This window comes from Vibrio sp. TMPB1044, assembly GCF_030442075.1.
Taxonomy (GTDB): Bacteria; Pseudomonadota; Gammaproteobacteria; order Enterobacterales; family Vibrionaceae; genus Vibrio; species Vibrio satsumensis.
The window spans coordinates 57,524-172,866 of the sequence record NZ_JAUJED010000023.1 but is presented as its reverse complement, the minus strand read 5'-3'; the positions used below and the strand labels follow the sequence as shown (position 1 = coordinate 172,866).

Below are 115,343 nucleotides of genomic sequence, written 5' to 3'. Positions count from 1 at the left end.
TCTCTGGTTGGTATGGTGTGTAAGCTGTGTACCAGCCTGGGTTCTCTAAAACGTTACGTAGAATAACGTTTGGAGTGAATGTGTTGTAGTAGCCTTGGCCAATGAAGGTACGTTTCACTTGGTTTAGGTTAGCGATCTCTTTAAGAGAGGTCAGCATGTCCATTTCGCTCAGTGGCGCAGCAAGTGTCATTGGTTTTTCAAGACGGATTTGTGCAGGAACCGTTTCGTCGATCAGTGCGTCTAAGCTAGTCGCGTTGATCGCTTCAAGCATTTTCTGCTGGTCTGCTTTATTAGGGCCATTATGACGAGCAACAAACTCGTTTTGAGTACCCAGGTCTTTTAGTAATTGGCTTTGAAGTAATTCAGTCATGATATGTTCTACTTTCTCTTTGGAGCCGTGAGCTAGCCCCTAAAATTAAGCTGCTCAAAAGAGCAGCTTTATCGTAATGAGGTTACCTATTAGTCTTCTTCGATAGAGCTTAGGTATTCTTCCGCATCTTTAAGGTTGTCTAGTTCAGACGCATCAGACATCTTCACTTTAACAATCCAACCACCTTCATAAGATTCTTCGTTAATTAACTCAGGGCTATCTTCTAATTCTTCGTTGATTTCTACGATTTCGCCAGAGATTGGTGCGTAGATATCAGAAGCTGCTTTCACTGATTCAACGAGAGAGAAGCTTTCGCCAGCTTCTATTTCGTCTCCAGTGTCAGGCAGGTCAACAAACACAACGTCACCTAGCATCTCTTGAGCGTGCTCAGAAATACCGATAGTCACAGTACCGTCACCGTTGTCTTTTACCCACTCGTGGCTGTCTGCAAACTTTAGTGTATTGTCCATTGCTTATTCTCCAAAAATTTATGAGGTTTTAATTTAAATCTTAAAAACGGTTTAACGGTAAAGAGGGAAGCGTTTGCAAAGCTCTTTAACTTGCTTGCGAACACGTTGCTCAACTTCAGCGTTGCCTTCAGGGCTTTCAACTAAGCCGTCAAGAACATCGCCGATCCATTCACCGATAAGTTTGAATTCTTCAGTGCCAAAACCACGACTGGTTCCAGCTGGCGTACCCAAGCGGATACCAGAAGTAATCATAGGCTTCTCTGTATCGAATGGTATGCCATTTTTGTTACATGTGATCCCTGCACGCTCTAATGCTTCTTCAGTTACGTTACCTTTCAAGCCTTTAGGGCGAAGGTCAACCAGCATTAGGTGCGTGTCTGTTCCGCCAGTCACAATGTCACAACCGCGAGTTTGCAACACTTCAGCAAGAACTTTTGCGTTGTCGATCACTGAATCAATATAAGTATTAAATTCTGGGCCAAGTGCTTCGCCAAACGCCACTGCTTTAGCCGCGATAACGTGCATTAGTGGGCCGCCTTGTAGGCCAGGGAACACTGCAGAGTTGATCTTTTTGTTGATGTCTTCGTGGTTAGTCAGAATCATACCGCCGCGTGGGCCACGAAGTGTTTTGTGCGTTGTTGTTGTAACAACGTGTGCATGTGGTAGTGGGCTAGGGTGAGCACCTGTCGCGATAAGACCCGCGATGTGTGCCATATCAACCATTAGGATTGCGCCAACTTCGTCAGCGATTTCACGGAACTTAGCGAAATCAATAACGCGTGGGATAGCACTACCACCAGCAATAATCATTTTAGGTTGGCTTTCGATAGCTAAAGCGCGGACTGCTTCGTAATCGATTTCAAGAGTGTCGCGGTCTACGCCGTATTGAACCGCGTTGAACCATTTACCAGACATTGCAGGACGTGCACCGTGTGTAAGGTGACCACCAGCATCTAGGGACATACCAAGAATAGTGTCGCCAGGTTGAAGTAGGGCAAGTTTCACTGCGCCGTTGGCTTGAGCGCCAGAGTGTGGCTGTACGTTTACGTATTCGCATTTGAACAGCTGTTTAGCGCGTTCAATCGCGATAGCTTCTACTGTATCTACATGTTCACAACCACCGTAGTAACGGCGGCCTGGGTAGCCTTCAGCGTATTTGTTGGTTAGGCAAGTGCCTTGAGCTTGCATTACTGCTTTAGAAACGATGTTCTCAGAAGCAATAAGTTCGATTTGTTCATTTTGACGAGTATTCTCTGCTTGGATGCCAGCAAATACTGCATCGTCAGTACCAGATAGGTTCGTAGTGAAAAAACTGTCTAAGCTATGGTTTTGGTAAGCGTTCATTGTCGAGACCTTTCATTAAGCTAATGGTGATTGTTTTTATAGTCCATTAGGTCTTACGTTGATTTCTGCATCGGTATCGTTTGCGCCATATAGGTACAGACAAACGGTAATTGCGTTTTAAATGTACTCTTACAGCGTCTAAGCGATCGTTGTAGGGTCAATGCAGCACGAATTGGTTCCCAAAAGTTCGGGTAAAAAACAGCTCTCACAAATGTTAAAACTATCATTTGGTACAAGCTGAAGTAGCATCTCTTCATCTAACAAGTCGATAACATAGCTCCGATAAAATCAATTTTCAACAAAAATTTCCAATAGGAAACAACTTTTCTCGTTTTGCTACAGGGAGCACGCTTTATTTCTGTGTGTGCTCTTTAATCAACAAAGCGCTTCATGCAACAATGAAATGAATAGACAGGAAGTAAGAAAATAATGAGGGACCTATGTCAGAAGACATTTATGATGAGTACCCATCTTTAACGTTGGCGAAAGAAACGTTAGACCAGAATATAGAACCACTCAGGCTTGGGCAGCGTATTAAAGATATCCGTGGCAAGCTTGGGATCACGCTAGAAGAAGCAAGCCAAAGAACGGGCTTGGCGCGTTCTACGCTCAGCAAAATCGAGAATGAACAAATCTCGCCAACCTTTCAGGCTATGCAAAAATTAGCGATGGGTTTGCAAATTGATATGCCGCAACTCTTTGAGCCGCCAAGGAAAAAAGTTGCAACAGGACGTCGTGACTTAACTAAAGCAGGTCAGGGGAAACCTCACCCGACACCGACTTATGAGCATGAACTGCTTGCGACAGAGCTCTCTAACAAGAAGATGATGCCATTCAAAAGCCGCGTAAGAGCGCGTACTTTCGAAGAATATAATGATTGGGTTCGTCACGATGGTGAAGAGTTCTTAATGATTATCTCCGGTGATGTGATGTTCTACTCAGAATTCTACGAACCTGTGCCTATGAGCGAAGGCGACAGCATGTATTACGATGCCAATATGGGCCACATGCTGATTTCTACTAGTGCAGAAGATGCGCTGATTTTGTGGGTGACTGCAAAATAAGTTAACAAAGTTAGAATTTCTTATAGTGAATGCAAACGTTTGCCTTTGTTTCTAACGTTTGCCAAATGACGCGATATTGATGTGAAAATCATCAATGTCGCGTTTTTGTATGGATCGAATAATTGTTTTTAAATTGTTAAATGTCACATTTTGAGCTGTTTTAATCTTGTTAAGGGTGTAAAACTGACTCAGGCTTGTTTACTATAGTGAACACGGTTTACTCATGTTGATTGAAGTTTACTGAAGTGAATTCTTAGAAAGTGAGTTGTAGAGCTTTTGTACAGCTATCTATTTTTATAACGCTAACTATATAAGCCTATATAAAAGACATCACTTTTTACTATCTACTGTTTCTAATGCTGAGACCTAGCGTTAGAAGCGACTCTAAATAGAGATATAAGCGGCAGATTCGATTTGGAAAGCCTGCAACGCTTCATGGAGAATAAAATGACTCAAGAACACGCTAATCAAGACCTATTAACAACACCACTGCACGCACTTCACGTTGAAGAAGGTGCAAAGATGGTTCCTTTCGCTGGCTACGACATGCCAGTTCAGTACCCACTAGGTGTAAAGAAAGAGCACTTACACACTCGTGATGCTGCCGGTCTTTTTGATGTTTCTCACATGGGGCAACTTCGTCTACATGGTGCAAATGCAGCTGCTGTCCTAGAATCTTTGGTTCCTGTAGATATTATCGACCTTCCTTCTGGTAAGCAGCGTTACGCGTTCTTTACTAATGAGCAGGGCGGCATCATGGATGACCTGATGGTTGCTAACCTTGGCGATCACCTGTTTGTTGTTGTGAACGCAGCTTGTAAGACACAAGATATCGATCACCTAACGGCACATCTTCCTGCAGATGTAGAAATGGAAGTGATTGATGACCGCGCTCTACTCGCACTTCAAGGGCCTAAAGCATCTGAAGTTCTAGCTCGTTTCCAACCAAGCGTTGCTGACATGCTGTTCATGGACGTCCAAAAAGTGGATATCGACGGCGTTGAATGCATCGTGAGCCGCAGTGGTTACACGGGTGAAGATGGCTACGAGATCTCAGTACCGAACGATCACGCTGAAGCACTAGCACGTAAACTAACTGCAGAAGCTGAAGTAGAGTGGATTGGTCTTGGTGCTCGTGATTCACTTCGTCTTGAGTGTGGTCTATGTCTATACGGTCACGACCTAGACACAACGACAACACCAGTAGAAGCTAGCCTTCTATGGGGCATTCAAAAAGTGCGTCGTACTGACGGTGAACGTGCAGGCGGTTTCCCTGGCGCTGATATCATCCTTGAGCAAATCGCAACGAAAGATGTTCAACGTAAACGTGTTGGTCTTGTTGGTCAAACTAAAGCACCAGTACGTGAAGGTGCTGAATTGTTCGATGCTGAAGACAACAAGATTGGTGTTGTAACGAGCGGTACTGCGGGTCCTAACGCCGGCAAGCCTGTTTCTATGGCGTACGTTCGTACAGACTTAGCAGCAATTGGCACTGAAGTCTTCGCTGACGTTCGTGGCAAGAAGCTACCAATGACGGTAGAAAAAATGCCATTCGTACCTCAACGTTACTACCGTGGCTAATCTCTTTTAAGATAAACCACTAAGCTAACTTAAAGCCTATCGTTCACTTCTCTGTATTGAGATGTCAAACGTTAGGCTTTTTTGTTGTTGGAATAGTATAACCTTCTGTATTACAACTCAGTTCGGTTACTCAAAATTAGTTTATAAAATGAGAGATGTGGCCATATCGTTACAAATACTTACTATACTGTTGGTTGTGACGTGTTATGGTGGCAATTCATCATTTCTGTAAATAAGTAGTAGGGGTTACAAGGAGTTATCTATGAATGTTAACCATAAATTGAGTCCGGTTCGTAAGGCCGTTGTTGGACTTTTAGCGCCATTGATTTACACATCAAGTGTTATGGCAACGGAAAACTCGGTCGAAAGTACTCCTGACGCGAGCGTAACACCTTATATCGTGAATGGTAGTGACGCTTCAGTGACTGAATTTCCTTCAATGGCGAGCTTGTTCATTGATCGTATTGATTACGATGGTGTTTACTCTACAGGCCCTTATTGTGGCGCGACAATTTTAAACCCGACTCATATTCTGACGGCAGCACACTGTATTTACGGCAATGAAGAAGGGCAGCTATTTACTACTGTGGTTCCACAGCTCGAAGATACGTCTCAATTTCCTAATGGTAATGTTCAAAAATCGCGTGTATCCGAAGTTTACTATCGCAGCGACTACTCAAATGCGTTGAGTGATCTACTACGTAACGATGTGGCTGTCCTAAAGCTTGAAAGTGCACTTAATATTGATTCAGTGAACGATGTTGTTAAGCGCCCAAGCTCCGACGGTTACCGTAGTTCTTTGGAGATGTTTACCGCTGTTGGTCATGGCGATACACGTTCAGGGTATGACGCTACTACCTTATTGCAAAAAGCATCTCTTAATTACGTAGACAACGCGACTTGTGCAAATGCCTTTATTGATGGTTCGGTATTAACGGATAATCAAATTTGTTTTAATGGTGACTACAGCGTATTTACTGGTCTTTATAATGGTACTTGTCAAGGTGACTCTGGTGGTCCAGTCTATTGGAAAGATGGTGCTGACTATCGACAGGTTGGTATCACGAGCTTTGGCCCGGACACATGTGGTGGTAATTCTGCGGTGACCTCTGTATTTACAGAAATCTATGATTATAGAGATTGGATCGATAGCGTTATTGCAGGGAATGAAACCGCTAAGTTTGTTTCTACTGATGCTAAGCGAACAGCTTATGTGAATGCACGTACATCATCTGGCTCTGGTAGCAGCGGGGGGAGTGTGACGTTTGGCTTACTAGGCGCATTGATGTTACTAGGTGGGTTTAGAAGAGCTACCTCTCGTTAGATAGATTCCTCATGTTAGTTAAACAAACAGCCAGTCATTCAATAATGATTGGCTGTTTTGTTTTGTTTTGTTTTGGTCTGGTCTGTTTGTTTAAGCCGTTGAGAGTTTTGCGCTACTCGTTGATACTAATTGATTAGACGCATAATTCAGTAGATGCTTTTCTACTGTATCTTTCGATAATCTCATCCATCTCTTTTATCGCATCATTGATGCTTTTGATACCACCTTGCGCGACACCTTTTTCGCTTGGGTTCAATGCAGAAAAAGCTCGTTTTAATTCTTTATCTTCCAACATGTTCCCGTGCAACAACACTTCTTTATAGGTGAGTAGCCTATGCTGTACCGCGATAATTTGACTGCGGGTATTCTCTGATTCTAAAGCGTGCTTTATGCAAGGAAATGCCAATGTATAACGATTCGCAATTTCCAATTTGACGTCTTTGTTATTCGCAATTTGCAATTTTTATTATTTCCCAACACTTGAGTAATCAAGTTTGCTAGCCTGTACGTTCACGACCGCTCTAAGTGTCAAAGTTTATGAAACGTAACGTTTTTTAATGATCGAATAATATGCCTTTAATGGCGTATGTAAACCGTTGCGAGTCAATATGGTCTGCTTCTTGCTGAAATTAGGTCATAACTGTCTATTGAGGATAAGCTTATGTCACAAGAACCCATAATAATGGCGCTGATTGATCGCAGAAAGCAAGCCAATTTGTCGCAAGAAAAATTAGCCTCAAGTGCGGGAATGAGTTTAAAAACCTATCAAAGGATTGAACGTGGTGAAGCTGACATCAAAATGTCTCAGTATCGTTCTATCACCAGAACCTTAAAAGTGACGGATTTGGATGTCGTGCTTGATATTGTTGGCGCATCACAAGCTACAGCAGAAGATGTTGCAGCGGTCAGTCGTTTACTGACCAGCGAAGAGAGAATGTTGTTGATCAAACTGATTTTGTCGGTCAAAAAACAGCCGTAGCGATTTGGTCTAATAGGTATCGTTTTTGCTCAAGCAAATAGAGTTAGAACGGTTGTTTGGTAGGTGGTGTGTTCACTGATGACATGAAACTATTATTCTACTCTTCCGCGCAGTTGCTTGGTGGTACTTCTTTGCTTTTTACCTTCTAAACGTCTTTTCTGAGAGCCACGCGTCGGCTTAGTTGCTCGTCTTACTTTTTGAACCTTTGTCGCTTCCAGGATCAGTTCTTTCAAACGCACCAAAGCATCATCACGGTTTTGTTCTTGAGTTCTATACTGCTGCGCCTTAATGATAATCACACCATCTTTAGTAATGCGGCTATCTTTGTGTGCGAGGAGCTTTTCTTTATAGAAATCAGGTAGGGTGGAGTGCTTGATGTCAAAACGTAAATGTATCGCGCTCGATACTTTATTGACGTTTTGGCCGCCGGCTCCTTGTGCTCTGATCGCAGTTAGCTGAAGTTCCCAGTCTTGAATCGAAACAGAGTTAGATATTTGTAACATAAACATCCATTTTGAACGGTAATATGGGGTCATGATACTGAATATTGGTTATGGTATCAGTAATTTTCTTAAAGAGTGGTAGTAGTGATGAAAATAGATTTAACGGCGTATGAAGGATTAATCTTTGATATGGACGGTACGTTGATCGATACAATGCCAGCACATGTCAAAGCATGGCAGCAGACGGCAGAAGAGTTCGGCTTTCACTTCGAAGCATCTTGGCTGCACAGCTTAGGTGGAATGCCGAGTTATAAGATAGCCGATGAGGTGAACAGTAAATACGGCTTATCGCTCGATCCACAAGCTGTTTCAGCGTTTAAGATGGCATCATTTGCCGCTATTGAAGATAAAGGCGATATCATCCCGTGTACTCATTCTCTACTGTTAGAAAATCTAGGAAGTAAGAAGATAGCTGTCGGGACAGGCAGTCAGCGTATAAGTGCAGAACAGCTATTAGATAAAACGGATATCTTGAGCAAGCTGGATATCTTAGTGACAGCAACAGATGTGAAGAATCATAAGCCAAATCCAGATACCTTCTTGGACGCTTGTTTCGGTATGGGATTACAACCCAAGCAATGTGTTGTATTTGAAGATACCAATCTTGGTAAGCAGGCTGCTCATGCTGCGAACATGGATTGTATTCTGGTGGTCGAAGGGAATAAGTTGGAGTTCTATCCTGCACCAAGCTGATTGCTAAATTGTGATGTTACTGAATGATAAGGCTGCTAAGTCAATGGCTGTTGGCCCGATTAAAGCCTAGCGGGACGATATAGATTTTTGCTAGGCGATTTCGCTCATTTCTTTGTCTAGAAATAAACACACTTTGTTTCGACCTGCCGCTTTGGCCTCATATAACGCTAAATCGGCGCACTTGTAATTAAGTGCTGGATCATTTGTTACGTTAGTAATCCCACCGCTCACGGTGACCACGTTGTCGAGTTCAAGGCTGACAGCGACTCTCAGCCTATTTAGAACGTATTCTGCTTCTTCAGTTGTTGTGTGAGGTAGAATTACGCCAAACTCTTCGCCACCAATGCGAGCGACGAAATCAGTTTCACGGCATTCACGTTGAAGTACTTGAGCAACTGTTTGAATGACTCGATCACCATAATCATGCCCAAACCTGTCGTTTATGCGTTTGAAGTAGTCAATATCCAAGATGGCTAAACAAGATTGTTCGCGAGTAGGGTAACGATTAACACGAGAACACTCATCTCGAAGTTCAAGGTCAAACTTTCGTCTGTTCCAACACCCAGCTAATGCATCTTTCTCACTTAGGTTTCTAAGTTTGTTTTCAAGTTCTTTGTGTTTACTGATGTCGACAAATGACGCGACATAAAACTGAATTACACCTTTAGAGTCTTTAATGGTTTGGATGCGCAGTATTTCAGTGATCAAAGACCCGTCTTTGCGGCGGTTGACCACTTCACCTTCCCAAACTCCGGTCTTAGTGATAATGCTCCACATTTTGATGTAGAAGTCTTGATTGTAGCGGCCGGAGGCAAACATAGATGGTTGTCGGCCTTTTACATCTTCTAACTCATACCCACTAACACGAGTGAACTCTTGGTTTACTTTGATGATTCGGTTGTTTCTGTCTGTAATGACTAAAGCAGACATACCATTCATGGCGGCCTTTGCGAGTTGGCTATCTATGCTGTTTTTTTTATGGTTTCTGTTCCACAGAACAAAGCCTGCGGAGATCATCGAAATGAGGAAAGATAAGGTGATGATCTGAACGAAAATCGCTTGTTTTTCTTGTCGGTATTGGCTGTTAAATTGCTGGTTTTCAATATGAAGAACCATGTAAATAGGGCCTTCAAACTGCTTTATCTTAGGGCTGATGTCGGAGTGAAAATACCAATTCTTACCATCAAAATAGCTCGATGATGAATTGCCTTGAATATTTTTCCATAGAGCAGGGTATAGCTTTGCGTATGTTTTGTCGGCGCGCGACTCAATCACATGGCCAAATGATTCAGTCGGATCTGGCCCCATAATGACATGCCCGGTTTTGTTGAGAATGACTGGGACTGCTGCTGATGTGCCAATCTGGTAATGTAATCGCTTATAAATCTCAAGCATGTTCAGGTTCGCAATGAAGTAACCAACAATACTGTCGCCTTCAGCTACGGGGGTCATAATTCGAAGTGCAGGAATCAAAGGGCGGACAATTTTGCCGTTTTCGATTTCAAGATCAATGCCTTTAGAGCTGACATCTCCAATCTTTAATTTTTTTAGTGCCTGATAATAATCACGCGAAGATTTATTTTGCAGTTCGTTATCCGGAACTACCGTGGCTTGGCCGTCTTTGTAGTTAACACGGTAGACTTCGTTACCATCTAGATCTAGGTAGCGTAGCTGAGAATAGTATTTTTGGCCACGCGCTAACATGACCCAAAGATCTTGTAGTGTTTCTTTGTGGATGAGTGACGGATCTTGAACTGCACGAAGTAACGTTTGAGAGTCTGCAATAGAAGGGACAGAGTTAGAAATTTGCTCCACGATAACGGCGAGTTCATGAAAGCTGTATTCAATCTGATTTTGGCTCGATTGCTTGATATTTAGCGTATGCTGAGCTTCAACTCTGTCAAATTCAGAATTGATATACAGGGCAGGGACTAATCCTAGAGCGAATATGGTGCATAGAAATTGGCTGACTAGTTTTTTTATACTCGTATTCATCACTGTCCTTAAAGAATCAGCGCAATACTATATATTTTATAGGGTTTTTAATGTGATCTTGCCCCAGAACTTAAGATAAGATGCGCATATAATTACGATTTTAGTGCAACTTTTTGCACTAAAGCTTGATTGTTGAGCAATCACTTCGTATTAAAATCATTGCTCAATTGATCGATACAGTCTGTAATCAGAGCCAGTTAATCGCGATTTTTCGCAGTTTATCTAGCTAAGGGCATCTAGCTCAGGCCGATAATATTTCCATTACTATCAATATCTAATGACATGAAAGCCGGTTTGTCGGGTAGGCCAGGCATGGTCATTACATTTCCGCACAGCGCGTAAATAAAGCCGGCCCCCGCACACAGTTTTAGCTCTCTAACGGGTACGTTAAACTGAGTTGGTGCACCTTTTATATGTGCTTCTGTAGAGATCGATAGAGGCGTTTTTGCCAAACAAACTGAGAGGTCGCTATAGCCGTGTTGATTAAACTCAGCCAGTTGTTTTTTCGCCAGTGGTGATAGCGAGATACTTGCTGCGCCATAACCGACTTCAGCGACAGCCATCAGTTTTTCTTCTATGCTTTGCTCCGAGTTGTATAAAGGCTTAAATTCACTCTCACTTTGGCATGCTTTTACCACGGCATGCGCCAACTGAGTCGCGCCTTCGCCGCCTTGACCAAATGCTTCACTCACTTCAACGCTAACGTTTGAATCAAAGTCAGTGATCATCTGTTTCAATGCTTCTAGTTCTTGAGCTGAATCTTGCGGGAATCGGTTAATCGCAATAACTGTCGGTACTCGGTATTGCTTTACGTTATTGATATGCCATTTCAGGTTCTCAAAACCCGCAATAAGCGCGTCTTGGTCATCACTAAAGATTGAATCTGGTAACGGAGTACCCGGTCTCAAATCGTATAAACCAGAATTGGCTTTTAATCCACGCAATGTTGCGACAACGACAGCACAATCAGGCTTCTTGTTGGATGCTTTTACTTTGATGTTGCATGCTTTCTCAAAACCCATGTCTGAGCCGAAACCACCTTCAGTTACAACAAAGTCACTCAGCTTTAATGCTATCTTGTCGGCAATAATGGAAGAGTTACCGTGGGCGATGTTTGCGAAAGGCCCTGCATGTATGAGGGTCGGTACGCCTTCTAGGGTTTGCATCAATGTAGGCTCGATAGAGTCCTTCATTGTCACTGTCATTGCGCCCGCTACGTTGAAATCATCTGCGGTCAATGGCAAGCCTTGTTTATTGTAAGCAAGTACCACTCGTCCGATACGCTTTCTTAAATCTTGAAGATTATCAGCTAGAGCAAGAATAGCCATCAGCTCTGAAGCGGCTGAGATATCAAATCCATCTTCTCGCTCAAAGCCATTAATTGTTTTGTTTGCTTCGTTCTTGCCAACCGTGATCATGCGCAATGCGCGATCATTATGATCGAGCACACGCCGCCAAACGATTCTACTTGGGTCGATATCTAGTGCTTTTAAGCCTGAGCGCACTTCAAAGGCTTCTAACCCTTCACGCTGTTCATGATACAAACGCGCATCAATGGCAGCAGAAGCGAGGTTGTGAGCGGCCGTCACAGCATGAATGTCACCCGTCAGATGTAGATTTAATTGCTCCATAGGAGCGACTTGAGAGTAACCACCACCCGCAGCGCCACCTTTTACACCAAATACCGGGCCCATTGAAGGTTGGCGAATGCAGGCCATGGAAGATTGGTTAATCTTTGCGAGGCCTTGTGCTAATCCAATAGTGGTGACGGTTTTGCCTTCACCAAGAGGCGTTGGTGTGATAGCCGTTACCACGACCAATTTACCATCTTGTTGGTTGACGAGGCGTTCAAGTGATGTGAGAGACACTTTAGACTTGTATTGCCCTAATGGCTGATGTTCGTTGTGGTGCAGGCCTGCTTGCTTGGCAACCTCACTGATGTTTTTAAGGGGAGTAGAGCGACAAATATCAATATCAGACAGCATATTTGATCCTTATATCAGAACCGAAAGGTGGTACGTAAACGTTTGCGTGGCGATGGTACTGTATAAATTTGCCAAGTAAAGGCAAACCACACGAATTATGTGCTGGAAGATGACAGATCTCAAGAGTCATTGCGCGAGATCAAATCTTAAACGAGCAAAATATTCGAACAGATTACCCTCAGCTGCAGTTATATTAGTGTCGAATACAAAAAGGGCTGCATATGGCAGCCCTTTAGGAAAAGGTAATCAAGTTAGGCGCTAACCTCAATCAGTCAGCAATCCAATATGGTCGATTAACGATCCCAGTATGTTTCTTCTAAGCTATCTTCGCGTTCAGGTAGTGCACGAGAAAGGCGAGGAGAGTGCTGAGTCAATACTTCGTAGCTTACACGGTTTGCGTACTTACAAATTTGAGACAGTGAAGAGTAAGTTAGACAAGCGTGCTCGTGTTTCTCAGAGTTTGGTACATTCACGTGGTGGTAGCTGTTTGCTGCCATGTCGTGTAACAGTGCTGAAAGTGCACCATCACCAGCACCATTTGTGTTCTTAATTTCAAGTGGGCCACCGAGGTAAGGGCCAATATGAGAATACACTTTTACTGGGTCTTTGCAGTCTTGCTTACGCATAGCGCGGCTAAATTCGTATTTATTGAATTCAGGGATATTACCCGGTAACAATGGCAGTGTGGTTTCGCGTTTCGCTGGCTCGTCAGTGTAACCTGCCATGTATAGGCCAATAGGACCTGCAGTACATAGAACTAGGTCAACCCACTCAAGTGCTTTGTTAGCAGCTAGCAGAGGATCTTTTTCGCCTGTTAGCGCTTCACCTTCGTCTTCGTTCATCGCGACGATGGTTACGTTTTCTTTCAGGTATTCTTGCCACCATTCAGCGTTACCTTCGATCACATATTTAGTACCAAGCGTAAGTACAACAGGCACATTGTGTGCTTTCGCATATTCAATCGCTTTTTGTACCGCTTTTGGCATCGGATCTTCAGGTTTGCCACGCATTAAGTATGACGACACAACCAATGCAGAAGCTTTCTCGAACACTTTTTCAGGAATGCTTTCTGGAAGTAGTTGGTTCATGTGGCCTTCATTGATTGCAAACGTACGTTCGCCATCTTCAGAAATCAGCGTGTAGCAGCGACCAATTGGACCATCAACAGTTTGAAGGTGGTTTAGATTCATACGAGAAGAAGTACGGCACAGATAACGGTAGCCGAATGAACCAACTTCAATCTTCTTAGACATAACGCCAAGCAGTACAGATTTGCTGTCTGCAAGTACAGAATAGTTGTGCAGTGTGTTGCCGATAGTATCGCCAGGGTATTGATGCGTGATCAAACCGCGCGCAACTAACTCTTCATACAGCGCATCTGCTTTACTTTCTTCCAATACCAGTGAGTGACCTTTACTCAGCTCGTATTTTTCTAGGAACTCGTTGTCAACACGGGCCTCGATATCAACAATCGTTTGGCCAACACCGACAATCGTTGCGCGGTGAAGCTTAGGTGTTTGTTGAATTTGGTTGACCAACGGATCACGTGCGTGAGTTGGAAAGTAGTGCTTAGATTTACGCTGTCCAGGAAACTTCATATGAAAAATACAGTGAAAAAATTTTGCCGCATGATATCACATTTTGTTTCTGTTTCTTTCATTTTTATTACATTTTGAATCACCTGCACAATGAGTGTACAGGTGAATAGTCTTACTTTGGCTTGAGGCTATTCAGCGGGAACAAGCGTTGCTGGATCTACGTAAGCCTCTGTACCCCAAAGCGGAACAGTTGAAAGGCTATGTTTGAAACTGCCTTCCGTTTCTTTGGTGGTGTAAGACAAGTAAAGCAGTGACTGATTCTCTGCATCGTAGATACGACGGACCTTCATTGTTTTAAAGAAGATACTTTTTGACTGCTTGAATACCACTTCGCCTGATTTGCTCTTGTCTATTTGAGCTATCATTTCTGGTGTAATTTCACCTGTTTGGCGACAAGAGATAGAGCTATCGCTTGGATCAGAGAGACTTAGGTTTGCTTCGATTGATGCGATATGACAGGTAACACCTGCGATCTTATCGTCATCTAATGAAGACATCTTGATATCCTTCATGGTGAAGAAACCCAGTGAGACGTCGCCAACCTCATTGTCTGAACAGCCAGCTAACATTGTGATGATACCTGCTGCTATTAAGGCTTTTTTCATAAGAAGTCCTTTTTATTTATATATAGTTCTGTTTACTATAAGGATATTGAAAGCTTGAGTACGAGTGTAGAGCTTTTCGCTAAGTTCTTAAAGGGTGTTGTTGGATGATGAAAAAGATGAGGCATTTAAAGTACTTGTTGGCCTTGGCCATGCTCTGTATGCTTTCTGCTTGTAGCTCGGCACCTCAGCCGACCCTATGTCTTCCAAATAGCTGCGATATTTGGGGATACTAACCGTAGGTACTAAAAGAATGAATAACGAAATACCTGAAATAGCACATAAGAAAAATCAATGGCTGTTTAGTCAGCTCGACATTGCTTACCCCGCAAAAGAAAGCCTCCTAGGTCGTGAACTTTATCAAAGCAAACTCCCATCCAAGTCATACCAACTCCTAGCTCAAGATCAAACGCCTTCCCAAATAGATGAACTGCATAAAGTCGATTTCCATAAACTGACCGTTCTGTTCTCGCTTAACCAAGCCAGTGTGTACCAAGATGAAGCCGAAAGGGCGCACATGCTTGAGTTCTTGAGCCAAATTATGCTGTCTGATGATCATGTTTTATATATTGGTACTCAAAGTGGTGAAGTGGTGGCGAGTGCAATTGTCACAGCAGTGGAAGGTTCGCTGTTGATATCGGACGTGGTTGCTGGGAGTGGTCAAAGTATCAACGACTTTGCTAAGCAGTTACACGATTTTTGGGTACAAGATCATGCTTCTTGCGATAAAGTGTGGATCGAGAACTAAAGATTCTTTGAGAAAGCGTTAATCTAAGTACAATACCCCATCTTATTTAAAGGGTATTGTATGTGCAAGCTATTGATATCAATCGCTGTATTGTGTATTAGCGCTTATTCTTCACTCAGTTTTGCTAACGACTGGGATATCAAACGCATCCTAGTTTTACACTCATACGAACCTTCTTACCAATGGACCGCTGATTTCCAAAAAGGGATAGACAGTGCGTTCAGCCAATCTCAAACCGAAGTTAAACTCTCGATCGAGTATTTGGATTCAAAGCGTATCCATAGCCCTGACTACTACGGCTCTCTCTCGAACTATTTGAAAGTTAAATATGCTGGTTACGAATTTGACGGTGTAATTGCTACTGACGATAACGCAGCCAATTTCCTTGAATCATTAAGCACTTTAATTGATCGTTCGACACCAGTGGTGGCCGTTGGGATTAATGACACCAGTACAGATATGTATGCAGTATCTGACAGAGCAACTGTGCTTTACGAGAACGATCAGATAGACGTAAATATCCAGCTGATTTCTAAACTAAGACCTAATCTAAAGAATCTCTATTTCATAAATGATTACAGTGTCACTTCTGAGCTGATCCGCAAAGAAATGAATATCAGGATGGCCAAATTCCCAAATATTAATTTGGTAGAAATACGCGATCTATCACTCGAGCATACAAGCCAATTTTTGAAAGGAATTTCTGCGGACGACGCAGTTTTACTTAGTCACTACAACACCGAGTTGAAACAAGGTATCTATCACACTTATCAAGAAATTGCGGACACTTTGTCTACGGCAAGTGCAGCTCCTGTGTTTGCTTTGTGGCAGTTCTACATTTCAGGTGATGTACTCGGTGGGTATGTTAACCATTCACAAAGTATGGGTGAAGAGGCTGTCGATGCACTCGATAAGTACCTTCCTCTTGGTTTTACGACACCGTTGACCCCCGGAGACAATAAACGTTTTGTATTTAATTACCTTGCAATGAAACGACACGGGATTAGCACAAACGCTTTGCCAGATGAGGCTGTATTTATTAACGAGCCTTCATCTTTCATTCGCAAAAATTTTCAGTTGTTATTGGGTTTATCGCTGGTGATTGCGGGTTTGAGCCTGATTATTTTGATGCAATTTGTCACCTTGCGCCAAAAGAAAGAACTCGCGAAAAAGAACAAACGAATTTTAAAACTTCAGAAACAAACGCTAAATATTCAGAAAGATATGATTCACGTTTTAGGGGAGGCGATTGAAACTCGCTCCGGTGAAACCGGTAATCACGTTAAGCGTGTTGCTAAACTATCGGCATTGCTTGCTAAGCAACGTGGCTTAAGCCATCGTGAGGTCGAAATGATTGAGATCATTAGCCCGATGCACGATGTGGGTAAGATTTCAGTCCCAGAATCAATTTTGGATAAACCAGGTAAGTTAACCGATCAAGAGTGGGAAGTAATGAAACTTCATACTACTGCAGGTTATAACTTATTAAAGAGCGGATCTGGCGATATTACTAATTTGGCTGCAATTATTGCTAACGAACACCATGAGCGCTGGGACGGTACTGGATATCCTAGTGGTAAGGTGGGGGAAGACATTCATTTGTTTGCTCGTATCACGGCAGTTGCGGATGTGTTTGATGCGCTACTTAGTACTCGTTGTTACAAAGAGCCGTGGCCATTAGAGATGGTTGTCGATTTGTTCGAGCGAGAAAGTGGCTATCAATTTGATCCTCAGCTTACTAAGCTTTTATTGAACCACTTACCAGAGTATGTTGCTATCCGTGATTCGTATCCAGACACAGGTAGTATTGAGCTGGTTCCTATGCCCGTGACCGAAACTAAAGTTTCGAAAGAGTCGACTATTATTTAACGGTCTTTTTCTCATTTATCTTCGTTCCATGCTTAGTCATCTTGATATAAATAGGTGATTGAGCGGGTTCTTATATCTCTAGTTCATCTGCCTGTTATCCTTCGTACCATTCTCTATCGTAAATTTATATTTTCAACTGCAGTTGGGCTAACTTTGTATACCTATCAAGGCTTGACTTTGTAGAAACCTTGTCAATTTGGTGAAAACTGTTGCTTATGCTGAGTCATAAAGTGATCAACTGCATATTTCGCGAAGTGAAATAAGCTTGTGTCGGTAAAGTGTTACCTTAATCATCTCGACACTTCACATAACCCTATAGGATAAGGCATTGAATTCAATGCGAGTGAGAGAGCTATGCGGTTAGAACAGACTAAATGTGTAATTTTCGATTGTGACGGGACACTCATCGATAGCGAAAAGCTATGTTGCCAAGCCTTGGTGAATGTATTCTCTGGCTTTGGGGCGAAGTTAAACGTTATTGATTGCTATGCCCACTTTCAAGGTGGAAAATTGGCTGACATCTTGATGGATACACAAGAACGTTTAGGGTTATCTATCTCGATTGATACACTTGAACCACTTTATCGCACTGAATTAGAAGCACTGTTCCAACGTCATTTAAAGCCGATGGATGGTGCTATTGAGCTTATTGAATTTCTAAAGAGACAAGACATTGAGTTTTGTATCGCTTCTAATGCACCGAAATCTCGAGTGGAATCTTCTTTAGCAATGACCGGAATGCTCGACGACTTTAAAGGCAAAGTGTTTTCTGCTTTCGATGCTAATAGTTGGAAACCAGAGCCTGATCTTATTATGTACACCGCAATGAATATGGGCTTTCTACCTAATGAGTGCATCTATGTAGATGATACTTTGAAAGGAATTGAGGCGGGTGTTCGTGCGGGTATTCAATCGTTTCGATTACGTCCAAGTATTGATGAAGCAGTCGTAGATCCCGAAGCCGGCTCAACAGAGCTAGCAGTTCAGGATATCTACAGTTTGGAAGAGATTTCGGTTTGGATTAATGGCAAGCACTGCTCAAGTGGTGGTATATCGAATTCTGCAGCGTTGGTGGGGTAGAGCCTAGTGAAAGGCTGATTACCTTACTAAATTGTTTTGTGTGGAAACCACAAGATGCGCAAGTGAACTTTTCTCCACTTTCTGAAAGCAGATATTCGTCGTGTTGGCATAAAGGGCATGTAATATCGTCGGTGTTTGGTGCTTCTGTTTTATTCATTATGTGTCACCTGCAGCAAGAGGGTAAGCGAAAAAGACCCGTTCAATTAGATTACCCCTAAGCTCGAATATTAGACAGTTCTGACACCTCATAATCTCCCCTTTGCGACAAACTTCATGGTAATGATAATAGAATAGTTAAATATTATACAGTTTGTCATACTGGAATGGAGTACCATAACTTCGGGCCGTCCCGTGAAATCTATTGCTCTGTTATTTATTGTCTTTGCCCTAACGGGATGTAAGCAACAAACTGCTATATCGGATTCTGACGCAACTAAGCCCATTCGTAGCGTCAAATACATAACCACTGTCTTTCAATCACATACGCAAACTCGTGAGCTTAGCGGCATAGTGCGCAGTGCACAAACGTCTCCTTTGAGCTTTCAAGTGGGGGGAACGGTCAGTGAGCTTACTGTTTCTAAGGGGCAACGTGTTGAAAAAGGGCAAGTGCTTGCTCGACTTGAAACAAAACTTGGTTATCATTGGTGAGACTTATGGGTGTCTTCTTGACTTGCGTGAATATTGTGCATATGAGCGTCGGGCTTTAACCGCTATAAAAAGCATTGGTTTTCTAAGCATTACTTGAAGTAGTAAGAGTGGGAGTTCACCCGTCGTTAGATGCTTTAAATTCTGTATCACTTTCGGCAAGGGCATTATACCGCTCTTTTATTGCCGCTCAGCCGTTATGTGTTGCATGAGCTTTTTCAGCCACCCGCGTAAGATTCTTATTTAGCTATTACATATTCGATTGTAATGGCTATTTGTTTACTACTGAACTTTGAAGTTCGATAGTTAGTCCTACCATTCAGATAAAGAAGCTTGAAAGACCATACACTCGTTAGCGAGCGAATCGGCATTGAAAGAGCATAATATCTCTTTGGTAGAAAATGGAATGTTGCAAGCGATATAAAGTAGTCCCGCGTACAATGTTGCTACCAGGCACATCGAAACAGCGCCAAAAAACGTATCAGCAAGAGGATCTTTTTTAACTTCTTTACGGCCAATACCGAAAAATGCGACAAACATGAGTAGCAATAGCACCGCGCAAAATATGCCAAGAACAGTGAACGCTTGCTCATTCAAGCTCGTATAAATCATGTATGACCCGCCCCCAAAATATCCAAGTATCAAGCCGAAATATTGAATAGGTTTTCCACGATTGGGCGACTTTTCCATGCCAGTAGACACAAATATAAATTTGACAGCAAAAAGAGCCACGGCAATGTAATTTAGGGTCATCGACCACAATGCTAGCCAATTGGGTTTCACTGTTAGAAAATCAATCGAATGACCACTCATAATAACAATTGAAGCAAGGACAGCTGCAATGGCTGTTGCGAAAACAAGGTCATATAGCTTGATCGCTAGTGCAATGGTTGAATCCTTCATTGTGAACAGGACAAATAAGATCCCATACATAATGGCCCCAAATAAAAGAGGTGCGTCAACATGAAACATGGACTTCATGAGTGAGGACATCTTAATACTGCCAACTACTGAGTATTCTTTAGCAATGTTGAAGTACTTCAGTAGCCAGATAATGGCACCAATGGCGAGTCCGAAACTGATAAGGATGCCAGCGCCGAAAATGCCTTTTTTAAATCGAGATTTGATATCTTTCCAAAATGCCTTCATGTCAAAGGTTGAAACTTTAGCCGCCTTCTTTTGCTTTGCTTCTTTTTCTCTTTCCGCTCTTAGCGCAGGGTTGCCAGTGATGTTGTTTGTCATTCTCGTTTGTAGTGGTTGTCATCTGTAGAACGTATGTTACAGGATCACTTTGGTTTGCGCAGCATTTGCTTGTGGTATTTTATGAATGTCGCGCTAGTGTATTTACATTGTTCAAAGAAAAAGGACTCAATAGAGTCCTTTTTATGCTTACAACTTGATTCCGTTTTCGGCTGCTCGTTGTCTTTCGGGTAAATAAAACCAGCTGCAGCCTTCTTTTAACGAAATTAAGTGCGGTATCGCGCCAACGTTTGAGACAGAGAAACCGATGCCTCTGTTAGCCTAGATACACCATTTGACGAGTTTTGAGCCACTTCTTTAATCACATCAGATTGACTGCGAATATCGTTAAGTTCTGCTGCAATGGTATTGGCTACGTTGCTTTGCTCGTCTGCCGAAGTTGCGATTTGAATACTCATATCCATCAGCGCTTGAGCTGAATCTGCAATAGAGTTTACATCGTGACCAATGTCTGAAATCAGCTGGCTACTGGTTTGCGCTTGATCAACCGTTTGTTCGGTGATCTTCGCGATATTTTGGCTCTCTTGTTGTAAGCGCTCAATCATCGCTTGGATCTCTACCGTTGCTGACTGAGTGCGACTTGCCAGTGTTCTTACTTCATCAGCAACGACAGCGAAACCACGTCCTTGTTCGCCTGCACGAGCCGCTTCAATCGCGGCATTCAGAGCAAGTAAGTTAGTTTGCTCTGAAATAGCGTTGATCGTCGTGATGACTTCGTTAATTTGGCTTGTGTTTACATTCAAGCTCGTAACAGAAGAAGAGGTTTGCTCAATTAAAGCAGAAAGAGTCGTGATCTCTGAAATTGCTTGTTGAACCTTTGCGTGGCTATCGTTGATCTGCTGTGCGTCTTGTTCAGTTTGCTCTGTTGAGCGTGCAGAAATGTTAGATACTTCATTCGCTGAAGCCGTCATCTGATCCATTGCAGTAGCAACAGAATCTAAAGATGCGTTCTGGCTCATGATTTGAGTCTCACTGCGCTTCATCTCTGTTTCGAAAGAAGCTGACGTTTCACTTAGGGTTGCTGCACTGTGGTTTACGTTGTTGACTAACTCACTAAGGGTGTCCATTGAGCGGTCAAGAGCACAACCAATCGTTCCAAACTCGTCTCGGCCAGGGTGGAAGCCAAGGCGTGATGTTAAGTCACCATCACCAATCTTTTGTGTCGTTGAATAAAGAACCCAAAGTGCGCCGCCTAGGAAAGTCGCTACCCAGTAACAAAAAAGACCAAAAGGCACACACCATAAAAAACTGAGTAATAAAGAGTAAAGTGCTTGCTGCTTTTGATTCTGTATATCTTTAGTTGAAACGGTAAGTGAGTAGTAGTTACCATCCTGTGCAAGTGCTGTTGCAGTCACCGAACCATTGTTTGAAAGAGAGGTTTTTTGAGGGCTGCTTTGTTGACTAACAGAGCGAAGAGAACCGGGGGAGTCTGACGCTGATAAAATGCCTTGCAGTTGATGTTCAACCTGCTGTTTAGCACTAGTATCGATTTGTTTGATTGTGTTGACGTAGTTGAGGCCAGCAAGACTTGCCACTGCGGCGACAAAGATTAAGAAAATGACCCAAAACTTGTCGTTAATAGACATTTTTATAAACAGTTTGTCTATCGTTCGAAATTGTACTTCTTTCATAAAAACTCCACGGTAAATCCTTTACCGTGGACTCTAAATAACCGACCCTAATAAAAATGTGATATCAATCGACTAATTGTGAAAATTAATGATACCAACATATCGTTTATGAGATCTCAATCAAGTATTTTTGTGCGGTATGAATTTGTTAACCTAGAGAAGGCAATAGCCCTACTGAAATAAGGACTTGAACCGCAATGATAAACACGCCAACGCTACCTGCTAAAAACAGCGCTTTGCTTCCACCTAACACTTGGTACGTCGCTTCTGGAGCTTGAGGTTTAACTGAGAAGTCAGTGTAACGGACCTTGTATACCATGACTGTCGGCAAAAGAATCGCGAGTACTGAAAGTGCAATGGCTGCATAGCCTAATGCCATTATGAAACCTTGTGGGTAGAACAGGGCAAAACCTAATGGCGGTAAGAAAGTGATAGCGGCCGTTTTAACACGTTTAGCACTGCCTAGTTTCTTGCTTAACGAATCGCCCATGAATTCAAATAAGCCCAAGCTCACGCCAATAAAAGAAGTCAGCAGTGCAAGATCCGCGAATACACCGACGATGACGCTTAAGTTTGATTGATGAACGGTTTGCGATAGTGATACTAAAAGTGCCCCCAAGCTTGTATCGGACAACAATTGTTCTTGGCTAACCACACCCAAAGTAACACTCTGCCAGAAAACGTAGATAACTAATGGTAGGGCAGAGCCTGCAATCATAACCTTACGTAAAGAACGAACATCGCCGTCTAGGTATCGAACAATAGATGGGATACTGCCGTGGAAGCCAAAAGAAGTAAATACAACAGGAATCGCTGCAACAATCAAACCTTGCTGTAAAGGCATGCTTAATAGGTACTGAGATGTAATGTTTGGTGCTAGGAAGCTGAGTACTAGTACCATTGCAATCAGTTTGAGTCCGAATAAAACACGGTTAACTTTATCAACACTGTGAGTACCAATCGTAACAACGCCGGCAACTAATAGGGTAAATAGTAGTGTGGTGATTTGACCATTGAGTTCGATACCCGCGATATCCGAAATACGTTGGTTAAACTGCGCACCACCGCCCGCGATGTATGCAGCGCATAGCGCGTAAAATAGGAACATAACAGCGAAGCTCGCAATCCATTTACCTTTTGTTCCTAAAATGGTGTGAGCTAAAGTGTGTAGGGTTGCGTCAGATTCTGCAAATTGGTGAAGCTCTACCATTAATAGAGCCGTAAAGGCCATTAATGCCCATAAACCAAGCATCAAGAAAAGTGAAGTTGAAAAGCCAATACCTGCAGAAGCAAGTGGAAGGGCGAGCATGCCAGCACCGATGGTTGTGCCTGCAATGATCAAAGTACTACCAAAAACCTTTGATTTATTCATTGTATATAATTCTTTACGTTAGGGTGTGTTTTGATTGTAATTCTTCTAGCTTAAGCGCATAAACCCAAAGAATATCTCGATTTTGAAGTATTCTGATTGAGTTTAATTCCAAATGCAATGCCTAATGTAATTAAAAATATCCACTGTAAATTTATTCTTACATCGAGGGGTTTAACAGCATTGAACTGACCAAAGCAAACGTTTGACCATGATCGGCTTCAAAATTTGTAGAGTAATTTGTTGTACTTGGTGTAAGGTGGCAGTACATATGTCGTTCGCGTATACCCCTTTAGCGTAAAAAACGCTAATGATCGCGAGTAGCTTCAAGCTATGAATATGGAATGGGTAGAGTAGAGTGCTTTCATCAAAGTGACATAATATAAGTCCAAGATGGTGCACTAGTTAATCGGACATCATGTCCACACTAAGGAATAGAGGGGGCACTATGAGTGACCAATCTTACAATGACGAAAGTCTTGAGTTGTTAGATGCTATGGAAATTGGCATCGATTTATCTGACTATGAACAGACGGTTAAACAATTAGCAGAAGAACTTTTTAAGTCTTCAAACTAGGCGTTACCTGAACTAAAGGTTTCTGTAGTTCAACGTTCTCAAATTAAACAATTCTTAAACTGAGCAAATCTCATTCGCTCACACGTCATAACAAAACTATCCTCATTAAAGTTCGCGAAGATAAACGAGTACGTTTACCATGTTACTTAGTTCTCGATACTTTAATGAGGTTCAATGAACTTTCTCGCACACCTTCACATCGCCAAGCACTGTAACAGCAACTTAGCAGGTAACCTGTTGGGTGATTTTGTTAAAGGCGACACCAATAAACAGTATTCGGATTCACTTTCTGACGGCATTAGGCTTCATCGATTTGTTGATAGCTATACTGATCGTCATGATGTATCTCGTTCTGCTAAATCGCTGTTCTCAGACCAAACACGACGCTTTGCGCCTATCGCACTCGATGTATTTTGGGATCACTGCTTAGCCAATCATTGGGCTCAGTTCTCGCAGCAGACATTAGAGCGTTTTTGTTTAGATAGCCATCAACAGATCTTTGAACATCAAGAGCTGCACTGGCCTGAGAATTTCATTACGATGCATCAAAAAATGGCAGAACAACGTTGGTTGGAAAGCTATCAGGACATGTCATCTATAGAGGTGGTATTGCAAAGAATGGCACTGAGAAGGCCTAAGCTCGGTATGCTCGAAGTATGTTACGATGACCTCGAGCGTCACTATAATACGTTGCAGTGTCACTTTGTTGAGCTTTATCCCAACGTTTTAGAAGAAGCAAAGCAGTTTAATGCGCTTCAAATGAAGAAAAATCAAAAGGAAAGGTAAACAGCGTAATGCAGGTTTGCTACAATCCGCGCCTATTTAATCTTTGAGCATCATACTATGTCTGAATCTACTAAATCTTTTAACCAACTAGGATTGTCTGAGCACCTTCTTGCTACGCTATCAGAGCTTAACTTTACGGCTCCAACCAGTGTTCAAGAACAAGCGATTCCATTGGTATTAGAAGGCAAAGACGTACTGGCTGGTGCTCAAACGGGTACGGGTAAAACGGCTGCGTTTGGTTTACCGATTATCCAAAGATTAATCGAAACAAAAGACAACGTTATTCCGAACCCTAAGCTCGTTCGCGCGCTTGTGCTAGTACCAACACGTGAACTCGCACAGCAGGTGTTTGACAACCTCACTAGCTACGCGAAGGGCACTGAAATTAAAGTGGTTGTAGCGTACGGCGGCGTTAGCATGAAGGTTCAAACGGATAACCTACGCGGGGGGGCAGATATTCTTGTTGCTACACCTGGTCGTCTTATCGATCACATGTTCACTAGGAACATCATGTTGAGCCATACAGAAGTACTGGTGCTAGACGAAGCAGACCGTATGTTGGATATGGGGTTCATGCCTGACATCAAACGTATCCTTTCTCGTATGAATGAAGTGCGTCAAACGCTGTTCTTCTCTGCAACGTTTGATAACAAAATCAAAGCGATTGCACATCGTATGATGCAGAAGCCAAGTGAAATTCAAGTTACGCCAAAAAACAGCACCGCTGAAACCGTAACACAGATGATTTATCCGGTTGATAAATCGCGTAAGAGTGAACTTCTGGCTTACTTGATCGGTTCAAAGAACTGGCAACAAGTGCTGGTATTCACTAAAACTAAGCAGGGTACCGATGCGCTAGTAAAAGAGCTTAAACTAGACGGCATTAAAGCGGCATCAATCAATGGCGATAAGAGCCAAGGTGCGCGCCAAAAAGCATTGGATGATTTCAAATCGGGCAAAGTGCGAGCGTTGATTGCAACGGATGTAGCAGCGCGTGGTATCGATATTCAGCAACTAGAACAAGTTGTGAACTACGATATGCCATTTAAAGCAGAAGACTACGTTCACCGTATTGGTCGTACAGGTCGTGCCGGTAACAGCGGTTTGGCAATTTCATTGATGAGCCAAGACGAAGCCTACCTATTGGGTGACATTGAGCGACTACTGGATACACGCTTGCCTCAAGAGTGGTTAGATGGCTTTGAACCAAGCCTTGAAAAAGACCTTGCACCTGATCGCAGTGGCCGTAGCAAGAGTCGTTCATCGGAAAAACGTAAGATGAAAGCAAAGCTTAAGATTCATCAAAACCGTGGTAAAGCGAAAGCACGTCGCTAATTCTTTTGGCGGTTGATGCTTATCGCTTTATTGACGTGAAGGCATCAATCTAATCCAATATAAAAATGCCCCATTACTGTCATTCAGTAATGGGGCATTTTCGTATTAAGCATTGAATTTGAAGCAGCGTCTTTAGTGTTTACTTTGCTCGTGTTCGCATTTCCACACGCAAGGTACTTCATAAACTAGCTCTTCAATCGAACTTGGATTCAATACCCATTCATCACTGATATTGAACGTATTGATCATTTGCTTGTTGAACAGTTGCCAATGTTTTAACAACGCTTCTTCCGGTGTCGATTGCATGTCACCTTCATTCCATGTGCTTTCCATGAAAGGGGTTAGGCATACCGCTCCGTGTGCATACATAATCATTTGCCATTTAATTTCATAAATGTTGATCAAGTTATCTGGGTTCGCATCATTATATTCTTCTGCCAACATATTGATTTCTTTTTCGACATCACCAACATTGTCGATAAAGTAATCGACCAAGTTGTCTTTTTGGCGCACAGAGTCAGTGATAAGTTGCATTGGCTTACGTGAATGAATCATGTTGCTAAAGAGGCGCATGCTAAATAGATAAATAGTAATACTCGGCGCAACACCTTTTGGTAACTCTTCCATAATTTTAGCAATGTAAGACTGAAAATATTCGTGTAAACAATCGCTTATGGAGTGCCAGATCTTTTCTTTGCTACCAAAGTGATGGCGAATAAGGCTATGCGAGACGCCGGCTTTTTCACTGATGTTTCGCAGTGAAACGCTATCATAACCATGCTCACAGAACATTTCCGCAGCAACACTCATGATCAAAAATCGAGTCTCTTCAGCGTCTTTTGCGCTTCTTCTACCTTGTTTCTTTTCTGTCATCTTCATTTCACACATTTACCTGATTACCACATTCTACACTGTTTTTACTGAAATAAAAAATACTGCACAGGTGGAAAGTAAAGCTTGAGAATTATTAAATATTAAATATACTGCCCATCTGTGTAATAAATCATAATAATTAGATGGAGAAGCATCATGCAATCCAAGTTGTCTATTCAAGCCAAGGCGGGTAAGCAGATAGGACTGGCGTTTGCTGCACTATTACTCGCAAGCTCTTTGACCGGATGTAATAAGGTTCAGTCAGAAGAAACGGTTCAAGTTGTTAAGCCAGTCAAGCTGTTTGAGATCCCTCAGCAGACGGATATCGAGCTTGATAGCTTTATCGCAAAAGTGGATGCGACCGACCGTGCCGCACTTTCATTCCAAGTGGGTGGAGATATTGAAACGTTCTCTGTTCGTATGGGACAAGAGGTGAAGAAAGGCCAAGTACTCGCTGTGCTAGATGCAACGGACTATCGTATTGCGGTTGATGCAGCCCAAGCAAATTTTGATCTGGCGAACAGCCAATACAAGCAAGCGTCTGAGCTGTACTCGAAGAAGCTTGTAAGCACGGATTACTACGACCAAGCCGTAAACACCTTTACTGCCGCTGAAGTTGAGTTGGACCAAGCACAAACAAACCTTGGTTACACCACATTAGTTGCTCCATTCGATGGCGTGGTATCGATGGTGTTTGGTAAGCAATATCAGTTAATCGCTGAAAAACAGCCTGTACTTAATATTTTGAATCACAGCGAGATGGATGTGACTTTCTCTATCCCTGTATCAAAGCTTGAAGACCGTTCTATCCAAGACCTAACTAGCTCATACATGTGGGTTGTGATGGATAGCCACCGCGGCATTCGTATCCCAACGCGTTTTAAAGAGATCTCAACGCAACCAGACGAAGACACGAACAGCTACCAAGCGGTTGTGTCTATCGAGAAACCTGAAGGTATTAATCTGCTTTCTGGTATGACGGCACAAGTTGAAGTTCAGAAAAATAAGTTGGACTACGGTATTGGCATTGTTGATTCAGCTTGGCTAAGCAAAGAAGCAGATCACGGTGAACTGTGGCGCTACAACCCAGAGTCTCAATTGATTTCTAAAGTACAAGTCACCCTTGATGGTCAAGGCAAGGTTATTGAAGGCTTGTCTTCTGGCGACTTAATCGTAGAAGCGGGTGTCGATGTGTTATCTGATGGGCAACAAGTAAAAGCTTGGTTACGTGAGGGCGGTATTTAATGAACCTTTCCAAATTATCAGTTGTGGTTGTATCTGCGTTATTGCTTCAAGCCTGTAACAATGAAACCGACCACCGTGAGCAACCTTCACTTTTGGTTTCAACCTTTGAAGTGGGTGCGCCACTGACTGACCAATTCAGAAGCTTTAATGGACAGGTGATGCCTGCAGAACTCACACCATTGGCATTTAAGCTTGCTGGTGAGATTCAACAAGTATTGGTTGAAGCTGGTGACAACGTAGAAAAAGGCCAGCTACTGGCGACCTTAGACAACGCGACATACCTGCAAGATCTGACAGACGCTAAATCTCAATTCAAATTAGCGAGTAAGCAACTGGCGCGTGGTTCTGAGATGTTTGACAGCAAGATGTTGTCGCAATCGGAACACGATCAACTGACCGCTAACTATAAACTGGCATCGGCTAATTTGGCTGCGGCAAAGCGTAAGCTGAGTTACACAGAGCTTTTAGCACCATTTTCTGGCACGGTTTCAACCGTCGATAAGCAACGTTTCGAAAACACCATTCCGGGCGAAACGTTACTCAGTGTGTACCAGAACGACAAGGTGTATGTGCGAATTCAAGTATCAGATTCGATCTTAGCGTCTATCAGCCCAGATATGCGTTCGAATAGCTATCGACCTGACGCAACCTTTGGCGGCCACTCTGGAAAATACCCTCTAACGTATCTAGAGCACACTAGTGAACTGCACCCGCAATCTCGCACCTACGAGTTTTGGATGCAGATGCAACAACCTGAAAGTGAAATTTTACCGGGTACCAGCGTTACGGTAAATGTCGATATGGCAAAAGCGGGCTTGAGTGATGTTCAAGGTTACCAGTTGCCGATGACGACGCTACAAGCAGGCGCTGAAGCGAACCAATTTTACGTGTGGAAGATGGAAGACGGCCAAGCATTCAAAAGTGAAGTGGAAGTCGACAAGATCAGTGGCCAAGGCGCACTTATCGCGCATGGCGTCGAACAAGGTGAGTTACTCGTAAATTCGAATCTAAGAAAACTCCGTGACGGAATGCAATTGTCAGGAAAAGCAGAATGAACATCGCAGAATATTCAATAAAGAACAAAGTAATCAGCTGGCTGTTTCTAGTCATTTTGGCCATTGGCGGTGTGACGTCTTTTGGTAATCTATCCCGTTTAGAAGACCCAGCTTTTACCATTAAAGATGCAATGATTATTTCAACTTACCCTGGCGCTACGTCTATGGAAGTTGAAGAAGAGCTAACTTATCCGCTTGAAAAAGAGATAAGACAGCTTCCTTATATCGACAAGATCACTTCGACATCATCGAATGGTATGTCTCAAATTATGGTCAGCATGAAGATGGATTACGGTCCAGACGAGCTACCACAAATCTGGGATGAAATGCGTCGTAAGATCAACGATCTACAGCCAACGCTACCAAGTGGTGTTAATTCCGTTCAGATCATTGATGATTTTGGTGACGTATTTGGTGTGATGATCATGCTGACCGGTGATGGCTACGATTACGTTGAGTTAAAACAGTATGCTGATTACCTCACACGTGAAATCGAACTGGTTGAAGGAGTAGGCAAGGTAAGTATCGCAGGCGACCAACAAGAGCAACTGTTTGTTGAGATGTCACTGGAACGTTTAGCCGCATTGAACCTAGATATGTCGACGGTTACGTCACTGTTAGCACAACAAAACAGTGTGGTATCGGCAGGCGAGGTGATGCTGAATGGTCAAAGCCTAACGATCAAGCCTAACGGCACATTGAGCACGGTTGAAGAGCTAGAAAATCTAATCATTCATGGTCGTGACACTGGCAACCTGATTCGTTTGAAAGATGTCGCTGAAGTGACTCGCGGTATTCAAGAAAAGCCAGGCAATGTATTAACGTACAACGGCAAACCAGCAATTAACTTAGGTATTGCGTTTTCTTCAGGCGTAAACGTAGTAGAGATTGGTAATGCGCTAGATGCGGAACTAGACCGATTAGAAAGCATTAAACCTGCCGGTGTAGAGCTGAACTACTTCTACAACCAAGCGCAAGAAGTAGATAAGTCAGTGGCTGACTTCTTAATCAGCCTAGTAGAAGCGGTAGCTATCGTTATCATTGTATTGCTGTTCGCAATGGGCTTACGCAGTGGTTTGATTATCGGTTTGGTTCTTCTATTGACGGTATTTGGTACCTTCATATTGATGGACTACAACAATGTCGAACTGCACCGTATCTCACTGGGTGCTTTGATCATCGCGCTCGGTATGCTGGTGGATAACGCGATTGTTGTCGTTGAAGGTATATTGGTTGGCTTGAAGAAAGGTAAGACCAAGCTTCAAGCGGCAAAAGACATCGTGACACAAACGCAATGGCCACTATTGGGCGCGACCATTATTGCTATTACCGCTTTTGCACCTATCGGATTATCGAAAGATGCAACGGGCGAGTTCATGGGTTCATTGTTCTGGGTACTGTGTTTCTCGTTATTCTTGAGTTGGGTAACGGCGCTAACACTAACGCCATTCCTTGCTGAAATGTTGCTTAAAGAAGAAGACAAAGTCGATCAGAACGAAGACCCATACAAAGGTATTCTGTTCGTTATATTCGGTGCATCTCTGAAATTTGCATTGCGTTTTAGATGGTTAACTGTCGTCAGCATGATCGCTTTGCTAGCGGTGTCTGTGGTTGGTTTTGGTAAGGTGAAGCAGCAGTTCTTCCCACCATCAAATACGCCGATGTTCTACGTAGACATGTGGATGCCAGAAGGTACGGATGTACGTGAAACGATCAAGCAGACTGAAAAGGTTGAGAGCTACATTCGTCAAGAAGACGACGTAGAGTTTGTAACCACAACGGTTGGGCAGGGCATGCAACGTTTCGCTCTGACATACCAACCAGAAAAAAGCTACGAAGCGTACAGCCAGTTACAGGTAAGAACCACTGACCGTGACACCATGTTTAAGGTTCTAGCGGAGTTAGACAAAAACTTAGCGAATGAATTTGAGCAACCAACGTTCCAGTTCAAACTGATTGAATTCGGCCCGTCACCAGCTTCAAAGATTGAAGCGCGTATTATCGGTGCTGATCCTCAAGTATTGCGTAGCATTGCCGTTGAAGTCGAAGACATCTTGCTTGCCGATCCAGGCTCACGAAATGTTCGTCACGATTGGCGTGAACGCACTAAAGAGCTAGTGCCACTGTTTAACGAATCAAAGGCTCGTCGCCTTGGCATTTCAAAAACTGATCTGTCTGAGACGTTACAAATGGCATTCGGCGGTTACAACATCGGTTTACTGCGTGATGGTACTCATATGTTACCTATCGTTGCGCGTTTACCAGAAGAAGAGCGTTTTGACTTTGAATCACTGAACAATGTGAAGATTTGGAGCCCATCGCTACAAACTTACATTCCAGTTGAGCAAGTGATTGATGGTGTAGAGCTTCAATGGTCCGAACCACTGATTCAACGTCGCGATAGAAAGCGTACACTAACAGTACTGGCTGACCACGACGTACTTGGTGAAGAAACGCCGGCTAGCTTATTTGCTCGTGTTAAACCAAAGGTAGAAGCATTAGACCTGCCAGAAGGCTACAGCATCAGTTGGGGGGGTGAATACGAAAGCTCAAAAGATGCACAAGAATCTCTATTTGGTTCATTACCAATGGGTTACTTGCTGATGTTTATCATCACTATGCTTCTATTTAATTCGCTTCGTAAGCCACTTGTGATTTGGTTTACGGTACCACTTTCTATCATTGGTGTTTCGATTGGTCTGCTAGGGACTAATATGCCATTCAGCTTCACGGCATTCCTAGGTCTACTGAGCTTAAGCGGCATGATCTTGAAAAACGGTATCGTACTGCTTGACCAGATCAACACTGAACTCTCAACAGGTAAAGACCCATACTTAGCGGTTGTCGACAGTGCGATTAGTCGTGTACGACCGGTATCTATGGCAGCATTGACGACTATCTTGGGTATGATTCCCTTGGTATTCGATGCATTTTTCGGCTCGATGGCGATTACCATCATGGCAGGCTTAGGCTTTGCTACAGTACTAACGCTAATAGTAGTACCAGTGATGTTCGCTATTCTATATAGAATCAAACCGTCCACTGCGGGTTATTAGGGAATGATATAAAACAGATTCTTTTAAGCCAGCCCAGTCAATTTTGACTGGGCTTTTTTATGCGCGTGATTTTACGCAACATCGATTTAAGTAAACATCTGCATGCAGAGAAAACGATGTGAAAACCGCTACACGAACAAAGAACTTCGTTAATAAAGGAATGTGTTCAGTAACAGGTATTAAAAAGCCGCTAACCAGTGGCTAGCGGCTTTAAGAAGAGTAAGGGCGGTTTTAGATTGCTAAACGGATATCCAACTCAATCGGTTTAGGCATCGCTAGATGGTAGCCTTGGTACATGTCAAAGCCCAAGCTTTGCATTGCCGTGAGTTGATGCTCTGTTTCAATGCCTTCGATGACAGTCTTAGCGCCGATTTGCTTCGAGAGTTCTAGAACTAATTCCATTTCTCGTGTGTCACCTTGCTCAAAATCTAACATCACTGAGCGATCGATCTTAATGATATGAGGATTGATGTGGCGGACGCGTTGTTCTGTTGATGCTTGTGTTCCGAAATCGTCGACCGCGATTTGAAAACCATTCTCCGCAAGAGAGAGGGCTGCATCTTTCAAGCGCTCTTCACTTTCGGCATTCAGTTCGACCAATTCCATCACGATCTGCTCACATGAAAGGTTCAACTCATGAAGACGTTTTGCCAGAAGGCTGTCACTGACCTTTTCTGCAGCAAATAACTCACCAACGTTTGGAAGAACATTCAAAAACAAGTCTAAATGGCGGATATTCGATTGTGCGAAGTTACGGATATGGATAGCGCGACTCAGCCTTTCTACATTGATCTTGTCAGTGCATAAGGTATCGTCGGAATGGAAGAAGTGATCAGGACGAACAACATCCCCTTTGCTATTCGAAATACGCACCAAAGCTTCAACGCCTATCTGAGTCATTGAACTGTCAAATATAGGTTGATAGACACTTCTAAGTGTTAAGTCTTGATATTTCGCAATAAACTGCATATCGGCATCCACAGATATACAGCTAATAAATTCACTTCTGTCTGATAAAATCATAGTCGCTAATAAAGGTGTTTATTTAATGACGAAAATATACGTCATGGCTGTCACAATATTGACAGGTGTAAGTAAATTGTCAATTAATAAAAAATCATATGTAGGGTCAATAATTAAATAAAGATAATTAACGAAAAATCAGCATGATAAATGACATTAGTCATTAAATTTACTTATCATTCGCTGTGTTTGATAGTTGCTGTGAATTTAATGGCTAAGTAACGTCTCTCATATTAACCTCAGCCAATATAAGGCTATAACGCTGATACACCAGCGAAAAGTAGGGTTAAAGGCTTAGATTGTGGGGGAATGTCAAAGTTACAAAATGGAGGGACTAAGAGAGTTACACAGAAATGATATCTATCTCTCAAAATCGAGACGACGAGTACAACAACTATTAATAATTAAAACAGAAGGTTCGAATAATTAATGAACAGGGAATGAGTTTTCTTTTATAAAATATTGGGATGAAGGTCTAACAATTTACTTTAAATATTGAATGAAAAAGTTGACCCGTATTATCACTGCCATTGAAGTACCGCATAAAGTTGCAGGTATTTACGAACCAATTGTTGATTTACTGACCGTTTGAGTGGGTGGCCGAATTTAATAAAGCAAGGGCTGATTCTGAAATTGTTATTTAAATCGGAAGCGAATTGAGAATCACTCTCCCTTAGAGTGATGCCTTGCTGGCTGTATTCCGTTATCTCGTCTGGGAGTTCTCCCATCCACCAATGTAACAACTCACTACTGTTTTTACTTCGGCTTATCCAATGGTCAGAGACAATGATCAAAACGTCATTGGGCTGAATTGCGAATCCATACTCTTGCTGCCAGTTATGAATGTCTAACATCAACTTTTTACGACACGTTTTTCCCGCGCTCACCATATGATGGCTAATCATCCAAACGGTACCGATTTCAGAAGAGATTCGGAAGTGTCTAGGGTTTTCACCAGAAGAGAGCATTTCGAGTGGGCTGATGTTGCTTGCATGGTTAAAGCTAACAAAGGTGTGTTCCATTCGTCGGGCAAAGGCTTTACCGATGTGATGCTCACTGATCCCTTGGTTGTGCACCGTAGGATAATGACGCTCACAGAGTTTTAGACAATCGTCTTGAAACTGATTGACGCTTTTAATCACGAGATCTAATAACAATGAAGTCCCTTATACACAGTTACTATCTTATTGATGGGCAATAGTACGGTAATTAATGTGTCATTACCTATTGCCAAAGTGCGAGTTCTTGATCCCTCTATCAAAATTAGCGATTGCGGAGCGATTTTATGGATAGCACTGGCACTTCGCGGGTCTGTATTCTAAATTATGAGGAATTCTAATCAGTTAGAAAGACTATCTTTAGCTGCAAAGTTACAAGTGAGCTAGCTAGATTATAGTTTAGTCAGCTGTTCACGATGGATTTATTTACTCTTTACTTGGAAACATTCATGACAATTCAACTAGATTCGAAGCAAAAGTCTGAGCTCACCCATACTCTACAAAAATACCTGCAAGATGAACTCGATGTGGAGCTTGGCCAGTTCGACACAGAATTCTTGGTCGACTTCATCAGTAAAAAGTTTGGGGCGGTTTATTACAACAAAGGGATAGAAGACGCTCAAAAAGTGATGGAGCGTAAAATGTTAGATATCTCAGATGAGCTTTACGAGATCGAACAAATCGTTGAAATCTAACGCTTAGCCCAAACTTGTTCAAATAATTTGAATAACTCGTTTAATTTGAAATGATGTTACCAATGTAAAGCTTGGTAAATAATATGTTACACAAACTTGGTGTAGGGTACGCTTTTCAAAACTACACTACTCGTTAACATTCGGAAGAGATGCATGGACAACAACGTTAGAAATTACAACCCTTTAGCAAGAGCGATGCATTGGATCTCAGCACTCGCGATTTTTGGCTTATTTGGTGTAGGCCTGTGGATGGTTGATCTTTCATATTACAGCGAGTGGTACAAAACAGCACCAGATTATCACCGTTCGGTAGGCATTCTTTTGGCTGCCGTTACCGTTATTCGCTTGCTTTGGAAACTAGTTACCGCGTCACCTAAGGTGGAAGGGAAAAGCTATGAAGTTGCAGCAGCGAAGATCGCTCACGGCTTCATGTACATCAACTTAGCGGTTTTATTTATTTCAGGTTATTTGATTTCAACATCAGATGGCCGCGGGATCGAGGTATTCAATTGGTTCACTGTACCAAGTATGGGCGAACTGTTTGCAAACCAATCTGATCTCGCAGGTACGGTTCACTACTATGCTGCATGGGTACTGATCATTATGGCATCAGTGCACGCCTTAGCGGCGATAAAACACCACGTTATCGACAAAGACGATACGCTACGAAAAATGATAGGAGCTTCAAAATGAAAAAGTCAATTATCGCTACAGGATTAGCATTTGCTATGGCAATGCCTTTCGCTGCGAACGCCGCTGATTACGTGATTGATACAAAAGGTGCGCATGCTTCAGTTAACTTTAAAGTTAGCCACCTAGGTTACAGCTTTATCCAAGGTCGTTTTAACACATTCTCTGGTGATTTCTCGTATGACGCAAACAACGTTGAAGCATCAAAAGTAAACGTTGTTGTTGATACAACGAGTCTAGACTCTAACCATGCTGAGCGTGACAAGCACATCCGTAGCTCTGACTTCATTGATGCAGGTAAATTCTCAGACGCTACTTTTAACAGCACGAAAGTGGTTGATAAAGGCGATGGCAAACTTGAAGTAATGGGTGACCTTAAACTTCACGGCGTAACTAAGCCTATCGTTATCGAAGCTGAATTCATCGGCGCTGGTCAAGACCCATGGGGCGGTGAGCGTGCTGGTTTCGTTGGTACAACTCGTCTAGAACTTGCTGACTTCAACATTCCAGTAATGGGCGCTTCAAGCTACGTAGACATGGATCTACACGTTGAAGGTGTAAAGAAGTAATCTAGCTATTGATGATTGCTGCAGGTATCAATCTTTTATGTAGCACCAAAAGTTGAATCGATACCTAGAAAGCAACAGTTAGAAAAAGAGAAAGGCGCAAAGTATTCACTTTGCGCCTTTTTATTACGGTAAATGGTAACGCGTTTAGATCTGTTTTGTGTCAAACCTTTAGTTGCGCTTTAAGCCACCATTTACTTTTAGCCAGTCAACGTTGCCATGACTGATTTTCGAGGAGAACAACTAATCCCTAATTGTTCAACCTTGTTCTAGTTAGCTAACCACTTCCTAGTAAAACAGTCGTTAGCTACACGCTTCCTAGTTAATCCACTGTAGATTAAACCACTGCAAGTTAACCCCTTGACCAGTTAAGCCGTTTCTAGTTCCGCTTTTGGTACTACGTTTAGGCGGTCACCGTAGATTGGGCGAAGTGCTTGCATCACCTCAGTACGAGTAAGAACACCCACCATCACACCGTTTTCCAATACTGGAAGCATATGTGGCTGGCTCACTTTCATCGCTTTTGCACGCTCTTCTAGAGAAAGAGAAGTCAAGCGAGTTGCGAAGCCCATGCTGGTAGTCGGGTACAGTTGCTCTTTGTCGATACATAGGAACTCAGCTACATCAACCAGCTTGTCGTTTGCATCGATTGCCACCACGTCACGGCTCATTAGGTCTACGACTTTCTGGCCTTTAGTTGGGATGTAGTCTTGGCACCAAAGGTCGACCATTACGTCGTGAACAGAGAAGATACCAACCAGACGACCTTCAACATCGCAAACAGGAGCGCTAACAAGTTGAGCGTCTAAAAGTGAATCAATTGCCACTGATGTAGGCATTTCTACGCTTAGTGTAATTGGTTGAGTGTTCATGATTTGCTTGATAGTCGTTGCTGTGTTCATAGTGATTTCCTTAACTGACGTAATTTCTGTTGTTTGTGTAATTGCAGTAATTTTTGCTGCTTTAAGTTGTGGGCGACGGTAGATACTCCAGTTGGCTAAGCCGACCAATACTGAACCACCTACGATGTTGCCGATTGTCACTGGTATTAAGTTTGCGGTGACAAATTGCATGATGTTTAGGTCTGCGTACTGCGCTGGTGTTGCGCCGATTTGCATCCAGAAGCTTTCCGGTGCGAATGCTTGAATTGTGATGCCTAGCGGAACCATGAACATATTCGCCACACAGTGTTCAAAGCCTGAGCTTACGAACATTGCAACGGGTAACACGGTCATCATTGCTTTGGTCATTGCGTTAGCGGAGCTGAACGTTAACCAAATGGCTAAACACACCAGCAAGTTACAAAGCACACCCAAAGCAAAAGCTTGAACAGGGCTGTGGTGTAGCTTGTGCTGTGCAATGTTAAGAGCGTTTAAGCCCCATTGGCCACCATCTAATTGATATAAGCCTGCTGCGCTTACCAAAGCCAAAAGGAACATGGCACCGATAAAGTTACCGACGTAAACCTTGCCCCAGATAGACAGCATCTTAGTGAAGGTTATTTGCTTGTTAGCCCATGAGATGCTTGATAACACTGAACTGGTAAACAGCTCGCCACCGCAAATTACAATCAGGATTAACCCCATGCTGAATGCAAGACCGCCGGCTAAACGACTCAATCCCCATCCTGCATCTGCGCTACCGGTGGTTACCGTGATGTAGAATAAAAAAGCAAGCCCGATGAATGCGCCAGCCATGATTGCCAAACTCAATGTCATGCTGCTGGTTTTATTTGCTTTGCTTAATGCAAACTTCTCGGCTTCCGCCATCATTTCTGTTGGTGAGAACAGTTGATGATTTTCAGAAGTGCTGGTTGCCATATCCCCCCCTTGAACAATCCGTCATGTGTAATTCCTAGTGTTAATGACTTGGTTAATCCGTAATGAATAATCAATCGTGTTTTGCAGGGCTCGTTGTGTCCTGCCATTCCAGATTAGGGTGTTGAGGGGTAGAGGTAAAATTGATAATTTTTAGAAACCACATCAAATTTATTGATATAGATTTTGTTACGCGTAGAATGAAATTGATTGCTCATCGGCTTAATAATAAACGAGCATCAGGACACAAATAATTAAAAGCATTAAGGATGAATTTTGCGTTATTCATTAAAGCAACTCGCGGTATTTGATGCAGTAGCAGACTCCGGGAGTGTCAGTCAGGCAGCAGACAAATTGGCGTTGACTCAGTCGGCGACAAGTATGTCTCTTGCACAGTTGGAAAAAATGCTCGGCAGGCCTTTGTTTGAAAGGCAGGGCAAGCAAATGGCCCTAACTCATTGGGGCATGTGGTTAAGACCAAAAGCGAAGCGTTTACTGCAAGACGCACAGCAAATTGAGATGGGTTTCTATGAGCAGCATTTGTTGAGTGGTGAACTCAAATTAGGTGCTAGCCAAACGCCAGCGGAACACCTCGTTCCGGATCTCATCAGTATTATTGATAACGACTTTCCTGAGATGAGAATCTCGCTTGGTGTACAAAGTACCGATGCTGTCATTGATGGTGTATTAGATTATCAATATGATCTGGGTGTTATCGAAGGTCGTTGTGATGACAATCGAGTTCACCAAGAAGTGTGGTGTACTGACCATTTAACGGTGGTTGCTTCGGCTCATCACCCGTTTGCGAAGCGTGAACGAGTGAGTTTGGCACAGTTAGAGCAAGCGAAGTGGGTATTGCGCGAACACGGCTCGGGTACTCGCAAAGTTTTTGATAGCTCTATTCACCATTTAATTGGTGATCTCGATGTTTGGCGAGAGTATGAACACGTTCCTGTTTTAAGAAGTTTGGTAGCAAACGGCCCATATTTAACGTGTTTACCTTATCTCGATGTCGAGCAGTTTGTTGAATCAGGGCAGCTTGTGACTTTGAATGTTCCTGAGCTTGAAATGGAGCGTACGCTTTCATTCATTTGGCGTGCCGACATGGCAGAAAACCCACTTGCTGAATGTATTAAGCGAGAAGGTAAGCGAATGATGAAAGGCAAACGGTCGGTTCTGTAAGGTAGATTTGATAAAATACTAATAACTAAATATGTTGAATAAGCGTTTCCGGTCTCTATCTGGTGATAAATGCACATTCGCGTACATTATTAATGTGATCGTGATCGTCTAAATGAAGGCGTTCTTACCATAGTATGCTTACTTGATTTTAAGTGAGGCTAAATCCGGTTGCGTTCAATGACGTAATTAGGCTTTAGAAATAGTATGAGTACATTAGTCGCGATTTCATTAACAACAGGTATTTTGTCAGGTCTTTGGGGATGGATAGCTATCTCTTTCGGCTTATTGTCATGGGCAGGTTTCCTAGGCTGCACCAGCTACTTTGCTTCGCCAACAGGCGGCGTTAAAGGACTAGCAGGAAGCTTATTGACCAACATGACAGGCGTATTCTGGGCAATGGTGATTATCGAAAGCTCAACCTTCGCAGGGTTAGAGATTTTAGGCTACATGATTACTGCTATTGTGGCTTTCTTTATGTGTATTCAAGCGAAACAAGCGTGGCTAGGTTATATCCCAGGAACCTTCATTGGTTGCTGTGCGACGTTTGCTGCAGGTGGCGATTGGCAACTTGTAGTACCATCTTTACTGCTTGGTGGTGTGTTTGGATACTTGATGAAAGCAACAGGGCTATGGCTTCACGAGAAATCGACTCAATCTTCGGAAGTTGTTGAACAACACGCTAAACAGGCAAAGGCTTAATAAATACGTTAAGAAAGCTATGGTTTAGTCACTGTGAACTCTTGCAAGATAACCCCCAATTAATTTGTATATCGATTTATACAGGCACACCATTTGGTGTGCCTTTTTTTGTTGAGGTTTTGGTTAAGGCAATAAACTAAAGATTTCATCAGTAGAGCAACTGATAGCATCTATAAAACAAATTATGCTTAGGTATTCCCGTTCGCCATGGTGATCACGCGTTTTAACGTCCACCTCAATAATAACGGAATGCATTCTTGTCCTTGGTCCTCACAATGAGAAACGATAGCTAATGCAAGGTCGGGTTTCGCGTGTTTCTTTAATACCTTCGCGACCACTTTTTTGGGAGGGATAGGATGGTCATAAGGGATCTTAACCATATCCCGGAAAAAGTTTTCAAAACCATTCATGTACAAGTAATGCTCGATGTCTCTATCTGGTAGTTCAGTGAGGCGATGTCTTGCTTGGTCTTTTCCTAACTTAGATAATACTGTTGCGGCGTATTTCTTACCTGCCGCATCTCCGTCGGTAACCACGTGCCAATCAATCCCGAACTCTTGAGCTACTTTGATTAGAGCTTTAAGCCCCGATTGAGCGAACTCTATAATTTGCACACCTTCTGCTGCAAGGTTGTAACCACATTGGTTGGCGAGTTCATTGAATAACCAAACTTCGGTTTCACCTTCAACTAATAACCAGCAGCGAGCAAACAGGGCACCGGAACGGTGGAAACGAATATGAAACCCAATTCGTCTAAGTTCATCTTTACTGAAGTGATTCATGTTGAGCTGATTGGCGATGGTTTTGTCAGATTGACGTACCAAGCGACGAATTGATTGGAATGGCACTGCTGCAAGTAAATCGCCGCTATTAGTTGTAAGGATTTTCTGCATGGGTAGCTTTTGCATCAAACTCCACGCCCTTGCTAAATGGGTTGGATGTAATCGACCTTCGGGATCTTCAAGGATCAGAAGAGGACGAGCACATCGTCGTAAGTCGTTTGGCCCTTTAGCTTGCAGGTAGGCGTTAAGTAACCCCATGAATAATAAGCGGGTTTGTTTATTTTTTGTCTCTTCAACAAGTTGATGAATGCTCTTGTCGTTCGCACCAGCTGAATAGAGTAGGCCATCCCTTTGTTTTCGAGGATTACGACGAGAAGTACTTTTGAAAGAAAAGTAGTGCTCGATTAGGCTTTGCATCGACTCTAGGCTACTGCGCATTTCGCCTTTATTGACATGGCCAGGTATCGCCATTAAGCGACGGCAGGTATTGTCGATTCGTTTTTCTATTCTTGCTTGGCGCCCATTACCATTGGTACCATTTCCGTTCGCCCCATTGCCATTGCTTGTATGATTACTGCCGTTTCCATTTCCATTCGTATTATTAGCCTGACCGTTAGTTGGTAGGTGAGCATTATGATTAAGAGACTTGCCGTTGAAAGGACGATCAAAGTGCCTCGCATCACGCAAACGGATGACGGGGTGTAAGGTCATTAATTCTTGAGCGAGCTTTTCCGAATGATGAAGCTTAAGCGGATTACCATCCAAACCTAAAAATGCATAGTGTGTGGTCGTTTCGTACTGCTCTAACGTCGCGCTTATTCGGTAATAGATGCGAAATGCGCCAAACTCATCTTGAACCCAGATAGGTTTGAGTTTGCGATAACGACCTGCGTTAAGTTCGCTCTTGTCGTTAGCTTTTAATGCGAGAACAATTTGAAGGTGTTGAGACTGTGGATGTGACACAGAGTAATCGACATGAAAATCGGTCATTTCAAAGTGATATGGTACACCGTCTGAAGGCAGTACGACGGAAAGGGCATCCAATAATGAAGACTTACCCCAAGTATTTTCACCAATAAGCGTGGTTAGCTCGTCAAACGCGAGTGACATGCGCTTGATACCTCGAAAGCCAGAAATCTCGATTCTTTCTAGTTGCATAGGCTTACTCCTAACGGAAGGCTCTGCTAATTGTTTGAAAGCTAACAGATATCTTTAATCATAATCGAAAAATACCAATCCGGTATGCTCACCTGTCACAAAACCCGTTGTTTATTAATACGGTGCAAAATGAGATTTTTGATCTATCTCGAGTATTTTTTTGCAGTGCAGTTTCATAAAATTCACGATTCTGTCATGATTCTCGACCTAGTATGAAGGGACAAAGAGAGAAGAAAATATGACTAAAAAGAATAAGCCGACAAAAATAGTGTTGGCACACATCAACGACACCCACTCATACTTTGAACCAACCTCGTTACAGCTATCACTTAAAATGAACAATCACATCATTGAACCTTATGTCAGTGCTGGTGGCTTTGCTCGAATTTCAACACGCTTTAAACAAATAGAACAAGATGCCCAGCGCCAGAAGGTTGGAACCTTGTTCCTACACGCTGGCGACTGCTTCCAAGGCACTTTGTACTTTTCTTTATTCAAGGGAAAAGCCAACGCCGATTTGTTGAACGCCCTTAATATAGATGCCATGACACTCGGCAATCACGAGTTAGACATGGGTAATGAACCCGTTGCGATTTTCGCGAAAAGAATCAAATTCCCACTGTTAGCTGGTAACTGGAATCTATCGAATGAGGATATCAATAAAACTCATACGTTAGCGGACAACGAAATTGTTAAGCCTTATCTGCCTGAAACACGAAGTGCTTCTTTTATAACGAAAGAGTTTGATGGCGAGAAGGTCGCAATATTCGGCTTAAGCATCGACAAAATGGCGGGCATTGCGAATCCAGACTTTGATACGCCATTTGAAAACGCGCTAGAAACGGCAAAAGCCACAATAGAGCAGATCCATCAAGCTGGTATTAACAAGATTGTGCTGCTGAGTCACCTTGGCTATGAGGCTGATTTAGAGTTAGCAGCGAATGTAAAAGGCATCGGTGTGATTGTTGGTGGCCACAGTCACCGCTTACAAGGTGATTTCTCGGATATCGGCTTAGTGAAAGACGATGACTACGGTGTAAAAATTGGTGACACCTATGTTGTGCAAGCGGGTTTCCACGCAATGAGTCTAGGCCACTGTGAAATTGAATTCGATGCTCAAGGCAAAGTGACGCACTTTAATGGTAAGAACGAACTGTTATTAGGTCGTCGACTCTTTATAGACGCGAAATTGAGTGAAGTAGGGCAAGACGACGCACATGATATGGCGTGTGAGTTTTTGAACAATCACCCCAATATTGCAGTGTGTAAAAAAGATCCTGAACTGCAGAGTATTCTTACGGATAAATACCAGCCGCGAGTTCGAAAGCTTCAGCAACAAATTATTGCTCATGCAGATACAAAACTTCGCCATGTACGTATCCCGGACGAGAAAGGCCCGAGCCAACTTGCGCCCTTGGTTGCTCAGTCATTCCATTACTTAATGAATAAGAAAGGCCATCAGGTAGACTTTGCGATCCATAACTCTGGCGGTGTAAGAAATTCACTGAATAGCGGCGATGTCTCTGTTGCCGATATTGCCGGAAAACTACTACCGTTTGCCGTACCCATTGGTGTGTATGAAGTAAAAGGTGAAACGATCGCTGGCATGCTTGAAGGTGCAATCAATAACGCGATTGATAATGGCGTCGTGGGGACGGGGTCTGGCAGTTTCCCTTATACGTACAATCTGAGGTTTTGTTACCACAAAGAAGCGCCTTTAGGGCACAGGATTCACCATCTAGAAATCCACTCTGATGAATCGGGTTGGCAGACTGTTTCTCGCAAGCGTATTTACCGTGGCGCGTCGTCTGCCTACACAATGAAAGGGAAAGAGGGCTATAACGCCGTGTTGGATATGATAGGCGATGGCACGGTAACCACTGACTCTATGGCAGACTGCTTCATTGAGTTTCTGCAAGACCACCCAGAGTCTCTTCAACACATTGAACCGTTGAATTGTATGGAATGTTTTAGATAAGCGAAGCTAATACTGATGTTAAATGCTATTAACTGGGGTTATTTATAAAATTGGCATTGTTTATGCTTCACCTCTGCAGGTCGCCTTCTTGTGGAGATATGCATGGATAAGAAAGATTGGTTAGATGCGGTAGCGGTTGTCGGTTGGGTATCGGTTTGGTCAGCGTTAGTGTATTTGGTGCCAACTACAGGTTTGTAATGGTCCTACGTGCTGGATAAGATCAGCTTTGAACAGTCGCAGTATTCCCATTATCAATAAACGCTATACCAAGCGTAAGTGGAAGAAATAAAAAAGGAGCAGGTTGCTCCTTTTTTGCTTTTTCTGTGCAAATTTATATAGACGAAACAGAATCAGAGGATTATTATCCACGCGTTTGGGGAGTAGTTAGCGCAAGTTTACATATCGTCATCTCGTTAGGCCAAGAGTCTATCCGGTATGTAAAGGTGAAATCCCATATTTCACTTCAACGAGACCAACGCAATCACAGTCAAGATCCGTAATGGAGCTTGATATGCTTTGTTTGCGGAAGGTCTTTGTACAGTTCTTCCGCCCGGAGGAATAATGAACTCAACTCAATCTCTATTATCTACAAATAGTGAATCCTTTTTTTCATCGCCAATCATGACGACTTATGCGGGCTTTTTCCTGCTGACCGTTATTCTCGTCTCTATTGATATCTATCAGACTCGTGGCGGCAACGTTACTATCAAAAAAGCGGCAATCTGGAGTGTTTTCTGGTTTGTACTTGCGTTTTTGTTTGCTGGCTCTATTTACCTATTTTGGGACATTTATGCGCCGAATAGTGATTACACAGCGCAAAAAGCAACCGTGTCATTCATTACGGGTTACTTGTTAGAAAAATCCCTTAGCGTAGACAACTTGTTTGTTTTTGCGATGATCTTTGCTCAATACCAAGTTCCTGAGCATCTGAGACCACGTGCGCTTCTTTGGGGTGTAATTGGTGCACTTGTACTTCGTGCAATTATGATCGCATTAGGCGCACAGCTATTGGCTGAATACCACTGGGTACTTTACGTGTTCGCTGCGTTCTTGATTGGTACTGGTATTAAACTGGCATTAGACAAGGGCGAAGAGGAGAGTGTGAATACACTGCCTGAAAAGTTACTTCGTAAAGTGATGCCGGTAACAGAGGATTTCCATGGCCCTGCATTAATGGTTAAACAGGGTGCTAAATGGGCGTTCACTCCAATGATGTTGGTCATCGGTGCGATTGCAGTCATGGACGTGATGTTTGCATTGGACTCTATCCCTGCGATCTTTGCGGTAACACAAGAACCGTTCTTGGTATTAGCGGCAAATGTATTTGCGTTACTTGGCCTTCGTTCGTTGTATTTTGTACTACAAGGTATGATGGATAAGTTCATCTACTTGAAACCAGCACTGGCATTCATCATGGTGTTCATCGGTGTGAAAATGCTATTGGTTGATAGTGAGTGGGCTATCCCAACTTATTGGTCGCTCGCTGTACTGATCTCGACTATGACGATTGCGGTTATAGCGTCGGTTTATGCGAAGAAGCCAGGTATTGAACAAGTAAATTAAAAACAAATATAACTTATCGAAAAGTCGATAATGAATACGTGGCTGATGAAGTGAAAAATTTATTTATGTAAATTTTCTGTGACATTGGCCACTGTTGTTTGCGGGGTATTTGTACTAAATGCATGATTTAAACACCATATTGAATTTGTAGTCACTTGGTGTGCATATCTATTTGTTGGCATTGTTAATGGTTTGTTTTATTAGAAAAACTAATCCCAAAGTCTAATTTTAGTCATTTTTTAACCTACAAAAGATCACCTATTATTCTTGCCATCAGAACGAAACACATTAACAAATTTATAGAGAGGCAATCATGGCTCAAGCAGTACAAATGAATACTATCGCTGTTCCTAACTCTATGGATAAGAAGACCTACTCGGTTAACTTCAAAGGATTGATTGCACACATTTTCGATATTCTTTTCGTAGACAACTCTCCACGTAGTTACTACGCAAGCGACTTATCTGGTCACATACAACGCGATATCGGCATTAACCGTTAATCTCAGCGTTAACATGTAAATATAGAATTTTAAGAAAACGCCAGCTTCCCAAGCTGGCGTTTTTGTATCTGAAATAAATTCTATCTCTTCGCAAATTAGCACCTGAAAAAAAGCTTAGGCATAACGGTCTGTCACACGTCGAATGCGGCAATGATAAAGCTAAGAATGTATGCAGACGAGGTGGATACAGTGAGTAGTGACGCTCTAGCATCGATAACTTGGTTTCTGAAGGGTATTAATCGGGGAAATAGAAGCGAAAGGGCGATTTAGTTACGTAATACTGCTGAAATACGTTAATATAGCGCGCTATTATTTTAGCTTTGAGTTCCTGCAATTAATGACTAACACCACAACATCAACCAACTTCTCTGATCTTGGCTTAATCTCACCTTTGATGGCTCGTTTATCTGAGCTTGAATACCAACAGCCAACGCCTATCCAAGCGCAAGTTATTCCAAGTGTGTTAGCAGGACGCGATTTAATTGCAGGCGCAAATACCGGTTCAGGTAAAACCGCAGCATTTGCACTTCCACTGTTACAAAAGATTCATGAAGATGCACCTCTGGACCGTCGTTCAGGCAAAGGTAACTTTGTTTCTGGCCTTATCTTGGTTCCCACTCGTGAACTTGCTAAGCAAGTGGCTGACAGCGTTAAATCTTACGCTGTACATTTCAACGGCGCGATTAAAACGGTTTGTGTGTTTGGTGGTGTATCGGTAAACACTCAGATGCAGGCGCTACGTGGCGGCACTGATATTTTGGTAGCAACGCCAGGTCGTCTGCTTGATCTCATTTCAAGCAACGCAATCAAGCTAGACAAAGTAAAAACGTTAGTGCTTGATGAAGCCGACCGAATGCTAAGCCTAGGTTTTACCGAAGAACTTGATGCAATCTTGAAGCTATTGCCGAGCAAGAAACAAACATTATTGTTCTCTGCGACTTTCCCAGAGCAAGTTCAAACGCTTACTCACGAACTACTAAGCGATCCCATTGAAGTTCAACTTCAAAGTGCCAATGCGAGCACACTGGTTCAACGTGTATTTGAAGTAGAAAAAGGTCGCAAGACAGCGTTACTCGCACACCTAATTCAACAACACGAATGGCGCCAAGCTCTTATCTTCGTAAATGCTAAGAACAGCTGTGAGCACTTAGCAGACAAGCTTTACAAGCGCGGCATCATCGCTGAAGTATTCCACGGTGATAAAGGGCAAGGTTCACGTACTCGTATCCTTGAAGATTTCAAATCTGGCGAGATTGACGTTCTTATCGCGACAGACATTGCGGCACGTGGTCTGGATATTGAGAAGCTGCCAGTAGTAATCAACTTTGACTTACCGCGTAGCCCGTCAGACTACATGCACCGTATCGGCCGAAGTGGTCGTGCGGGCGAGGTTGGTCTTGCGCTATCTTTGATCGATCACGAAGATTACCACCACTTCAAAATCATCGAGAAGAAGAACAAGATTCGTCTTGAGCGTGAGCAAATTGAAGGCTTTGAAGTGGATGAAGAAGCGACGGCTGAACTTATCGCTGCACTAAAACCTGTTGCGCCACCGGCTGGCACAGGTAAAAAGAAGAAAAAGAAAAAAGCACAAACCAATCAAGATGTTTGGTTAAGAAATAACTAAATTGAAAACAGTTAGATAGTAGATACAAGAAAGGCGCTCAATTGAGCGCCTTTCTTAATTCAAACAGTAAAAAGAAATTACTTCTTACGGCAGAACTCAGCGATTACGTACATTGATTGACCACCGTTTGTTTTACCAGAAACAAGCTTAGGATCATCACCAACGCTGATACCACGGATAACAGTACCTTGCTTAATCACTTGGTTAGTACCTTTGATTGGCAGGTCTTTAATTACTGTTACGTCGTCACCTTTCTTCAGTTCAACGCCGTTCACGTCAAGAGGCTTGTCATCAGCAGACATACCAATTTGTGCCCAAACTGACGTTTCTTCTTCAAGGTACATCATGTCTAGCGCGTCTTGAGCCCAGCTTTCTGTGTTCAGACGGGTTAGTTGACGCCATGCAGTTACTTGAACTGGCGCCTCTTGACTCCACATGCTGTCGGTCAGACAACGCCAGTGGTTGATATCTTTAGGATCGTCAATCTCACCAAGACATTTGTCACATACCATGATGCCGTGATCCACTGTTACGTGGCTGTGTGGCGGCACTGCGTATGCAGTAAGAGAAGAATCAGAACCACATAGTTCACATTTAGATTGGCAGCGTTCTAGCATAGTAGCTTCAGAAGACATAATGGACTCACATTTATTAGGTATTAAATTTACGGGGCTATTATCCACTTTATTTGCAATAAAGAAAGAGGTCGTACGGTATTCTGTCTTGATTAATTTTAGCTGAGATCAACCATTTGTGTTTTAAAGGTTTATGCAAACGGTTAACTAGGGGACGTGTTCGAACGACAGATACAAAAATGCCAGCGATTAGGCTGGCATTTGGTTCAGTAAGGAAAAGTTATTGTTCCAATACTGCTCCATTAATTGAGACTGCTGATAAAGCGTTGTTTACCAAGAAATCTGTAGCTTGTGTCTGCATGCTAATGTGATGGTTTAAATCTAGTGGCATAGGTGTAGTGTCATCTTGAGGAGCGACAAATGTACTATGCGATGCCACATCACTAAACTTAACAAAATCTTTAGTGCCGTTTGGTGTTGTATTGCTCGCATCTACCACAGTTAAGCCAAGTTTCGTAGCGAGCGGTGTTGTACCAGCAAAAGGTGCATCCGCAACAGTATTTGGCACTGTTTGGTCGTCTTGTGCTTGCCCCATATAAATAGGCATCTGAGTAGAAGCTGCTAGCAAGTAATCAGTATTAGTGTATGGATCAATAGTGTCTAACACGGTTTGTGCCGCATAAGAGAACTGTTGGAATGCTGCGGTCATGGTTGCTTTTTGTGCCGCAGTTGCATTACTTTCAAACGTGTTGTAACAAACTTGATCTGTTAACCCTATACAGTTAGCAATAGCGAAACTTGCGTATTCAGTAGAAGCGCCTAGTGCAACGTTATGCTTAACTTGTGGGCCAAAGAATGGTGAACCCAACAAAAGGTTAGATATTTGTCCGCCAGAGTTTTCAATAGCTGCAGCACTGAAGCTATATAAAGCATCGGCAGTAGCACTACCTAACGTACGGTTAGATGATGCAACTGCAGTTGTTCCAACAATACCACCTAATGAATGACCTAAAAATTTAACCTGTGAGCCAGCAAATGCTTTCAAAGGTGAACTAGCAAGTAAACCAGCTTGCAAAGAAGCAGTTAAAGAAGCTCTTAAGCCCATGACGTCGAGTGCACTTTGACGAACGTTGTCGCGAGCTACAGGTAGGTTAGCGAGATTCAAATAAGCCAACACATCTGCGTTTGCTGAACGGGTATCATCTAGACTGCGCGTACCATGTATTGGCAAGTCAATTGCGATAACAGCAACGCCAGCTCTCGCTAAGTTGTAAGCGAACGCATAAGCATTTTCTTTAGCAGAGGTTATACCGTGTTGGTAAATAACCACATCAGTAGGATCTGCACTATTAGGTGTAAATAACAAAAACTCTATAGATTCTAATGATTTTACCTGAGGAACTGGAGAGTATTTCGTTATAACTCTTTCGCTATCAAGCGGTGAGCCATCTACTAGAGTAAGGTTTAGGCCAACCAGTTTGAGCTGTTCTGTTTGGTCAGTCGCTAATATACTAGTATCGATACCTGCAGCAACTAATTGAGCGGCCATGTTAGCTTGCTCGTTAGCATCACTTAAAGCACTTGAAACTTTTGCTAAGCTAGGCATACCCGATTCGAATGGCTGTGAGTTCCATTCAGTAGCACTTGTTTCTAGATAATAAGGTAATTGAACAAAACCTTGAGTCACATCTACGTTGTCTGTCGCGCCATACAAGCCATTAATCGCGCCTTTCAAGGTTGCGATAGTTGTCGCGTCGCCGCCGGCAACATACTTATCAAAGTCAGTATCGTTTGCTAGCGCTGTTTTGAACAATTCTGTAGCACCAAACTGCATCGCATAAGCTGTCGACAGGTCAACAGAGTTAGGGTTTGCGCTCCCAGTCCAAACGCTATTAAGGTTGGCTGCAGCCAACCCTGTAGCTGTTGCCGCTTTGGTAGCGAAAAGGGAGTCACCAACAGACTCAGTCGTAAACCACGTCGAATAGATAATATCTTTCGTATCAAGAGTAATAGCGCCTTGAGCGTTCGCTCCAGCGAAGATCTTTTCAACACCTTGGGTGACTTGCTGCGCTTGAGCGAGGCTACCTTCGGTGTAAGTTACTGCACTCGATTTCAGCGCAGCGTAACTTGCCGACATGCCAACAGGATCGCCATTAACGTCCGTTAGTTCATTTGATAGCGCCAATACATATTCACTTGAAGCATCTAAGGAATCATTGAACACAATTGTAAATGTGTCAGTTGAGGCGCTAGATAGAACGTTAAAATCAGTGCCTAGAGTCAATATTCCAGCGACACTTGGTGCAGTTTCAGAAGTGAGTGAGCCACTAAGCTTTAATAGGTAAACCCCACCAGTAGCTACGCCGTCCGCTAAACCCGTACCTTCAAAGTCCATGATGATTGGCATTGAAGTTGACCAACCATCCATTGTATTCATTGCTGCGATAGGGTTGGTTAATGAATCATCACCGCCAGTCGGCAAGCCAAGTGTACCGTCGGTAGCATCCATCAACGCGAAACTAGGAAGAGGAACAGCAATATCAGCACCCGTTAATTGAAACTTGATGCTCGTCGCTTGTGCGAGTGAATCTTGAATGTATTGCTCATATTGAATCGCTGTTGAAGCACCTGAACTCGAAGAGTCATCACCACAACCAGCAAGAAACATTGCTGAAGCGAGCAGCGAAACATTAAATAACTTTTTCATGTTTTAATTCCGTTTAGTTGAAGGTGTAGTTCATTTGAATTGCAGATAGGTAAGCGACTGCATCACCAGAGAATTCAAGTTCCTGACCAAGTTCATTGGTTTCAGTGAAATCACCTTCTTTACTTTGAACAAGAGCGAAACCAGCATCGATTGAAAGGTTAGGGCTGTATTGGTAAGTCAAACCTGCGCTGTACCAGAAACGGTCGCTATCTGGAATACTCAATGTCGCTTCACCAGCTTGCTCGTCATAAGCTAGACCCGCTCTTAAGGTCCATTCTTGGTTTAACTGGTAAGTTGCACCCAGTGAGTAACGGTTATTGTCGTCGTAGTCTTCGGTCTTTTTAAAACACTCGCCATTTGCGCAATCTGAACTCGTCGCTTTAAGCTCTTTAAAGCTACTCCAACCCGTTTGTTGCCAGCCGTAATGGATAGCCCATTGATCGGTGAGTTGATGGAAAGCTGAAACCTCAATGATCGAAGGTAATGTAATTTTTAGACGACCGGTTGTGGTCGTTGCACTGCCTTGTACGATGCTACCCGTGTAATCGCTGAAGTCGCCATCATCAAAATCTAGGTCCACTTCTGAACGATATGCGATAGAGAATCGATTGTTTTTATTCAGTTCATATAACGCGCCTACGTTCCAACCAAATGCAAAGGTTTCGCCTGTCATGCTAATCAGTTTTGTAGAAGCAGGATCGCCAGTGATGTTCGATATAGAACCCTGGTGACGATTAAGTTCTGCCTCTGCGTAAACAAGGTTTGCACCAGCACCAACACTGAATTGGTCATTAATTCGATACGCCACATTCGGGTTCAGATTCACTGACACAAGTGAAGTATCACCGGCAAGATCACCAGCATAAATATCATCTGGGTAATCGGTAGCAACGCCGTAGTTAGAAAACATACCGATGCCCCAAGCCCATTTGTCATTGATTGGGCTGATGTAGTAAGCAGCCGGAACCACTTGCAAAGGTGCAACATCTTTCGATACTTGGCTTTGTCCACCAGAACCTGGAACATTGTTTTGAGTAATATCCACCTCTGGATCAACGATAGAAACCGCGCCTGAAAATTGGGCTGTATCAAATAGGGTCATTGCGGCGGGGTTTCTCGCTAGTACACTCGCGTTGTCAGCTACTGCACCTTCACCTGAGAACGAGCGACCAAGACCTGAGGCAGAATGCTCAGCAACTTGGAAACCAGCCGCAAGTGAATTGCATGCAAATAGCACAGAAAGAGAAACGAGAGAGCGTTGTATTGTTTTCATCCTTGACCCTCCTAGGGCATCGAATTTCATTATTATCGTTTGAAAACACACTGAGCATTGTTGGTGTTGAAGCTCTAATGTAAACAGCATGTTAAATTCATATTTTATATAAAGTCAAAGAAATAGTTGTTATTTTGTGAGGTTATATTTTTAAGGGGCGGCACTTTAACACTAATAATATAACTATAATCAATGATTTATTTGTGGTTGGAGGTGTGACCAGAATGTTTATGTTAACTATTGGTACAAATAGTGTTCAATTGCTCGATATGTAACAACTTTGTTTATGTTTACCACCGATCGCTAAATCGGCATAATATCGACACTCGTTAGAAGTCATTAAATTGGAATTTAAGTTTGGAATTACTCGCGATAGAGTTTCTTGGTAAACCGCTTCGTTTAGAAGGTTCAATGGCAGGGTGGCAACAGTTGTATTGGGATAACACTCTGGTATCTCAATTAGATGCGACCACAGACCAAGAAGACGCACGAACACACGAATTTACACTACGTGCTGGCGAAGAAACGTTGCAGTGTCACGTTGAGTCAACCGTTCAGTGGCAACCGTTTGAGATGACGTATAAAACGTCGGTGAATGGCCAAACTGTTACCGAAGGCAATCGAAACACCAAAGATATCGAGCAACAAACCCCGGTTGTCGCACCAAAACCAGAGAAGCGTTTTAGCTTAATCGGGTTAGTTTCGCTGGGAATGAAAGCCCTTAAGAGTGCCAAGTTAATCAAGGTGGTACTTGCCTCCGCGAGTTTAGCGGCTTACTCATGGCTATTTTCAATTCAGTTCGCGCTTGCCTTGATCGCTTGTCTTATGTTCCATGAATACGGTCATATCAGAGCAATGAAATACTTCGGCATGAAGACCAAAGGCATTTATTTGATACCATTCCTTGGTGGTTTGGCGTTATCCGACGAAAAGATTAATACGCGCTGGCAAGATGTGGTTATCTCAATCATGGGGCCACTGTTTGGTTTGATATTGTCGTTGATATTTACTGTATTGTACTGGGTAACTGGTGAGATGTTCTTTGCTGGTCTAGCCGTGTTCAACGCTTTGTTAAACCTATTTAATTTGCTGCCGATTTTGCCTCTTGATGGTGGACATGTTCTTAAAAGTATCAGTTTTTCGATGAACAGTGTGCTTGGGATCGTACTCTGTGTCGCGGCTGCCGTTGCTGGCGTGGTATTGAGTTATCAATTGAATTTAACCCTGTTTGGTTTCTTATTGATCATGGGCAGTGTTGAAATACTATTCGAATGGAAAGGGCGTCATCACAGTCATTTGTTACCGTTAGACAAATACGGTCAAGTCGTGTCATTCGTTTGGTATGTGGGTTTAGTCAGTAGTTTGATCGGTGTTATCTGGTATTTTGCATCGACTGGTGATCAGCTATTAAGCCTACCATTACAAATTCTTGGTACTTAACCAATGAGTTTCTGTTGTTGGATTTATTTAGCAACATAGTTCACTTGAACTGATAGTTAGCAAGAAACTAAAAATGCCCTAACCAATATGGATAGGGCATTTTCGTATTTACACTAGCTAAGCGATTCTAACTTAGACTACGCTTTGCAATTTGGTCTTGGAGAGCCTGATTTAGGTAACGTTTTTATCGTCGCCTGCAGATCTTTGATACGCGTACTGTGGGAAGGGTGCGTAGACAGCAATTCTGGCGGTTGGTTACCACCTGATGCTTTCGCCATATTCTGCCACAAGTCGACACTTTGATTAGGATCGAACCCTGCTTGAGCCATATACTTTAGACCAACAACATCGGCTTCAGACTCTTGAGTTCGGCCATACGGTAGAATAACACCATATTGAACCCCTAAACCTAACGCCGCCATCGTCATACCTTGGTATTGTTTGTACTCTGATGCTCCCAAGGCAACACTGGTAATAGACAAACCAGTATTAGCGATTTGAGACTGAGATAAGCGTTCATTACTGTGGTCCGCTAAAACGTGTGCCACTTCGTGACCGATAACCGTCGCGAGTTGGTCTTGATTAACTGCGACCTTGAGTAACCCTGTGTACACACCGATTTTCCCGCCAGGTAGGGCGAATGCGTTCACTTGGTCACTATCAAACACAACAACTTCCCATTCACTAAAACCTTGTTTAGGAATATATTGAGTGATGCTGTTCGCCACGCACTGTACATAAGCGTTTGTTTTGGCATCTTTGCTGATGGGTTGTTCTTTTTTCATTTGTTCAAAAGATTGCGCTCCAAGCTGAGACATGTCTTTATCTGAAAAAAGCAGCAATTGGTTTCTGCCTGTCGGAGAAGCGCTACATGCAGTTAGGCCTGCAAGTGTGAGAAGCGAGGCAAACTTCATCCATGACGTCATACAATATCCTCTGTGTATTCGGTTTTTATGCATGTTAACATCAACTTGCGTAATAACTAAGGGCTGTAAGATAACTAACAGCCAGTAATATAGAAAAAGCTATGTACGCGATAACAAGATCAATAATTAAGGAACCCACATGAGTATTTGGAAAAAGCCCGTTGACTTAGATACCTTCAACGCGACCTCAAAAAATACCTTAATTGAACACCTCAACATTGTTTATACCGAAGTAAATGACAATTCTTTGGTGGCAACCATGCCGGTTTGTCATTTTACGCACCAACCACTGGGTATGCTTCATGGCGGTGCGTCGGTTGTGCTAGCAGAAACGCTTGGCTCATTGGCTGCAAACTTCTGCGTACCAGAAGGCTATTATTGCGTTGGTCTCGATATCAATGCGAACCACGTAAGATCAATGCGCGAAGGCAACGTCATCGGTACTGCTGAACCTATTCACCTTGGTGTATCGACACAAGTATGGCAGATCAATATCACTGATGAACGTCAACGCTTAGTTTGTACCAGCCGCTTAACCATTGCTGTAAAGAAACACAAGCGATAATAGCCAGAGAGTCGTCAGTTGTTTTTGTCTTTAGAAGAAGCAATCAGTATTTAAAGAAGTAACCCGAGAAGCCCATGGTCATAACGTTTAAAAGTGGAAAAGTCATCGCAACCGCACATGAGCTGGTTGTTCGTTTAGATGGTGAGCATAGAGTCACGCTACAAGCTCAAGTTGATGCAATTCAACTTATCGGAAAAGGGGCAAATGTCATTTCAGCCAACGGATCAGAGTGTAAATGGTCGATAAAATTAGACGACGAACAACAGCTTCGTGATATTGCAAATGAAATTGGCTGTGATGTCATATAACCCTTTACTGCAAAAGAACTTAACCCTTCAGATTGAATAACATCTTAGGATGTCATACTCAATAATTCACAATAAAATCGTGTCAGTAATATTGATTTTACGCCATAAAATAGGGAAACTGAATTCAATGTCCTTTGAATAAGTTTTCCTCTTTATGAGCAGCCCAAGACTTCGCGTTCAATTTGAAACCCTGTTTGAATACTTCGATGGTAAAGATTCTGATGTTCAGCTCGACGACATCACGGATGTGCTCTGTTGTACCCGTCGTAATGCCCGAATGGTACTCAACAAGCTTGAAGAAGAAGGGTGGGTAGAATGGTTACCTGCAGCTGGTAGAGGGAAGTTATCTCAACTCATCTTTAAGCAAAATCGCTGTGATGTCAGCGAGAACTTAGCAAGACGCTATTTACAAGAAGGCAAAATTGGACAGGCACTGTCAGTGCTTGATCACAATGCAGCCAAACTCACCCAAGTTATTCAAAACTACTTGGGCGTACAGTATCAAGAAGGCGAACAAGTTATTCGTTTGCCTTATTACCGACCGCTTTCAATGCTTAACCCTACCAAATCGATGCGACGCTCTGAACAACATATCGTTTGCCAGGTATTCAGTGGCTTAACGCGTTTGGATGAGAATGATCAGTTACAGCCCGACCTTGCTCATTCGTGGCAAAAAATCAGTGACTATCAATGGCGATTTTTCTTGAGACCGGGTGTTCGTTTCCATAACGGGGAGCCTTTGTTAACCAATCATGTTGTAGATACGCTTCTTGCGCTCGAACCTCTCAACATGTTTTCACATATCAAAGATGTCTCTTCACCTGCAAATTGTGTAGTTGATGTCTTTCTCACACGCCCAGACAAGTACTTTCCGCTCGCGCTAACGGAATCGGTCGCTAAAGTTACCTTACCAATGACTTTACGTGGTGAAGACTACGATATTCGACCGATTGGTACGGGACCTTACCGCATTGAAAAGAATGACGAAAAGCAACTCGTGTTGAACGCATTCAACGGTTATTTCGGTTTCAGGCCGTTGATTGATCGTGTAGAGGTATGGGTGGTCGATGAGGCATATTCCTCAATGGTTTACCCAAGCTTGTCTAAACCAGTAATGGCAGACCGTAGTGAAAGTGACGAGGTAGAACTTGACCCTGGCTGTACGTATTTACTGTTGAATAGAAAGAAGGGCATCGCGCAAAACCCTGCATGGGCAGAATTTTTGTCTAACGCTTTGAATGCCGCAGATCTGTTTATGCATATTCCGAAAGAAACCTTGATCGATTTAGGCATGTTGCACGCATATGGAATAAAACCGGGTTGGTATGACATAAAGTTAAAGACACCAGTTTGTCCACCAGCAGATTCGAAGCCTACCATAAAATTGGCATACCAATGCCAGCACTCAATGTTCCCTATAATTGCCAAGGCCATTGTCACTATGTTGAAACAATACAATATCGACGTTGCTCTTTACGGTTACGAAACGGATCCTCCACATGCCGATGATGTTGATATTTGGATTAACCCAATGGGTATCGCTAATAACAGAGACGATGCACTGGCATGCTGGCTTATGGATTATAGTTTCCTCGATGAATCGAGCCCCGCAGACGATTTTGATCAATGGTGTCATATGATTGATCGTTGGCGCTCTGGTGAGTTTGAACAGTTCCCAGCAAGGCAACTCGGTAAGCAACTGGTACAAAGCAACCAATTGATTCCGATGTTCCATTGTTGGCTAGGCGTAAACAAGGACCAGTGTGGTACGTTGCAAAACGCAAAGTGTAATGCATTGGGGTGGTTCGACTTTAGCCAAGTTTGGGTTAAACCTGACGTTGACTGAAACCAGAGATAACTCGATTAGGATAACGTAATGCAAACCGTGATTATCACATTTATTACGCTGGTGGCATTTGCTGCCAATTCTGTATTGTGTCGTTGGGCATTGATGGATCAAACGATTGATCCTTTGAGTTTTTCGATCGTACGTATCTTGTCGGGAGCGCTCACCCTATTGATTTTATTAAGTTTATCTTCAAACGCTAAACGCAAACAAGATAAAGCAATCAATGACACATCAATGTATACCAAGGTTCGCTCTCAGTTTGATTTAACCGCCATAGTAGCGTTACTCGTTTACATGTTCGGTTTCTCGTTTGCCTATTTAACGCTAGGGGCAGGGCTTGGTGCTTTGGTCCTGTTTGTCGCGGTTCAATTCACGATGATTGCCGCACACCTGCTAGCTGGTAACAGAATGTCATTGTTAGAGTGGTGTGGTTGTTTGTTGTCAGTTTCTGGGCTCATTTACTTACTCATGCCGACGGAATCGACAAGTTCGCCAGATATAACCTCCATCATATTGATGGCTCTGGCTGGAATTGGGTGGGGCATTTACACATTGGCGGGTAAGAAATCCACAAACGTGTTGCAATCTACGACTGCCAATTTTGGATTTAGCTCGTTAGCGCTCTTTGTGTTATTAAGCCTGTTAGCGGTGATTCCAAGCGTGGCATCGCAAATATCCATCACTAAGCAAGGTTTGATTTACGCAGTATTGTCGGGCTCAGTGGCTTCTGGTATTGGTTATAGCTTGTGGTATTACGTGGTGAAAAAGCTGAATACCGTCCTCGCATCGATTGCCCAGCTTTCTGTTCCAGTTATCGCGACACTTGGCGGCGTTTTGTTGCTATCCGAACCTGTCACCATGCAATTTGTTATCTCATCGACTGTCATTTTACTTGGGATAAGCTTGGTTCTTGTCGCTCCTAAACTTAAGAAATAATAAGTACAATCACTAACGGCTATGGCTAAACCTAACAAGAAACAACCGACCAAAACAGTTCAGATATTCTGCGCTAAATGTAAGACACAACTTTTCAAGTATCGAAAAGGTGGCAAAGGTGCGCTCGTAAAGTGCTTTAAGGAACGTATAGTTGAAGACTTCACGACAGAGCCATGCGTATGCCCTGAGTGTGGTATTGAGTTCGCGCGAGATACCTTGGTTCGAGGTACGCCAGCCTACAAATTTGTTGGTGGCAAGGTAACGATGAAATAACCCGTCACGATGAAACAAGCAGTCATATTAAAACGAGCAAACAATGTTGAAACTAAAAATGCCACAGCACAGTTTGTGTGTGGCATTTCAACGTTGCTTTTGATACTCAGAATAAAGGATTGAGCTTAGTAAGCTCTGACACGACCTTGAAGGTTAAGAAGTAATAACGAGACAATTGCGCCCGTGGTGTCACACAGCATATCTTTCTGTGCATCCCAAATATCGCCTTGTGACCCTAGGAACGCGATACCTTCGTCACCACCGGCAATCTCTGCATACCACCACTCAATAATCTCGTAACCAGCTGCAACACTCATGATTGCAAACAGTGCGAAGAAACACGCAATCATGGGTTGAGCCAACTTCTTGCGAATTAAGTACTCAGCGAGTGGGTAAGCATAAAGGCCAATAGAGAAATGGGCGACACGGTCAAAGTTATTGCGTTCAGAACCTATCACGTTATTGAACCAATCAAATGGTACTTCGGCGAAGGTATACTTCGCGCCTATCGTGTGTAAAATCAGCCAGATAAACATCAAAACATAGGCTGTCTTAGTGAAGGTGAGCTTTGTTGATAACCACCAAATCCCCACCAATATCGCAAGCGCTGGGACAATTTCGGCAATCCATACCGCTCTTGAAGAGGGAGCAAACGCTGAAAATAGAAACACAATTAAATACAGCGTCGTCAATGACAGTAATGGTCGATTTTGAGCAAGTGGCGTGATTGTCATATCAAGATCTCTCGTCGAAGTTTTGAATAGTGTTACATAATAATGAACAGCGTTCAATTGGGCTTTAATCACCAGATTTGTTGAAAAGTAGCGTTATCGCCCAGTATCTAGACAAACGGTTGCTAGAGTTTCACAAAAGTTTGATTTACAACAAAGCGATCCTTAAAATTGCTTTATTACTACATAACAAGAAAGAAAGTCATGAAACTGGAAACTGTCGATTACCTTGCTGACGACGCAGCAGAACAATTTGTTCGCTCTCTACGTGAAACTGGGTTTGGTGTTCTTAAGAACCATCCAATCCCGAAAGAGCTTGTTGAGTCAATTTACGAAAATTGGTACCAATTCTTCATCTCTGAAGATAAAGAAAACTTCCACTTTAATGTTGAAACACAAGATGGATATTTTCCACCTTCAGTGTCTGAAGTTGCTAAGGGCCACACTGTAAAAGACATCAAAGAGTACTTTCACGTATACCCTTGGGGCCAAATCCCTGAGCAGCTAAAAGAACAGATTCTAGATTACTACCAACGTGCGAACGCTTTTGCTCAAGAGCTGTTAGGTTGGGTTGAAGCTCATGCTCCTAAAGAAGTACAAGAGAAATTCTCTATTGCGTTATCAGAAATGATCAACGGCAGTGAGCAGACTCTGCTTCGTGTTCTTCACTACCCACCAATGCAAGGTGATGAAGAGCCAGGTGCAATCCGCGCTGCGGCACACGAAGACATCAACTTACTGACTGTACTTCCTGCTGCAAACGAGCCGGGCCTTCAAGTTAAAGCTAAAAATGACGAGTGGTTAGATGTACCATGTGATTTCGGTAACATGATCATCAACATCGGTGACATGCTTCAAGAAGCATCAGGTGGTTATTTCCCATCGACAACTCACCGTGTAATTAACCCATCAGGTGAACGCCAAGAGAAATCTCGCATCTCTTTGCCTCTATTCCTTCACCCTAAACCAGAAGTTGTGCTATCTGAAAAATACACAGCAAATGAATACCTAATGGAACGCTTGAGAGAGCTTGGCGTTATCTAATGAGTTAAATGCTTCGTCCCTAAAACTAGGATAGATGTGAAAGGTCAGCTAAATTGCTGACCTTTTTTGTATCTGCACCAAAGAGGAGCGGCTTTATTGCTAACGATTGTGTTCAACTAAATGGTACTCAGTTTTTGACGATGAAAGGTGTCTTTAAGCCAAACGTTAGAAAGTTGTTTGTCCTTAAGCTCGACAAACCGAAGAAAATCGCTTTCAATTAAAGGAGATACGTTACGGGTGTGAAATAGGTTACGTATAGTATCTACTAGTCGAACAATCCATTAATTCAGAAATGTTAACTGAGTCAACTATGTCGAATCATCAAGATGTGAGAGCAAACTTTCATTGCCATATGGAAAACCCGTTGCTTTGGCCGATAATGGAAGTGCTTAAGCAAAAGCCAAGCGGATGGAAAGTACATACATTGGCGGCTCATTTGAACGACCTTGGGTTTGTGCCAGTGTTAGACCCGATACCTGAGAAAGAGTTGTTTAAAAAGAACTTCCTCATCATGAATGCGCTATATCAGCTTCAAGAAACTTTACACCCTGATGGTTGGCTCCAAGTCCAAGCGATGGACATTGAATTGATGAACGGTCGTTATCACGGAAGCAGCCATAGCATAGATCATCAAGACCCACTTCGAGACTACTATATTAATTGGGTTAACTATGAAGCGGATGAGGGCGAAGTCAAAAGGCTGTTGAACGAGTTTTGGACTCGATACAGAAAGTTTGTTGGTGGTGATGAACTCGATATGGATCGAAGCCGAGCATTGAACCTGTTTGAATTACCGCTGGATGCGACCCACCACGAGATTAGAAAGCGTTGGCGACAACTGGCGTTGAAATGGCATCCAGACAGAGAGCAAGGTAACACCGCAAAATTTCAGACACTCTGTGAAGCATGGCATGTATTACGAAGCTCGTAATCGAACGTAACTTTTAGCTGCCTAGTTGGTTGGACACCTAAAATAGAAAGCCCCACATTGTGAGTGATACAAGCGGGGCTCGCTAAGTGCTGTAATTACGTTAGGCGTTGTAACTACTTTATTTGTTGGTGCTACGAGTGATCTTTACTCTCACCACTTTTATGCTCAAATGCATAGTCGAGTACTTTACGAATATAAGGTGCGCCGACTTTTGAACCGCCGTTACCATGTTCAATAACCACAGTCGCGACATATTCTGGGTGTTCATAAGGTGCAAAAGCCGTATAAAGGGCGTGGTCAAGTAAATGCCTAGCGAGTTTCTTCGAGTTGTAGACCTGATCTTTGGCAAGATCAAACACTTGTGCTGTACCTGATTTCCCACCACTCGTGTAGTTGCTTCCCTTAAATGCACGTCTACCACTACCACGACTGCCATGGTTTACGAGTCGCATTGCGTTGAGTGGTACATCCCAAATTCTATCGGGTACTTCCGTAATCGAAGGCATCGACTCAGGTTCAACAAGTTGCTGTGTACTAAAATCTTCACCGTGTTCTAAGGTGGCTCTTAATATATGCGGTGGCATTACCTTTCCATGGTTAACCAGTACCGAGGTCGCTTTCGCAAGTTGCATTGGCGTGGATGTCCAATAACCTTGACCAATACCAATCGGGACAGTGTCGCCTTGATACCACGGGGTACGATAACGCATCATCTTCCACTCTCGAGTCGGCATGTTGGCGGTACTTTCTTCATAGATATCGATACCCGTAGGTTCACCAAAGCCAAAGCGATTCATCCAGCTTGAAATGCGGTCGATACCCAAATCAAACGCGGTTTGATAAAAGAATGAATCAACGGACTCTTCGATGGCTTGGGTGACATCGACAGGGCCATGACCCCAGCGCTTCCAATCTCGCCATGATTTAGAGTTTCGTTTTGACCCCGGAATTCTCCAAACCCCATGGTCATTACGAATGGTATCCTCAGATATGACATGTTCTTGCAGTCCTGCCACTGCCATAAATGGTTTAATAGTTGATGCAGGAGGATAAACACCTAAGGTCGTGCGGTTTACCAACGGATGAGCAGGATCATTTAATAGACGTTGGTAGTTCTTACTCGAAATGCCATCCACAAATAGGTTCGGGTCATAACTTGGGCTTGATGCCATCGCCAACACACTATTGTCTTTAGGGTCGAGAATAACTGCGCTTCCAGTTCGGTGATTAAGTTGTTCAAAGACGTATTTTTGTAGCTCAAGGTCTATATTTAGCACGATATCTTTGCCAGCTACTGGCGGCACGTACTCAATAGTTCGGACAACTCGTCCACGACTATTTACTTCGACTTCTTGATAGCCTTTAGTCCCATGTAGAATATCTTCATAGTAACGTTCAACTCCAAGCTTCCCGATGATTGTTGTAGCTTGGTAATTTGCGTCTATACCTTGTTCTTCGAGCTTTCTGAGGTCGTTATCATTGATGTGTGCTACATAGCCTAATACATGAGTAAGGACTTCACCATTCGGATAAAAGCGCTTTAAGCTGGTATCAATAGATAGGCCGGGGAATTGGTATTGATGCACAGAGAACTTTGCAATCTCTTCTTCCGTTAGATTCTCTAATATCGTCACTGATTTGAAACGGCGAGTGTTGTGATAACGTTTTTTGAATCGAGCGATCTGCTCGGCATCACGCGGGACGTATTTGTCTAGCTTGGCGAGCATTTCATCGACATTGTCGGTTTGCTCTGGAATCATCGTCAGATCAAAGACAAGCTTGTTCTCCGCAAGCAAGACGCCGTTACGGTCGTAAATCAGCCCTCGAGTAGGGGCGATAGGGAGTACTTTGATTCTGTTGCCATCGGCACGAGTTTGATAACTTTTAAAGTTTTCGACTTGGAGTCGATACAGGTTACCAACTAAGACAAGAGTGAAGAGCAAGATCCCACAAAACGCGACGATTACACGATTTTTGAATAGGTTTACTTCTTTTTTATGGTCACGCATCTTAACGCGTTTATGATTCATTGAAGCCTCAAAGTTTTGTTACATTTGGTTACACCTGTCGAGTCGGGACTTTATCTGAATATCACTAGGGTTTTGTAAAAGCTGTGTCATGATTTAGGAGATCTAAGGCATTAGATGGCGGTAAGCAACGCCTTTAATTTTCTCATTAGAAAAGTTGATAAGTAATTGATGTAAAGATTGGTTTTGTGAATTTCTAGAATTGAAGAGTTTTGAGAGTACTAGAGGTTAGATAAATAGAGGTCAGATAAATTACGGCCCTCAGAATGAGGGCCGTAGACAGTTAATTTGCTTACTTAGTAGCTAGTGACTTAGAAGCTTTAGTAAATTAGAAACTTAGAACTTCAAAAGCCTAGAAGCGCAATAAATCTATTATTTAACGAAATCAGTTCGAAGGCTTGAACTGAGATTTACGCATTCGGTTCAGAGCGGCCATCACATCTAATGTTCTTGGTTTCGCTAGGTCACCGTAGTTAGGCATGTTAGCGTGCCATTCGTTTTCTAAAATAGCTTTGAACTCTTTCGCAGGGTTGTTTGACCAACCTGGAGTTTGTGCGAATTGGAACCAAGCCCAACCGATCGCGTTCACTTCAGACGGCGACTCTAATTGCTCAAGGGCAGAAAGGTCTGCAAACTCTTTACCAAAACGCAGTGACTCTTTGCCCTTCGCGTTAACACGGAACTTACCGTCAGTCAGAATGTTCATGAGTGAAGCACGGTTCAATGAACGCGGCACAAACGTTTCTAAAGCCGTCTCACACTCGTTAGTACGCTGAGTAGGGTGCTGAGCAATAACGTCTTTTGCTTTTTCAGTCACATCTACCGCTTGGTAGTCGTGCATTTGAATCACAGTGTTCGCTACATCTAGGTAATCACCAGAACCGCCCATTACAACAATGGTAGAGATATCCATCTCTTCACGTAACTGGCCAATACGGTCAACAAGTGGGGTAATTGGTTCGTCGCCTTTTGACACTAGCGCTTGCATACGTTCATCACGAATCATGAAGTTAGTCGCTGACGTATCTTCATCGATAAGTAGAGTTTGAACACCGGCTTCAATCGATTCTTGCAACCAAGCAGCTTGAGACGTAGAGCCAGACGCATCTTGTGTGCTGAAATTAGAGGTGTCTTTTTGCATTGGTAAATGATTGATATAGTTCGATAGATTCAAGTTGTGCACACATCGACCATCTTCAGCGCGGATCTTCATCGTATCAATCGCAGTCACGATGCCTTCACGACCGTCACCGGGAATATGGTTATAGATAGAACGTTCAACCGCGTTCAACAGCGTAGATTTACCATGGAAGCCACCACCAACAATCAGCGTGATACCTTTTGGAATTCCTAGGCCTGTCACATCACCTTGGTTTGGTGTGTTTAAAGTAACGCTCAATGATTCTGGAGCAACGAAAGGCACTGCATCTTTCATTGGTAGGTCACAGTTACCCGCGATACGTGGTAGCACGCTGCCGTTTGCAACAAATGCCGCTAGGTTGTTTTCATCTAGTTGAGCACGCAGCGCTTCTTGGTCTTCGATCGTTTCACAATGTTTAATCATTGCGTCGATGTTCAATTCACGCTCAAGCGTCGCGCGACGAATAAACTTCGGTAAGTAAAACGTAATAATGTTGTTCGCTTTCTTAGCAAGAATGCTTCGGCCATCGGCAGGTAGATTGATACGGAAACGGATTTCGATGCCGTGTTCTGTGAAAACAACGGCTGTGTTGTCTAATACCGTTTGACCTGTCAGTGCGATAGACACGGTCGATTCTTGTTTTGCGAACTCAGAGAAGCTACGCGCGATAAAATCACGTGCTGCTACTTGGTATTCGTAAGACTTTTCTTTCAGCCAATCTAACCCAGTTAACGACCACGCGCGCGTTGCACGAAAACGAGAAGCTGACGCATATGGGTCACCTTGGATGTGGTCGATGTGTAATTCAAAATCAGCAAAGTCGTATTGACCTTTAATTTGTTGATATGCACGGTAGTTTTGTTTTTCGAGCTTTTTAAGCTTTGCAGTCAACTGATCCATAACGAGGAATGCCTATATAAGGGGAAAGATAAAAACAGAAAGGCGGCGATTATAAAAATCACCACCTTTAGAGTAAAGAGAAAGTAGACCTAAATCCAAAACTAACTGCTCTTTTTCGCTTTAAGCGTAACGAGTAGTCCCCAAATAGTTTTGATTGATTAAGCTGTGTTCGAATTCTTGGCTCGGCATTGGCCTTCCGTAAAGGTAACCTTGGCCCACATCGCAGCCTTCATTGATAATAAATTGCTCCTGAACTTCCGATTCTATGCCTTCAATGGTTACTTTTAGGTCGAGCTTTTTGGCAATTTGGACAATAGAACGAACAATTTCCGAGTCTTCCTGAGAGTTAAGCATTTGATCAATGAAGCTCTTGTCAATTTTAATGGTATCGAACGGAAATTTCTTCAGGTAACTGAAAGAGGCGTAGCCTGTCCCAAAGTCATCAAGTGACAATGTAACTCCAATGTCGTGCAACGATTCCAAGGTGTTCTTAGCGACAACTTCATCTGCAATAAGGCCGCTTTCCGTGACCTCAAGCTCTAAGAAGCTAGGCTCTAAGTGGTAGGTTTCGAGTAGGTGAACCACTTGTTCCGCAAAGTGTACGTTCTTGAGTTGAATTGCAGATACATTCACGGCCATTTTGAAATCATCGACGTATTCGGACCACTCTTTGGCTTTTTCAATCGCATTACGTAGAACAAAGCTACCCACTTCGAAAATCAAACCGTTTTGCTCAGCCATATGTATCAGGGTTTCGTTAGAAATGTCACCCAAAACAGGATGTCGCCAACGAAGCAAAGCTTCTGCACCAACCCAGCGATGTGTTAACGGACAGACTTTGGGTTGAAAGTAGAGCATAAGGTCATCATTACGAACGGCTTGAAGCAAATAGCCTTCGATCTTATTAATGTGGGTTTGTTCTTCGGTATGAGATTGAGAGTAGTAAGCGAACTTTTGTCCTGAATCTTTACACGCTAACATCGCTTCAGAAGACTTTTGTAGAATGCTTTCCGCGTCATCTTCGCCGTTCGTAATTGCAATTCCTATAAAGGCATGCAGATGCACTTTGTCACTTTCGATATCGAATTCTGAATGCCCGACCTTAACTAGCGTTTGGCAGAGTTCTTCGAGGCGTTGGTGCAAATCTTTAACGCTAAACGCCAATACGAGGTCAACCGAAGTAGGGCGTGCAGTTAATACATCAATATCAGAAATACTGTCGATGCGTTTTCGGTATTCAACAAGCACTTGGTCTAACGCGTTATAGCCGTATCGAGCCTGTATGCGTCTGCCGTTGGTAAAACCAATATGAACGACGGCAAATGAGCAGTCTGTCAGTCTTTGTTGTGACGCTAGCTTGTGGTTTAAGCGGGATTCAAATGCGTTTCGGTTCAAAAAACCCGTACCGAGGTCATGATTCTTTTGAAAATTGATCTTTTGTTCTGCCGCTCTTCGCTTATCAATCTCTTGATTTAATGAATAATTGAGGCTAGCGAGATCTTTAGTACGTGTATAAACACGATTTTTCAAGTCTCTATTCATTTGAGTGAGCTTAGCATGCTGAAACAGGGTTTTAAGCTGAGATTCTATCGAGGTACGAAAGCTTTCCAAAAGCTTAATATAGGTTGGTGTGTAGTGATTCTCTTTCGAATCCAAGATACAAATGGTACCGAACAATTCGCCGTTAGGCCAAAGTAGTGGGATACCACAGTAAGAGACTAAGCCTAGTTTGATGTCAGGGTTGTCTTCCCAGTCAGGATCAGCGAGGGCATTGGGCACAACAAGTTGTTGTTGAGACTCCATCACCGTTTCACAATAAAGCCCATTGCCTAAGGTTTCAGAATCGCCTTTGTTGTATGGGTTGTTTTTACTGCGACTGGTTGAGAACACTTCAATATAGTTGGCGTGAACACGCATGATGAGTGCAGCAGGCACTTGAGTGATTTGAGCTAAGAGGTCAACAATGTTCTGCCAACCGGACTCCATATCGTCTGGAATATCTAAGTCTAGCGTTTTTATTTTCTTCATATGACTCCGAGTCAATTATGCTAAATGCATCAACACATCCTGTGTTAATTATGATGAACCAAATAAACTATGAATCTTACGTTTAGTAAGTATAAGAAATGTTGCACGAAAAAACCTCCGCAATTTTGCAGAGGTTTTCAAATGTGAATCCGGATCTCAGTAATGAGATAAGTTTCGATTAAGGCTTTAACTTTATAAAATCTTCTGTATTAAGTTTCTGGCTATAGTCTACCGATGGTTGAGCAAATCCATTTAATTGCAGAAATTCCTCTTTAAACCCTTGGTAATCGCCTAAAGTTTGGAAGTTGTTTTCATCCATATTTTCTATTAGCTCAGTTACGTGAGCTTGGGTTTCTGGGTCTAGTTCCCAATCATCCATACGAATCAATCGCTCGCCATCAAGCGGTACTTTTGATTGACCATAAAGTTTGCTGCTAAACAGACGCTGCATTTGCTGGATACAACCTTCGTGGGTCTCTTTCTCTTTCATCACTTTATACAAAGCAAGTAGGTACGGGCTGAGTCCTGGGATGAAAACGCTCGCTTTAGTGACTAGGGCTTTACAGACCGTAGCGTAAGCGTTGCCATCAAAGTTTGCTAACTCTAGGTTAAGTGCGTGGCTTGTTTGATGAAGGTCAATCTTAGCGCGTCCCAGCGTACCATCTAAGTAAATAGGGTGCGTGACTTCTGGACCAACATATGAAAATGCGATTGTCTTGCAACCTGGTGCAATAGATTCAGCGTTGATGAGCTCATCTATCCATTGTTCCCAATCTTCGCCGCCCATCACTTTGAGTGTGCTTTCGGCTTCTTCTTCCGTCGCGGCATCAAGAGTGTTGGTCACCCAGTTGTCATGTTCCAGCGAAATAGTTGCACCCGTTACGCTTTCCCCAATAGGCTTAATCGCAGAGCGCCAAAATTCCTCAGAATCTGGTTTAGGACGAACGCCTGCAGCTAAGCTATAGATAATTAGATCCACTTCACCTTCGAAGTAGGTTTCAATGGCTTCGACAACTTGTGAACGTATTTCTTGCGAAAATGCGTCGCCAACGATGTTGATAGCAGTGCGTTGCTCTCGTTCGGCTTCTTTTTTGAAGTAGATGTTGTTGTACCAACCAGCACTACCTAGGGATTTTTCGTTTGGACCGCGCTCGAATGAGACGCCTATAGTGTCAGCTTTTGCGCCGCCAAAAGTAAGGGCAATACGAGCGGCAAGGCCAAAGCCCGAGGAAGCTCCGATAATCAGTACTCGTTTAGGGCCATCTTTGATTTGCGGCGCACTCTTAACAAACTTGATTTGTTGCTTTACGGCTTCTTGACAGCCAAGAGGGTGAGCGCTTTTGGCTACCACACCCTTGATAACAGGTTCGATCAGCATAAATAACCTTACAGTTAACGGTGATATGCACTCAGGCTAACGTAAAACTGTGTAAAATTTATTGAGCTAGACCATTAAAACTTAAAGATACTGATATAATTCTTCGGCGACGAATTCAGCAATCCAAGGTTGAGCTTCTGGTTTTGGATGCAGTCCATCGTTCATCATCCACTCAGGTTTAAGGATGATATGCTCTAGGAAAAACGGCAAAAGTGGCACGTTTTGTTGATCAGCAAGCGCTGCAAAAACGTATTCAAATTGCTGGTTGTAACGCTTTCCGTAATTCGGTGGGATTTTAATCTGCATCATTATAGGTTTCGCGCCTGCAGCTTTTATCTGCTCAATGATTTGATCAAGATTCGCAGACATCAGCTTAGGTGGGAATCCACGAAGCCCATCATTCGCACCAAGTTCAATAAGAACGGTGTCTGGAGCGTGTTCTTCAAGCAATTGTGGTAGGCGAGCTAAACCATTGCCAGTTGTGTCACCAGAAATACTTCCGTTAACTACGGTTACCGTTTTGTCATGCTTTGCTAACGCGTCTGGTAACAAGCTTGGCCAACTCTGTTTGATGTCCATGTTGTAACCAGCACTCAAGCTATCACCAAGGACCAGTAACTTAGAATCTAACTCGGTATCTTGAGCCAAAGAAGCGGTTGAAAATAAAATAAAGAATAAAAAGGAAATTAGTCTAGTCATGCATACATCCATCATTAAAGCCGAATCCGTTTCGAAGACAGTGTCTACTAATCAAGAACATTTAACAATCCTAGAGCATGTTGATATTGACATTCGCGAAGGCGAAACTGTCGCGATTGTCGGCACGTCTGGTGCAGGTAAATCGACCCTAATGACGTTGCTTGCCGGGCTTGATGTACCAACGAATGGCGAAATCAGTTTACTAGGGCAGTCACTTTCACAGCTTGATGACGAAGCTAGGGCGAAAATCCGAAGTGAGTCGGTCGGGTTTGTATTTCAAAGCTTCTTATTAATTCCAAGCCTTTCTGCGCTACAAAATGTCACGCTTCCTTGTTTACTTAAAGGTGAAGACGAAGACATCGAACGTGCGACGGCTTTGCTTGAGTCCGTGGGCTTGCAAGACAGACTTGATCACCTGCCATCTCAGCTATCAGGCGGTGAACAACAAAGGGTCGCTTTAGCTCGTGCTTTTATGATCAAGCCAAAAATCCTTTTTGCTGACGAACCAACCGGTAACTTAGACCAACAAACCGCAGCAAAAATCGTTGAACTATTATTTGAGCTGAACTCTTCTCACGGCACCACATTAGTATTAGTGACACACGATCCTAAGCTTGCGCAACGTTGCCAAAGAACACTTAAGATGCATGTCGGTCAGATAGAGGAAGTCTAAATTGAATTCATCAAACGGACTGAACAAACGCCTGTTCTCATGGAGTGTCGAAGAGATTCGACACGGTCAGTTGTGGCCAGTTTCCATAGCACTAACACTGATCATTGCGTGTGTTTTTGCATTGTCGGCATTGGCCGAACGTATGGAGCAGGTGATTGTTAAACAAGGCAAAGATGCGCTTACTGCCGATAGTGTGTTTATCTCAGCAAACCCAATCCCGCAATCCTTATTAGACCTCACTAAAGTTGAGCAATTTGAAAGCTCTCAGTTGACTCGTTTTTCAACCATGGCATTCAGTGACAACTCGATGCAGTTAGTGACGGTGAAAGCGGTTGAAAGTAATTACCCTTTACGCGGTGAGATGATCTTAGAGGGTGCAGATAAAGCATCCAGTAACCATGTTAAGCCGGGTGAACTTTGGTTAGACGAGCGAATATTCGCACAGTTAGAGGTTGAGATTGGTGACAATGTCACTATTGGCGATGCCGATTTAACGATAACTGGGCGAATCAAACAAGAACCAGGCTTGAGCTTTAACCCATTCCAACAAATGCCTGCTGTGCTAATTCATACCAGCGATATCGAGGCCACTGGAGCGATTCAACCGGGCAGTCGTGTTAGTTTTAGGCTGTTTCTAAACGGTGATGATACAAAACTGAAAGCCGCGCAAGAGAGTATAGAATTAACACCAAGCGATCGCTGGCGTACTCAAGACTCAGCTAGTCGTACCAACGACATGTTCGAAAGCACAACTCAATATCTTTCGTTAACCGTTGCTATCGTTGTGATCATGGCTGCGACCACTTTGGTACTCACGTGCCAACATTATGTTGCGAGTCGTCGCAAAACCATCGCGATGCTTAAGAGTTTGGGAGCAAGCAAGCAGTGGATCGTTAAATGGTTGTCAGTACAGGTATCTCTGTTAGTGGTTATCGGTGCAGTACTGGGAATTACCATCGGTATCGGCTTAGAGTTTTTGCTTCGTATACCTCTGGGCGACTTATTACCAACGCCACTTCCTAGCTATGGTATTGAACCTGCTATCTTGGCTATTTTATCAAGCATCTTAATTGGTGTTCCTGCTCTTGGTATTCCGTTAATTGGCTTGGTCAACACTTCTGCAATCAGCGTTATTCAATCAAGTCATCAGTCCAATGAAAGCTACAAGAAATACTCGTTGTTACTGGTACCGATTATTCCAATGATGCTGATGTATGGCGACAATCTATTGGTATGGATAGTTCTAGCGGGTATCGCTTGCTTGTTCTTAGTGCTCGCGATTGTCAGTACGTTTGTTCTGCGTTTAGTTGGCAAGCTGCCGACAACGACATCTATGCGTTTGGCATTAAGCCGAATTAATCGCACACCATTAGCAACAGGGATTCAATTTGGTTCTTTAGCGCTATCTTTGATGCTGCTATCGATCATTTGGTTGGTGAGAAGCGATCTACTGTCAGATTGGCAACAAACCTTGCCCGAGAATGCGCCCAACGCGTTTGCACTTAACATTGCAAGCTATGAGAAAGACAGTTACCTTGCAACCATTGATGAAAATGAAGTCGAACGTACTCAAGCATTCCCAATCATTCGTGGACGATTGACGACTATCAATAGTGTCGAAGCATCTGAGTATAGCGACACATCAGAGCGAACTGATGCTCTAAGTCGCGAAATCAACTTCACATGGGGAGATAGCTTGCCCGAGTACAATGAAGTGCTTGAAGGCAAATGGACGCAGGAGCAGGGCGTATCTGTTGAATCTGACGTGGCTGAGCAGCTAGGTCTGAAAATTGGAGATGAACTTGCTTTTACCATCAACAGTCAAAATGTATCAGCCAAGGTTAACAGCATCCGTAAAGTAGAGTGGCGAGAAATGAAGCCGAACTTCTACTTCATATTTACGCCAGATGTTTTGAGCTCTATTCCTTCTACTTGGCTCGTGAGCTTTAGATTAGAAGAGCGACACAATCAAATGCTCAACGAACTCTCTCGAAATCACCCAACCGTGAGTTTGATGGATATTCGTAAGATGGGCAGCAAGATCCAAGAGTTGCTCAAACAGATTGTTTGGTCGATAACGGTACTTGCGGCGTTAGGTGTGGTTGCGGGGCTGTTGCTTATCTTTACTTTGTTGAGATTGAGCTTATCTCAAAGACAACAAGAAATACGTTTATACCGAACGTTAGGCGCAAGTAAGAAACGCATTCTCAATACCATTTGGTGTGAGTACGGTTTAATGGCATTAGTGGCAGGCTCAATTGCTGCGCTCGGTTCTGAGCTCAGTGTCGCAGGGGTAATGAACTTTGGCTTCGAACTAGAACCTTCACTCCACCCGATGCTTTGGGTGGTGCTACCTGTGCTAACATTTATAACATTGGCCGCAGTGGTGAACAGCTTGATAAAACGTCTATTGGCACCAGTAAACAAGGATTTTGGTTAGTCATTAGCGTGATCTAACCAAATGCTTAAAACGGTTTAAAAGTGAGATTATTTGTATTTAGTCATGCACTATTTATAAGGCGTCGCTTTAGACCGTTTTTTATTTGACCAACGCGTAGCACAACTAGCAAATATCTCACCTTTATTTTCCAACTTTTTAGTATTTTTTAAAACTAATTGCGCAATAATGCCGATTTAATGAACAGTGGTTAGTCCCTGTAAACAAAGGGTTTGCGCAACTTAGCAAGAACGTTATCAACAGTTATCCACAAAAACGGTGGATAACTTTAGGGATAAGTTAACCTCTATGTTTTAAGAGTACTTAGGCAGCCTTTATGTGGCGTCACTTAGGACAAATTTGACTGTTAGAATAACCTTCAAAACTCTATCTGGAGTTATTGAGTCAAGAGGTTATTTATGTTTTTTACATAGATATTAAATCCCGCCTATCTAAGACCTTGATAAAAATGTGTTTTAATTCATCTCAGAACAAAAGTAGAATAGCGGCAGTTAATCTTATTCTACAGAACACGATGAACCACAACAAAACGGATACAAATCAACCTTCTATTGCCATTGTTGGTGGTGGTATTGCCGGAACCACGAGCGCTATTCATTTTAGTGAGCTGGGTTTTAAGGTCATTATCTTGGAAAAAGGGCCAAGTTTGGTTAATGGGCCACCCATTTGCCACTTGCACGCTGGCGGCAATTTGTATCGAGATATTTCTGTAGAGCAGTGTCTTCAGTTACTCACGCAGTCAATTGATACCGTCCGCTTGTTCCCTCATACGATCAATATTCGTCCTACAATCATCGCGGTTCCGCACAGTGATGGTGGAGAACCGTTGGATCTACTTCCTCGCCTTAAGATAATCAAGAACGCTTATGCCGAGCTTGTTAAACAAGATAAAAGCAACCAAGTGCTTGGTGATCCGGAAGAGTATTACAAGCTGTACAGCAAACAAGATTTATTAGCGCTTTCTGCGAAAACACAGCCTCTGAAACCCACATCGCTTGATGATTGGTGTATTCCTTTTGCCAAACATACCGATTTAGAAACCCTTAAGTATCCTGTTGCTATGGTTCAAGAGTATGGTTGGAGCGTATTCCGCTTATCTGCAACCGCTCAACTCTCTTTGGGGCAACAAGCAAACTGTACTGTGTTAACCAACAGCCGATTACAATCTGTTGAGTCGACAGGCCAAGCTTGGATTTTGACTTATACAGACGCCGAAAACCAAAGTTGTCAACTAACGACCGATTACTTGATCAATGCGAGTGGATTTGAAACGGGTATCGTGGACGACTTTGTTGGCTCTAAGCAGCAAAGACTTGTTGAGTTTAAAGCTGCATACGTTACAGAGTGGCCATATTCACAACGATGTAAGGAAGAGTGGCCAGAGGTTATCTTCCATGGTCCTAGAGGCACACCGCAAGGCATGGCCCAATTAACGCCGTATGCTGATGGTGTGTTCCAACTTCACGGTATGACAGAAGGGATTACTCTGTTTGAGGGTGGTCTTGTTTCTTCATCAACAGATTCGTCACAGCCACAGTTACCTTCGAAGCTTCTTAAGAAAATCGTATCGGGTTGGAGTGAAGAGCAGCTTGAATTAAGAACTCGTGCTGCAATAAAGCATATGTCTCAGTTCATTCCAAGTTTTCTCTCTGCACAGGTGGGCGGCAAGCCGTTGTTCGGTGCTCAACAGATTCCGGGAACCGATCCTAGCTTACGAGCTTCAGACGTTTCATTCTGTGGTGATCGCTATGCTCGACTTGAAGTAGTAAAAGCGTCTTCAACGTTAGAGGCGGCGCAAAAAGTTGCTGAGCAATGGTTTGATATTGCGGAGGCTGTTTCGATTGAAGAGATCCACCCAGTGACGCTGTCACTTAAGTTGGGTGATATTGAAAATAGAGCGATAGGTTTAACTCAAGAGCGCGGATACCCAAATGCTCTTGCTAAGGTATCAGGGCAAGAACACGGTTAAAATTACGCTAATTCGCCTAGCGCTTAAATCGCGATTGTCTTGCCAAAAGCACAGTCCAGCTTGCTGCCAACAGTAAGCTGGACTTTTAGTTTATACGTCTTGATCGAGTGGCATTTATCTGAAGGTGCGCATCAATAACCGAAAAATTGCGCCCACTGACACCATACATCTTGTAAGCCCAGCCTGTCGCCTTTACTAAACGATATTTCATGTCCAGGTTTGGCTTGTGCTAAGCGTGGTAAGTCGATTCTCGCGACGCAACCAATCTTCGGGTAACCACCAATGGTCTGCCTATCATTTAGCAACACGATAGGCTGCCCATCTTGGGGGATTTGAATAGAGCCCAAGGCGATACCTTCTGACAAAAGCGAAATCTCAGGCGAGGCGACTGGGTCGCCACTAAGTCGATAGCCCATCCGATTAGAGTTTTGATCAACGTGATACTGTGCGTTATACAAAGTCTCTTTTGCTGACTTCGAGAATAGCTCGCTTTGATAACCTTCAATAACTCGTAGGTTCACGGGTAGGTTGTAATTAGGTGTGTATCGGAAGGTGACACTCAGTGCTTTAAATGGGCGAGATAGTTGGTGTTGGGTAAAAGCTATTTGTTGCCCTTGCTGGCATGGCTCTCCATCTTGTGTTAATCCACCAATCTTTTCACGAGTCACTGTAGAACAGCTATGAAGAGTTAATGGAACATCGAAGCCACCCTTAACGGCTAAATACGCCCTTAGACCATTTTTAGGTAAACCAAATGAAAGAACTTGCCCTTCGAAAGCTTGAAAAGTACGCCAGTTAGATAGTGGTTTACCATCGAGCTTAGCTTGTAAATCGCCACCACATAATGCCATTTCGCAATCAAAATCGATTCGCAACGCGCATTGCCCAAGCGTAATTTCCAATACCGCTCGGTTTACTGGGTTTCCCAATAAGTGATTGGCCCAGCTATAAGAGTAATCATCAACCGGACCTCCTTGTGTCAATCCAAGGTGAGCAACACCAAATCGCCCAAAGTCTTGAATTAGACTCAACGGTCCGGGCTTAATCACTGTCAGTGTTGGTTTAGCTATTGTTTTAACCATTAACGGCACCTCCACTAATCGCCATAAACCTAAGCTCAATAAATTCTTGTTTTGATATCGCGGTGAAACGAACGGTGTCACCGACATTAAGTAGTGATCGTGGCGTTTGCGTGTTACCAGCGTTCTTCAATTGGCTGTGCTCAAACAACGGCAGCGGGCAATTGCCAATAATATTCCAGCCACCCGGTGAATCCGAAGGGTACACAGCCGTTTTTGTATCCGCGATGGCGATACTGCCTTTCGGTACATTTAAGCGGGGTGTGGAATGACGGGGCAAAGCAAGCTCATTAACCACATCAGACATAAACGCAAAGCCAGGCGTAAACCCAATCGCACTGACGCTGTATGTCTGTGAGGTGTGGTATTGAATAATATCGTCCAGAGACAGGTCTTTGTCTTGATACCTGTCTAAATCGAGCGCCGTTTCGGGTGAATAATAGGCAGGAAGATCAATAGTATTACGAGTGTTACTCACATTAGAGAAAGACGATAGAGAGTGATTCAACAAATCATTGAGTTGTTGAATGAACTGATGTTCTGAAACTCGATAAGGCAAGTAGTCTACCAGAACGGTGTGGTAAGCCGGTGTCACATTCATCAACACTGATGCTAAGTTTTGGCGAATAGCATCGGAAAAGTGAGCCATGTACTGCGCATATTCAGCACTAGATTGTTTATTTGAAGGCGATAGCGTCAAGGTGACCAAGATACTACATTCTGCGACTGGCACTATATTGAATTCAATCTGATTCGTCGTCATTTCGTTTCCATACGTTTGTTTGCTTACCTTTGGTTTGATTACTTGGCGTGTCTAACTTCCGTGTCCAGGAACTAGATTTTATGAGTTATTGGTTAGGCAAGCGATTAAGCCGTGCGCCCTACACATCACACGCGCTAGTTAAAAGCATTGAGGTCTTGTCTGATTTTTCTAATTAATGCGATGGATTGAGGGTTATCGCCATGGACACAGATGGTATCCGCTTCAATGGGTAGCCTTTCACCTTCAATGGTCGTGACAGAACCATAGTTAATGATTTGCATGACTTGGTTGTAGATGTCGTCTTGATTGACGTAAACCGAGCCTTTTTGAGTTCGCGGTGATAACTGTCCGTTATTTAAATAGGCACGATCGGCAAATGCTTCAAATAAGAGTGGCAAGTCGTGATCGTCAGCAATATTCAAGTATTGCTGATTGTCTGATGAAGAGAGAATCATCAAGGGGATATTAAACTCAGCGACCGCTTGGGCAACAGCGTTGAACACATCGATATTTGCCATCATATCGTTGTAAAGGGCACCATGAGGTTTCACGTAGCCGACAGAGGTATGGTGATAGCGGCAAAGCGCTTGTAGTGCACCGACTTGATAGCAAACCAGTTCACTGATTTCATCCATGGTATGGGGGATAGAGCGACGTCCAAAACCAACTAAATCTTGATAACCGGGGTGAGCACCAATTTGAGTATGATAGTGCTGAGCCAGTTTAATGGTCTTGGACATAACGTGCGGATCGGAAGCGTGAAAACCACAAGCAATGTTCGCCATATCAACCCATTCCATGACAGATTCATCATCGCCCATCTTCCAGTTACCGAAACTTTCTCCCATGTCGCAATTAAGCAGAATCTTCGTTGTCACGTGGTGTTAATCCTTTACGTTGTTGTATCTAAAGACGTTCGTATAAATGACAGAATTAAACAGTGACCTAACTCAAAGTTTTGCGGTTATGAATTTATTAGTACAGCATTTCATATATAGTCTATTATCAATAAAAACATTAATATTTGTCTGTATATTAGGTGAGCGTATGATTTCCCGACCAGTTTGCTTAGGATTAGCATTGACCACTCCAGCTTGTGTAATGGCTCAGGAAAACTCTCTAGATCAACTCATGTCAATGAGCCTTGAAGAGCTATCTATGTTAGATGTTGAAATGGAAACAGCATCTAAGGTTACTCAAAAACTCACAGATATTCCCTCGTCTGTGTATGTACTTTCAAACGAGCGAATTCAGCGCAGCGGTGCAAAAAGTATCGCCGAAGTTTTAAAACTCGTACCGGGTTTAAAAGTTACTAAATTCAATGAAACATCTTGGTTTGTCTCTACAAGAGGATTTCATGACGGTCTCTATAACAAAATGTTGGTGATGATGGATGGGCGGAGCCTATTTAGCCCTGTCTATGGTGGAACTTATTGGTCCGACGTTGATTACGTACTCGCTGATATTGACCGAATCGAAGTACTAAAAGGGCCGGGTGGTACAATTTGGGGAGGCAATGCTGTCAACGGCGTCGTAAATATCATTACTAAGTCTGCTAATGATACACAGGGGACTTATCTCTCTGGTGTCGCTTCTAATACGGATAACTATGAGTTTAGCGTTCGTCAGGGCTTAAGCTTGAACGACAATGTGAACGCTCGTGCGTTTTATAAGTACCGAGAAGAACCAACGTATCGCACAAACGAATCTGAAAAATGGAAAGCGCAAACTGCTGGTATGGTGTTTCAACCGAGCAATACCAATGAAAGTTGGTCATTACGTATAGGCGGTGAAAAAAGCTTTTATGAGTCTGAGCTGTACACGTTCCAGTATGACAACTCAGGATCGTTTGTCGAATCAGAATCCAATGATTTCGATAACAAGAGTCAATCTTTTTACGTCCAATTTAACGACTCCCTTCATTTTGAAGAAAATTCGACACTCTCGTATTCGCTATGGGGAGAGTATAATGAGGACAATGCGCCAGACGCCCCGGGAAGCTATTCCACCATCGATTTTGACTCTACCTATATCAGCCAGTTATCGGTAAACCATCAAATGACACTCGGCGGTGGATTGCGATACATGTATCTCGACTTCTCTTCAAGCCAAGTTTCTGACGTCGATTGGTATAACCCAGATTACTACGGTCGAGCTTATAACATTAAATCAGCAAATGACTATATTGCGAATGCTTTTGTTCAATCTCAAATTCAATTGACCGAAGCACTATCTATTACGGTTGGCGCCAAGGTAGAACACTTTACACAGAGTGATTCGACGGAACTTTCACCTCAACTGCGCGGTTTATACAAGTTAAATCAACGTCACTCTGTCTGGGCGGGACTAAGTCGTGCGGTCGTTGCGCCTTCTTATATGGATTCAAACTCCACATACTACTTCAACAGTTACTATGCCGATTCAAATGACAGTTACCTCGATGTCTATAAATCGAACTCGAACCTAGAAACAGAGAGTGTCATTACAGCTGAGATGGGATATCGCTATTCTAACAATTCAAACTTCGAGCTCGATGCGACGATATATTTAAGTGAACATGACAACCTTCGCTTCCATAGTTATGACGCTAGCGATATCCCCGCAAATCATGTCTATGTCGGCGCGTTATCTGACGACTATAAAGCGAAAACTTATGGGTTAGAGTTGGGGGCGAGTTATCACCTAACTGAAGATCTAACCAGCTACCTAAGCTACGCTTACACAACGCTAGAAGGTGAAAATAAAGGTGATGACCCTAAATCTAGCCCTCAAACGAGTGTTTATTACGATATTGATAATGAACATTTGGCTACGGCACAGTTGATGTGGAATATCACCGATAGTTGGCAATTCGATGTGATAGGCCAGTACATTAATGTGAATTACCCAGACTATTGGGTAGCGGGTGATGGCACTCAATATGAATGGCAATCTTACCCGCATGAAATAACCTTTGATGCGCGTCTCGCATGGAAAAAATCGTCCGCAGCGCCTTTAATTGAAGTGGTTGTTGAAAACATAGGTAAGAGTGACGGCTATCAAGCTGAATTCACATCTCAGAAAAGCGTCAATCAAGAGTCGGTGTATGTGAGGGTCTCTCATGAATTCTAAATGGCTTAAGCACCGCATTAAGCTCTGCTTCACTAAATTAAGCCTTGCCGCTTTGACTATGCTTATTGTGCCTTGGAATACATCGGCGGCTAGCTTCAAACCGCATGAAGTTAAAGCGGTGTACCTGTTTAGAATTGCGAACTTTATTCGTTGGAATGACGAAAGCACAATGAATGTTGTTAACTTTTGCGTTATTGGCGATAAAAAAGTAAGCAAAGTACTAGCGTCAATTACAGAAGGGAAATCTATTCGTTCACTCGCTATCCGAGTTCAACAATCGGTGGCGCCTAAGTGTGATATCACCTATCTATCTGATCTGGATAATAACGAATTTAGTAGCAATGCACACTCCCCCCATACTGTCACGATCAGTGATATTCCTAACTTTACGGATATGGGAGGTATCATTGAGTTAACGCACATTGATAACAAGCTCAAACCTAAAATCAACTTAACAAACGCGAGACGTGGTGAATATATCATCGGTTCAAATTTGTTACGAATCGCTATAGTGGAGGGCCAGTAATGCTGTCTTTCATTAATAATATATCGATTAAAAACAAGTTGATCTTGCCGATTATTATCTTTATCGGGGTTACTTTCGTCACTATTCAATCAGTTAATTACACTGTCACTTTTGAGCGAGAGAAAGAGAGCCTGATCCAGCGAGTTAAGGTATTGGCGCAAGGGGTAGCATATAACCTACAAGCAGCAATCTTATTTGAAGATAAGTCGTCTGCTCAGGAGATTTTATCAGCGTTCATTGCAGATAGAGATATTGTGAGGGTAAAGCTCTATGACACTAATGAGCAGTTATTTGCTAACTATCAAGTGAGCAATACCTTGATCCCAAGGCCGACTGCTGATGAATTAATTGATATCGCGGATCATCAATTTGCCATCTCTGAACATTTCATCTTTTTGCTTGTTCCGGTGACTCTGGATGATGCTGTTATCGCGAACTTGAGAGTGACGATATCAAAACAGACGTTTAATTCGATCTTAACGAATATTTTCAAGGTTGCAGCCGTCTACCTGTTGTTTCTGGTGATATTAGGGGGAATATTGGTCAAATTGGTTCAACGCTTGATTATCGAGCCGATGTTTGACCTCAATGAGGCGATGCAAGCCTTTGTTGAGCGCCGATCAGAACAACCAAAATTAGTCGTAACCAACCGTGATGAGATAGGGGATCTGGTTCGCGCATTCAATACCATGCTGGAAAGGCTTCAACATCGCGATAACCAAATCAATTTTACGCTAGATAAATTACAAGAAGAAAAATCATTCGCAAATGAAGTGGTTGAAACCGTTCAGCACTCGTTGTTAGTCGTGGACGACAAAGGGCTCATCGTTCATGCGAATGTCGCCACTCGTGATATTTTTAAGTGCTCAGAAGCGTTTCTTGACAACTTGTTGATCCAAGAGCTGATCACAACGAAGCAAAAAGGATTTTTACAAGACGTCATCGACGCCAATATTGAGCTCAATGACGAACTACTTGAAACCACAGATCTATTTCAATCAAAGCGCTGGCTTCGTGTGAGTAGTCGTTCGCTGTCAAAACAGGGCCGTATACTTTATGCAATACAAGATGTAACTGAAATAGAGATAGCAATGAGCCGCCAACGTATTGCGGCAGGTGTTTTCGAGAACAGTAAAGACGGGCTTATAGTATTAAATTCGTCTAACGTAATTACTATGGTTAACCCAGCTGTGACTCAACTTCTCGGTTATCACGCCGATCTGCTGGTGGACAAAACACCATTTGAAGCATTTTCTTGGCAACAATTCTCTTCATTAATGCCGACTATTCGTAGCTCATTGGAAAATTATGGCCAGTGGCAAGGAGAAATCTGGGAGAAGAGTGCGTCTGGCACCTTGATTCCAATGTTTGTCAAAGTGAATAGAGTTTCATCAGACAATGAAAAAGATGAGTTTGATATGGTATTAACGCTGTCGGATTTATCTAACGTCAAAGAGATGGAGAGGCTCGAACACTTGGCTCATCACGATGCGTTAACAGGATTAGCCAATAGGGCTCAACTGTATAAGGTGATGGATGATGTCATAACCTCTAGTCATTATTCAAATCAGCTCTTTGCGGTGATCTATTTGGATCTTGATGGTTTTAAACACGTTAACGATAATTATGGACACGATGCGGGCGACGCAATTCTCAAACAAGTATCAAATAGGCTGTTATCTCAGGTACGGGCAGGTGATTTGGTTGCACGTTTGTCGGGAGATGAATTCGTTCTTATTATTAAACAGACAAACAAAGCCTTGTTGGTTAAGTTAGCTGAACGATTGTTAGAGCTTATTGGACAAGAAGTAAGTTATAAACAGAGCTCACTTCATGTTGGAGCAAGCTTGGGGATCCATTTAGTTGATGGCTCTGAGCGCGATATTGACGTGATTCTGAGAATTGCTGATGAGGCGATGTACCAAGCGAAACGCAAAGGAAAAGGGCAATTTGTGTTCTCTCATGATGGTTAATTGCCTCAGGCATTTGTGACCTCAACCTAAGTTGTTGTATCATAAGTGATAGGTTGAGTATTTTTAATTAAAAGGTCTGCTAAACATGAATGTTCTAGTTACAGGTGGCATGGGTTACATTGGTAGCCATACAAGTATCCAGATGATTAACGCAGGTATGACTCCTGTACTTTTTGATAGCTTGTACAACAGTAAACCAAGCGTTCTAGAGCGTATCGAAAAGGTATCTGGCGTTCGCCCTAGCTTCATTGAAGGCGACGTTCGTGATAAAGCGCTTTTAACTGAAACCATGAAGAAACATAACATCGAAGCGGTTATCCATTTTGCAGGCCTTAAAGCAGTCGGTGAGTCAGTGGCAAAGCCTCTTGAATACTACGACAATAACGTAAATGGCACGTTAGTTCTTGTTGATGCAATGCGTGACGCTGGTGTTAAAACTTTAGTATTCAGTTCTTCAGCAACGGTGTACGGCGATCCTGCGAGTGTGCCTATCACAGAAGATTTTCCAACTAGTGCGACGAACCCTTACGGTCGAAGTAAGCTAATGGTTGAAGAGTGTTTAACCGATTTCCAAAAAGCCAATCCGAATTGGAGCATTACACTGCTGCGTTACTTTAACCCTGTAGGTTCACATCCAAGTGGTGAGCTAGGTGAAGACCCGCAAGGTATCCCAAATAACTTAATGCCATTTGTCTCTCAAGTAGCAGTGGGCCGACGTGAATTCCTATCTGTCTTTGGTAGTGATTACCCAACAAAAGATGGGACCGGTGTTCGTGATTACATCCATGTAATGGATCTATCTGACGGCCACATTGCAGCGCTCGAGAAAGTAGGGCATAAAGACGGTCTTCATATCTACAACCTTGGTACAGGTAACGGTTCAAGTGTATTAGATATGGTTAAAGCATTTGAAAAAGCGAGCGGCAAAGATATCCCTTACCAACTTGTTGATCGTCGTCCGGGTGACATTGCGGAATGTTGGGCAGACCCAGCCAAAGCTCAAAAAGAACTCGGTTGGAATGCGACACGCACACTGACTGAAATGACCGAAGATACATGGCGCTGGCAGTCAACCAACCCTGATGGTTTTCCTGGCTAACCGAGTTGTTTCATGAATGGTTAATGTACAAAAAGATGCTTTAGAGCATCTTTTTTGATCTAAATCGAATAAAAACTGAATTAGCGGTTAAAAAGTATCATTCTGTATCGGTTGTTGTTATCATGCTTGCGAATTATATGTTTAATGTTAATTTTCTTTGGAGTTAATCATGGAACTAGGCCTAATCATCACTTTTATCATTGCTGCTGCAGTAATGGTTAAGAAAGAAATGGCAGAGAAGTAATTTCACTTACCCCTTTTTGATACAATTTTTAGTGAAATAATAAAAGCCAGCATTTAGCTGGCTTTTTAGTATCTGCAGTTCAGTTTTTTAACGAATTAGAATTCGTATTTAGCTGAAATACCATAGTTTCTTTCCGCTTGAGAGTTTTCTTTGTAAAGCTCATCATCTCCGCGAACATCATTCCAACGGTAGTATTCTTCGTTTGTTAGGTTGAACACACCACCACGAATCGTTAAGTCTTTGATAGGCTTGTAGTAAGCCGTTAAATCAACAACTGTTGCACTTGGAAGCTCTGCTTGACCAGCGTTACCGCCATTTTCATCATCAAAGTTGATGTCTGAACCAGATTTATCAGCCGTATAGTTTAATTTAAGGCTAGTACCCCAGTTTTGGTTTGGTGCATCATAGTTAAGACCTAATACAGCATTCCAAGGGTTCACACTGTTTAGTGCATTTCCGTTACCGTCTTCACCTTCAGTGTAAGACGCCACGAAATGAGTTGAGATGCCTTCAGGCGCTCCCACTAAAACATCCCAAAGTAACGTGTTAGAGAACTCAATGCCCTTAATCGTTGCAGATTCTAAGTTAACATTAGAGTAGTGTGTCGTACCACCAACTTTCTTCGTTACCACAGTTTCAATGAAATCATCGTAATCACTGTAGTAAGCGGCAATTTCAGATGAAGAAGCCTGAGTATTGTGACGGTACCCTAACTCGTATGAAATACTTGTTTCTGATTTCAAATCTGGGTTCGGATCGTTTACGTAACCATGACCAGGGTTGTCATATGTATAGTACAGTTCATCAAATGAAGGAGCTCTAAAGCCTTGGCTAATTTGCCCGAACACAGTACCTGTATCTGTGAGTTTGTAAGTCGTACCTAAACGCCCTGTTACTGCAGAATCTGAGAAATCAGTTAGTGATTCAGCTGTATTTTTTCCTGGATCTGTTGAGAAGTAATCAAAGCGTACTCCTGGGGTAACAATGAGCTTGTCATTCAATAAACTAATTTCGTCTTGTACAAATAGACCAAACTTTTGTTCTTTAGCATCAGGAGTGTATACATAAAGCTTGTCATCAGTCGCAGGATCAGAGTTGTACTCCATATTTGTATTGCTGATGTCACTATGTGTATAAGTAGCACCATAAACTAGGTAATGGTTATTAATCTCTTTATCAAGCTGTGTTTCTATCTCTAGCTTATCTTCGGTGTATTCATAGTCTTTTGTTTGAAGATTGTCATTGTTAGCAGGGACATAAGGGGGGAAACCAGGACCTGCAGGTTTAAAGCGCTTCGTCACACCATTCTCTTCTTTAGAAATGTACGACACTTTGCTGGTCACGGTATCGGCAATTGCGCCATCAGCGAACCAAATGTGTTTAATCGCAAATCGATTTTGCTCTGTATCATCTGCACCCGTGTAGCTATCGTAGCTTGAGTGATAAATGTCAGAGTCTGAAGTGTCTTTGATTAGCTCAGCTAGAAACTCAATACGATGGCTTTCATTCAATTGATATTGCAATTTTACCAATAGGTTATCGGCTGATGTGTCTTGATCTTCTACTGCGTAATTCTCTAAGTTATTAGAGTCGCGGAAGTTTTGAAGCTCTTCACCGTCACGACGAGTGTAGGCAACCAATGTTTCTAAATCACCGAATCGATTAGCTAATGCAACATGCTCACTAAAAGAATTATCTTCTGAAGAGTAAGACAGTTTCGCTTGGCCACCGAAGTCTTCGCCATCTTTCAAGAAATCAGAAGGGTCTTTAGTTTCAAAGGCAACAACACCACCAATTGCGTCACTTCCGTGTAAACTTGAAGCAGCACCTTTGATAATTTCGACACTTTTAAGCATGTCGGGATCAATTGAAATACCGCTAGAATTGATAAATGCGTATGGACCACCATCAAATGAACCTGGCTGAGAAGAGCCATCGACCAAAATCTTAACGCGTTTACCTTCCATGCCACGAATGTTGATAGTCTGTGCGCCTTGGCGAGAGCTTGAATTCATCGTTACACCCGGAGTGTATTCGAAGATTTCATTCACATCTTTCGCCATATTCTCTTCAATTTGCTTATCCGAAATGACAGTAACAGAAGCTGCTGTATTGATAAGTGTTTGATTAGTACGAGTCGAAGATACAACAACCTCATCAAATAGGGCATAATCGTCAGCAAAGGCTGATGTTGATGAAAGCGCTAAAACGATTGAAGCAGAGAGTAGGGATTGCTTATACATCTGATAGTTACCTTAGTTCCATAGTCTTATCTTGATTTGCGAAAGATAATATTGGATCTAAATGATAATTACTATTATTTGCATTTAAATAATTTTCAATCTTATCAGCTAATTCATAATTAATACTCTTAAACACCTGTATTAAAAAGACTTTTACAGTTCCATTCGTGGCATGAATGCTTCTGTTTTTGTGATTCAGATCTCATTTGTAAAGTAGGAAAGCTATGCATAGTCCAATAACACTTGAAGCATTACACATATTAGATGCCATTGATCGTCGTGGGAGTTTCGCAGCTGCAGCGAATGAACTGGACCGAGCACCTTCTTCATTGAGTTATCAAATCCAGAAGTTAGAACAAGACTTAGATATCATGATTTTTGATCGCTCAGGCCACCGTGCAAATTTCACGGAAGCGGGGCAGTTAATATTAGAGCAAGGTAGAATCATTCTTGGTGCCACTGAACAACTCGTTAACGATGCGAATATTCTTGCTAATGGCTGGGAGCTCGATTTAACCATTGCCTTTGATGGCATCATTCCTATTGCCAATTTCTTCCCGTTGGTCGACGAACTCGGGAAAATCAGCAAAACACGTGTTCGCTTACAAGAAGAGATCTTAGCCGGATGTTGGGAATCCCTGACAGATGGCCGAGCCGATTTGTTAGTATGTCCCAAGCTCGACACGATTCCAAACGATATGAAAAGTGACACCATTGGTAAGATGGAAATGGTATGGGTCGCGGCATCAAGCCACTACGTTCATAAGCGCTCTGGCGAGTTCGACCAAAAGGCGAGGGAAAGTTACAGGGTTATTGCAATTGCAGACACTGCACGCGATCAACCAGCGTTAAGTCGCAACATTCTAGAGAAACAACCTCGTTTAACCGTAACAAGCTTCCCTGCAAAAGTAGAAGCTCTAACGACGGGATTAGGGATTGGTACATTACCGAGTGTTATAGCGAAACCATTGATCGAATCTGGCGTTCTACAGCAGATTTCGGGAACAGAACCGCAACCTATCGATATTGTGATGGCTTGGCGACGCAACAAAATGGGCGACGCCAAGTCTTGGTGTATCCAACATCTTAAAAAAACATGGGCGTTAAAGTAACGGTAACACCATATCTGCAGTACCATCTTCAAAACTGATATCTAGCTCGAAGCCGAGCTTCTGGGCTAGTGTCAGCATGCCTCTATTGGTTGGCATTGTCATACCAGACATCTGTTTTGTCTGCTTCGCACGACAGTAATCGATAACCTTAGTCATAAGAATTCGACCTAAACCAACACCTTTAAGATCAGACCGAATCAATATCGCGAATTCAGCGTCCGTATTCTCTGGGTTAATCAGCGCACGGGACACACCAATAATCGCTGGAACGCCTTGTTCCTCACGTACCACTACAAACGCAATCTCTCTATCGAAATCAATCTGAGTAAAATTAGCTAATGCTTCATGATTAAACTCGCCCACATCACTAAAGAAACGCTTGTAGAGATCCTCTTTAGAGACACGATTAATGAAGTCGGCATGAAGTGGTTCATCTTCAGGAAGAATAGGGCGCAGCAACACTTCTGTCCCATCTTTTAACTGGATGCGTTCTTCAAGCTCTACAGGGTAAGGGCGAATCGCCAGTCTTTCTTGTGGATCACCTTCGTAGGCTTTCAATATAATATCGGCATCCAATATCGTAAATTTGTCTCCATTAGCGAGTACTGGGTGTATATCCAAATCGTGTATCTCTGGGCAATCCACCACCATTTGAGAGATACGGACCAACAGCTCAGACAAACCTTCTATATCAATGGGGTTAGGCAGTTTTTGCAGGCGAATCTTGCCACTTTTTATCGCCCTAATGATCAAGTAACGGGCCAGTGTCATGTTAAGCGGTGGGAAAGCAGCCGCGGCATCAATCGATTCGTCCCACTCAGAGCCACCTTGGCCAAGTAAAATGATAGGGCCAAAGGTTTCGTCCGTTGTAACCTTAACTCGCAGTTCTTGGCCGCCTGCAAGCTTGGCCATTCCTTGAATCAACAGCCCATGGATATGCGCGGTAGGGAACGACAATTGAGATCGATCGAGAATTGCCTGAGCGGCATTCGCGACTTCACTACTGTTTCGTAAATTCAGCATCACGCCTTGAACGTCCGACTTATGCGCAATGTCTGGAGAACGAAGTTTTACGGCAACCGGATAACCAATTGTTTCAGCTATATGTACCGCTTCACTTGGGTCGGAAGCGATCCATGTGGGTAGCACATCGAGGTTAAAACTCTTGAAAAACTGGCTATTTTGGTGAGTGTCAAGACTAACTGTATCTTTATCCAGCAGTTGGCGCTCTATCCAATTTTTTGCATCTGCCAAGTCTTCAATGTGCACTTTTTCTGCCGTGGTCGGCGTTTCCATTAACTGACGTTGGTTACGTCTGTACTCGACCAAGTGCATGAATGCGACCACTGAGCTTTCAGGCGTTCGATAGGTCGGGAAACCCGCTTCGGTAAACAGCTTTCTCGCTGGCCTAGCTGTTAACTCACCAGACCAATTAGTCAGGATGTTAAAGCGCTTGTGGCGAGGGTGCTTCTTAATCGCTTCAATAATTCGTTCAGCCGTTCTAGCGGAATGTGCAATTGCTGAAGGGCTATGCATGATAAGAATCGCATCCGCTTCATCGCCATCGAGTAAGATGTTTATGGTATCGATATAACGCTGATCACCAGCATCACCAACAATATCGATAGGATTGCTATGAGACCAACTCGATGGCAACACCTTGTTCAATTGGTCGAGTGTCTCTTCAGATAACTCTGCGAGTTTACCACCACGCTCAAATAGGGTGTCCACTGCCATAATTGCAGGGCCGCCCCCATTGGTAACAATAGCCAAACGCTCACCACGCAAGGGCACTGAATGAGTCAGTGTCTCTACCGCAGCAAACAATTCATGCAAATTCTTAACTCGCAACATACCGCTGCGTCGGATCGCAGAGTCATAGATAATGTCTAAAGTGTCAGCACCGCCAGTATGGGCCATGGCCGCCGCTCTGCCTTTCGCCGTGCGACCGCCTTTTAACACCAGAATGCGTCGGTTTCGCGATGCCGCACGCGCCGCAGAAATAAAGCGCCGAGCATCAGTAATGCTATCAACGTAAAGTAGTATCGCTTCAGTATGAGAATCGGTACTCAGGTAATCCAATAATTCCGAGAATTCGATATCACTGCCATTGCCTATCGAGATAAACGCTGAAAAGCCGATCTCTTTGTCATTAGCCCAATCTAAAATCGTGGTACACACAGCAGCAGATTGAGAAACAAAGGCGATTTTACCAGGTAATGCTGTTACTGGAGAGAATGATGCGTTCAAATTTAACCAAGGGACAATCACCCCCAAACTATTGGAGCCAAGCACTCGGATGTTGTTCTTTTTGGCTATCGCCAGGCATCTTGCGTCATACGTCTCACCATTATCACTTTGTTGTTGCATGTCGGATGAAAGCACAATGACAGAAGCGATGCCTTTCTCAGCCAGCTCTTCAAAAATGGCGACATTACGAGTCGCATTGGTACACAATATCGCAAGGTCAGGAACGATCGGCAGCGACAAAATGTTTTTGTAAGAGAGTACACCTGCCACCGAGTCATATTTTGGCGTAACCGGCATCACCGCACCTTTGAAATCCCCGTGCAACAAATTGTTCATGACGATATATCCTGCACGCATTTCTCGTTGAGAAGCACCAACAACAGCGATTGAGCGGGGTTTAAGTAGGGGATCAAGATGATTCATAGACATATCCTAGCAATGCACGTAAGTTCATCGTAACTTACTTTTCACTAACGGGTTGATGGCAAATTCACCGAATTAAGATGAATAAGCAGACACTGCATAAAGTTTGTGAAATAGGTCACCCACTAATGGTGTATAATCTCAAAGTTAACTTGATTCTAAACCGACGTATCGGCATGATTTATAGTAATTATTATTAAGGATATAGAGCTTTCCATGAAAAAATTTGCAATTGTGACTTTGCCACTGCTCTTGGCTGCATGTGTATCTGACGACTACGTTACCAATGTCACTTCAGATAGTTATCAAGAAGAGTACAAGACGGCCAAAGTTGAAGCTCCAGTTGTATCTCAATCTGAGCAAACAGGCGTTGTTGAAGAAAACGTTGTCAACGTGATCAGAACTGAACCTGTTGAACAGAAAGTCACTCAAACGACTAAAGCTAAGCCAGTTGCAGTAGTGACAGGACCAACGAAGAAACAACAAGACATGAACCAGCGTTTTGGTTACACAGTTCAAGTTGTTGCTGTTGGCAGCCAAAGTAAAGTCGATTCTTTCGTGAAAATGCTACCTACGACTTCTCAGCCAGTTTGGGAAAACTACAAAATGGTTAACGGCACTAAGTGGTTCACCGTACTTTATGGTGACTATGCAACGCGCTTAGAAGCTAAAAAGGCAATCTCAACGCTGCCGAGCACTTTCCAAAACTTGAAGCCGTTTGTTAAGAGCATTGATGACATCAAGAACTCTGAATACCCAACGCTTAACAAGTTGAACTAAGTTTTAATTCATAAAGAAGGGGCAAATGCTCCTTCTTTTGTTTTAAGATTCGCTGTTTTGTTTAATAGTTAATCGCTCGCTCTTTCGAACGCAATTTTAACAATCAAAACACTGTACCTATCTCGACTTTTGTTTATCATTGAAGTCAGTATTCCTAGTTTCAAGGACCGAATTTACCCATGAACACCACAAACATCCTTCTACTTTGCGGCGGTGGATCTTCAGAGCATGAAGTGTCTTTAGTTTCAGCTAATTACCTTTTTGAACAACTCAATAGCGTTGCAGATTTTAACGTTGTAAGAGTTGAAATTAAAAACGAGGGCTGGTGTCTTGATTCAGGTGAATTAGTTTATCTTGATATTAACGATCAAACCTTACGCGGTGACAATTTAGAATCTAAAGTCGATTTCATTGTGCCTTGTATTCACGGTTTCCCGGGGGAAACCGGTGACATTCAATCTCTGTTTGAAATGGCTAAAATTCCGTATCTAGGCTGTGGTTCAGAAGCAAGTAACAACAGCTTCAATAAAATCACTTCAAAGCTTTGGTACGACGCGCTTGGCATTCCAAACACGCCTTATCTATTCTTATCAGAAAACGATGAACAAGCTCACTCACAAGCGACTCAAGCCTTTGAAAATTGGGGTAAAGTGTTCGTGAAAGCTGCCCGTCAAGGCTCTTCCGTAGGTTGTTACCAAGTTAACCAAGTAGAAGATTTAAGCGAAGCGATCAACAAGGCGTTCACTTTTTCGGACCAAGTATTAGTTGAGAAATCAGTGGTGCCTAGAGAGCTAGAAGTTGCTGCTTATGAAATCGATGGCGAGCTACATATTAGCAAGCCGGGGGAAGTGATTGCACCTAATGGCGCATTTTACTCTTACGAAGAGAAGTACAGTGCAGACAGCCACTCCATTACCGAAGTTGAAGCAAGTAACTTAACAGACGAACAGCGTGAATTGATTGCAGACAGCGCACGCAAAGTCTTCACTCAGATGAAGCTTCGTCACTTGTCTCGTATTGATTTCTTCCTAACGCAAGACAACGAAATCTACCTGAACGAAGTAAATACGTTCCCAGGTATGACGCCAATCTCCATGTTCCCTAAAATGGTTGAGCATGCCGGTCACAAATTCAGCCAGTTCTTGGAGAACTGCGTGAGAACCAGTCTTTCTTAGGTCTTCTAACTCGTTTTCGTTCACTTAGAGCTAAACCCAACAAGTGCATTGAGCTTTCTGCCAAAGCACTTGTTGTTTTGAAAGCTGGCCGTTTTTAAAAATCGATCGTTTTAGCCGCTACTTATACCCAAGTAACAATATCCAAATAATCTACGAACCGTTTATTGCCAAGGGGTTAGCGCCTTAAACTTCATCTTCTCACTTTCAGCAGTACCCGAAAAGCCAACATATTGGGCTGGCATTGCGGGGCTAAGCCAGCGGCCAAAGTCCTGAATCTCTCTAACCTTAAGACCTTGTTTCGACAACTCTTGTGCAGCACCAACACGAATCGAATTTCCAGAGAAATAGTGGTTTTCCGGCAGTTGAAGTAAGTCGCTAGCTCGTCTCAATATCCGGTAAATGGACGAATCATCTAAAGGCTGCAAACCAATATTCTCATGCTTGTCTATCGCACGAAATACTGGCAACTCATCTTGTGTACCAGTAAACGAAAGCCAACGTTGAAGTGCAACACTGGCTATTTGTGACAACTGATAAGCCGAACCTTTGACCGTGACTTGGTAATGATCTTCAACGTACTCAACATCAGTCATTGATAACGCCTTAAGTTCTGAGCGTTTTAAAGCACACTCGAACATCACGTTATAAATAGCTATATCCCTGATCTCTTTCAAGTTTGCTTTGTCGTCGGAGAGTAACACATTTAAATCAGTGAGATGCTTAGATGTCATAGCATTGGTTTGCTTCGCGTCACCGGCCATTTGCGACTGTAAGTGGAGCAGGGTAAAGCGAACTTGCCTGTGCTTGATTGGATTAGCAAAGTTCAACACAGTATGAAGCATACTAAGCGTTGCGGTGTAACGTTTTAGAGATGCGTATTTTCTATCGTTAGACTCCGTCTCGAGAAAACGACGAACAGCGGTTATAGATGCGGGAAGTGTGTTAATACGATGTTTGGTACAGAACGCATGATAGCGATTCCAATCACTGTAGATACCTAACAGTGAATTACGAGAGTATTGAAATCCTGTCAACTCATCTATAATTTCAATTGTCGCGCACCTGTTCAATTTTTCAACAAATGAATTAATTCTCACAGAGTCGGTTAGAATAGGGACATTTTTTCTCAAATTACCGTACCTCGACAGGTGTTTTTACCATATTATGCTTGATATCATTATAAGTATACTTATGATTAATGTAGTGAAAACAAAAAGATGATTAATGGATATGGCTAATTCAATTTACCGAAGCGTCCATCTGCAATCGACGGATGCCACTAACACGGTTTGGCGTGCTAAGTTAAAGAACAATGTTATTCAGGGCAACCTAGCTGCCGTGAAAAAGAGTATTGATTGGTGGATTGACACCGCATCTATTATTGACCCGAAAGAGTTCACGACGTTAAATAAGTCGAGAGGAACTGGTGGCCAAACTGAAAACTTCAACGGCTATCAGATAAAGAATGACACAGGTGAGCCTAACGCGTGGTATTGCATGTTTAACGGACGTCTTATCAAAGGCGGCAAGGTTGCAATTCAGCGTCATATAGAAGCTTACTTACTCGCAAAACAAAAAGCAGAGCAACAAAAGAAATAAGTTATGAGTTTAGTATATTCAACAGAAACAGGTCGCATTAAGCCTGAAGAAGAGAAAGTCCAGCGTCCTAAAGGCGATGGTATCGTTCGAATTCAAAAAGAAACCAAAGGCCGTAAAGGCAAAGGCGTTTCTGTCGTAACTGGCTTAGACCTAGATGACGCACCATTAAAACTAATGGCAGCAGAACTTAAGAAAGTCTGTGGCTGTGGTGGATCCGTAAAAGATGGCAACATCGAGATTCAAGGTGACGCTCGTGACAAGATCAAAGCGCACCTTGAAAAGAAAGGCTACAAAGTTAAATTCTCTGGCGGTTAATCTCTAACTAATACCAGGGTTAAAATCGAAGATTATTATCACTGGATATTAGGTATTTTATGGTAAATAACCATTATGGTTAAATACACAGTATAACTCAGAGAATATCGACACTAAATAAAGGCAGGGCATCACACAAGAGTCCTGCCTTATAAACACCAAATTCAATTTAACATAACGTACATAATACGTAGTTGGCTTGTTAGAGCAATTTAGTAATGTCCGGTTTGAGCCATTTTAAAATGTCCTCCTAAGCTTACCTATATTGGTCTGCTTAGGAGTTATCCGGATGCTTATTACTATGAGTGAAAAAGATATTCATCGATTCAAGGTGCTTACTGACGTACGTGAAAAACGACTACGCCAAGTTGACGCTGCTATCATTTTGAATCTGTCTGCCCGTCATATCCGACGTTTGGTAAACAAACTTGTCTCTCTTGGCGCTCAAAGTCTTACACACGCAGCGCGTGGACGCCCAAGTAATCGACGCTACTCAGAACATTTCAGAATTGAAATACTGAAACTTATCCGTGAGCATTACTCTGACTTCTCACCAACGTTCGCTCTGGAAAAACTGACTGAACGACACAATCTATCCGTCTCTAAAGAAACACTCCGTCAATGGATGATCGCCGACGGACTGTGGCTTCCACATTCACAACGCAAACCTCGGGTCTATCAGCCTCGTTACCGTCGTGATTGCTTGGGTGAACTTATCCAAATTGACGGCTCCCATCATGACTGGTTTGAAGGCCGCAGCGACAAATGCTGCCTATTGGTGTTCATTGACGATGCGACTGGCCGCTTGATGAACCTAAGATTCAGCGAGACGGAATCCGCGTTTGACTACATGTTGGCGACGCGTGAATACCTCGACGCGCACGGTAAACCCATTGCATTTTACAGCGACAAACACTCCATATTTCGAGTGAATCAGGAGAAACACAAACAAGTTGGCCAAACCCAATACGGGCGCGTGTTGAAAGAGCTGGCGATAGAACTCATTTGTGCCAACAGCTCCCAAGCCAAAGGCCGTGTTGAGCGAGCCAATCTCACGTTGCAAGACCGGCTGGTTAAAGAGATGCGCTTACAAGGCATCAACACCATCGAGCAAGCCAACGCCTGGCTTCCCTACTTCATCGCCGATTTTAACCACCGCTTTGCTAAGCCCGCTCAATACCCGAAAAACATGCATCGTCCGGTTCGAGAGTCCAAGCAAGAACTCAACGATATTTTCAGTTGGCAAGAAACCCGCAAGCTCTCAAAGTCGCTGACATTTCAATACGATAAAGTGGTTTATCTCATTGAACCTACTGAAGAAAACAGCCGACTAGCGCACGAACATGTCAAGATACTCGACTACCCAAACGGTGAAATTGCCATCCAATACGGGCATCGAAAACTCGAATTCAAAACCTTCGACAAACTCGAGCACGTTCAACAAGCCCAAATCGTCGACAATAAACGCCTCGGCCAAGTTTTAAAATTTGCTCAGCAACAACAAGAATTCGAACAACAACAGCAACGAACCCGCAGTAAGAAAGCCCCCAAGCGCCGTGCACAACAAAGAGCCCTTCAAACAGCACCTCGAGCCATCAACCCTGTCCTCACCGAACCATTCAAAGCTTCCAGTCGAAAGACCTAACAAGGGGACATTTCTATTTGGGACAAATGAGGACATTTTAAAATGGGATTGACATAGGCTGTAAGCCCCAGATAGTAATGTCACTATTTTCCCAAGTTATTCTTGTCATCGTTTCTCCTTAAAACCTTTATTACAACGCGTATTGAGTTCACCAGCATTCTTTAAACTCTCTTTTAACCCAATCATTATACGTGCGGCCAACATCTACATGATTCGTTTACACAAAGCCGATCAACGAGAACATTTGTTCCGTCTGTCTGACTTACATCTTCTTGTACTCATGATTCACCGCGCTGTGTGTAAACCTTGTGGACATTGTCTGTCGTTTCTTTTTCAGATTTCACACACGCCATCGTGTTTCTTGTTGGCTACACACGTTGAATTCTGTTTTGAGTTATCCACTAAGCCAGTTAAGTTTTCTCACACTAGCTCGTCTGTAAGTTTTCATGCTGAGTTTTTTAAAAGTTTGTGCTTGTTGGTTAGATTATTGAATTACTCTGTGTGTTCCTCAGATCTACGTAATGTCACGAACAGACTTGTTCACATGGGTTAAGTCACTTTACTGAACTCACAAACATCCACGCTCGCGGGCACTTGCCGTTAGATCATCGCTGGAATGAATTTAGGGTTCACTTTGACCGTGCCACCTTGATCACGCCTGAACGACGCGAGTTTAATCCGAAAGAATTGCTCAGTTTTGCGTATTGGCGCGACGAACATCGCCAGCTCGTCGAACGCCACGGTCGAATTGATTCCCCAAAGTTTTACCCACCTAAAGAGCATCCTTTGCCATTTCGTGGCGGCCGCCGCATGCCAGCGAAGCCTTGGGTGCCTGCCAAATTCAAGTAAGACCAAGTACAACACCCACATTAAATATGTGTTACTCGCTCTCCACAACCCAAAGTCATGATCATATCTCCTCATATATTATGCTATTGCTACCAACAAATTTAGTTCACGCTATAATACAAGCCTTCAGTTTACTATTTTCAGCATTATATCCTTACAAAACGTAGTGTTTAACACTTCCAAATATGAATTCTCATGCTATGATTCGCCTTGCTTAAGAAGGCAAAGGTTTAGCTAACATAGGAAATTATTTATGAAGCTTAAAGACGAAATTAAGCTTTACATTCTCTCTTTAGCCGTTTTGTTTTTTATCGTATTGCTCATAACATTCAGAGCTGACGTATCACCTGATAACTATGTCGAAATAATGAGTTATTGGGACTGGACGGTTTTATGGCTCACCTCTAATTGGCTCCCTACTCTGATGATCATTTCGATGCTGTATTGCGAGGTGATTCGTAGAGAATTTGAGCATAAGTTAGACGGCGGAGCTGGTGATAGTTTGTATATTACAGATTGCAAAAGCGAAAACTATGAACAACTTACCTTTTTAGCAACTTACATTATTCCGTTTTTTGGTTTCAGCTTTACTGAACCTGGACGGTTGCTAGCCTATGGTGTTTTGTTATTCGTCATCGGAATGATATTTGTTAAAACAGATAAATATTATGCGAACCCAACCCTTGCACTTTTTGGCTATAAGCTATATCGCGTAACTATGGCAGATGCTCAACAACGTTATGAGTCTGTAATAGTTATCACGAAAAGCGACTTAAATAACAACCAGAGCGTTAACTATAAGTTATTGTCTCATAACGTCTTTTTTGTAAGGAAAGTAAGACTTGAATAACGCTGAAATTAAAGCGAACCTTGGATTGTTTGCAACAAACTGTACTGGTATTGAAATCTTTATTGTAGATCAAGAAGATAACCTTACCCGTTCAGACATTCAAAATAACGCTTTGGATGGGGCTAGAAATGCGTTTACAGATGCTTTGAAAAAAAAGTATATCGAAAATGAAAGCTTTACTATCCCGTATCTTTCTAATCATGACGATCGAAAACACGCGCTATATCAGTTTGATTTCGATGAAAGTCCCCAAGCTTTCGACTTAGTAAACACTGCGATGGTTGCGACTGCTGAAACTGAAATGCCAATTTATGAAGCTCGTGATAACAAATTAGAAAACATTAAAGCTCTAATTATTGTCCTTAAAAACCGAGATGGGCATAAAGCAGGCTTTTATCAACACGTCTATGGAGTTACTCTCTTAAAGTCTGGGAAAGGTATTTTAAATCTCATGGCTCACGAGACAAGAGTTGTTAAGTTGCAACAAGATATTCTAAAAGTATCACCTAATTTTATATTTTTAAAAATGGGCGATGTATATTTAGTAGAAAGTGTTAATGGTTTAGAGAATCAGCTTAACTTCAAAGATGTGATTCAACGCAAAGCTGAAGTATTAACAGAAACGCTAGTTGGAATGAACTTTTCTGACGACTTCAATATCTTCATTGAGAAAGTACAAGAAGACATTTCGTTCGCTCGAAAGGTTGTAAAAGTCTGTACTCATTCAGCTGTTCTAGAACAAGAAATTACCACTGCAGCGCTAATTGAATTCGTAAAACAGGAAGAGCATTATGCTAATGTTCTGAAGTTTAATGAAGACGAAACACAATTTGATTTAAATAGTATCAATCGTTGTAGAAAATTTTTAGAACTATTAGACGACGACTTGCTTCGCTCGCCACTTACAAATAAATCATATATCGCTAGGTCAAAAGACCGAGTCTAACCTCACAAAGAAGCCGAATTCTGTAGAGTATTCGGCTTCTTGCATTCAAAGGATAGGAAGTCGACAAAAGAACGGTAAGAGGGCCAATCTCAAGACAAAAAAGCCCACACTGTGTGGGCTTTTGGATATCGTCCTCGTAACTATTGAGCAACTATCAAAACAACGCTCTTTGAGATCTTATCTATCAAAACTGGCTTGCTCAATACCTTAGAGCTTTGGATTTGCTTATAGTTAACATCATTACCAATCAGCATTGGTAGAGCATATGGCACCTTAACTGCGTAATTAACGTTCTGTGCTAAAGTACCGGTTGTCTGTAGAGCCACATCCTGATTCAAACTTGCCGATGCGATACCAACCACCACGCCTCGATTATCCACCATTGGGCTGCCTGAGTTACCAGGTTGAATAGGTGAGCTTATCTGGAAGTACCTAGTATCCCCCTTAACGCCCGAACTTGCATTAATGTAACCAAAAGTCGCTTTCTGATCGTTCCCCTGAATACCAACATTTGGGTAACCTAGTACAGCAATCTCTGTCCCCTTCTTGGTCTTAACCTTAAGTTCAAGAGGCAGCGGTGTAACAGATTTGTTCACTTTCAACAGTGCAATATCGTTGCTCACATCCTGATCCACTAACGTAGCTGGAACTGTTTTTCCATCCATAACGACAGAAATATTGTGCGCGCCAGACACGACATGGCTGTTTGTGAGGAGGTAGCCGTCAGAAGAAATAAAGAAACCGGTACCTGTCGACACACTTGAAACAGTCGAAGACTCACTTTCAGAAGAATCAGGCTCATCTCGCACTTCGGATTCGACGACACGATGCGATGAATCGTACTTCTCTTTCATTGCCAAAGCCATTCTTCCTGCGGCATCAACAGCACTTGCATTTCTAGATGCATTGTAAGAAACCTTGCTGACCTGAGAAGCAAAAGAGGTCGGTAAGACCACAGCTTCAATTAACGCGCCATATTCATAATACTGATGCCAATCCCCTGCTGAGGTACGATAAATTGAAAAAGACTCAGCCTTTTCATCAGCCATGTTAGCGTAACCCAAACCGGACCACATTAGTGATTTTGAGGAGTTGTAAAGCTCACGAGTACCGAAAAAGAGTGAATTACCAAAAATTCCAGAGTACTTCCCACTCGAACCGTCGTTGTAATTCTTTAGATGTACCCCACTACTAACACCACGCTTTTGGTCAACCTCAAGGTAGTTATATATAAATTCCAACTCGCCATCAACGTTGGTTGTAGAGTGAACCTCATATCGCTTAACCATCTTTCCGTTCTCGCGAATATACGATCCATAACGAACCACATTCTGACCTTCCGCTCCCGCGTAGAAATATTGGTCCGTAATCCCTTGATTGTGGTAAGCAATCTCATACCAATTGAAAGACCCAGCATCGACTGTCATCTTTCCGATGCCATGCGTCTTACCGTTTTTACAGCCGCCATCCCAAGCTAAGTTTTCAGAAGTAAGATCAGCAACAGAAGTAAGACCAGGAAATTGATAACCTTCAATATGAATCTCACAAGCTTCGTTTTTATTGCCAACCTGAACCCAGTAATCGTGATATTGGCCAACACCAAGTGTGGAAACCATAGACTCATAATTCGGGAGTTCAGCCTCAGTTACAGTACGCGCGGTAGGCGTACTATTACACCCATAAAGAGAAGCAACCGCCAAAGGAACAATAAAAATCTTTTTCATAAGTACCAGCAAAAAATCTAAGAAATAATTTAAAAGTAAAAAGGTATTACCATACAGGTAGGAGTCGCCCAGACTGATGTAGCAAATATGCGAACTAATACCGCCGAAAAAAAGCACTCACAACGAGTACCTATACAGTATATGATACTACCGTTCTTGTACTATACCAAAAATTATCGATGGCTTAATTTTGCATTTTATAATTGCTGACACTATTGATATTACGGCTACAAGCCCAGGAACACAGCTACTTGAGCCAATCATTCAGGTTGAACTGTGCTAGCCTTGATTAGTTTAAATTATCAACGTTTCTTGTAACGTTTTCATGCAGTATTCGACCTAATTACTCTCCAGTTTCTACGTGTATACCCTTCTGCACTTATACCTTTTTAGCCATTGGGATCCTCCAATTTTCGTATCCGTTGCTCTTGGTCTTGTTGTACTCGTTTTATCCAGTTGATGTCTGTTTTCAAAGCAGTAATCGTGCCAAGGCTTGAGACTCAACCTGTAATAAGCGCAATGATTAACTCATTAAGGAACGCCATCACTTCGTTTTCCATCGTGATGCGTAGTATTCAAGTAGGTATCGCACCATGGCGCGCATGCCTAGCGTATCAACCACAACTGCACCTACTACAAACCAATAAGGGTTAGGGATGTTCTGCAGTGCATTGAACCCTTGTTCGACATATGGCGCGCAATTAAGAATGAAAGACAAAATGAGTGGTAGGAACGTTCTCATAGACAACAAAGTGTTTCGATAAAACTGAGCTCCAAAAAGTGACACTGCAACATATTCTCACTCCACTCAAATTAATGAAATAGCTGTAGCGTCGTGCCTCGTTATCACAGCAAGCCATAAAGCTCGCACACACCGCTCTGATTACACAAACCGAGCCACTTTAAATTTAACTGTATAAATATACAGTTAAATTATTAACCCCGTAAAAACCGCACTTATTGAGTAAATAACATTCAGAATCAAGGGTCTGCGTTCAATTTTTAAACTTGAATTTGGTCTAATGGTGCGCTTTCCTGTATAACCGTCAGTTCTGGATCAGTTTTGGGTATAGCTATTTTATCAATACTAATACTCTAATCTCCGATTGCGCCAACTTTAAGGCATTGCGCATTAGGTTCGAATCACGTGTACGGGTTAGTATCATGAGCGACAAAGCATTCCGAAAACTCAACATATTCCTTTCGATTTTTTGCCTAGCAATCACGCTAGTGTCGTTGATCTCTTTTAATACGCTCATGAATAAGAGCCTCGTTATTACACCAGACAAATACCCTACACGCGTGAACACAGACAGAGACCACGATGGTGGCACCGTTGGCTTGTTACACAGGTCAGAAGATAGAATTGAGTTACAGTGTGACTTTGAACGAACCTATAGCTTGCCATTCTGTGAAATTGAGTTCGTTATATCGACACAAGGTAAAGGGCTCGATCTCTCTACGTTCGATTCGGTCACCATTAATATGGATTACCAAGGCCAAGAAGACCCAAGGTTTCGCTTCTACATTCGTAATTACGACAAGAATTACAGCGTGAAAGGCGATGCTATGTCGAACAAGTTCAATCGCTTAGACTTCTCATTACCAGATAAAAACCACATCGACTTAAACTACTTCAATGTTCCTTTCTGGTGGATTGATCATTATAACCGCCCTGTTTCTGATAGCGCTGTAGACATTACGAACGCGGTATCTGTTGAACTCGGGCTTGGTGCCAGCACGCTTGCTGGGCATCATTCACTTAACATCTCGAGTATTGTGTTCCACGGTAAAATCATCAGCAAGGCTTTGCTAGGTGAGCTATTGGTTGGACTATGGGTGGTATACGCGATCTACTACGTCGCTTGTGCTTTACATATTGCACAACGAAACAAAACGCGTTCAGCACAGCAACAACGCCATTTAACCCAAGAAATTGAAGAGCTAAAGGTAAAGGCCACAACCGATCCGTTGACCGGATGTAGAAACCGAACCGAAGCTTTAGATACCTTCTATGATTTCGAATGGTTGGCGCAACAAGGAAAAACGATTCACATCGCGTTGTTTGATTTAGATTATTTTAAGCAGATCAATGATCAACATGGCCATGAAGTGGGTGACAAAGTACTTATTCAGTTTGTCGCAACGGCGAACAAGAGCCTTGGTGAGCAGTACTTGCTTTATCGCTGGGGTGGTGAGGAGTTTCTACTCGTTTGCCTGGAACAAACTGCGCTACAGTGTAACGAATCAATCGATAATTTTTACCTAGCAATGGAGCAAAGCCCTTGGCCTAAAGCGCTTAAAGTCACGGCTTCGACCGGAGTAACGCAGCTTAAGGAGCATGAATCGATACGTACTGCCATCAAGCGTGCAGACAAAGCGCTCTACCAAGCTAAAGACAACGGACGAAACCAAGTCGCTACGTTTTATTAAGGCTCGCTAGACTGGACTGCAGCTACACATTCAACTCTCGGCACTACTCAATCAACACGCAGTTAATACCCTGTCGATATCGACTCTCCACTTAAGCACCCGTTAGATTTTTAACTGCTGACTAAACAAATCCATAAGCTTTGTTGCCTCATCAGAATTCTAATCGATTCGACACGTCTAAGTACGCTCTTATCATCTGTGATAACACCATCTGTAATAACGTCATCAATGGCATTCTCCGGTTGATACGTATCGTTCCTGAATCGCTCTATAAACAGCTCTTCCTTACCTTACGCCTCTAAGCTTCCTTAGCACTTGTTCTGCAGTCACGTATTGGCGAGTAAAGCTTGCTCTAACCAGTGCTCAGTCACTCTCGGTATCGGTTTTGAACATTACCGTCGCTACTTATCTCGCACTGTTTTTAGATGAAATCCTCATTTGTCTGCTTGTGAACATTCATACACTCGTATCCGCTAAAAACAGAAGTCACAACGTCACTAGCCTTAAAAAACGCAATATATTTAACCACTTAGATGTGGTGACACAAATACTGACACCAAAGATGGCAATTGTTTTACTTTCAGATCTTGCTGTAATTTAATTACAAATAGAAACCGAGAAAAGCTTATAAAGTGGATTACTCTGACATAACTTATTGAATAAACTGAATTTAAGAAGCTTGGGCAGACCGGGAGTTAGGGTAACTAAAGAGTGGGTATGTACGAGATAATATACTAGAGGGTAATATATTTAGTTATAGTGCATTAAGGTGTTAAAAAAGAAGGGCTGATGCCCTACTCTTCTTTATTACTCATTTCTTCACGAATTTGCTCAGCAACGATTTTGATAGCTTGTGCTGTGCTGATGCCCTGAGTCATCATTTCTTGAATTCGTTCAACAGCTTTCTGTTGTTCTTCGTGAGAAAGGGTTGGTAAGTCGTTTAGCATGCTCTGCTCCTTTATTTAGGAGCAGAACTATATAAGGACTGTTAGTAACTAGCAAGGAAATTGATTGAAGCACCCATTGCATTTTCGTTTGTGTAGTTCGCACTTAGATCTAACTGGAACAAGTTGAGTGGCGAGATACCAATACCGGCTGTGACTGTTCCTTCCGAATCAGAGTAAGCCAGGTTCTTGTAGTACCCTCCCCTTAACTTAAGCTGACGTAGAAGATCGACTTCGGTACCAATACGAATCATCTGTTCGTTGTCTTCAAACGAAGTAAACTTTTCAGTCTCATTCAAATCGTAATCGACACTCAACGTAAAGTAGTCAGACACGATACCTGCACCAACGGTGTATACCGGTTCAAGTTGGTAAGTGTATTTACCACCAACTTGGTGTGTCGCACTACTTGTGCTGCTGGTTAACGTTCTCGTCGTATCTTTGGTTTCGATGTCTCGTGAGATCAAGTTAGTTGCTGCAACACCGACTCGGAACGGGCCGAAGAACCAAAGCGCACCAGCATCCATGTTAAATGCAGTGTCGCCATCACTGTTTTCTCTAACGTCAGACAAATCGTAATCATTAACCGACGCGACATAGTTGTATGTGTAAATACGTTGGATCTTAGGTGTAATACCAAATGAGATATGTTGGCCCATAAAAGTTTGGTATTTTGCTAAAGAAATGCCGACTTCTGCGACACCGATAGAAACAGCTTCAACAGTAGACAGTTCAACTTTGTCTTCATCGGAACCTGTTGTGTAAACGTTAGGTGTCGCAAATGATTCTGTGTAGGCTTTCGCGAAAAGGTTTGCAGCAACAAACTGATTAGGCAGAGCAAACGCGACAACACCACCAAGTTCTACATTAGCTTGGTTACCATCGAGTTTATTAAGCGCTGCATCTAAGTCTGCGGTATTTGACGCATCAACGACGCTATCGATATTCGATTTCATATCGTTAGGGTCATTATAGCTACCGCCAAAACTTGGCGTAATCATGCCCATATCATCGTTACGACGATAAATAGCAACAAGTGCCGGGTTATAGAATGGAGCGGTTAGGAAGTTTGCTGAAACAACACCAACACCACCCATAGCATCACCACGCGCTTCAATGGCGTAATTTGCTGCTGAAAGAGGAAGACTGGCGAATGCAATTGATGCTGCGAGTAGTTTAGTTGTATTTTTCATGCCGTTTATCTTTGTTAGATCCCTTACATAGTTAACGGCACAATTTTAAATTACTTTAACTCTTCTTCGCTAGAAATATCATAAGTTTTACTGATAGTTTGTGCTTGTTCTATCGCTATGTCCCCTTGCCAGCGTGAATGCACCATTGAAACCGCTAAAACATAGCGATCATTTGGAAGCTCTTCGCCGGTCAGGTTCATCGGATAATCAGATTCATAGCTCTTGCCCCATACCTGCTCATAGCGCTCGTCGACGTAATCGTACAAACCAATTTCTAGCTTAGGGAGTGGACAATATGGGTTCAGCAGCTCTTTTTTATCAATACGCCACGTGTCTTTTGACGACCAGCGAACTTGCTGACGCATGGCTACTTCGCCAAGAATAATCCATGTGCTCCAAGAGTTGCCGCCATCGCCTTTCACACTTAAACGATACAAGCCTGATTCAAGCTGAGATGGCAAATTGTAACGCTTGCGGTATAAACTCACCGATGCGTTATTTACCATTTCACTCTCTTTAGTGAGTTCACTATCCGAAGAAACGATCTTATCGACCCACCTCTCAAGAGTTATATCTTGGATGTTATTATCGGATTCAACATTAATCGCGACACGAAAAGTATCTCGACCAGGGCTTTGAATGATGTGTCTTTTAACGATGACAGAACTGATCCAATCAGGAAGTGTTTTTCTAGTGAGGGTTTTTCCACAATCTTTGTTCAATGCTTGATCGAACAGTTCATTGAGGTGATCTTCGCGTGATTGAGAAGAGTTGATTTGCCAAACTTCCACTAATGAATCAAACATCTGAGGCAAGTCATTATCTAATAGATGTTTATGTACTTGAGTCAGAGCATCACTACTCTTGAACCAATCAGCTGCTTGCGTGGTATTAGCTACACAAGACAAGATTAATAGTGGAAGTAAGACTTTTTTCATTACGCTTTCATCTTGTAACCAACGCCACGTAGCGTTTCGATTTCTAGACCCGGTAATTTCTGTCTTAGTTGCAGAACGTGGGTGTCTACTGTACGTGTTGTTGGGAAATGGTTGTAACCCCATACATGGTCAAGCAGCTCGTCACGTGTGAAAACACGACCAAGATTACTTGCCAAAAACAGCAGTAGGTCAAACTCAGTACGAGTTAAGGTGACTTCTAGCTCGTTGAAAAACACTTCACGAGTCGCTTTATCAATAATAAGGTTTTGAGCGACAACTTTTGATGCGTCTTGTTCTTCAGCGTCTGGTAGGCGAAGTTGAGCTCGAATTCGAGCAAAAAGCTCAGCCTCTGCGAATGGCTTAGTGAGGTAATCATTCGCACCTGAGTCTAAGCCCGCGACTTTGTCTTTTACTGTCACAAGAGCCGTTAGCAGGATTACAGGAATATCTTTCTTTTTCTTCCAACCTGGAAGCGAATCTACTGAGTCACCATCTGGGAGTTGACGGTCTAGGATAACTAGGTCCGCTTGCTCCCAATAGCCTTCAACTTCAGAGATCAGTTCTGCATGCAAACATTCATATCCAGCTTGCTCAAGGCTAACTAATAAACCGTCAGCTAAATTTTTATCATCTTCAACGAGAAGCAATGTCTGTTTCACAAGGTATCTCCAAAATAAATGTTGTTGGGGGGCCGATAAGCGTCATGTGACCGCCCATTTTTCCGACCATAGATTCAACTATCGTCAGACCTAAACCGAGTCCACTCTTACTTACGAATGGCTTTCTTAGTTGCCCCCAATCTTTGCGAGACAAGTCTCCATTATCTATAACTTTGAATGTCAGCTTCTTGTCAGAAGTATTCAGTTCTAGTATCACTGGAGCTACACCGTATTTCACGGCATTTCTGATCAGGTTGTCGATACACGTTCCTAACCAATATACGTTTACTTTTGCAGCAATATCTTTGTTTACGCGAAGTTCTATACCTGGAGCAAAGTCTTCTTCAACTTTGTATTGAAGCCACTCCTCCACACTTGGTACCCACTCTGTCGCCAACGGTTGGTTGTCTGATTGCAAATAGTCTTTGCTTGCTTCTGCCAACTGCCTCAAACGGCGCGTATCTTCGCACAGCCGACGAAACTCATCATATACTGATTCAGGCAAGTGTTCGAACTCTCGTCTGAACCCTTCAACCGTCAATGACAAACTCGCAATCGGCGTTCTTAATTCGTGCGTTAGAATTTGAAGAACCAGCATACGGCTCTTCATCTCTTGTTTCTTACTGTTCCAACGGTAAATCGCCCAACCCAAAACAAGCATGATGTTGGCAATCACCAAGATAAACATGGCAACTTGCAGAAGCTCTGAATGATCTTCTATTTCCCAACACACATTGCCGCGTTGTACGAAGCAACTTTTACCTTCCGAAGACAAACTGAACGATAAACCAGAAAGTGTTGCGTTTTCATTCCAGACTGATTCTTTGTACAGGTAATATCTGTCGCCGCGCTTTACCCACATTTCGTCAAGCTCTACAAACATGCTCGCACCTGCTAATAGTGCTGTGATGGCCTCACTGTCCATGTTTTGTAGGCGAGATAAAAGTTCATCATGCTCTGTGTTTGGTCGCTCTTGAATATGCATAAAACGTTTCAGAGAGTCGAACTTGTCTGGATATTTTTCTACATATCTCGCCGCATAAGACCCCCCACCAGGGTGAATCAAACCACTACGGCTAAACCAGCGATCAGAAAGCTTGGTTCCTTTGCACATTGCACGAGTAAAAACCAAGGGTTCTGTAATCAAAGGGCTTAACGGTAGTTTTCCGCTACACGTTTTTGATAACTGATATAAACGCTGGATGTCTTTTAACGGATACTCTGCAGTTTGTGGCAACATAGAAGACGGCATGATCAAGCGTGTTGGATAATCAGCCTGCAGCACTCGAATATCATAAGATTCGATTGCGGTTTCATGATCAAAAAGTTTGGTGAAATTATCGATACGCTCAGGCAAAGAGTCAGCAAATGCGTTTGCAGACACAGATAACGTAGCGATAAGAAGAGTAAATGTTCTTTTGATGATCACAAACCAACGCAAATTCATATAGATCAAACAAATATATACCATTCGCTATCAAAGATAAATTTTTAACCGCATGAAAAACAATAGTAATGGCGAGTTATAACAATAAATAGCATCATATTAGAATTGTGTTGCACAAGCGTACTCACAAGTTTAGTGGATGAATCCAACGATCATTCGAACACGTTTTGCGTCAGTTTCCACGTCCTACTTGTTATTAGTTTTGAGTAAAGCAACTTACTGAGAACAAAAAAAGGAGCTCAACGAGCTCCTTTTTAGTTATCACACAAAGTGCTTTCTATAGATGTTCTAGAATACCTAGACAGCTCTGTTTCGCATCACCAAACAGCATCTGCGTGTTCTCTTTGAAGAACAATGGGTTTTGTACACCTGCGTAACCCGTATTCATCGAACGTTTGAATACGATAACGTTCTGAGCATTCCAAACTTCAAGTACTGGCATTCCAGCAATTGGACTGTTTGGATCTTCAAGCGCAGCAGGGTTAACGGTATCATTTGCACCAATAACCAATACAGTATCAGTCTCACTTAAGTCGTCGTTGATTTCGTCCATTTCAAGAACGATATCGTAAGGCACTTTCGCTTCAGCGAGGAGTACGTTCATGTGACCCGGTAACCTACCCGCTACTGGGTGGATACCAAATCGAACATTGATGCCCTGCGCTCGTAGCTTCTCAGTGATTTCATGCACTGGGTATTGAGCTTGAGCTACAGCCATGCCGTATCCTGGGGTAATGATGACAGACTTTGAGTTTTTCAACATGTCAGCTACATCTTCAGCTGATGTTTCGCGGTGCTCACCCTGCTCTTCATCGCCATCAGACACCACCACTTCTTGGCCGAATCCACCAGCAATAACGCTAATAAACGAACGGTTCATCGCCTTACACATGATGTAAGACAGAATCGCACCTGACGAACCAACCAATGCACCTGTTACGATAAGCAGATCGTTTGCAAGCATGAAACCTGCCGCCGCCGCTGCCCAACCAGAGTAAGAGTTAAGCATAGAGACAACCACTGGCATATCTGCGCCGCCAATCGATGCCACTAGGTGGTAACCGAATGCGAATGCGATAAGTGTCATCACCATAAGCGCGAACATGCTGCCGTCCGCTTTAACGAACATAATCATTAGCAATGTAGAAGCAACGATAGCCGCTAGGTTCCACTTGTGCTTATGAGGGATGTTCAATGCAGATGAAGAGATAACGCCGCGAAGCTTACCAAACGCAACAATAGAACCTGTAAACGTCACCGCACCGATAAACACGCCAAGGAACACTTCCACTAGGTGGATAACGTGCTCTGCATGAATATCTGCAGGGTTGATAGAAACAGCAGCAGGTGGATCAATATAGCTGTTATAACCCACAAGTACCGCCGCCATACCTACGAAGCTGTGCAGAATTGCCACCAGCTCAGGCATCTCAGTCATTTCTACTTTTCTTGCGTAGTGGATACCAATACCACCACCGATCACCATAGCAATGATGATCCATACAATACCTGCAGAATGAGGGCCAAAGATCGTTGCGATCAACGCGATTGCCATACCTGTGATACCGTAATAGTTACCTGCACGTGCAGATTCCTGTTTCGATAACCCAGCCAAGCTCATTATAAAGAATACAGCAGCAACAATATAAGCTGCTTGTACTAATCCTTCAGACATCTGTTACTCCTTAGTCTTTACGGAACATTTCAAGCATACGTTTGGTCACAGTAAAGCCACCAAAGATATTGATACTTGCAATTAATACGGCAATAAATGATAAGAACGTGACGACGCCACTTCCTTGTCCTATCTGTAACAGTGCACCGACTACAATGATGCCTGAAATCGCGTTTGTCACGGACATCAGAGGCGTATGCAGAGAATGGCTTACATTCCAAACTACGTAATAACCCACCACACAAGCGAGAACAAAAACGGTAAAGTGAGATAAGAACGCAGCAGGAGCAACCGACGCTATCCAAGCGAAAGCACCAACCGCAATTGCAATGCCGGCGACTTTCTTGACTGGAGACACAGGTTGTTGAACCTTCGGTGGAGCTTTAGCTTCTTCAGGTTTAACTTGTTGTGGTTGAGCTGACACTTGAATTGGTGGCGCAGGCCAAGTAACTTCGCCCTCTTTAACCACAGTTACGCCACGCAGCACGACATCTTCAAAGTCAATATTGATGTTGCCATCTTTCTCTTTACATAGCAGCTTCAGTAGGTTGACTAGGTTAGTGGCGTATAGCTGAGATGACTGAGTCGGCAGTCGACCAACCATATCGGTGTAACCAACAACTTTTACGCCATTAGCAGTTGTGATCACTTGATCGGCAACCGTGTATTCACAGTTACCGCCATTCGCAGCTGCAAGGTCAACAATAACGCTACCTGCACTCATGCTGTCTACCATCTCTTTAGTAATCAGCTTAGGTGCCGGACGACCTGGAATCAGTGCCGTTGTAATGATGATGTCAACGTCTTTCGCTTGAGCCGCATAAAGCTCTTCCGCTTTCTTGTTGAATGCTTCAGACATCTCTTTTGCGTAGCCATCACCCGCGCTGGTATCTTCCTTGAAATCGACTTCCAAGAACTCAGCGCCCATAGACTCGACTTGTTCTTTAACTTCAGGACGAACATCGAATGAACGAACGATCGCACCCAAACAACCCGCAGCGCCAATTGCCGCTAGGCCAGCAACACCCGCACCAGCAACCAATACTTTCGCTGGTGGAACTTTACCTGCCGCTGTAATTTGACCCGTGAAGAATCGACCAAATTCATGCGCCGCTTCAACCACAGCACGATAACCCGCGATGTTAGCCATAGAACTCAATGCATCTAGCGCTTGAGCTCTTGAAATACGAGGTACAGAGTCCATCGCCATCACATTGATGTTACGGCTGGACAATTGTTCCATTAATTCAGGATTTTGAGCAGGCCAAATAAAGCTGACCAATGTTGCGCCATCTTTAAGTAGATCGATTTCATTTTTAGACTCGTCAACGATCGGAGCGTTAACTTTAAAGATAATATCGGATTTCCAAGCTTCATCTGCGGTAACAACTTTTGCTCCAGCTTGTTCATAAGCTGCATCTTCAAAACTTGCTAACGCACCTGCTTGTGATTCAACACAAACTTCAAATCCTAATTTTAGAAGCTGTTCTACCGATTTCGGCGAAGCAGCGACTCGCGTTTCACCTGCGAGTGTTTCTCTTGGTACACCAATTTGCATAGCTATTCCTTGACTATTGGCACAATGACTTATTCGTTTGTATCTAACGACAACTAATACTTCAAGCGTTTTGTTCAAAGAACAGGAAAAGTTATTACTTATAACGATTTGGATGGATTTTGAGCGCTTCATTTGAAGAAATGACGAGCCTCTCGAACAAAGAGGTCAAACCACTTGCAAATAATCCTTTAAATAACAACCTTCTAGCTGTTCTTTATCCCTAAAACTAAAAAGAGCTTTCAGCATATACACTGAAAGCTCTCTAAATTATGACCAACATCAATTCTAACCCTAATTGGTTAGCTAAATATATTGTCGCCCATTTGGTCGATGAACATCTGCGATTTTTTAAGCATCAATTCATCGGCATCTTGTTTGTTTGAAACAACATCTGAACGAATGAAACGGTGGGTTTTGATTTCACCATCGAATTCTTTCTCGATTCGCCCAGCAACACGGTATTGACCAGATTCTGCAATGGCATCTTGATAGATATTGAAGCCTTTATATTCGATTGGTTCAATCTCTACTTTTTGTTCGGTTTTTTCTTTGCCACCAAATAATCTAGAAAAAAATCCCACGTTTTATACTCCTTAAATGACCGTATTAACCCTAAACTATCATGAGTGTTTACGGTTCAACAATGGCTTTTCATACCATTGCAATTCTACATCTTCATCAAAATTGTGTTGACTAAATATAACGGGCACATTGTCGTCACGTTCGCGTCTTCTATCGTCAATAATCATGCTTTCCGCATTCTTGACTGCGATCTCACTATTTCGTTTATAGAGCACCAGTTTGTCTTCTGGTAATGCCGAAAGAAAATCGATATCGAAACGAATATAAATAGGTTTAAGCTGCCCTAAAGCCAAGCACGCAAGATCAGCCAGCTGTTCGTTGGTATAATTAGACACATATTCCTCGGTAGCCAAAACATGACCAACCAGAGTTTCCATATAGTTATGTACATCAACACTAATTTGCATACTACACCTCCATTTGTAGCTATCACGACAGATCGTGTTCTAGCCTGATTGGCAACGACCTACATATTGTTACCTTACTATACCCTACTCATTACTACAGATTTACTAACTACATGTTAACTAACTATAACGACTAATTAATTTCTCATATATACTATGTAGTTCGTTCTATGGTTAATAGCAACTCAAATACATATAAAAAGAGTTGCACCAATAGCGACCTATGACTATGTTTTTGCTCTGATTTAGGCAAAAAGCTTGGCAATCGCTTGTTTAACCGTATCCTACGTATAAAATTAAATTATAAGATCATCAGTATAGTTAGGCTCACCAAATAAATGGCATCTTCTTTTGTAACGTCGAGCATGTTTCGATTTTGCTTCCCCCTATTTTTATTGGCAATTATACTCGTTGGTATGAACAACGTCATTCTTGTGACGGATTCAAACTTAGGGTTTGCTAGCAACCTTCCATATATCCTATTGAGCGTTGCCGTTTTACTATGCCATACATTCAGACAAGGGCGTATGGCCATGGTGTCATCAACCATGCTAGTAGCATACCTGATCATCCAAGTTCGCTTACAAACGCCTCTTAATACCGGAACGACTTTGTTAGAACTATCGCTTCTTGCGTCATTAGTTCCTGTAACCTGTTTATTGGTGTATGCATTTCCTGACAACGGCGTAAACTCAAAATCCATGCTCCTCTACGCCATCGTTCTGGTTCTTTTCATGGTTTGGGCACAATTGATCGTTTCTCACTTCCATGCTGGTGGGTTTGAATCATGGAGTGAAGGCCTTCTTTTTGTTGTCAGAGATTTCTCAAAACTGCCTTTGGTTCTAGTGTTATATAGCCTTTGCTTACTTGGCCTTACAGCCATTCTTGTGTTGGTGTATAACCGCTCTATTGATGTTGTCGTTTATAGCGCAATCTTGCTTTCTTCTTGTACGTTCATCTTCTTTGACGTGCAATATATCTCTAGCACAATGTTCTCGTTATCAGGCACTTTGATCATCGTTTATGTGATGTCTGCCAGCCACGATATGGCCTTTAATGACCAATTGACTAACATCCCTGGCCGACATGCCTTAGAAGTGGATATGAAGCATCTAGGACGTAAGTATTCAATGGCCATGGTCGATATCGATCATTTCAAAAAATTTAACGATACTTACGGCCATGACATTGGCGACGACGTATTGAAGCTAGTAGCACGTATATTGAGAGAGACCACGGGTGGAGCTAAAGCTTATCGCTATGGTGGTGAAGAGTTCACGATCATTTTTAAAGGCAAATACTCGGAACAAGTTAAAGAACACCTTCAAACTTTGATTTCCGAGATTCAGAACTACGACATGACGATTCGTAATAGCCACGAGCGTCCTGATGATCATGAAGTGGGTATGAAAAAGCGTGGTAAGAACGGCAAACCATCGGAAGTAGTAAATGTGACAGTAAGCATTGGATTGTCTGATAGCACGACGACCAAACACCCTGAAGAAGTATTAAAGCTTGCCGACAAAGCGCTTTACAAAGCGAAAGAAACTGGTCGAAACAAGCTATGTGTTGATAGCTAAACGTAAGTGTTGATAACTAGACTAAAGGGAGCTTAATCTTGGTTAAAGAAGATAACTAAGCTCCCTCCTTTTAAACTACTTCCGTAGTTGATCGTAAATCCAATTCCCACATTATCGACCCATTCATTAAATAGATTTGGATTAAGCAACCAACCTACACTGCCCTCATAGTAAGAAGTGGTACCCATAGAAGCCACGGTGTCACCGCCAATATCAATTCTTCTAATACTTGAGTACATTGATGTGATATTTTTATCCCAACGTACTAGATCATAGAAAATCTTGGCCTCATTAGCGATATACCAACCTTCAGGGTTTCCGATATCACCGTTATTGGCTTCTCCCCAACCTACACCATTAAAGTAGTGCCAACTGGTACTGAGCTTGTATTTACCCCAATCATTCTTGTCTTCGAAAGTCAGCTTGATCTTAGGCTCAATGATGTATGCCCATGCATCAGTATTATAATAGAGCCCGTCCAATTGATCTTGAATAGGTTCAAGCAATGAAGAGCGATATTCAAAGTCATTACGGTAATATGAAATATGGTTACCAATTGCCGAACTGAAGCTCCAGTGTTCGTTGAGTTGAGACACATTGGCAAACGCCACGTAACCAGAAATCACTGACTCTTTTTGAAAGTCACTTTTAATTGTTGACGCATATTCCACATCATTCTCAATTCGTAACGCTGAGAGGCGTAGCGTTACCTCTTGATGGTTGTCTTCAATGTAACTTGGTAGTTCAAATGTATAAGGGAGACTGAGGGAGGTGATGTTTTGTCGGCGACTCACTGAATCATTCGAACCAATATCTTCATTGTCCAAGCTCAACACTTTATTTGGATCGAAATTATTGATACCAAAGGTAAAAACATCAGTATCATTCAGTAATACACTGGTAGCAAAGCGCTGCTCTAATTCCTTACGGAAGAGATCAGACAGGGAGCTGGCATATACGGTGGTTGACACTGTAGTTAAAAATAGAGGAGCCGCGGTTAAAAATAGAGGAACCGCAAGCGCCCAATAGGTGTTAGTCACAGAAAATGACTTTGAATGTGGCATTTCTTTTATCACTTAAAGCATTTCCTAGCTCAAATGCTAGTAAAGTATAAATTCAAATATCTAAAAGAGCTCATCAACTAACGTGCTAGCTCTAAAATGTTGCGTTGTATAAAGGTATTTCTGCCACTTTGTTTCGCTTGATAAAGCGCTTGATCGACCTTTTCGTAAATAGAGGCAATAGATTCACCACCTTCTGGTACAAATGACAACACACCTTGTGACGCTGTCACTCTATCGGACACCGTTGAATAATCGTGGACGTAATTCATTTCATGTAACGCTTCTTTTATACGTATCGCCTGTTGCATAGCAGTATCACTATCCGTATCACTTAAAATAAGAACAAACTCTTCACCGCCATAGCGACCGACAAACTCTCCCGCTCGAACAAAAAGCAGCCTCAAGGTATTAGCAAGCTCTTGCAAGCACTTATCCCCTTGAATATGGCCGTAATTATCGTTGTAAGGCTTAAAGAAGTCTACATCTAGTAATATGACTGTCATTGATATATTACGTCTTCCATGCCACGCTATGCTCTCTTCAAGCTTAGTGTCCATATATCGACGGTTATACAATTTAGTCAGGCCATCTTCATTGGCTTGTTGCTGCAGGAGGATATTCAGCTCTTCGAGCTTGGCAGTACTCTGTTTTAACTCTCGCCTCATATGCGCGATACGCTGCATCGCGATCAACTTGGAATTCAAAACAACTTTGTTCACAGGCTTTATCAGGTAATCATCCCCACCTGCATCAATCGCTTTCGCAATCATTTCAGGTTCTTCATGACCACTCAAAAAGATGATAGGAACCCATTCTGGGAATTGCCTGCGAACCTCATTAGCAACCTCAAAACCATCCATGTCTGGCATGCTGATATCAAGCAACACAAGTTCAGGATCAAAATCAGAATAAACATTCAGGGCTTCTTTTCCGCTACCGACAGCTTCTACAATATGACCCAGCTGCTTGAGTCGAATAGCAAGTTGCATCCTGTCTAGTTGAACGTCATCAACCAGCAATATGCGCATCGAAGATCCCTTTTCTATCATCACATCACCTTTATCTAGTGTTGAATATTCAAAGTAGCTCAAATTTGAGCTTAAATCATGCCCTAATCTCTATATTATATTGACTTTTTTACAGATCTTTTTAGCATTGTTTCTTTTTAAAGAGAAATACTATGTCAGACGCTACAAACAACGAAGTACAAGAAATCGATTTAACCACTATCTCACCAGAGCTTCGCCAAGTTATCGAATTTGATGAAGTGCCTAAAGAGATGCACAACATGGTTACTTCTATTCATGAGGTGTCTGAAGAAGCAGTGCGTGAAACTTGGAGCAGCCTTCCAGCAAGCGCACAAAATGTTTTGGACAATTTTGAGCAGTTCCACGCTCTAATCTCTGTTAGCCAAGCTTTTGCTGGCGTAAACATGATGGAAGAGTTCCCTACTCTTAAACTTCCAGAAGGCATGTCTGATGAAGAAAAAGAAGAGTACCGAGCTCAACTGCTTGACCAAATTTTACATAACTGTGTAAAAGACATGGCTAAGCAAATCAAGAAAGCGCGTCGCGATGCTATCTTGAAGCGTGATTTCAAAGAAGTTTTCATCCGCTAAGCTATTCATCGCACCTAAATTTAGGTTGAATGTTTAACGAAAACTTAATGATTAAGCCGTATGTTATTTAAAACATGCGGCTTTTTTGTGCCTGCAGCTTTTTCTGTTCGTTGCTTGAGAGCTTCGCTCACAATATCTTTGTGTTTTTTGCCACTGAAACTCTTGTCAGTGTCGCTTTTGACATTCTACAAATAAGTAATATGCCTTAACACTCATACAGTGTGGCGCAAAACTGGCAGTGATACCGTATAAAAATGACGCATGTATCCATTCATGGAATCAAGATCGAGTTTTACAAACTATAGAATAAAAATAGGAACGAAAAACACCGCGTGAACTTAATACCTTGCCACGAGAATTTGATAACTTGCCGTATGGACTTAGTGTGTTA

Annotated in this window: 96 protein-coding genes and 2 pseudogenes (2 of these 98 running past the window's edge); 51 read left to right on the top strand and 47 right to left on the bottom strand. The window is 42.7% G+C overall.

Features of this window, described 5'->3' with window-relative positions:
- From gcvP to QQ041_RS16760, 3 genes are all read right to left on the bottom strand, one after another.
- Window positions 1-370, bottom strand: the beginning of a protein-coding gene (gene gcvP / locus QQ041_RS16770) for an aminomethyl-transferring glycine dehydrogenase (protein WP_285954523.1). Its footprint begins 2,510 nt before the window's first position; only the first 370 of its 2,880 coding nucleotides appear in the window; the start codon lies at window positions 368-370; its stop codon lies off the left edge, out of view.
- An 89-nt stretch (window positions 371-459) separates the two neighbouring features.
- Window positions 460-840, bottom strand: a complete 381-nt coding sequence (gcvH, locus tag QQ041_RS16765; RefSeq protein WP_017105929.1) for a glycine cleavage system protein GcvH — start codon at window positions 838-840, stop codon at window positions 460-462.
- Between the two features lie 51 nt (window positions 841-891).
- On the bottom strand, window positions 892-2,184 hold the full coding sequence (locus tag QQ041_RS16760; protein ID WP_054546921.1) for a serine hydroxymethyltransferase: 1,293 nt from the start codon (window positions 2,182-2,184) through the stop codon (window positions 892-894).
- A 440-nt stretch (window positions 2,185-2,624) separates the two neighbouring features.
- Here QQ041_RS16760 and QQ041_RS16755 point away from each other — a divergent pair, with 440 nt between their 5' ends.
- From QQ041_RS16755 to QQ041_RS16745, 3 genes are all read left to right on the top strand, one after another.
- The gene (locus QQ041_RS16755) at window positions 2,625-3,248 is read left to right on the top strand and encodes a helix-turn-helix domain-containing protein (RefSeq protein ID WP_017105927.1); all 624 of its coding nucleotides are present in this window, start codon (window positions 2,625-2,627) and stop codon (window positions 3,246-3,248) included.
- A gap of 447 nt (window positions 3,249-3,695) precedes the next feature.
- Window positions 3,696-4,829 carry a glycine cleavage system aminomethyltransferase GcvT gene (gene gcvT, locus QQ041_RS16750; RefSeq protein ID WP_029225803.1) on the top strand — a complete coding sequence of 378 codons (1,134 nt, stop codon included), beginning with the start codon at window positions 3,696-3,698 and terminating at the stop codon, window positions 4,827-4,829.
- 262 nt (window positions 4,830-5,091) lie between these two features.
- On the top strand, window positions 5,092-6,153 hold the full coding sequence (locus tag QQ041_RS16745) for a trypsin-like serine protease (RefSeq protein ID WP_285954522.1): 1,062 nt from the start codon (window positions 5,092-5,094) through the stop codon (window positions 6,151-6,153).
- 133 nt (window positions 6,154-6,286) lie between these two features.
- Here QQ041_RS16745 and QQ041_RS16740 read toward each other — a convergent pair whose 3' ends face one another.
- Window positions 6,287-6,613, bottom strand: coding sequence for a hypothetical protein (locus tag QQ041_RS16740; protein ID WP_146491629.1), 327 nt, complete (start codon window positions 6,611-6,613; stop codon window positions 6,287-6,289).
- A 201-nt stretch (window positions 6,614-6,814) separates the two neighbouring features.
- Between QQ041_RS16740 and QQ041_RS16735 the strand changes: the two genes are divergently transcribed.
- Window positions 6,815-7,132 (top strand): helix-turn-helix transcriptional regulator, encoded by a 318-nt coding sequence (locus QQ041_RS16735; protein WP_285954521.1) that lies wholly within the window; start codon window positions 6,815-6,817, stop codon window positions 7,130-7,132.
- A 92-nt stretch (window positions 7,133-7,224) separates the two neighbouring features.
- Here the strand turns inward: QQ041_RS16735 and arfB are convergent, their stop codons facing one another.
- Window positions 7,225-7,635, bottom strand: coding sequence for an alternative ribosome rescue aminoacyl-tRNA hydrolase ArfB (gene arfB / locus QQ041_RS16730; RefSeq protein WP_004730912.1), 411 nt, complete (start codon window positions 7,633-7,635; stop codon window positions 7,225-7,227).
- Window positions 7,636-7,722: 87 nt separating this feature from the next.
- On the opposite strand from arfB, the gene QQ041_RS16725 reads away from it, so the two are divergent.
- A complete protein-coding gene (locus tag QQ041_RS16725) occupies window positions 7,723-8,328 on the top strand; it encodes a beta-phosphoglucomutase family hydrolase (RefSeq protein ID WP_285954668.1) in 606 nt (201 codons plus the stop codon).
- A gap of 90 nt (window positions 8,329-8,418) precedes the next feature.
- Here the strand turns inward: QQ041_RS16725 and QQ041_RS16720 are convergent, their stop codons facing one another.
- The 4 genes from QQ041_RS16720 to QQ041_RS16705 all read right to left on the bottom strand — a co-directional run bounded on the left by QQ041_RS16720 (window position 8,419) and on the right by QQ041_RS16705 (window position 14,511).
- Window positions 8,419-10,323, bottom strand: coding sequence for a diguanylate cyclase (locus QQ041_RS16720; protein ID WP_285954520.1), 1,905 nt, complete (start codon window positions 10,321-10,323; stop codon window positions 8,419-8,421).
- 236 nt (window positions 10,324-10,559) lie between these two features.
- Window positions 10,560-12,308, bottom strand: a complete 1,749-nt coding sequence (locus QQ041_RS16715) for a formate--tetrahydrofolate ligase (protein WP_285954519.1) — start codon at window positions 12,306-12,308, stop codon at window positions 10,560-10,562.
- A 293-nt stretch (window positions 12,309-12,601) separates the two neighbouring features.
- On the bottom strand, window positions 12,602-13,906 hold the full coding sequence (locus tag QQ041_RS16710) for an inosine/guanosine kinase (RefSeq protein WP_146491626.1): 1,305 nt from the start codon (window positions 13,904-13,906) through the stop codon (window positions 12,602-12,604).
- A gap of 128 nt (window positions 13,907-14,034) precedes the next feature.
- A complete protein-coding gene (locus QQ041_RS16705) occupies window positions 14,035-14,511 on the bottom strand; it encodes a CreA family protein (protein WP_146491625.1) in 477 nt (158 codons plus the stop codon).
- A 250-nt stretch (window positions 14,512-14,761) separates the two neighbouring features.
- On the opposite strand from QQ041_RS16705, the gene QQ041_RS16700 reads away from it, so the two are divergent.
- The 4 genes from QQ041_RS16700 (at window position 14,762) to QQ041_RS16685 (ending at window position 18,853) form a co-directional block, all read left to right on the top strand.
- Window positions 14,762-15,256 carry a hypothetical protein gene (locus tag QQ041_RS16700; RefSeq protein WP_146491624.1) on the top strand — a complete coding sequence of 165 codons (495 nt, stop codon included), beginning with the start codon at window positions 14,762-14,764 and terminating at the stop codon, window positions 15,254-15,256.
- Window positions 15,257-15,316: 60 nt separating this feature from the next.
- Entirely contained in the window at window positions 15,317-17,125 is a 1,809-nt protein-coding gene (locus QQ041_RS16695; protein WP_146491623.1) for an HD domain-containing phosphohydrolase, read from the top strand.
- 354 nt (window positions 17,126-17,479) lie between these two features.
- Entirely contained in the window at window positions 17,480-18,205 is a 726-nt protein-coding gene (locus QQ041_RS16690) for an HAD-IA family hydrolase (protein WP_146491622.1), read from the top strand.
- Between the two features lie 351 nt (window positions 18,206-18,556).
- The gene (locus QQ041_RS16685; protein WP_285954518.1) at window positions 18,557-18,853 is read left to right on the top strand and encodes an efflux RND transporter periplasmic adaptor subunit; all 297 of its coding nucleotides are present in this window, start codon (window positions 18,557-18,559) and stop codon (window positions 18,851-18,853) included.
- A gap of 309 nt (window positions 18,854-19,162) precedes the next feature.
- Here QQ041_RS16685 and QQ041_RS16680 read toward each other — a convergent pair whose 3' ends face one another.
- The 3 genes from QQ041_RS16680 to QQ041_RS16670 all read right to left on the bottom strand — a co-directional run bounded on the left by QQ041_RS16680 (window position 19,163) and on the right by QQ041_RS16670 (window position 23,113).
- Complete coding sequence (locus QQ041_RS16680) at window positions 19,163-20,092, bottom strand: hypothetical protein (protein ID WP_285954517.1); 930 nt, start codon at window positions 20,090-20,092, stop codon at window positions 19,163-19,165.
- Between the two features lie 224 nt (window positions 20,093-20,316).
- Window positions 20,317-21,741, bottom strand: coding sequence for a methyl-accepting chemotaxis protein (locus QQ041_RS16675; protein WP_285954516.1), 1,425 nt, complete (start codon window positions 21,739-21,741; stop codon window positions 20,317-20,319).
- Window positions 21,742-21,889: 148 nt separating this feature from the next.
- The gene (locus tag QQ041_RS16670; protein WP_146491617.1) at window positions 21,890-23,113 is read right to left on the bottom strand and encodes an aromatic amino acid transport family protein; all 1,224 of its coding nucleotides are present in this window, start codon (window positions 23,111-23,113) and stop codon (window positions 21,890-21,892) included.
- 445 nt (window positions 23,114-23,558) lie between these two features.
- Between QQ041_RS16670 and QQ041_RS16665 the strand changes: the two genes are divergently transcribed.
- The 3 genes from QQ041_RS16665 to QQ041_RS16655 all read left to right on the top strand — a co-directional run bounded on the left by QQ041_RS16665 (window position 23,559) and on the right by QQ041_RS16655 (window position 25,808).
- The gene (locus QQ041_RS16665) at window positions 23,559-23,687 is read left to right on the top strand and encodes a hypothetical protein (RefSeq protein WP_017059831.1); all 129 of its coding nucleotides are present in this window, start codon (window positions 23,559-23,561) and stop codon (window positions 23,685-23,687) included.
- Window positions 23,688-23,861: 174 nt separating this feature from the next.
- Window positions 23,862-24,473 (top strand): ACP phosphodiesterase, encoded by a 612-nt coding sequence (locus QQ041_RS16660; RefSeq protein ID WP_285954515.1) that lies wholly within the window; start codon window positions 23,862-23,864, stop codon window positions 24,471-24,473.
- Between the two features lie 57 nt (window positions 24,474-24,530).
- Window positions 24,531-25,808 (top strand): DEAD/DEAH box helicase, encoded by a 1,278-nt coding sequence (locus QQ041_RS16655; RefSeq protein ID WP_285954514.1) that lies wholly within the window; start codon window positions 24,531-24,533, stop codon window positions 25,806-25,808.
- A 132-nt stretch (window positions 25,809-25,940) separates the two neighbouring features.
- Here QQ041_RS16655 and QQ041_RS16650 read toward each other — a convergent pair whose 3' ends face one another.
- Window positions 25,941-26,687, bottom strand: coding sequence for a TetR/AcrR family transcriptional regulator (locus QQ041_RS16650; protein ID WP_146491614.1), 747 nt, complete (start codon window positions 26,685-26,687; stop codon window positions 25,941-25,943).
- A 150-nt stretch (window positions 26,688-26,837) separates the two neighbouring features.
- Here QQ041_RS16650 and QQ041_RS16645 point away from each other — a divergent pair, with 150 nt between their 5' ends.
- Genes QQ041_RS16645 through QQ041_RS16635 form a run of 3 tightly spaced genes read left to right on the top strand, consistent with a single transcriptional unit; the run spans window position 26,838 to window position 32,037 of the window.
- Window positions 26,838-27,926, top strand: coding sequence for an efflux RND transporter periplasmic adaptor subunit (locus tag QQ041_RS16645; RefSeq protein WP_285954513.1), 1,089 nt, complete (start codon window positions 26,838-26,840; stop codon window positions 27,924-27,926).
- On the top strand, window positions 27,926-28,981 hold the full coding sequence (locus QQ041_RS16640) for an efflux RND transporter periplasmic adaptor subunit (protein WP_285954512.1): 1,056 nt from the start codon (window positions 27,926-27,928) through the stop codon (window positions 28,979-28,981). Before QQ041_RS16645 ends, QQ041_RS16640 begins: the two co-directional genes overlap by 1 nt.
- Entirely contained in the window at window positions 28,978-32,037 is a 3,060-nt protein-coding gene (locus QQ041_RS16635) for an efflux RND transporter permease subunit (RefSeq protein WP_146491611.1), read from the top strand. The genes QQ041_RS16640 and QQ041_RS16635 overlap by 4 nt, the downstream gene beginning before the upstream one ends.
- Window positions 32,038-32,268: 231 nt before the next feature.
- Here the strand turns inward: QQ041_RS16635 and QQ041_RS16630 are convergent, their stop codons facing one another.
- Window positions 32,269-33,006, bottom strand: a complete 738-nt coding sequence (locus QQ041_RS16630; protein WP_146491610.1) for an EAL domain-containing protein — start codon at window positions 33,004-33,006, stop codon at window positions 32,269-32,271.
- 575 nt (window positions 33,007-33,581) lie between these two features.
- Complete coding sequence (locus QQ041_RS16625) at window positions 33,582-34,217, bottom strand: hypothetical protein (RefSeq protein ID WP_146491609.1); 636 nt, start codon at window positions 34,215-34,217, stop codon at window positions 33,582-33,584.
- Window positions 34,218-34,507: 290 nt separating this feature from the next.
- On the opposite strand from QQ041_RS16625, the gene QQ041_RS16620 reads away from it, so the two are divergent.
- The 3 genes from QQ041_RS16620 to QQ041_RS16610 all read left to right on the top strand — a co-directional run bounded on the left by QQ041_RS16620 (window position 34,508) and on the right by QQ041_RS16610 (window position 36,012).
- The gene (locus QQ041_RS16620) at window positions 34,508-34,753 is read left to right on the top strand and encodes a DUF2164 domain-containing protein (RefSeq protein WP_017059821.1); all 246 of its coding nucleotides are present in this window, start codon (window positions 34,508-34,510) and stop codon (window positions 34,751-34,753) included.
- 153 nt (window positions 34,754-34,906) lie between these two features.
- The gene (locus QQ041_RS16615; protein ID WP_048660207.1) at window positions 34,907-35,446 is read left to right on the top strand and encodes a cytochrome b; all 540 of its coding nucleotides are present in this window, start codon (window positions 34,907-34,909) and stop codon (window positions 35,444-35,446) included.
- The gene (locus tag QQ041_RS16610) at window positions 35,443-36,012 is read left to right on the top strand and encodes a YceI family protein (RefSeq protein ID WP_128164231.1); all 570 of its coding nucleotides are present in this window, start codon (window positions 35,443-35,445) and stop codon (window positions 36,010-36,012) included. The genes QQ041_RS16615 and QQ041_RS16610 overlap by 4 nt, the downstream gene beginning before the upstream one ends.
- A 365-nt stretch (window positions 36,013-36,377) precedes the next feature.
- Here QQ041_RS16610 and focA read toward each other — a convergent pair whose 3' ends face one another.
- Window positions 36,378-37,829 (bottom strand): formate transporter FocA, encoded by a 1,452-nt coding sequence (focA, locus tag QQ041_RS16605; RefSeq protein WP_285954511.1) that lies wholly within the window; start codon window positions 37,827-37,829, stop codon window positions 36,378-36,380.
- Between the two features lie 273 nt (window positions 37,830-38,102).
- Here focA and QQ041_RS16600 point away from each other — a divergent pair, with 273 nt between their 5' ends.
- Window positions 38,103-39,008: a LysR substrate-binding domain-containing protein gene (locus QQ041_RS16600; protein ID WP_010429535.1), complete on the top strand. Its 906-nt coding sequence runs from the start codon at window positions 38,103-38,105 to the stop codon at window positions 39,006-39,008.
- Between the two features lie 204 nt (window positions 39,009-39,212).
- Window positions 39,213-39,707, top strand: coding sequence for a DUF1097 domain-containing protein (locus tag QQ041_RS16595; RefSeq protein ID WP_017059817.1), 495 nt, complete (start codon window positions 39,213-39,215; stop codon window positions 39,705-39,707).
- Between the two features lie 188 nt (window positions 39,708-39,895).
- On the opposite strand, the gene QQ041_RS16590 is transcribed toward QQ041_RS16595, so the two are convergent.
- The gene (locus tag QQ041_RS16590; RefSeq protein ID WP_285954510.1) at window positions 39,896-41,647 is read right to left on the bottom strand and encodes an ATP-dependent endonuclease; all 1,752 of its coding nucleotides are present in this window, start codon (window positions 41,645-41,647) and stop codon (window positions 39,896-39,898) included.
- Window positions 41,648-41,885: 238 nt separating this feature from the next.
- Between QQ041_RS16590 and QQ041_RS16585 the strand changes: the two genes are divergently transcribed.
- The 4 genes from QQ041_RS16585 (at window position 41,886) to QQ041_RS16570 (ending at window position 47,317) form a co-directional block, all read left to right on the top strand.
- The gene (locus QQ041_RS16585; protein ID WP_285954509.1) at window positions 41,886-43,625 is read left to right on the top strand and encodes a bifunctional UDP-sugar hydrolase/5'-nucleotidase; all 1,740 of its coding nucleotides are present in this window, start codon (window positions 41,886-41,888) and stop codon (window positions 43,623-43,625) included.
- A gap of 561 nt (window positions 43,626-44,186) precedes the next feature.
- On the top strand, window positions 44,187-45,188 hold the full coding sequence (locus QQ041_RS16580) for a TerC/Alx family metal homeostasis membrane protein (RefSeq protein ID WP_048612514.1): 1,002 nt from the start codon (window positions 44,187-44,189) through the stop codon (window positions 45,186-45,188).
- Window positions 45,189-45,501: 313 nt separating this feature from the next.
- Window positions 45,502-45,690: a hypothetical protein gene (locus QQ041_RS16575; RefSeq protein ID WP_285954508.1), complete on the top strand. Its 189-nt coding sequence runs from the start codon at window positions 45,502-45,504 to the stop codon at window positions 45,688-45,690.
- A gap of 337 nt (window positions 45,691-46,027) precedes the next feature.
- Complete coding sequence (locus QQ041_RS16570) at window positions 46,028-47,317, top strand: DEAD/DEAH box helicase (protein ID WP_146491605.1); 1,290 nt, start codon at window positions 46,028-46,030, stop codon at window positions 47,315-47,317.
- A gap of 77 nt (window positions 47,318-47,394) precedes the next feature.
- On the opposite strand, the gene QQ041_RS16565 is transcribed toward QQ041_RS16570, so the two are convergent.
- The 3 genes from QQ041_RS16565 to QQ041_RS16555 form a co-directional block, all read right to left on the bottom strand.
- Window positions 47,395-47,952, bottom strand: coding sequence for a PhnA domain-containing protein (locus QQ041_RS16565; protein ID WP_017060062.1), 558 nt, complete (start codon window positions 47,950-47,952; stop codon window positions 47,395-47,397).
- Window positions 47,953-48,172: 220 nt separating this feature from the next.
- The gene (locus tag QQ041_RS16560) at window positions 48,173-50,599 is read right to left on the bottom strand and encodes a VolA/Pla-1 family phospholipase (RefSeq protein ID WP_285954507.1); all 2,427 of its coding nucleotides are present in this window, start codon (window positions 50,597-50,599) and stop codon (window positions 48,173-48,175) included.
- Window positions 50,600-50,612: 13 nt separating this feature from the next.
- On the bottom strand, window positions 50,613-51,872 hold the full coding sequence (locus tag QQ041_RS16555; RefSeq protein ID WP_057622220.1) for an outer membrane protein transport protein: 1,260 nt from the start codon (window positions 51,870-51,872) through the stop codon (window positions 50,613-50,615).
- Window positions 51,873-52,229: 357 nt separating this feature from the next.
- On the opposite strand from QQ041_RS16555, the gene QQ041_RS16550 reads away from it, so the two are divergent.
- Window positions 52,230-53,312 (top strand): site-2 protease family protein, encoded by a 1,083-nt coding sequence (locus QQ041_RS16550; RefSeq protein WP_057622219.1) that lies wholly within the window; start codon window positions 52,230-52,232, stop codon window positions 53,310-53,312.
- A gap of 137 nt (window positions 53,313-53,449) precedes the next feature.
- Here the strand turns inward: QQ041_RS16550 and QQ041_RS16545 are convergent, their stop codons facing one another.
- Window positions 53,450-54,238 carry a M48 family metallopeptidase gene (locus QQ041_RS16545; protein ID WP_285954506.1) on the bottom strand — a complete coding sequence of 263 codons (789 nt, stop codon included), beginning with the start codon at window positions 54,236-54,238 and terminating at the stop codon, window positions 53,450-53,452.
- Between the two features lie 139 nt (window positions 54,239-54,377).
- Between QQ041_RS16545 and QQ041_RS16540 the strand changes: the two genes are divergently transcribed.
- The 5 genes from QQ041_RS16540 to QQ041_RS16520 all read left to right on the top strand — a co-directional run bounded on the left by QQ041_RS16540 (window position 54,378) and on the right by QQ041_RS16520 (window position 58,169).
- On the top strand, window positions 54,378-54,803 hold the full coding sequence (locus tag QQ041_RS16540; RefSeq protein WP_048660192.1) for a hotdog fold thioesterase: 426 nt from the start codon (window positions 54,378-54,380) through the stop codon (window positions 54,801-54,803).
- A 74-nt stretch (window positions 54,804-54,877) separates the two neighbouring features.
- Complete coding sequence (locus QQ041_RS16535) at window positions 54,878-55,111, top strand: DUF3389 domain-containing protein (protein WP_146491602.1); 234 nt, start codon at window positions 54,878-54,880, stop codon at window positions 55,109-55,111.
- 154 nt (window positions 55,112-55,265) lie between these two features.
- Window positions 55,266-56,957, top strand: a complete 1,692-nt coding sequence (locus QQ041_RS16530) for an SgrR family transcriptional regulator (protein ID WP_285954505.1) — start codon at window positions 55,266-55,268, stop codon at window positions 56,955-56,957.
- A 30-nt stretch (window positions 56,958-56,987) separates the two neighbouring features.
- Window positions 56,988-57,896: a DMT family transporter gene (locus tag QQ041_RS16525; protein WP_285954504.1), complete on the top strand. Its 909-nt coding sequence runs from the start codon at window positions 56,988-56,990 to the stop codon at window positions 57,894-57,896.
- A gap of 21 nt (window positions 57,897-57,917) precedes the next feature.
- Entirely contained in the window at window positions 57,918-58,169 is a 252-nt protein-coding gene (locus tag QQ041_RS16520) for a hypothetical protein (protein WP_017067298.1), read from the top strand.
- A gap of 125 nt (window positions 58,170-58,294) precedes the next feature.
- Here the strand turns inward: QQ041_RS16520 and QQ041_RS16515 are convergent, their stop codons facing one another.
- Window positions 58,295-58,903: a DUF2238 domain-containing protein gene (locus QQ041_RS16515; protein WP_285954503.1), complete on the bottom strand. Its 609-nt coding sequence runs from the start codon at window positions 58,901-58,903 to the stop codon at window positions 58,295-58,297.
- A gap of 201 nt (window positions 58,904-59,104) precedes the next feature.
- On the opposite strand from QQ041_RS16515, the gene QQ041_RS16510 reads away from it, so the two are divergent.
- Entirely contained in the window at window positions 59,105-59,944 is an 840-nt protein-coding gene (locus tag QQ041_RS16510; protein ID WP_146491598.1) for an isopenicillin N synthase family oxygenase, read from the top strand.
- Between the two features lie 310 nt (window positions 59,945-60,254).
- Entirely contained in the window at window positions 60,255-60,875 is a 621-nt protein-coding gene (locus QQ041_RS16505; RefSeq protein ID WP_146491597.1) for a DNA-J related domain-containing protein, read from the top strand.
- 131 nt (window positions 60,876-61,006) lie between these two features.
- On the opposite strand, the gene mrdA is transcribed toward QQ041_RS16505, so the two are convergent.
- The 5 genes from mrdA to QQ041_RS16480 all read right to left on the bottom strand — a co-directional run bounded on the left by mrdA (window position 61,007) and on the right by QQ041_RS16480 (window position 69,048).
- Window positions 61,007-62,905: a penicillin-binding protein 2 gene (gene mrdA, locus QQ041_RS16500; RefSeq protein WP_285954502.1), complete on the bottom strand. Its 1,899-nt coding sequence runs from the start codon at window positions 62,903-62,905 to the stop codon at window positions 61,007-61,009.
- Window positions 62,906-63,287: 382 nt separating this feature from the next.
- The gene (locus QQ041_RS16495) at window positions 63,288-64,943 is read right to left on the bottom strand and encodes an ABC-ATPase domain-containing protein (RefSeq protein WP_285954501.1); all 1,656 of its coding nucleotides are present in this window, start codon (window positions 64,941-64,943) and stop codon (window positions 63,288-63,290) included.
- A 120-nt stretch (window positions 64,944-65,063) separates the two neighbouring features.
- The gene (locus QQ041_RS16490; RefSeq protein WP_146491594.1) at window positions 65,064-66,971 is read right to left on the bottom strand and encodes a GGDEF and EAL domain-containing protein; all 1,908 of its coding nucleotides are present in this window, start codon (window positions 66,969-66,971) and stop codon (window positions 65,064-65,066) included.
- Window positions 66,972-67,149: 178 nt separating this feature from the next.
- A complete protein-coding gene (fabV, locus tag QQ041_RS16485; RefSeq protein ID WP_285954500.1) occupies window positions 67,150-68,349 on the bottom strand; it encodes an enoyl-ACP reductase FabV in 1,200 nt (399 codons plus the stop codon).
- 81 nt (window positions 68,350-68,430) lie between these two features.
- Entirely contained in the window at window positions 68,431-69,048 is a 618-nt protein-coding gene (locus QQ041_RS16480) for an arylesterase (protein WP_076657240.1), read from the bottom strand.
- Between QQ041_RS16480 and QQ041_RS16475 the strand changes: the two genes are divergently transcribed.
- The 3 genes from QQ041_RS16475 to QQ041_RS16465 all read left to right on the top strand — a co-directional run bounded on the left by QQ041_RS16475 (window position 69,047) and on the right by QQ041_RS16465 (window position 74,148).
- Window positions 69,047-69,721, top strand: coding sequence for an ABC transporter ATP-binding protein (locus QQ041_RS16475; RefSeq protein WP_285954499.1), 675 nt, complete (start codon window positions 69,047-69,049; stop codon window positions 69,719-69,721). The genes QQ041_RS16480 and QQ041_RS16475 overlap by 2 nt on opposite strands.
- A 1-nt stretch (window position 69,722) precedes the next feature.
- A complete protein-coding gene (locus QQ041_RS16470) occupies window positions 69,723-72,161 on the top strand; it encodes an ABC transporter permease (protein WP_285954498.1) in 2,439 nt (812 codons plus the stop codon).
- Between the two features lie 532 nt (window positions 72,162-72,693).
- Window positions 72,694-74,148 (top strand): FAD-dependent oxidoreductase, encoded by a 1,455-nt coding sequence (locus tag QQ041_RS16465; protein ID WP_285954497.1) that lies wholly within the window; start codon window positions 72,694-72,696, stop codon window positions 74,146-74,148.
- Between the two features lie 131 nt (window positions 74,149-74,279).
- On the opposite strand, the gene QQ041_RS16460 is transcribed toward QQ041_RS16465, so the two are convergent.
- From QQ041_RS16460 to QQ041_RS16450, 3 genes are all read right to left on the bottom strand, one after another.
- A complete protein-coding gene (locus tag QQ041_RS16460; RefSeq protein ID WP_285954496.1) occupies window positions 74,280-75,230 on the bottom strand; it encodes a biotin-dependent carboxyltransferase family protein in 951 nt (316 codons plus the stop codon).
- Window positions 75,223-75,990, bottom strand: coding sequence for an allophanate hydrolase subunit 1 (locus QQ041_RS16455; RefSeq protein ID WP_285954495.1), 768 nt, complete (start codon window positions 75,988-75,990; stop codon window positions 75,223-75,225). The genes QQ041_RS16460 and QQ041_RS16455 overlap by 8 nt, the downstream gene beginning before the upstream one ends.
- Before the next feature lie 134 nt (window positions 75,991-76,124).
- Window positions 76,125-76,868: a 5-oxoprolinase subunit PxpA gene (locus QQ041_RS16450; protein WP_285954494.1), complete on the bottom strand. Its 744-nt coding sequence runs from the start codon at window positions 76,866-76,868 to the stop codon at window positions 76,125-76,127.
- A 169-nt stretch (window positions 76,869-77,037) separates the two neighbouring features.
- Between QQ041_RS16450 and QQ041_RS16445 the strand changes: the two genes are divergently transcribed.
- The 4 genes from QQ041_RS16445 (at window position 77,038) to galE (ending at window position 82,699) form a co-directional block, all read left to right on the top strand.
- Entirely contained in the window at window positions 77,038-79,101 is a 2,064-nt protein-coding gene (locus QQ041_RS16445; RefSeq protein ID WP_285954493.1) for a TonB-dependent siderophore receptor, read from the top strand.
- Entirely contained in the window at window positions 79,091-79,627 is a 537-nt protein-coding gene (locus QQ041_RS16440; protein WP_285954492.1) for a YfiR family protein, read from the top strand. Before QQ041_RS16445 ends, QQ041_RS16440 begins: the two co-directional genes overlap by 11 nt.
- A complete protein-coding gene (locus QQ041_RS16435) occupies window positions 79,627-81,600 on the top strand; it encodes a diguanylate cyclase (protein ID WP_285954491.1) in 1,974 nt (657 codons plus the stop codon). Before QQ041_RS16440 ends, QQ041_RS16435 begins: the two co-directional genes overlap by 1 nt.
- Before the next feature lie 85 nt (window positions 81,601-81,685).
- The gene (galE, locus tag QQ041_RS16430) at window positions 81,686-82,699 is read left to right on the top strand and encodes a UDP-glucose 4-epimerase GalE (protein ID WP_285954490.1); all 1,014 of its coding nucleotides are present in this window, start codon (window positions 81,686-81,688) and stop codon (window positions 82,697-82,699) included.
- A gap of 339 nt (window positions 82,700-83,038) precedes the next feature.
- On the opposite strand, the gene QQ041_RS16425 is transcribed toward galE, so the two are convergent.
- Window positions 83,039-85,186, bottom strand: a complete 2,148-nt coding sequence (locus QQ041_RS16425; RefSeq protein ID WP_285954489.1) for a TonB-dependent hemoglobin/transferrin/lactoferrin family receptor — start codon at window positions 85,184-85,186, stop codon at window positions 83,039-83,041.
- A gap of 224 nt (window positions 85,187-85,410) precedes the next feature.
- On the opposite strand from QQ041_RS16425, the gene QQ041_RS16420 reads away from it, so the two are divergent.
- Window positions 85,411-86,298: a LysR family transcriptional regulator gene (locus QQ041_RS16420; RefSeq protein ID WP_146491583.1), complete on the top strand. Its 888-nt coding sequence runs from the start codon at window positions 85,411-85,413 to the stop codon at window positions 86,296-86,298.
- Here the strand turns inward: QQ041_RS16420 and QQ041_RS16415 are convergent.
- Window positions 86,290-88,971 (bottom strand): bifunctional acetate--CoA ligase family protein/GNAT family N-acetyltransferase, encoded by a 2,682-nt coding sequence (locus tag QQ041_RS16415; protein ID WP_285954488.1) that lies wholly within the window; start codon window positions 88,969-88,971, stop codon window positions 86,290-86,292. The genes QQ041_RS16420 and QQ041_RS16415 overlap by 9 nt on opposite strands.
- 216 nt (window positions 88,972-89,187) lie before the next feature.
- Between QQ041_RS16415 and QQ041_RS16410 the strand changes: the two genes are divergently transcribed.
- Both QQ041_RS16410 and QQ041_RS16405 read left to right on the top strand, forming a co-directional pair.
- Window positions 89,188-89,751 carry an SPOR domain-containing protein gene (locus QQ041_RS16410; RefSeq protein ID WP_060981319.1) on the top strand — a complete coding sequence of 188 codons (564 nt, stop codon included), beginning with the start codon at window positions 89,188-89,190 and terminating at the stop codon, window positions 89,749-89,751.
- Window positions 89,752-89,930: 179 nt separating this feature from the next.
- Window positions 89,931-90,926 carry a D-alanine--D-alanine ligase gene (locus QQ041_RS16405; protein WP_146491581.1) on the top strand — a complete coding sequence of 332 codons (996 nt, stop codon included), beginning with the start codon at window positions 89,931-89,933 and terminating at the stop codon, window positions 90,924-90,926.
- 161 nt (window positions 90,927-91,087) lie between these two features.
- Here QQ041_RS16405 and QQ041_RS16400 read toward each other — a convergent pair whose 3' ends face one another.
- Window positions 91,088-92,056, bottom strand: coding sequence for a tyrosine-type recombinase/integrase (locus tag QQ041_RS16400; protein ID WP_146491580.1), 969 nt, complete (start codon window positions 92,054-92,056; stop codon window positions 91,088-91,090).
- A 100-nt stretch (window positions 92,057-92,156) separates the two neighbouring features.
- On the opposite strand from QQ041_RS16400, the gene QQ041_RS16395 reads away from it, so the two are divergent.
- From QQ041_RS16395 to kwaB, 6 genes and pseudogenes are all read left to right on the top strand, one after another.
- Window positions 92,157-92,525: a DUF3319 domain-containing protein gene (locus tag QQ041_RS16395; protein ID WP_060981728.1), complete on the top strand. Its 369-nt coding sequence runs from the start codon at window positions 92,157-92,159 to the stop codon at window positions 92,523-92,525.
- 3 nt (window positions 92,526-92,528) lie between these two features.
- Window positions 92,529-92,840 (top strand): stress response translation initiation inhibitor YciH, encoded by a 312-nt coding sequence (gene yciH / locus QQ041_RS16390; protein ID WP_050649524.1) that lies wholly within the window; start codon window positions 92,529-92,531, stop codon window positions 92,838-92,840.
- Window positions 92,841-93,141: 301 nt separating this feature from the next.
- A complete protein-coding gene (locus QQ041_RS16385; protein ID WP_285954667.1) occupies window positions 93,142-94,485 on the top strand; it encodes an ISNCY family transposase in 1,344 nt (447 codons plus the stop codon).
- A 564-nt stretch (window positions 94,486-95,049) separates the two neighbouring features.
- A pseudogene (locus QQ041_RS16380) lies at window positions 95,050-95,334 on the top strand (DUF3653 domain-containing protein); the annotation flags it as partial.
- Between the two features lie 253 nt (window positions 95,335-95,587).
- Window positions 95,588-96,184, top strand: coding sequence for an anti-phage protein KwaA (gene kwaA, locus QQ041_RS16375; protein WP_123309787.1), 597 nt, complete (start codon window positions 95,588-95,590; stop codon window positions 96,182-96,184).
- Window positions 96,177-97,130, top strand: a complete 954-nt coding sequence (gene kwaB / locus QQ041_RS16370) for an anti-phage protein KwaB (protein ID WP_123309788.1) — start codon at window positions 96,177-96,179, stop codon at window positions 97,128-97,130. Before kwaA ends, kwaB begins: the two co-directional genes overlap by 8 nt.
- Window positions 97,131-97,270: 140 nt before the next feature.
- Here the strand turns inward: kwaB and QQ041_RS16365 are convergent, their stop codons facing one another.
- Window positions 97,271-98,854 (bottom strand): S1C family serine protease, encoded by a 1,584-nt coding sequence (locus QQ041_RS16365; RefSeq protein WP_285954487.1) that lies wholly within the window; start codon window positions 98,852-98,854, stop codon window positions 97,271-97,273.
- A gap of 544 nt (window positions 98,855-99,398) precedes the next feature.
- Window positions 99,399-99,587: pseudogene (locus tag QQ041_RS16360) on the bottom strand (hypothetical protein); the annotation flags it as partial.
- A gap of 392 nt (window positions 99,588-99,979) precedes the next feature.
- Here QQ041_RS16360 and QQ041_RS16355 point away from each other — a divergent pair.
- On the top strand, window positions 99,980-101,287 hold the full coding sequence (locus QQ041_RS16355; protein ID WP_285954485.1) for a GGDEF domain-containing protein: 1,308 nt from the start codon (window positions 99,980-99,982) through the stop codon (window positions 101,285-101,287).
- Between the two features lie 794 nt (window positions 101,288-102,081).
- On the opposite strand, the gene QQ041_RS16350 is transcribed toward QQ041_RS16355, so the two are convergent.
- From QQ041_RS16350 to QQ041_RS16310, 9 genes are all read right to left on the bottom strand, one after another.
- Window positions 102,082-102,234, bottom strand: coding sequence for a YoaH family protein (locus tag QQ041_RS16350; protein ID WP_004731009.1), 153 nt, complete (start codon window positions 102,232-102,234; stop codon window positions 102,082-102,084).
- Between the two features lie 41 nt (window positions 102,235-102,275).
- On the bottom strand, window positions 102,276-103,424 hold the full coding sequence (locus QQ041_RS16345) for a conjugal transfer protein TraF (protein ID WP_285954484.1): 1,149 nt from the start codon (window positions 103,422-103,424) through the stop codon (window positions 102,276-102,278).
- A gap of 50 nt (window positions 103,425-103,474) precedes the next feature.
- Window positions 103,475-104,362 (bottom strand): DUF2861 family protein, encoded by an 888-nt coding sequence (locus QQ041_RS16340; protein ID WP_146490449.1) that lies wholly within the window; start codon window positions 104,360-104,362, stop codon window positions 103,475-103,477.
- Entirely contained in the window at window positions 104,362-105,021 is a 660-nt protein-coding gene (gene vxrB / locus QQ041_RS16335) for a response regulator transcription factor VxrB (RefSeq protein ID WP_146490448.1), read from the bottom strand. The genes QQ041_RS16340 and vxrB overlap by 1 nt, the downstream gene beginning before the upstream one ends.
- On the bottom strand, window positions 104,996-106,468 hold the full coding sequence (vxrA, locus tag QQ041_RS16330) for a sensor histidine kinase VxrA (protein ID WP_146490456.1): 1,473 nt from the start codon (window positions 106,466-106,468) through the stop codon (window positions 104,996-104,998). The genes vxrB and vxrA overlap by 26 nt, the downstream gene beginning before the upstream one ends.
- Window positions 106,469-106,745: 277 nt before the next feature.
- Window positions 106,746-108,143 carry a Re/Si-specific NAD(P)(+) transhydrogenase subunit beta gene (gene pntB, locus QQ041_RS16325; RefSeq protein WP_060981310.1) on the bottom strand — a complete coding sequence of 466 codons (1,398 nt, stop codon included), beginning with the start codon at window positions 108,141-108,143 and terminating at the stop codon, window positions 106,746-106,748.
- Window positions 108,144-108,153: 10 nt separating this feature from the next.
- The gene (gene pntA, locus QQ041_RS16320) at window positions 108,154-109,701 is read right to left on the bottom strand and encodes a Re/Si-specific NAD(P)(+) transhydrogenase subunit alpha (protein WP_285954483.1); all 1,548 of its coding nucleotides are present in this window, start codon (window positions 109,699-109,701) and stop codon (window positions 108,154-108,156) included.
- A gap of 299 nt (window positions 109,702-110,000) precedes the next feature.
- Complete coding sequence (locus QQ041_RS16315) at window positions 110,001-110,282, bottom strand: HlyU family transcriptional regulator (protein WP_060981308.1); 282 nt, start codon at window positions 110,280-110,282, stop codon at window positions 110,001-110,003.
- A gap of 39 nt (window positions 110,283-110,321) precedes the next feature.
- Window positions 110,322-110,690 (bottom strand): late competence development ComFB family protein, encoded by a 369-nt coding sequence (locus tag QQ041_RS16310; RefSeq protein ID WP_060981307.1) that lies wholly within the window; start codon window positions 110,688-110,690, stop codon window positions 110,322-110,324.
- A gap of 338 nt (window positions 110,691-111,028) precedes the next feature.
- Between QQ041_RS16310 and QQ041_RS16305 the strand changes: the two genes are divergently transcribed.
- Window positions 111,029-112,270 (top strand): GGDEF domain-containing protein, encoded by a 1,242-nt coding sequence (locus QQ041_RS16305; protein WP_146490446.1) that lies wholly within the window; start codon window positions 111,029-111,031, stop codon window positions 112,268-112,270.
- A gap of 32 nt (window positions 112,271-112,302) precedes the next feature.
- On the opposite strand, the gene QQ041_RS16300 is transcribed toward QQ041_RS16305, so the two are convergent.
- Complete coding sequence (locus tag QQ041_RS16300; protein WP_146490445.1) at window positions 112,303-113,334, bottom strand: Solitary outer membrane autotransporter beta-barrel domain; 1,032 nt, start codon at window positions 113,332-113,334, stop codon at window positions 112,303-112,305.
- 77 nt (window positions 113,335-113,411) lie between these two features.
- On the bottom strand, window positions 113,412-114,383 hold the full coding sequence (locus tag QQ041_RS16295; RefSeq protein ID WP_186728032.1) for a diguanylate cyclase: 972 nt from the start codon (window positions 114,381-114,383) through the stop codon (window positions 113,412-113,414).
- Between the two features lie 131 nt (window positions 114,384-114,514).
- Between QQ041_RS16295 and QQ041_RS16290 the strand changes: the two genes are divergently transcribed.
- Window positions 114,515-114,952, top strand: a complete 438-nt coding sequence (locus QQ041_RS16290) for a DUF3069 domain-containing protein (protein ID WP_004731036.1) — start codon at window positions 114,515-114,517, stop codon at window positions 114,950-114,952.
- Between the two features lie 380 nt (window positions 114,953-115,332).
- On the opposite strand, the gene modC is transcribed toward QQ041_RS16290, so the two are convergent.
- A protein-coding gene (gene modC, locus QQ041_RS16285) for a molybdenum ABC transporter ATP-binding protein ModC (protein WP_285954482.1) crosses the window boundary here: on the bottom strand, window positions 115,333-115,343 show its 3' end. 1,096 nt of this gene lie beyond the right edge of the window; the window shows 11 of its 1,107 coding nt (coding positions 1,097-1,107); its start codon lies beyond the right edge, outside the window; it ends in the stop codon at window positions 115,333-115,335.

Bases quoted from the DNA above. Each gene is read 5' to 3' on its own strand.
- QQ041_RS16505 (WP_146491597.1), top strand. From the start codon at position 60,255: ATGTCGAATCATCAAGATGTGAGAGCAAACTTTCATTGCCATATGGAA.
- QQ041_RS16720 (WP_285954520.1), bottom strand. From the start codon at position 10,323: ATGAATACGAGTATAAAAAAACTAGTCAGCCAATTTCTATGCACCATA.
- galE (WP_285954490.1), top strand. From the start codon at position 81,686: ATGAATGTTCTAGTTACAGGTGGCATGGGTTACATTGGTAGCCATACA.
- QQ041_RS16595 (WP_017059817.1), top strand. From the start codon at position 39,213: ATGAGTACATTAGTCGCGATTTCATTAACAACAGGTATTTTGTCAGGT.
- QQ041_RS16475 (WP_285954499.1), top strand. From the start codon at position 69,047: ATGCATACATCCATCATTAAAGCCGAATCCGTTTCGAAGACAGTGTCT.
- QQ041_RS16630 (WP_146491610.1), bottom strand. From the start codon at position 33,006: ATGCAGTTTATTGCGAAATATCAAGACTTAACACTTAGAAGTGTCTAT.
- QQ041_RS16760 (WP_054546921.1), bottom strand. From the start codon at position 2,184: ATGAACGCTTACCAAAACCATAGCTTAGACAGTTTTTTCACTACGAAC.
- QQ041_RS16425 (WP_285954489.1), bottom strand. From the start codon at position 85,186: ATGTATAAGCAATCCCTACTCTCTGCTTCAATCGTTTTAGCGCTTTCA.
- QQ041_RS16465 (WP_285954497.1), top strand. From the start codon at position 72,694: ATGAACCACAACAAAACGGATACAAATCAACCTTCTATTGCCATTGTT.
- QQ041_RS16410 (WP_060981319.1), top strand. From the start codon at position 89,188: ATGAAAAAATTTGCAATTGTGACTTTGCCACTGCTCTTGGCTGCATGT.
- QQ041_RS16725 (WP_285954668.1), top strand. From the start codon at position 7,723: ATGAAAATAGATTTAACGGCGTATGAAGGATTAATCTTTGATATGGAC.
- QQ041_RS16645 (WP_285954513.1), top strand. From the start codon at position 26,838: ATGCAATCCAAGTTGTCTATTCAAGCCAAGGCGGGTAAGCAGATAGGA.
- QQ041_RS16650 (WP_146491614.1), bottom strand. From the start codon at position 26,687: ATGAAGATGACAGAAAAGAAACAAGGTAGAAGAAGCGCAAAAGACGCT.
- QQ041_RS16585 (WP_285954509.1), top strand. From the start codon at position 41,886: ATGACTAAAAAGAATAAGCCGACAAAAATAGTGTTGGCACACATCAAC.
- vxrA (WP_146490456.1), bottom strand. From the start codon at position 106,468: ATGAATTTGCGTTGGTTTGTGATCATCAAAAGAACATTTACTCTTCTT.
- QQ041_RS16580 (WP_048612514.1), top strand. From the start codon at position 44,187: ATGAACTCAACTCAATCTCTATTATCTACAAATAGTGAATCCTTTTTT.
- QQ041_RS16615 (WP_048660207.1), top strand. From the start codon at position 34,907: ATGGACAACAACGTTAGAAATTACAACCCTTTAGCAAGAGCGATGCAT.
- QQ041_RS16385 (WP_285954667.1), top strand. From the start codon at position 93,142: ATGAGTGAAAAAGATATTCATCGATTCAAGGTGCTTACTGACGTACGT.
- QQ041_RS16520 (WP_017067298.1), top strand. From the start codon at position 57,918: ATGGCTAAACCTAACAAGAAACAACCGACCAAAACAGTTCAGATATTC.
- gcvT (WP_029225803.1), top strand. From the start codon at position 3,696: ATGACTCAAGAACACGCTAATCAAGACCTATTAACAACACCACTGCAC.
- QQ041_RS16735 (WP_285954521.1), top strand. From the start codon at position 6,815: ATGTCACAAGAACCCATAATAATGGCGCTGATTGATCGCAGAAAGCAA.
- QQ041_RS16510 (WP_146491598.1), top strand. From the start codon at position 59,105: ATGAAACTGGAAACTGTCGATTACCTTGCTGACGACGCAGCAGAACAA.
- QQ041_RS16670 (WP_146491617.1), bottom strand. From the start codon at position 23,113: ATGAATAAATCAAAGGTTTTTGGTAGTACTTTGATCATTGCAGGCACA.
- QQ041_RS16690 (WP_146491622.1), top strand. From the start codon at position 17,480: ATGCGGTTAGAACAGACTAAATGTGTAATTTTCGATTGTGACGGGACA.
- QQ041_RS16530 (WP_285954505.1), top strand. From the start codon at position 55,266: ATGAGCAGCCCAAGACTTCGCGTTCAATTTGAAACCCTGTTTGAATAC.
- focA (WP_285954511.1), bottom strand. From the start codon at position 37,829: ATGGCAACCAGCACTTCTGAAAATCATCAACTGTTCTCACCAACAGAA.
- pntA (WP_285954483.1), bottom strand. From the start codon at position 109,701: ATGCAAATTGGTGTACCAAGAGAAACACTCGCAGGTGAAACGCGAGTC.
- QQ041_RS16755 (WP_017105927.1), top strand. From the start codon at position 2,625: ATGTCAGAAGACATTTATGATGAGTACCCATCTTTAACGTTGGCGAAA.
- QQ041_RS16435 (WP_285954491.1), top strand. From the start codon at position 79,627: ATGCTGTCTTTCATTAATAATATATCGATTAAAAACAAGTTGATCTTG.
- QQ041_RS16490 (WP_146491594.1), bottom strand. From the start codon at position 66,971: ATGAAGAAAATAAAAACGCTAGACTTAGATATTCCAGACGATATGGAG.
- arfB (WP_004730912.1), bottom strand. From the start codon at position 7,635: ATGTTACAAATATCTAACTCTGTTTCGATTCAAGACTGGGAACTTCAG.
- QQ041_RS16710 (WP_146491626.1), bottom strand. From the start codon at position 13,906: ATGAAGTTTCCTGGACAGCGTAAATCTAAGCACTACTTTCCAACTCAC.
- QQ041_RS16655 (WP_285954514.1), top strand. From the start codon at position 24,531: ATGTCTGAATCTACTAAATCTTTTAACCAACTAGGATTGTCTGAGCAC.
- QQ041_RS16420 (WP_146491583.1), top strand. From the start codon at position 85,411: ATGCATAGTCCAATAACACTTGAAGCATTACACATATTAGATGCCATT.
- QQ041_RS16480 (WP_076657240.1), bottom strand. From the start codon at position 69,048: ATGACTAGACTAATTTCCTTTTTATTCTTTATTTTATTTTCAACCGCT.
- QQ041_RS16570 (WP_146491605.1), top strand. From the start codon at position 46,028: ATGACTAACACCACAACATCAACCAACTTCTCTGATCTTGGCTTAATC.
- QQ041_RS16660 (WP_285954515.1), top strand. From the start codon at position 23,862: ATGAACTTTCTCGCACACCTTCACATCGCCAAGCACTGTAACAGCAAC.
- QQ041_RS16540 (WP_048660192.1), top strand. From the start codon at position 54,378: ATGAGTATTTGGAAAAAGCCCGTTGACTTAGATACCTTCAACGCGACC.
- QQ041_RS16440 (WP_285954492.1), top strand. From the start codon at position 79,091: ATGAATTCTAAATGGCTTAAGCACCGCATTAAGCTCTGCTTCACTAAA.
- QQ041_RS16665 (WP_017059831.1), top strand. From the start codon at position 23,559: ATGAGTGACCAATCTTACAATGACGAAAGTCTTGAGTTGTTAGATGCT.
- mrdA (WP_285954502.1), bottom strand. From the start codon at position 62,905: ATGAATCATAAACGCGTTAAGATGCGTGACCATAAAAAAGAAGTAAAC.
- QQ041_RS16395 (WP_060981728.1), top strand. From the start codon at position 92,157: ATGGCTAATTCAATTTACCGAAGCGTCCATCTGCAATCGACGGATGCC.
- QQ041_RS16455 (WP_285954495.1), bottom strand. From the start codon at position 75,990: ATGACGACGAATCAGATTGAATTCAATATAGTGCCAGTCGCAGAATGT.
- QQ041_RS16365 (WP_285954487.1), bottom strand. From the start codon at position 98,854: ATGAAAAAGATTTTTATTGTTCCTTTGGCGGTTGCTTCTCTTTATGGG.
- pntB (WP_060981310.1), bottom strand. From the start codon at position 108,143: ATGTCTGAAGGATTAGTACAAGCAGCTTATATTGTTGCTGCTGTATTC.
- QQ041_RS16640 (WP_285954512.1), top strand. From the start codon at position 27,926: ATGAACCTTTCCAAATTATCAGTTGTGGTTGTATCTGCGTTATTGCTT.
- QQ041_RS16575 (WP_285954508.1), top strand. From the start codon at position 45,502: ATGGCTCAAGCAGTACAAATGAATACTATCGCTGTTCCTAACTCTATG.
- QQ041_RS16590 (WP_285954510.1), bottom strand. From the start codon at position 41,647: ATGCAACTAGAAAGAATCGAGATTTCTGGCTTTCGAGGTATCAAGCGC.
- QQ041_RS16290 (WP_004731036.1), top strand. From the start codon at position 114,515: ATGTCAGACGCTACAAACAACGAAGTACAAGAAATCGATTTAACCACT.
- QQ041_RS16700 (WP_146491624.1), top strand. From the start codon at position 14,762: ATGAATAACGAAATACCTGAAATAGCACATAAGAAAAATCAATGGCTG.
- QQ041_RS16340 (WP_146490449.1), bottom strand. From the start codon at position 104,362: ATGAAAAAAGTCTTACTTCCACTATTAATCTTGTCTTGTGTAGCTAAT.
- QQ041_RS16565 (WP_017060062.1), bottom strand. From the start codon at position 47,952: ATGTCTTCTGAAGCTACTATGCTAGAACGCTGCCAATCTAAATGTGAA.
- QQ041_RS16415 (WP_285954488.1), bottom strand. From the start codon at position 88,971: ATGAATCATCTTGATCCCCTACTTAAACCCCGCTCAATCGCTGTTGTT.
- QQ041_RS16350 (WP_004731009.1), bottom strand. From the start codon at position 102,234: ATGCTAAACGACTTACCAACCCTTTCTCACGAAGAACAACAGAAAGCT.
- yciH (WP_050649524.1), top strand. From the start codon at position 92,529: ATGAGTTTAGTATATTCAACAGAAACAGGTCGCATTAAGCCTGAAGAA.
- QQ041_RS16405 (WP_146491581.1), top strand. From the start codon at position 89,931: ATGAACACCACAAACATCCTTCTACTTTGCGGCGGTGGATCTTCAGAG.
- QQ041_RS16345 (WP_285954484.1), bottom strand. From the start codon at position 103,424: ATGAAAAATACAACTAAACTACTCGCAGCATCAATTGCATTCGCCAGT.
- QQ041_RS16445 (WP_285954493.1), top strand. From the start codon at position 77,038: ATGATTTCCCGACCAGTTTGCTTAGGATTAGCATTGACCACTCCAGCT.
- QQ041_RS16535 (WP_146491602.1), top strand. From the start codon at position 54,878: ATGGTCATAACGTTTAAAAGTGGAAAAGTCATCGCAACCGCACATGAG.
- QQ041_RS16460 (WP_285954496.1), bottom strand. From the start codon at position 75,230: ATGGTTAAAACAATAGCTAAACCAACACTGACAGTGATTAAGCCCGGA.
- QQ041_RS16680 (WP_285954517.1), bottom strand. From the start codon at position 20,092: ATGACAAACAACATCACTGGCAACCCTGCGCTAAGAGCGGAAAGAGAA.
- QQ041_RS16305 (WP_146490446.1), top strand. From the start codon at position 111,029: ATGGCATCTTCTTTTGTAACGTCGAGCATGTTTCGATTTTGCTTCCCC.
- QQ041_RS16515 (WP_285954503.1), bottom strand. From the start codon at position 58,903: ATGACAATCACGCCACTTGCTCAAAATCGACCATTACTGTCATTGACG.
- QQ041_RS16610 (WP_128164231.1), top strand. From the start codon at position 35,443: ATGAAAAAGTCAATTATCGCTACAGGATTAGCATTTGCTATGGCAATG.
- QQ041_RS16560 (WP_285954507.1), bottom strand. From the start codon at position 50,599: ATGAAAAAGTTATTTAATGTTTCGCTGCTCGCTTCAGCAATGTTTCTT.
- QQ041_RS16300 (WP_146490445.1), bottom strand. From the start codon at position 113,334: ATGCCACATTCAAAGTCATTTTCTGTGACTAACACCTATTGGGCGCTT.
- QQ041_RS16715 (WP_285954519.1), bottom strand. From the start codon at position 12,308: ATGCTGTCTGATATTGATATTTGTCGCTCTACTCCCCTTAAAAACATC.
- QQ041_RS16525 (WP_285954504.1), top strand. From the start codon at position 56,988: ATGCAAACCGTGATTATCACATTTATTACGCTGGTGGCATTTGCTGCC.
- QQ041_RS16310 (WP_060981307.1), bottom strand. From the start codon at position 110,690: ATGCAAATTAGTGTTGATGTACATAACTATATGGAAACTCTGGTTGGT.
- QQ041_RS16545 (WP_285954506.1), bottom strand. From the start codon at position 54,238: ATGACGTCATGGATGAAGTTTGCCTCGCTTCTCACACTTGCAGGCCTA.
- QQ041_RS16695 (WP_146491623.1), top strand. From the start codon at position 15,317: ATGTGCAAGCTATTGATATCAATCGCTGTATTGTGTATTAGCGCTTAT.
- QQ041_RS16555 (WP_057622220.1), bottom strand. From the start codon at position 51,872: ATGAAAACAATACAACGCTCTCTCGTTTCTCTTTCTGTGCTATTTGCA.
- QQ041_RS16705 (WP_146491625.1), bottom strand. From the start codon at position 14,511: ATGAAAAAAGCCTTAATAGCAGCAGGTATCATCACAATGTTAGCTGGC.
- QQ041_RS16675 (WP_285954516.1), bottom strand. From the start codon at position 21,741: ATGAAAGAAGTACAATTTCGAACGATAGACAAACTGTTTATAAAAATG.
- gcvH (WP_017105929.1), bottom strand. From the start codon at position 840: ATGGACAATACACTAAAGTTTGCAGACAGCCACGAGTGGGTAAAAGAC.
- QQ041_RS16635 (WP_146491611.1), top strand. From the start codon at position 28,978: ATGAACATCGCAGAATATTCAATAAAGAACAAAGTAATCAGCTGGCTG.
- kwaA (WP_123309787.1), top strand. From the start codon at position 95,588: ATGAAGCTTAAAGACGAAATTAAGCTTTACATTCTCTCTTTAGCCGTT.
- fabV (WP_285954500.1), bottom strand. From the start codon at position 68,349: ATGCTGATCGAACCTGTTATCAAGGGTGTGGTAGCCAAAAGCGCTCAC.
- QQ041_RS16295 (WP_186728032.1), bottom strand. From the start codon at position 114,383: ATGATAGAAAAGGGATCTTCGATGCGCATATTGCTGGTTGATGACGTT.
- QQ041_RS16620 (WP_017059821.1), top strand. From the start codon at position 34,508: ATGACAATTCAACTAGATTCGAAGCAAAAGTCTGAGCTCACCCATACT.
- QQ041_RS16495 (WP_285954501.1), bottom strand. From the start codon at position 64,943: ATGGATCAGTTGACTGCAAAGCTTAAAAAGCTCGAAAAACAAAACTAC.
- QQ041_RS16745 (WP_285954522.1), top strand. From the start codon at position 5,092: ATGAATGTTAACCATAAATTGAGTCCGGTTCGTAAGGCCGTTGTTGGA.